The sequence below is a fragment of the Nonomuraea sp. NPDC003709 genome, assembly GCF_040610775.1.
Lineage (GTDB): Bacteria > Actinomycetota > Actinomycetes > Streptosporangiales > Streptosporangiaceae > Nonomuraea > Nonomuraea angiospora_A.
This window is the reverse complement of record NZ_JBEXMW010000017.1, coordinates 112,760-224,484: the sequence shown is the minus strand read 5'-3', so window position 1 is coordinate 224,484 and position 111,725 is coordinate 112,760. Positions and strand designations below refer to the sequence as shown.

Below are 111,725 nucleotides of genomic sequence, written 5' to 3'. Positions count from 1 at the left end.
CGCCAGATAGGCGAGTTCGTAATGGTCGAGGTCGCGCGCGCGGGATCCGGCCGCGGCCGCCCGGGTGGCGGCGTGCTCGCGTTTGATCGCGAAGGCGATGGTGACGGCGATCGCCGCCAGGGCCACCGAGAGAATCAGCAGGACAAGGTCCATTACGGCCTCCCTCCGTGCAGCCGATGAGGCTGGTTATCTGAGAGACGCGTAAGGACCTGGAAGAGGTTTCGTTTTGCTCATTTTGTTTCCCGGCGCGCGCGGGCCCCTTCGCGCCGCGTGCGCCGGGGGCCCGCGTGTCCGGGTCGGCTCAGGGGCTCAGCAGCGGGGCGCCACGGCGTCGATCTTGCCGCCGAAGTCGTCCTTGTAAACCCTGCGGTAGTCGCCGTCCCGGACGACGCGTGTCTCCTTGCGGTCGGGGACGTGGATCCAGTTGATGAAACATCCGTCGGCGTGCGCCATGAAGGAGCCCACGTTGTCGTGCAGGGCCGGGGGAACGTCCACGTAGCCGTTCCCCGGGTTCCAGCACCACGACGAGCCGGTGTAGTCCCGCCCGCTGTACAGGCAGATGTCGCCGGCCCGGGCCGAGCCGGAGACGGGTGGGGCCGCCGCCGTGGCGGGGGCGGCGCAAGCCAGGATGGCGAGGGCGACGGTGCCGGTAATCGATGCGATGCGCATGCCGCGTGTGCTCGACTTCATTACGGTTTCTCCTCGTGTCGGTGCAGCCTGGAGGGCTTCCAGGGCAGCTCCATCACAGGGTGTAACAGATCCGATACGCAGCGCGTCTACCTGGTGGATACAAGATCCGGGCCTGCGGTCGGCAAGAAGTGGCGGCCGCGTCATAGCGGGACGTCGAGCGTGGTGCAGTCGCGCGATTATCACCACGTGCTCAAGTCGCACTACGTCCCCACGACGGAGCGGGCCGCGGTGGTGCGGGCGGCGGTGCCCGGGTTCGGCGCGGTCGGCGCGATCACCCTGAACGCGTCCGTGGGCGGCATGAACCCCGTCGCCGTCGAGATCGCCGCCGGCGGCGGCGCGCAGGTCGTGTGGTTGCCCACCGTCGACAGCGCCAACCAGCGGGCCTGTACGGCCGGCGACCCCGAGGGGGCCACGCCGCCCATGTGGGCCCGGTTGCAGGCCGAGCTGCGGGAGGCGGGGATGGCGGCCGATCCGGTCGACGTCGTGGGGCCCGGCGGAGCCGTGCTGGAGCGGACCCGGCAGGTGCTGCGGGTGATCGCCGGGCACGACCTGACGCTCGCCACCGGCCACCTCAGCGCGGACGAGATCGACGCGGTGGTGGACGCGGCCGCGGAGGAGGGCGTCCGCCGCATCGTGATCACCCATCCGGAGTTCACCTCCCAGCGGGTCGCGATCGACCGGCAGCGGGCGCTCGCGGCCAAGGGCGCCCTGCTCGAACGCTGCTTCACCACGCCGCACTCCGGCAAGGTCACCTGGGAGACGTGGTACGAGCACATCGACGCCGAGGGCTTCACCGAGGAGGACGTCCGGACCATGGCCGTCGGCAACTCCCGTCGGCTGGCGGGTGCGGAATGAGCGGCGCGGCCGGTGGGCGCGGGACGAGCCCGGCCGGTGGGCGCGGGATGAGCCCGGACGGCGGGCGCGGGACGGGCGGTCCGGTGATCAAGGTGAGCGGGCTGGCCGGCCGGACGGGTGGACGCGCTCGAACGCGCCCAGCGCTTCATCCACGAGGCCGACCCCGCCGAGATCACGCTGCTGGCCGTCTACCTCAAGGGCATCGACCCGAAGGCGCTCACCGAGCTGCCGGGTCTCATGCGTACGCAGAATGTCCGATCGAACCTTTTATTTCCCATGTGCACCTGATTATCCAAGTCCGGGCACGACTCGATAGGCGCGTCCAAATTGTCGCCGCGCCCGAGTTACGGGGAGTGGAGATCAGATGATCATTCAGGAAGTGCGGGAGAAGAGCGTCCCTGAGGGCCGCGCGGTCGCCGGGACGGCCGTGGCCGACACGACGAAGCTGCTGCTGCAGCCGCCGTTCACCATCGAACCGGCGTCCGTTCAGCGTGCGGCCCCGGCTCCGGTCCCCATCCCGGTCCCGCCGATCGTCGGGCCCCGGATCCTCATCTACAAGCAGGACCCCACCGTAGCCGAACTGGGCGTCAGGCCGATCTTCATCCCCAACCCGGTGCTCAACGGGCCCACCGACGCCCGGATCATCACCCAGCTGCCCGGCACCACGCCCGTGGCGCGCAGCGTCAACGGCGACTTCATCTTCGTCCCCAACTCGCCGGAGTTCGACTGCTCGCACACGTACGCGGTCGTCCGGGAGACGCTGACGATGTACGAGCGCCACAACGGCGGCACGCCCATCCCGTTCGCCTGGAACACCGGCGGGAACCTCGACCGGCTCACCGTCTTCCCGCACGCCGCGGTCGGGGCCAACGCCTTCTACACCAGGACGGCCAAGGCACTGAAGTTCCTCTTCTTCACCCCGACCGGCACCACGCAGCAGGTCTTCACCTGCCGCTCGCTGGACATCGTCGCGCACGAGACCGGCCACGCGATCCTCGACGGGCTCAAGCCGGGCTGGCTCGCCGCGGACAACCCGCCGCAGACCGGCGGCCTGCACGAGTCGTTCGGCGACCTGACCGCGGTCTTCCTGACGCTGGCGCAGCCGGACCAGGCCGAGGCGCTCGTCGCGCTCACCAAGGCGAACCTGCACGCCAAGTCGTTCCTGTCGGCCCTGGCCGAGCAGTTCGGGCAGGCGCTCGGCCGGCCGTTCGGCCTGCGCAACGCCGACAACGACCTCAAGCTGAGCGAGGTCAGCAACGAGGTGCACGCGATCTCGCAGGTGTTCACCGGCGGCATCTACGACGTGCTGGCCGACATCTACGCGTTCGAACGCACCCGGCAGGGCGCGCTCAAGAGCCCCACCGTGATCCTCATGGAGGTCGCGAACCAGCTGTGCGAGCTGCTGTTCAAGGCCATCGTGAAGGCGCCCGCGACCAAGGCCACCTACACGGACGTCGTCAACCAGATGCTGCAGGTCTCGGCCGCCCAGGGCGATCCCAACATCTACCGGACCTTCATCCGCAACCGGTTCGCCTTCCGCGAGGTGGTGACGTCGCCCACGCCGTTCTCCGAGATGCTCTCCGGCGAGATGGACTTCAGGAACGCCGACTACACCGGCGACGGCAAGACCGCGAAGGACATCACCAACGTCAAGCCCGCCGACGCGTCGTCGGCCAGCCTGCGCGCGGTGCAGGACCGTTCGAGCTGCTGCGGCACCATGCAGCTGCCGGAGTTCCAGGTGATCGGCGCCGACAAGCTGACGACCAAGGGCCAGCTGCACGACGACGACATCCTCGCCTCGGAACTGAGCGCGCTGAAGAAGGCGTTCAAGTAACCACGAGCCCGGCGAACACCTCGCCGTATCGTGCGGTGCGGCAGGGGGAGTCAGACATGCGTGTGAAGATCGAGAGAACCGGCGGCTTCGCCGGCATCGAGGAGGCCGTCGGTGAGTACGACACCGACGACCTCCCCGAGCCTCAGGCCGCCAAGGTGTACGAGGCGCTGTCCGCCATCGACGCCGCCACGGCCGAGGGCGGGTCCGGGGAGGTGGGCGCCGACCTGATGACCTACCGGATCACCGTCGGCAACGGCGCGGGACGGGTCTACACGGTCTCCGACGACCCTTCGTCGAAGGCGGCCGACCCGCTGGCCGTGCTGCTGCGCCCGTCCGCCTGACCGGACGCCGCCATCCAGGCCGCGATCTGCGCCCGCGAGTTGACGCCGAGCTTGTTCAGGATGTTGCGGACGTGGCTGTCGACGGTGTGCTCGGAGATGAACAGGCGGGCCGCGATCCGCTTGTTGCTCAGCCCGTCGGCGACCAGCCGGGCGACCTCCGCCTCCCGCTTCCCGAGCGGCCCCGCGTCGGCGGGGGCGGTCCGGGCGGCGGGAGCCGGCTCGCCGAGCGCCAGCCTGACCGCGGCGTCGCGGCTCAGGCGTGCGCCGGCCTCGTACTCGGCCCTGAACCCGGGCTCGCCGAGCGCCGCCGTCGCCGACTCCTCGGCCCGGGCGACCAGCCGGGTCAGGTACGGCTGGAGGCTCGCGCCGGCGCCCGTGCGCACCGTCTCCGCCGCTCCGAGCAGCCGCGCCGCGATCTGCGCCTGTCCGGAGGCCGCGGCGTGGCAGCCCAGGGCGTCGAGCAGGCAGTACTGCGCCACCCGGTCGTCGATCCGGTGGGCGATCGGCAGGGCCTCCGCGAGCAGCGGCTTCGACTCGTCGAGCGCGCCGGCCATCAGCATGGCCGAGCCGAGGTTCAGCAGCATCATGCCGAGGCTGTAGAGGTCGCCGATCTCCCGGCTGATCCGCACGCCCTGCGACGCCGCAGCCCTGACGTCGTCGAGGTCGCCGTCGGCCAGGCCGTTCAGCGCTCGCGACTGCAGCGCCATGAGCGTGGCCGGGAGGTCGTCGAGGGCCGCCGCGACAGAGTGGGCCTCCTCGGACAGGCGCCTGGTGGACAGGCGATCGCCGGCCATGTTCGCGGCGATCGCGGCGAGGGAGAGTGACTGCGACAGCAGGCTGCGCAGGTCCGCCTCCCGAGCGGCCGTCACGGCCCGTTCGAGCGCCGGGCGGGCGGCGGCCGGATCCGACTGCAGCACGGCCAGGAAGCCGCGCATGAAGTACCCATGAGCCCGCGCCCCCGGGTCGCCGAGGCCGGAGGCGAGCAGTTCGTCCAGCCATCGGACGCCCTCGCTCGTGGCCCGCGTCATCCAGTACCAGCCGAGGAAGTAGACGAGGGTGACCCCTTCCTGGGCCGGGCAGCGCCTGAGGACCGACCGGATGTTGTCGATCTCCAGGTCCATCCACGCGAGCCACTCGACGAGCCGGACCCGGGCCTCGGCCGCGGACCGGCGGCACCTCGACCGGTAGTAGCCGGAGCAGCGCCGTTCGACGGCCTCCTCCTCGCCGGCCGCGCGCAGCCTGAGCCCGGCGTACTCGCGCATCGTCTCGTGCAGCCGGTAGCAGGCCAGGCTGCCGGCGTCCTCCTTCATCACCAGGGACTTGTCGACGAGCGACGACAGCAGGTCCAGCACCCGCTCCGCCGGCACGTCGTCCCACGCGCAGACCGACTCGACGTCTTCCAGGGTGAACCTGCCGGAGAACACGGACAGCCGCCTCAGCAGCGCCTGCTCGCCCGCCGCCAGCAGGTCGTGGCTCCAGTCGATGGCGGTACGCAGGGTCTGATGGCGGGGCAGCGCGGCCCGTACCCCGCCGGTGAGCAGGCCGAACCGGTCGGACAGCCGGTCGAGGATCTGCTCGGCGGTGAGGACCCGTGTCCTGACGGCCGCCAGCTCGATCGCCAGCGGCAGGCCGTCGAGCCGGCGGCACAGATCGGTCACGGCCGCCTGGTTCGCGGCGGTCAGCTCGAAGGCGCCCGATCCGGCCGCGGCCCGTTCCACGAAGAGCGTGACCGCCTCGTTCTGCCGGACCCGCGCGAGGGGCCCGGCCACGGGCAGCTGGAGCGGTGGCACCGGCACCACGTGCTCACCCGGCGCCGACAACGGCTCCCGGCTGGTGGCCAGCACGCTCACGCCCGGCGCGGCTTTCATGATCTCCGTCACGAGCCGGGAGGCCGCTTCGAGCAGGTGCTCGCAGTTGTCCAGCACGATCAGCAGCCGCTTGTCGCGCAGGTGGGCCGGCAACCGGGCCAGGGGATCGGCCGCCGCCTGGTCCCGCAGGTCCAGGGTCGCCAGCACGGTGTCGCCGACCCGCGCCGGATCCCGGACCTCGGCCAGCTCGACCAGCCACGCGCCGCCGGGGAACCCGCGTCCGAGGCCGGACGCCGTCCGCACCGCGAGGCGGGTCTTGCCCACGCCGCCCGGCCCGACGAGGCTGACCAGCCGGGCCTCGGTGAGCTTCTTCCTGACTTCTGCCAGCTCGTGGCGGCGGCCGATGAAGCTGGTCGCTTCGGCCGGCAGGTTGCCCGAGCGGCGCGGCGGTCTGGCCATCGTTGCCCTGGACACTACTCCCGGCGGCGGATCGATTGGCTCCCAAAATCACGAATTTCCGTGATATCGGCGCTCGGAGGCGGCTGCCTACGCTGACCAGCGACGCGGCGGCGCGTCCTGCCGGCAACTCGTCCAAGGGGGCACCATGAAGGCAATCCGCTATGACCGGTACGGCTCGCCCGACGTCCTCGAGCTCCACGACGTCGACCCACCCGCCGTGGGCGACGACGACGTCCTGGTCAGCGTGAAGGCGGCCGCCGTCAACCCGCTCGACTTCCACTTCATGAGGGGCACGCCGTACGTGGTCCGCTCGATGAGCGGCCTGTCACGGCCCAAGCCCATCGGCATGGGCGCCGACCTGGCGGGGTGCGTCGAAGCGGTGGGCAGGAACGTCACCAGGCTCCGGCCGGGCGACGAGGTGTTCGGCGGCCGGGCGAAGCCGGAGGCGCGCAGCGCGGCGTTCGCCGAGTACGCCTGCTTCCACCAGGACGCGATGCTCCTGAAGAAGCCGATCAACCTGACCTTCGAGGAGGCCGCCGCCATACCGGTGGCCGCGCTCAGCGCCCTGCAGGCGCTGCGGGACAAGGCGCGCGTCCGGGCCGGGCAGCGGGTCCTCGTCAACGGCGCCGGGGGAGGCGTGGGCACGTTCGCGGTCCAGCTCGCCAAGGCGTACGGGGCCGAGGTCACCGGCGTGTGCAGCACCGGGAACGTGGAGATGGTCCGCTCGATCGGCGCCGACCACGTCGTGGACTACACCCGGGACGACGTCACCCGGGCCGGGCGGCGCTACGACGCGATGATCGACATGGTCGGAAACCACTCGCTGTCCGCGATCAGGCGCGTGCTGGCCCCGAAGGGGGTGCTGGTGGCCGTCGGGGGGCCGGTCAAAGGGCTGTGGCTGGGGCCCTTCACCGGTCCGCTCAAGCTGATGGCGCTCTCCGTGGTCATGAGCCAGCGGCTGGCGCCCATCTTGTCGCGGACGAGCAGCGAGGATCTCGAACTCCTGCGGGACTTCGCCGAAGCCGGGAAGATCACGCCGGTCATCGACCGGACGTATCCGCTCAAGGAACTGCCCGAAGCCGTCCGCTACCTCGAGAAGGGCCACGCCCGGGGGAAGGTCGTCATCACCATATAGTTGGAAAAATCGGTAGACCGGTCTATATTTTCCGCATGATAGGAACCAAAGGCGCGCAAACCAGCGCACGGCTGGTGGAATCGATGCTCGAGCTGATCCAGGCCCGCGGCTACAGCGGCACGGGCCTCAACACCGTGGTCGAGCACGCCCGCGCTCCCAAGGGATCGCTGTACTTCCACTTCCCCGAGGGGAAGGAGGCGCTCGGCGAGAAGGCCGTCGCGCTCGCGGCCGAGCGCTTCCGCGCCCTCGTGGTCGAGTCGGCGCTGGAGCCGGGGAGCCCGGGCGACGTGGTCCGGCGCGTGATCGACGTGCTGGCCGGCATGCTCACCGACAGCGACTTCCAGCTCGGCTGCCCGGTCTCGGTGGTCACGCTGGAGATGGGCGCGCAGAGCGAGCGGCTGCGGGAGGCCTGCGCGGACGCGTTCGGCTCCTGGATCGACCCCGTGGCCGAGTACCTCGTAGCCCAGGGCCGCCCGGCCGCCGCCGCGCGGACGCTGGCGACGGCCGTGGTCAGCACGGTCGAGGGGGCGATGATCATGTCACGCGCCCGGCGGTCGGTGGAGCCGCTGCGCTGCGCCGCCGACGTCATCGCCGCGCTCCTGGCCGGGGAGACGCTGTCATGAGCCGGCACGCCCTGGTGTTCGGGGCGACGGGGCTCATCGGACGCCACCTGATCCTCGCGCTCGGCCAGGCCGGCGTACGGGTGAGCGCGGCCACCCGGAGCCCCGAGTCGTACCGGCGGCTGGTCCGCTGGCTGGAGGAGCACGGGCACGGCGAGGCCCCGGCCGATCTCCGGGTCGACTTCGAGACGCCGTCGCTGATCCGCGGCGACGCGGCGGACGTCACCGAGATCTACAACTGCGCCGGCGCCTACCGGTTCGGGATGCCGGCGGAGGAGGCCCGCCGCGCCAACGTCGACAGCGTCCGCGCCGTCGTCGCCTTCGCGGCGGGGCTGCCCCGGCTGCGCCGCCTCGTGCACGTCTCCGGCTACCGGGTGGGCGGGCAGGACCCCGAGCCCTGGAGCGACGAGCGACGGCGGGAGACGTACGAGGCGCTGGGAGCGTACGAGGCGTCCAAGGTCGAGTCGGACGCCGTGCTCCAGGCCACCGCGGACCGGCTCGGCGTCCCCTGGTCCGTCGTCAACCCCTCCAGCGTGATCGGCGACAGCGTCACCGGCGAGTCGGACCAGCGACTGGGCCTCGCGTCGAGCGTGAAGGAGATCTGGCAGGGCAGCATGGCGGCACTGCCGGGAGACGCCACGACGTTCGTGCCGGTGGTCACGGTCGACCATCTGGCCCGGTTCATGACCCTGCTCCCGCTGGACGAGGCCGCCGAGCGGAGCGCGTACTGGGTGCTCGACGACGACACGCCCGCGTTGCCCGATCTGCTCGCCCGCGTCGCGGAGCACTACCAGGTCAGAGCGCCGCGTACGCGGATCCCGGTGTCCCTCCTGAAGCGCCTGCCCCGAGCGCTCACCAAGGCCGACCCGGAGACGCTGACGTTCCTCTCGGACGACCGCTACCCCACAGGTCCGGCGGACGCCTTCGCCGCCCGGCACGGCCTCGCCATGCCGGACGTCACCACGTCCGTCCTGCGCTGGGCCGACCACCTGGCGGCCCACAGGTTCGGAGCCGTCCCCGCCGGTCGGCGGCGGTTCACCGTGATCGGCGGGGTCCGCACCTTCGAACTCGGCGAACCGGACGGGCCCACCGTGGTCCTGCCGGGCCTGCCGGTGAACGCCGACACCTGGGCCCCGGTCGCCGCGGCGCTGGACCACGCCCGCGTCGTGGACCTGCCCGGGCTGGGGCTGAGCGCGGGACGGCTCGGGGACTGGCCGCGCTGGCTGGCCGCGCTCGTGGACCAGACCGGCGCCCGTCACCTGGTGGGTCACTCCGTGGGGGCGGCGGCCGCCCTGGAGGCGGCACTCGCGCGTCCCGATCTGGTGGACCGGCTCACGTTCGTGTCGCCGTTCTTCCTCCAGGCGCGCGCCGGTCTCGCCGCGCGGTCGGCGTTCCTGAGCAGCCGGTATCTGGGCCGGGTACGCCCTGAGGCGCTGGCGCGGCGGCTCACCGGGGACGTGGCGTACGCGAAGGCGCTGGAGTCCAGCGTCGCCGACCTGCGCCGGGGCCGCGTGGCCGCCGACGTCGCCCGGCTCCTCGCCGGCGTCGGCCGGGAGGACCGGCGTGCGGACCTCCGGGCCAAGCTACGGCGGTACGCGGGGAGCGTGCACGTCATCGTGGGAGCCGGCGACCCGCTCACCGCCGAGGGACGCATGCTGCTGGACACGCTCCCCCGGGCCACGGTGACGGTCGTCCCCGGCGCAGGCCACCATCCCCAGCTGACGCACCCGGACGAGCTCGCCCACGCCATCCGGATCCCCTCGGCGGAGGTGCGGGAGCCCAGCTCTCCCGCCGTGCCGTCGTAGGGGGCCGCGACGACGCGCCCCCCGCGACGTTCGACCGGGTGACGGCCGGGTCGGTCAGAGGGCCTCCTCGGGCTGCCAGGAGGCGTGGATCATGGCCCGTTCCGTGGCGGCGAGATGGGTGGCGGCGGCCACCCACGCCCACGCGTACCGGTCTGGCCCCGTGTCCGTCAACCGCCCGAACACGTCACGGCTCCGGCGGTCCGCCTCGGCGGTCAACCCCGTGACCAGGTCGGCGGCGGCCTGGAACCCGGCGCTGCGCAGCTGGGCGTACGACTCGCCGTTGCGGGCCGACTCGGCCACCGCCCGCCTCCCGCCGGACACGGCCAGCTCGACCAGCCTGCGCACCCGCCAGAGCGGCGCGCCGGCCACCGGGTCCACCTCGTCGCCGGCCGGGGGCGGCGGGCAGGCGTCCTGGGGCGGGAGGTGGGCTCCCTGGAGCCGGTCGTACCCGAGGTCGGCGTGCCCCTGCCATTCGGGAGGCAGGCGCAGCGTCGCCTCGGTGCCGGGAACCGGACCGACCGCCAGCGGGAGCAGCGTCGCCACCCGGTCCGGCTCCACCCGGCCCACCACCCGTACGAGCAGGCCCGGACGGGAGGCGAGGCGCCGCAGATTGTCGACATGGGCCAGCTCGGGATGGTGACTGGCCGGGACGAGCCGGATCAGCGGACCGTGGCCCCGCACGTCACCCCCGGAGTCGGGCAGCACCGCGCGGGCCAGTACGTGGTCGCCTGCCGCGCCGACGATGACCAGGTCGCAGCCGACCGGTTCACGGGCCTGTTCCGCCGTGTCCGACTCGCTCCAGGCGTGACCGGAGAGCCGGGCGCCCGCCGCCTCCGCCAGCGGCCGGGCGAACAGGGCCGCCATCGGCCCCTCCGTCCACGGCATGCCGGAGACGGGGGTGGCCCGTACGCCCTTGCCCGCTCCGAGGCGCCCGTCCGGGGAGACGGTGGCGCCGACGATCAGCAGCCCGGCACGGGAGAGCTGGGAGTGGTTCAGCATGGCGGGGCCGATGGCGACGGGCGCGGTGGCGGCTCCACGGGCACGGGCCGATCCGCCCGGCTTGACGTCGGCCACCGAATACCAGTGGCCGTCCTCCGCGACCACGTGCGTCACCACACCGCCATACCCGGTGGCGCTGATCACCGGCTCCCTGAACACCCCGTACACCTTCAGGCTCCCGCCCGGCTGGTAGTTGCGCCGTACGGTGCCGGCCAGCGCCGGGTCGGGGTCCGCCCCGGCCAGCCGGCCCGCGGTGAGCAGCAGCTCGCGCAGGGCGGAGACCAGGTCGGCGAGGCGGTGGCCGTCGTGGCGGGCGCGGGCGGCGCGCAGCCCCCGCACCACCCGCAGCGCGGCGGCCTCCGCTCCCGGCAATCCCGCGAGGCGGGCGGTGTGCGCGGCCCTCAGCAACTCGGCCTGGGGCACCGCGCCGGCGGCGGGCACCCCGGCGGACAGCACGGCGGCGGCAGCGGCCCACAGCGCGGTCGCGGCGGCCACCTGCGCCGCCGTAGGCCCCGTCGCCTCGTCTGCCCCCTCGGCTCCATCGTCAGGTGCCGCGCCTGTGCCGTCGCTCTCCGGCTCCGCGGCCGTCTGCGCGCCGTCGGATCCGGCGAGCGCGGGTTCGGCATCGGAGGAGTCGCGGGAGGCGGCCTCCTCTCCGCCGGTGAGCGCGTCCCCGATCGGGCAGGCGCTCAGTACGGCCGCACGATGCAGACAGCGCGGCGCCAGCAGGCAACTGCACGACGCCTGGTCACCGTCGGCGATCACCCCGGACGGCCCCGGCGAGAGCGTGACGACCGCGTCCTCGCCGCAGGCGATCCGCATGCCCTCGCCGCCGGCCGTGACGGGCAGGGCGGCGTACTGTTCGATCGCCGCGTCCAGCTTCTTGCGCAGCCGCGAGGTCAGGCTCTCGACGGCGGCGGCCACCACCTCCGGGGTCACCGGCGGCAGCGGCCCGCCACCACCGGGAGGGCCGGACGGGACCGTCTCCGGAGCGGTTTCGGGAGTGGTTGACGTGGAGGGGTTCACCGGTGTTCTCCGCGGAGGCGGTCGCCCACCCATCGGGCGAGGGCGAGCGGGCTGAGCGCGGCCACGGGCATCCCGGCCGCGACGAGTTGCTGGGCGACGGGGATCGAGTAGCGGGGTACGCCGTCGTCGTCCAGGGCGGCGCATCCCATCAGGTGCACGCCGGAGCCGGCCAGCGCGCGCACCTCGGCGAGCAGGCCGCCGATCGGGTAGCCCTCCTCGAAGTCGCTGACCACCACGACGAGCGTGCGGCTCGGGACCGTGACCAGCGTACGGGCCTGGGCGAGCCCGGCGGCGATGTGCGTGCCGCCGCCGACCCGTACCTCCAGCAGGAGGGACAGCGGGTCGCTGACCCGGTCGGTCAGGTCGATCACCTGCGTGGAGAACGACAGGAAGTGCGTGGACAGCGTCGGCACCCCCGCCAGCACGGCGGCCGTCAGCGCCGACCAGATCACCGACGCCTCCATGGAGCCGGAGACGTCCACCACCAGGATCAGCCGCCAGTCGGCCTCCCGGCGCGAACGCGTGCTGAACACCGGCCGCTCCGGCACCACCACGAGCCGGCCGTCGTCCAGGCGGCGCGTGTGCGCCAGGTTGGCCCGCAGGGTGCGCGGCAGGTCCAGCTTGCCGCCGGGTCGGCGGGTCGGGCGCGGCGTGGCGACCCCGGTCATGGCGGGCCGCAGGCGGGTGGCGAGCTCGCGGGTCAGCTCGTCCACCAGGCGGCGTACGAGCGGGCGCAGCTTGGCCACCTGCTGCTCCGGCAGGCCGCCCGCCAGGGACAGCACGGAGGTCAGCAGGTCCACGGACGGCCGGACGGAGGCGGGGTCGAGTTCGGTCAGCACGTCGTGGCGGCCGGCGTCGGCGGCGCGGGCCAGGACCTCCTCGCGTACCTCGGTGCCGAACAGCGCCTCCAGCTCCTCCGACCACTCGCGTGCCGTGGGGAACGGCGCCTCCTTGCCGCCCCCGTCCCCCGGGGCGGGCCCGAAGTCGTTGGCGCCTTCACCGCGACCCGACCCGTACAGCTCGTCCAGGGCGCGGGCGTACGAGCGGGCGTTCGGGGGCAGGTTTTCTGACTCCCGGCCGAGCAGCAACCGCCACCGGTCCGCGGGCCTCAGCCTGCGGTGGATGTCGGTCACGGGAACGGCGACCGCCTCCGGCTCCTCCGAGGTTCCGGCCTGCGGTTCATCCGCCGGTGCCGGGGTGCTCTCGATGGGGATGGGGAGCCGGAGCGCGCGCAGGGCCTCCAGTCCGGCCGCGTCGGCGGCGGTCCAGAGGGCCAGCAGCGCCGGCGGAGCGTGCAGGGCCACGTCGAGCCGGTCGCCGAGCCGTTCGGACACCACCCCCAGCAGCCGGGCGCGCCCGGCCGGGCTGAGCGTGTCGAACCCGCCACGCAACGCCGGCAGCCGGTCCAGGAACTCCTTGTCCGTGAGCCCGTCCACCCGGTTCATGAGCGGGTCGAGCGCCGCCGGGGCCGACTGGAGCAGCGGCCCGGCGGCCGTGAGCACGCCGGTCAGCAGCCGGGCCAGCCGCAGGCGGCCGTCGGGGCCAGTGGCGGTGTCGATCCAGCCGGCCGCCCGGTCTCCGAGCGAGGCCGGGCCGTCCAGGTCCAGCAGCACGCGGGCGGCCAGCGCCGCCCCCTGCATGAGGGGCGAGGCCGTACGCGCGAGCACCGCCAGAGCGTCGTCCATCCGCAGGCCCAGGCGCTCCTCGCCGGCCCGGGAGGCGAGGGCGACCAGGGCGACCGCGTCCTCCGGCTGATCGCTGCCCGCCAGCCCCGGCAGGGCGCGTACCGCCGCCTCCAGGAGGGTGCCGGACAGCTCTCCGGCCTGCTCGCGGCCCTCCGGCGTGGTGCCGGGCAGGTGCCGGCGGCGCAGGGCCTCCATCAGGTCGAGGGCCTGGAGCAGCTCGGCGAGGCTCGCGGTGGCGGGCAGCGTGACGGCGGCGTCGGCGAGGCGGTCGGCCACCAGGTCGGGCAGGTCGCAGCCGGCCGCGGCGCGCAGGCCGCCGAGGATGAGCGCGCAGGTCGGGCCGCCGTCCGCCGACTCGCGGCGGTACGTCTCCCGCAGCGTCCCGGCCGCGGCCTGGGCGAGCGTCACACCGCGTACGCCCGCCAGGTCCAGCAGGGCCGGGACCGCAGGGGTCCAGGCCAGCCGCCACCTGGTGGTGAGCGCGGCTCCGTCGCCCGTGCCCATCACTTCGATCGGCTCGCCGTAGTTGACGCCGCAGACGAGGAGGCGCTGGAGAGCGACCTCGCGGCGGGCGTCGAGGTCGGAGCGGAGCGGATCGAGACGTACCTCACGAGGTTCGGGGTTGTCGGGACACGGGAGACGCAGAGCGGCGAGATCGGCCTCCACGGCGGGGCCGAGCCCGGAACGCGGCGTGCCGGGCGCGGTCCTGCCCCGCTGGGTGCCGACGAACACGGTGTCCAGCGCCCGCGCCAGAGCACGTCCCCGGCCGAGCGGCTCGCCCTGGCCGAGCACGGTCGTCACCGCCTCCAGCAGCTCGCCGCGCCCAGGGGCGGGCAGGCCGCGCAGGCCGGCCAGGTCGCAGGCGAGCCGCAGCGTCTCGACGGCCTCGCCGGTGCCCGCGGTGTGCCCGGCCGAGCGCAGCTCCCGGCACAGGTCCGTGATGGCGCGCGCGGCGCCGTCCCGGACCTTCCCGGGATCGCCTCCGGCCGCGAACACGGCCTGCTGCCAGCGCGGGTCCCGGATGCCGGCCGGGTAGCCGGACCGGGAGTCGAGCAGGTCGAACGCGTACGGCACGAGCGAGGTCACGGGCACCGGCCCGGCCCCGTCAGCCGGCCCCACGGCGGGGCCGGTGGCCTCGTCGGAGGGCAGGCGGAGCGCGGGCGCGTGGAAGGCGCCGATCACCGCCGCGACCCGGCGGCCACCGGCCGCGGCGACCGCGAGGACGCGGCGCATGTGGTCCTCGCGGGCCAGGTCCATCGCGGGCACGCCGCCCGCGGTCTCCGCGTCGCGGCGCAGGGCCCAGCCGACGCCGAGGGCGGCGCGGCGGACGGCCTCGGGTTCGCAGCCGGGGGCGAGGACCTCGACGGCGCGGTCCCACATGTCGTCGCCGTCACGCCCGCTGCCGGCCCTGGCCAGCCCCTCGGCGAAGGAGACACCACGCGGGCCCGCCTCCTCGGCGAGGGGAGCCGGCGCGGTGGCGTCCCAGCCGCGGTCGGACAGCGGGAGGTCGCAGCAGACCACCTCCGCCCCGCGCTTCCAGGCCCACCGGATTGCCACCAGCTCGGGCGAGAAGTCGGCGAACGGGTAGAACCCGAGCCCGCCGTCGACCCGGGCCCCCGCGAGCGCCACCGGGGCCTGCGTCCCCGGGTCGGCCAGGTGCGCGAGCCAGGGCTGGAAGTCCGCCGGCAGCTCGACGCAGACCACCTCGGGGTCGGCGGCGTCCAGCAGCGCGGGCAGCACCACGGCCAGGGCGGGGCTGTGGTGCCGCACCCCCAGCAGGTACGGCCGCGACGAGGCCGCCAGCTCGGCGACCGCCTCCCGGGGATCCGGATCCGGGGCGGGCGGATTGAGGCTCTGAGCGGTCAACGGAGGTTCTCCCGCAGGTCCCACAGGCGGCGCCACATCGCCGACCCGTCCTCCGCGCGCCTGCGCACCGGCCCGTCCCAGTAGCCCAGCAGCCGCCCGTGATCCGCGGGGTCGTCCTTGCGCACGACCCCCAGCAGGTGACCGGGCACCAGGTCCAGCACGTCGCCGGTGGGCAGGTACGCCGCCGCCACCCCCAGCGAGGCCGCCACCTGCACGGCCTCGGCCGTGGACATGACGGTGCCGGGGCGTTCGACGTCCCAGCCTTCGGTGGAGCGGCCGGAGCGCAGGTCGCGGAAGACGGTGACCAGCGCGTCGAGCACGGCGTCGTCCACCCCGAAGGTCGCGCCGGCGCGCTCGACGACGGCCGTGGCCTGGCGGCGTACCAGGGAGACCTCGGCGTCGGCGTCGGAGATGGGGCCGACGGTCTCGAAGTTGAAGCGCCGCTTGAGGGCGGCCGACATCTCCGAGACGCCGCGGTCGCGCAGGTTGGCCGTGGCGATGACGGTGAACCCGGACGCCGCCGCGACCTGCGCGTCCTCGGTCCCGGCCAGCTCGGGCACGCTGACCCGCCGGTCGGACAGGATCGACACGAGCGCGTCCTGGACCTCGGGCAGGCAGCGGGTGATCTCCTCCACCCGGGCGACGCGGCCGGAGCGCATGGCGGTCAGCACGGGCGAGTCGACGAGCGCGGTCCGGCTGGGGCCCTGGGCGAGGAGCAGGGCGTAGTTCCAGCCGTAGCGGAAGGCGTCCTCGGTCGTGCCGGCGGTGCCCTGGACGGTGAGCGCGCTGGTGCCGCACACGGCGGCGGCCAGCAGCTCCGAGAGCATCGACTTGGCGGTGCCGGGCTCGCCGACCAGGAGCAGGCCGCGCTCGCCGGCGAGGGTGACGACGCAGCGTTCGACGAGGGCCCGTTCGCCGACGAACTTGGGCGCGATCTTCATCCGGCCGTCCAGCGTCTCGTCGCCGCTGCCGCAGATGAAGGTGACGACCGCGCGCGGGGTCAGCGCCCAGCCGGGCGGGCGGGGGCCGGAGTCGTGGGCGGCGAGGAAGGCGAGTTCGGCGGCGTGGCGCTCCTCGGCGGGCAGCACCTGCCGGGCCGAGGGGGCGCGATCTTCGGTCAAGGTCATGAGAAGAGAAGTCCTCTGAGTCATCGGTGGATGGAATGGGCGCGCCCCGCAGAAGGGCGCGCCCCGAGCAGGGTCAGCGGCGGCGTCCGCGCTTCACCTTCAGCTCCTCGAAGCGCGGCGCGTCGCCGTCCCGCACCCGTCCCCAGGCCCTGGCGTACAGGTCGGCGGCGGGTTCGGCGGGCACGAGCGGCACCCCGGTCGACTCCGTCACGTCGAACATCGCGAGCTTCCACTGCTCCAGCGGCAGCCGCGGCGCGCTCTGCGACGTCCACCCGCCGGGCAGGAACAGCGACCGCCCCGCCCGCTCGCGGGTGGCCCGCACGACCAGGTCGGTGTCGGCCAGCTCGGCGTGGGCCGACTTGAGCCGGGCGGGCTTCCAGCCGGTCCACCGCGCCGTGTTCCGGTCGGCCGGGTCGGGCATGGCCAGCAGCATGAGGTACGCGGTCGCGGCGTCCTCGCCCAGCCCGAACTCCTTGGCCACCTCGACGACCAGGTGGGGCACGGACCGGCTGGGGTCCTGCGGCCACCAGGTGCCGTCGGCCCCGCGTTCCCCGGCGAGCGGGTCCCCGGGGTCGGCCAGCAGGGCCTCGAAGCGCGGGCCGCGGACGGTCCGCAGCGCGTCCATGGCCGGGAACGACCCCTCCGAGCCGATGAGGGCCCGCAGGTAGGGGTCGTCGCCGGCCTCGTCCAGGAGCGACACGCGGACGGCGGGCGCGGGCCGGTCGTCGTGGGTGGCCATGAGGACGGCGCCGTACCTTTCGTACCCCTCGCCGGTCTCGGTGGGCGTGCCGGCCGCCTTGCGGAAGGCGGGCAGGTCGACGTACCGGCCGAGGTCCAGCAGCAGGCCGGGGGCGGCCAGCCGGTCGCGGACGGCGGCCAGCGCGCCGGGCAGCGCGGCCCTGATCGGGTCGCCCGCGGGCAGCCGGTGCGCGAGCCAGCGCGACATCACGATGGCCGTGTGCAGGGTGTCGGCCGTGAAGCCGGTGGCGTTGCCGTCGGCGGGGTGGGCGCGGTCGCCCCGGATGGCCCAGGCCAGGTCGCGGCCGAGCTCGGGCTCGCCGGCCGGGTCGATGAGGGCGCGCAGCGCGCGGCCGGTGTCCCAGCCGGTCCTGACCGTGCGGGACGCCTCGCCGAGCAGCCATTCGGGCACGGCCGTCTGGTGGCCGATCCTGTCGTTCCAGACGGCCGCCGCGGCGGCCACATCGGGACCGTCGCTCCAGAGCCGGGCGGGCTCCTGAGGCAGCAGCGCGGCGACGACCGCCCGCCGGATCCCCGCGCCGATCTTGCGCAGCTCGTCGCGGGCGATGGCGGCGTCGGCCACCTTCACGCCGATCGTGGTGCGGGTCTCCTTGGCGAGGAAGGAGTGCTCGTACGAGTCGACGGACGGCAGGCCCGCCACGACCAGCCGGGCCATCGTCAGGGAGACGCCGGTGAGCCGGACGAACTCCTCGGCCGCCTCCGGCCGCCAGGGCGCGGGCCCGCGTTCGGCCAGCTCGGCGCGGAACGCCTCCAGCCACCCCTGCGGCCGATCCACGCCGACCGGGCCGGAGGAGCTCAGCGTGTACGGCTGGGGCACGGCGAACCGCCCGGACGGGTCGTGGAACAGCGCCGTCCACCGGGTCGCGGAGTCGTCGGGCGAGTCGTGGCCGAAGAGCACCAGGAACGCGCCGCCCTCCAGCGGCAGGCCCCCGAACCAGTTGCCCTCGCGCCACTCGCCGTCGGGCTTCTTCAGATACCGGTTGGGCAGGTGGACGGCGACGCGGCGCCACCGCGACGGGTCGGCCGTCGTGGGCAGCCCGGCCTCGGCCAGGGCCTGGAGCAGCCACTCCTGAGTGACGCGGTGCTCCTCCGCGATGGTCGCCGATCCGGTGCGGTAGGCCACCGCGGCCAGGTGGTCGAGCATCGGCTCCCAGTCCAGGCTGGAGTACGGCAGCTGCGGCCGGTCGATGTGGATGTGGCCCACCCCGGCCGGAGCCTCGTCCGCCAGCGCCTGGATCCTCCGGATCTGCTGGAAGGTCCCGTCGACTTCGTGGCGCCAGTAGTGGGAGGTGGAGATGTCCAGCCCGTTGAGCGCCTCCTGGAGCGCGTAGTCCGTGGGGCCCACCGGAGCCTGCTCGCGGTGTCCGCCGGCCAGGGCCTCGGTGAGCCTGGCGGCGACGGCGTCCAGCGAGGCCTGCTGCGCGCCGGCGAACCGCACGATCCCGGCGATGCCCGCCACCAGCCCGTCATGGCTGACCTGGGGCAGCAGCTCCCGGATCCGCGCCGGCAGGTCCTCCTCAGGGGCCGCGGCCAGCAGCTGCGAAGCGGTGTCCGGGCCGAGCTCGCGCAGGGCGGCCGACCCCTCGGGGTCCCTCGCCCGCAGGTGGTGCCAGTAGCGCAGCGGCGGCAGGATGATCGTGCCCTCGCCGAACGCGCCGGGAGCGGCGTCGGTCTTGGCGGTGGAGACGCGCACGCCTTCGGCATCGACCAGTTCGACCCGGTAGCTCCCCTTGAGGACGGCCACGGGCCGGTCGGTGCCGGGGAAGGTCAGGATGCGCGCCGGCTTGCCGCCGTCGGGCGGGAGGGTGATCGCGCGGCCGGACAGGTCCTCGCCGCGCAGCGAACCGTCGGGCAGCCGCGTCACCCGCCAGCCGAGCAGCCCGCCCACGGGCACGGCACTCGGGGTCGCCTCCTCGGACGGGGCGGGCAGCAGCCAGCCCCCGTGCAACGTCGTGCCCGCGGGGATGTCGGTGAGGAAGGCGGGCATGCTCTTCCTGCCGTGCTCCCCGCTGACCGGGTCGTACTCGTGCCAGCCGAGGGTGTCGTGGTCGGACCCGTCCCAGGTCCACACCCAGTAGGAGGTGCCGTCGGTGATCACGGACCGTTCGAGGGGGACGGTGGTGTCGCCGGGGTGCACCACGCCGAGCCCGGTGGTGCGCCCGCCGCCGGGCAGCGCCAGGGTGACCGCGTCGTCGCCGCGGTACCAGTCCATGCGCGTGCCCCGGGTGCTGCCGCTCTGGCTCTCGACGGCGTGGACGCGGTCGGCGGAGGTGTGCCAATAGCCGCGGTAGGCGTAGTCGGCGGTGCGGGACTGCCAGTAGACGAACAGGTCGCCGTCGACGTAGTGGTAGCCGAGGTCGTTATACGTGTCGTTGGGCGGGACGCGCAGGTCGTGGGTGAGCACGGCGCCCTCGCGATCGAGCACGCGGACCTGCCGGGACCCCGCCGCGATCAAATACGGCCAGGCGTCGGCGACCACGATGTCGTCGACGTCCTTCCTCGGTACGAGGGTCGCGGCGGCCTCGTCCCAGGCCGGCCAGCCCAGCTCGTCGAAGATCCCGGTCCGCAGCGTACGGGCGAGCACGGGGGAGACGTCGGCCGCGGCGGCCTGGCGTACCTCGTCCTCGGCCAGGACCAGGGCCTCGCCCGGCAGCCAGGACAGCCGCCGCAGCGCCTCGGGCAGCTCGGGCAGCCCGGCGGACGTCGACCGCGCGCAGACCTTGCGCACCCACTCGGCCAGCATCGGCCGGCTGCCGTCGGAGGCGGCCAGCAGGCGGACGGCGCGCAGCCCGTCGGAGTCGCCGGTGAACGTGTCGGCAGAGCGCTGGAAGGCCGCCGTGAACCGGCCGTCGGCGGCCAGCGCGGCCAGGTCGCGCTGCCCCTCGCCCTTCGCCCAGTGCTCCAGCCGCAGGTAGTCGCCCTCACCGGGGTCGGCCACGGGCAGGCCGAGCGCGAGGAACAGGTCGAGCAGATCGACGTCGTACGAGTCCGTCAGCCGGGTCGTGGTGCCGGCGAGCTCGGCGCGCAGCCGGTCGGCGGCCCGCTCGACGAGCGTGTAGAGGACCGGCAGCCGCGGCGGCAGGCCATAGGTGGCGTTGCGGGTGGTGAGGAAGCGCCGGAGCCAGCCCGACGCGCCGTCCTCCGGCGCCTGGCCCGAGACGAGCTCGTCGACGGCGCCCGCCGCCTCGAGGACGTCCAGCCACACACCGGGCACGTCGTTGTCGTGGCTCTGCGGCATGACGGCGAGCAGCGTCGCGCGCACCTCGGGCTCGCGCGCGCCCAGCGCCCCGATCGCCGCGCGATGGGCCTTCCACCAGCCGGTGGCGGCCCGCAGGGTGGCGGGCAGGGCGAGCAGCTCGCGCAGGTACGACTGCTCGGTCGCGTCGGCGTCCACGCCGGCCGCCCTGGCCAGGCGGCGCAGGTCGGTGGCCATCTGAGCGGAGGGGGGCATCCCGCCCGCGGTGCGCCGCACGCACAGCTGGGAGAAGCGGCGCAGCGCCTCGTCGGCGGACACCCGGGCGGCCAGCTCCTTGGCGTAACCGGACAGCACCTTGACCGGCAGCGCCCCCGCCAGCGCGAACTCCAGGAACACCGAGTCGAGCCGGTCCTCGTCGACCTCCAGCCCGTGCTCGGCCTCCGCCTTGCGGGCGCTGGAGAACATCTGGGAGGCGTAGGTGGCGTTCTCCACGCCGATGAACACCCGCCCGGCCTGCTCGTAGAACGTGGGCAGGAAGTGCGGCACGGACGCGCCGAGCCGGCGGGCCAGCTCGTGGTAGCCGTCGAGCGCGTTCTTGGGCTTGGACTTGGCCTGGCGGGAGATCCGCTCCAGCTCCGGGACGACGGCGAGCGCGTGCTGCCCGTCGCCGGGGTAGTGCACCAGCACCCACTCGGGGAAGCCGAGCGAACGCCTTAACCCGAGCCCGACCACCGCCGGCTCCCCGTCGGGCGCCAGGCCCAGGAACCCGGCGGCCAGGTCCTCGGCCGCGCCCAGCTCGCCCGCGACCAGGCGCACGACCACGCGGTCGTCGAGCACGGGGTGACGGTAGCGGCGGGCGGTCATGGGCACGGCGCCCTCGACCGCGCTCTCGGTGTCCGGCGGCAGGATCGCCCCCGCCTTCAACAGCTGCTCACTCATGCGTCCTTGCCCTCCTCGACCTTGCGCCCCGCGTACAGCGCCGCGGCCATCCGCATCCCCTCCGACCAGGCCACCGGGCCGACCTCACGCAGCGGCAGCGTCCTGCCGTCGAGGTCCTGCCAGGTCAGGCCGCCCGTGCTCACCTCGTCCTCCCAGTACGGCTCGCCGATCCAGACGCTCGCCTCGGTGATGGCCCCGGCGTCGCGGACCCGGCAGGTGGCGTAGCCGCCGGTGACCCGGTAGCCGAGCGTGGTGGCCCGCGCGGCCAAGCCGAAGCGGGAGTCGTACGTGCCGCCGGAGAACTCCGTCACGGTCGTCGCCCTGACGTCCAGGTCGGCGGGCTTGCGCCAGGTGGCGCGGTGGATCTGCTCGACCTTCTGGACCACGCCCAGCTCGGCGGCGAACTCCCGCAGGTCGTCGAGGTCGGGCAGCAGCACCGGGTGGGGCAGCGTCACCGTGCGCGGCGACAGCCGTACGGTCTCGCCGTCGAGGTTGACCACGCGCAGCTCGCCCGTCTCGGTGGCGTCGCGCAGGAAGCCCACCTCGTCGGGGTCGTCGCCGACCACGGCCAGGTCGCGCAGCGCCGACTGCCAGGCCTCGTCCGGCCACACCCGGGCCAGCAGCCCGGTCGGCACGGGCAGGGACGACACCATCCACAGGTCCGCCTGCGCCACGCATGCGACGGCGTGGCGGTCGAGCCACTCGGCGAAGCGGCGCAGCCGGTCCACCTCGGGGTGGTCACGCAACGCCTTCGGCAGCGATTTCAGCTGCCGTCCCGCCGATCGGCCGGAGGTGGCTCGCGCCGCCACCCGGCCCTCTATCAGGGCAACCTCGTACCCGTCGCCCGCTGCCAGCCAACCCAACGGTTCCCGCCTTCCAGACGCCCGAATCCGGGCATGAAACCTCGAATGAGCAGGGGTTTCCGTGCCCCTGCCGCTGTTGTTGCGCCGAACCTAGCGGCCCTGACCGACAAATGCGTGGATCTCGCGAATTATCGGGCAAGCGGTCTTGTCACGGTGCGGGCCGTGCCCGACGATCGTCGCGACGGGCGAGCGCGCGGGGGTGACGGTTCGTGGGCGGCAGGTCTTCGATCGTGATCGGCGGGCTGGCGGCGGCCCTGTCCCTGACGTCGTGCAGCGGCGACGGGCCTGCGGAAACGACCCCCTCCACGACGAGCTCCCCGTCCGCCGGCACGCCGTCCCCCAGTGCGCCGGTCGCCTGGGCGCAGGGCCTCTGCCTCGACGTCCGGGTGCCCAAACCGGACACCCAGGTCCCGGCGCCGGTCGACTGCACCCTGGCGACGGCCGGCGTGCGGATCATCCGGCTGGTGGCCCAGGGGGAGGGCGCCGCGAAGTGCCCGCCCGACTCCGACGGCTGGCTGGACGCCCCGGCGGGCTCCCGGACGGCCTGCCTGCGCAACCGCGTCGGCCCGCATCCCGGGGACCCCGGCAAGGGCGGCGGCGTCCTGAAGGCCGGCGACTGCACGCTCATCCAGGACGGCGACGTCCAGGAACGGGCCTGCTTCGACGCCCACGGCCCCGGCAGGATCCGCTCCTTCACCAGGACGAAGAAGGCGTGCGAGCGCAGGATCTGGTCGTACGCCTACAAGTGGAACGGCTCGTACGTCTGCGTCGGCCCCGGCGAGGACGCCACGGACGTCGGCCCCAGGTACGAGCCCGGCAGCTGCCTGACCGCGCCGAAGACCAAGAAGCGCAAGACCGTGTTCGGGACCGAGACGGCCATCGTCGGCGGCCTGAAGAAGACGCCGTGCAAGGGCGGAAAGGCGTGGGGGAAGGTGGTCGGGCACGTCAGCATCGAGTTCGAGTGCAAGCGCCCGGCCGACTACTCGGTGACGACCGACACCAGGAAGTACGGGCTGCTGCCCGGCCCCGACCCTTACCCGTCGGTCACCTGCATCCGGCGGTTGTGACCCCCCGATAGGCTGGCGGCATGATCTTAGTGACCGGCGCCACCGGCAACGTCGGCTCCGAACTCGTCGCCGCGCTGGCCTCGGCCGACCGGCCGGTCCGGGCGCTCGTCCGGGACCCGCGCCGCGCCGCCCTCCCGGCCGGCGCCGAGCCCGTGACCGGCGACCTCAACCGGCCGGAGAGCCTGGCCGGAGCGCTCGACGGCGCCCAGGGGCTGTTCCTCATGCCGGGCTACGCAGACATGCCCGGGCTGCTGGCCCTGGCCCGCGACGCCGGCGTGCGGCACGTCGTGCTCCTGTCCGGCGGCTCGGCCGCGCTGGAGGACCTCGGGAACGCCGTCTCCCGCTACATGACGCTCTCGGAGCGGGACGTGCGCGAGTCGGGTCTGGCCTGGACCTTCCTGCGGCCCAGGTCGTTCATGTCCAACGCGCTGCGCTGGCTCCCGCAGCTCGAGGCCGGCGACGTGGTGCGGGTGCCGTTCGCCGACGTGCCGGTCGCGGCCGTCGACCCGTACGACATCGCGGCCGTCGCGGCCCGCGCGCTGCTGAGCGGCGAGCACGAGGGCCGGATCCACGAGCTGACCGGCTCCCGCGCGCTGCTGCCCGCCGACCAGGTCGCCGTTCTCGCCCAGGTGCTGGGCCGGGACCTGCGGTGCGAAGGGCTGACGAACAGCCAGGCGCGCGCCGAGATGGAGGCGGGCATGCCGGTCGAGTACGTCGACGCCTTCTTCCAGTTCTTCGTGGACGGCACGCTCGACGAGACGACGGTCCACCCGACCGTGGAGGACGTGCTCGGACGGCCGCCGCGCACGTTCGAGCAGTGGGCGCGGGACCACGCGGACGCCTTCCGCAAGAGCTAACCCGCCAGGTGGGTGGGGGCGAACATGCGCAGGGTCGCGGGCAGCACGACGACGCTCGGCCCCGGGGTCCGCAGCGCCCGCGCGAGGTCGCTCTCCAGGTCCTCCGGAGTGGTGCGCCGGGCCGGGACGCCGAAGGCCGCCGCGAGGGCGGCGAAGTCCGGCCTGGCCAGCTCGGTCCCCGTGGCGGCGCCGAACGCGTCCGTCATGTACTCGCGGAGGATGCCGTAGCCGCCGTCGTCCACGATCAGCCAGGTCACGTCGAGCCGGTGCTGGTGCAGCGTGGCCAGCTCGGCCAGGCCGTACATGGCTCCTCCGTCGCCGCTGACCGCGAGCACCGGCCCGCCGGTGGCGGCGGCCGCGCCGAGCGCGGCGGGCAGCGCGTAGCCGAGCCCGCCCGCGCCCTGCGCCGACTCCATCGGCCGCGGCCAGGCGGACCAGGCCCAGTACGCCAGGATCGTCATGTCCCAGAAGCTCAGGGCCTGTTCCGGTAGCGCGCGGTCGATGGCCGCGAGCAGCGACCGTTCGAGCGCGAGGTCCTGCGCGTCCAGCCGCGCGGCGACGCGCCCGAGCACGTCGCGCACCGCCGACTGGACCGCCGGTTGGGCTCCCGGCCGGCCCGCTGCCCCGTCCCGGCCGGTACGCGCGCCCTTCACGGCCCGCGCCAGCTCCTCCAGCGCCGCCCGGGCGTCCGCGTGGACGGCCAGCGCCGGATGGTTGGACTCGAGCTTGCCGAGATCGGCCTCGATCTGCACGACCCGGCCCCGCGGCCGCATCGTGTGGTAGTTGCTGGACAGTTCCCCCAGCCCCGAGCCCACGACCAGCAGCACGTCGGCCTCCTCCAGGAACGCCGTCAGGTGCCGGTCCTCCAGCCACGACTGGAGCGACAGCGGGTGCTCCCAGGGGAAGGCGCCCTTCGCGCCGAACGTGGTGGCGACCGGCGCGTCCAGCTCCTGGGCCAGCTCCAGCAGGGCCGCCTGGGCGCCGGCGCGCACCACCCCGCCGCCGGCCAGGATCACCGGATTGGCCGCCCGTACCAGCAGGTCCGCCGCCGCGGCGACGAGCTCGGCCCCCGGGGCGAGCGGTCTCGGCGCCACCCGGAGCTCGGTCACCGCCGGGATCCCGGTCTCGGCGAGCAGCACGTCCTGCGGGATCTCCACCAGGACCGGGCCCGCGGGCGCGGTCAGCGCGAGCTCCCACGCCTCGGCCAGCGCCGGCGCGATCTGCCCGGCCGTCCGCACCACGTGGGCCGACTTCACGACGTCCCTGAAGGCCGCGGCCTGGTCCGGCAGCTCGTGCAGGTAGCCCTTGCGCCGCCCGCCCAGCCCGTCCGCGGGGATCTGGCTGCTGACGACCAGCACGGGGACGGCGGCCGCGCGGGACTCCATCAGCGCGGGGAGGGTGCCCAGCGCGCCCGGGCCGGTGGAGACCATGAAAGGCGTGACCGAGCCGGTCGCGCGGGCGTGGCCGTCGGCCGCGAAGGCGACGCTCAGCTCGGTACGGCACCCAACGTAGCGCAGGTCAGAGCGGCGCAGCGCGTCGAACAGGCCGAGCGCGTGCTGCCCCGGCTCGCCGAAGACCGTGGTGGCGCCGAGCGCGGCCAGTGACTCGACGACCAGGTCGCCGCCCGTCCGCACGGCTTGTCCCCGTGACATGGTCGGATCCTTTCCTCTACAGGACCTTGGCCAGGAAGGCCCTGGTCCGCTCGTGACTGGGCCGGGCGATCAGCTCGGCGGCCGGTCCCGCCTCGACGACCAGCCCGTCGTCCATGAAGACGACGTGGTCGGCGACCTCGCGGGCGAACCCGATCTCGTGCGTCACCACGACCATCGTCATCCCCGCTCCGGCCAGGTCCTTCATCACGTCGAGGACCTCGCCGACGAGTTCGGGGTCGAGCGCGCTGGTCGGCTCGTCGAACAGCATCAGCTTGGGCTTCATGGCCAGGGCCCGGGCGATGGCCACGCGCTGCTGCTGGCCCCCGGACAGCTGAGCGGGGAGGTGGCCGGCCCGCTCCTCCAGGCCGACCCGCCGCAGCAGGTCGAGCGCCTCCTGCCGGACGGCCTCGCGGGGGCGGCCGAGCACGTACACGGGCGCCTCCATGACGTTCTCCAGCGCGGTGCGGTGCGGGAAGAGGTTGAAGCGCTGGAACACCATGCCGATGTCCCGCCGCTGGTCGGCCACCTCGCGCGGGCGCATCTCGTACTTCTTGCCGCCGGAGCGGCGGTAGCCGACCAGGTGGCCGTCGACCCAGATCTCCCCGGCGTCGAGCCGTTCGAGGTGGTTGACGCAGCGCAGGAAGGTCGACTTGCCCGAGCCCGACGGGCCGAGCAGGCACACCACCTGGCCGGCGTGGACCGTCAGGTCGATGCCCTTGAGCACCTCGACCTTCCCGAAGCTCTTGCGCACGCCCCGCGCGCTGAGCAGTTCGTTCACGATCGGCCTCCGAACCGTCGTTCGAGCCGTGACTGGGCCAAGGTCAGCAGCGTGGTCAGGACGAGGTACCAGAGGCTGGCGACGATCAGCAGCGGGATCTGCTGGAAGTTGCGGCCGTAGATCAGCTGGGCGCTGGTCAGCAGGTCCGGGAGGCCGATGACCAGCACGAGGGAGGTGAGCTTGAGCATCGAGATCGTCTCGTTGGCGGTCGGCGGCACGATCACCCGGGCCGCCTGGGGCAGGATGACGCGCCGGTAGACCAGCGCCGGCCGCATGCCCAGCGCCTCGGCGGCCTCCCGCTGCCCGTGGTCGACCGAGCCGATGCCCGCTCTGACGATCTCGGCCATGTACGCCGCCTCGTTCAGCCCGAGGCCGAGGATGGCCGCGGTGAACGGGGTGATCAGCGCGTTGACCGGCGCGGAGAAGAACTCGGGGCCGAAGGGGACGCCGAGGCTGATCCGCGGCATCACGGCGCCCAGGAAGAACCAGAACAGCAGCTGGACCAGGATGGGCGTGCCGCGGAAGAGCCAGACGTAGGCGGCGGCGACCCAGCGCAGCAGCGGATTGTCCGACAGCCGCATGATCGCCAGCGCGGTGCCGAGCACGGCGCCCGCCAGCATGGCCAGCGCCGTCAGCTCGACCGTGAGCAGCAGCCCGCGCATGATCGACCGCTCGAAGAGGTAGCCGGCCACCAGGTCGGGCCGGAGCGCCGGGGTGGTCACCACGAAGCTGACCGCCATCGCGGCCAGCACCGCGAGCACCGCGGCGGCCACCCACCGGCCGGGCCGCCGCAGCGGCACGATCGGCTCGGTCATGCGCCCGCGTTGATCGCGGCGTCCTTGAACGCCTGCGCCTGCAGGTTCCACTTGGCCAGGAGCTGGTCGTAGGTCCCGTTCGCGATGAGCTTCTTCAGCGCGGCCTGAACGGCGTCACGCAACTGCGGCTTGCTCTTCGGGACCGGGATGCCGACGGGAAGCGGGTCGATCGCGCTCACCGCGACCTCGAACTGCTGCGGAGCCTGCTTCACGCTGTAGGCCAGGGTCAGGTCGAGCGCGGCGACCATGTCGGCCCGCCCGGACTGCAGGGCCTGTACGGCGCTCGCCTGGTCGGGGAAGGGGACCTTCTCCACGGCCGGTTTTCCGGCCTCGGCGCACTTCTTCGTGACGTCGTCCACGAGCAGGTCGCCGGTCGCGGCCTTCTCGACCGCGACCTTCCTGCCGCACATGTCGAGGGTCTCCTTGACGCCCTGCGGGTTGCCCTTGGCCACCATGAGCGCCGACCCGGACTTGAGGTAGTCGACGAAGTCCACCTGCTCCTGGCGTTCCTTCTTGTCGAGCATGCTGGTCAGGCCGAGGTCGTAGCGGCCCGCGTTGAGGCCGCCGATGATGCCGTCGAAGCTGACGTTCTCGAAGGTGAACTCCACGCCCAGCACCTCGCCGAGCGCCTTGCCGAGGTCGGCGTCGAACCCGAGCACGGTCTTGTTGTCGGTGTCGAAGAACTCCATGGGCGGGAAGGAGACGCCGGAGGCCACCCGTACCTTGCCGGCCTGCCGGATGTCGGCCGGGAGCAGCTGGGCGGCCGCCTCGTCCTTCGCGCCTGCCGCGATCTCGGTCTTGGGGGCGGCCGCCGTGGTGGTCTCCTCGGGCGCGGCGCAGCCGGTGAGGGCCAATCCGGTGAAGAGGGTGATGGCAAGTGCTCTTCTCATGTGGTGCCGTGCCTTCCCGAACAGGGGCGAATGACTACCGAGTGTGAAGGCCGTACCCCCAACCTTCAATCGGGGCAGCACTCAAGACCCGCCATATCCTTTGTGGGTGACCACAAAGGTGTCCGTGGAGGACCTGCTGCGCTCTCCCGCACTCCAGCTACGGCTCCTGGCCGGTGAGGCGGGGCTGGGGCGGTCGGTGTCGTGGGCGCACGTCAGCGAGCTCGACGACCCCACGCCGTGGCTGCTCGGCGCGGAGGTCATCATGACGACGGGGATCGCGATCCCGCGCCAGGCCGCCAGACAGCGCGCCTACCTGGAGCGGCTCGACGACGCGGGCGTGTCGGCGCTCGCCCTGTCGGCGCAGCTGCACGTGCCCCCGCTGCACGACGCGTTCATCCAGGCCGCCGAGGAGCGGGGGATGCCCGTGCTCGAGGTGCCGCTGGCCGTGCCGTTCATCGCGATCGCCCAGGAGGTGGCCGCGGCCGTGCAGGAGGACGCCAGGCAGCGCCTCGGCGCGCAGCTGCAGGTGTTCGGGGCGCTGCGCTGGCTGGCGGCCGAGGATCTCGACAGCGCGACGCTGTTCAAGCGGCTGGAGCGGCTGTCCGGATACGAGGTCTATCTGTGCACCCCGCAGGGGCGGCCGCTGCTGCCGGGGGTGCCGGTGCCCGACGTCGCGGTGCTGCCTTCCGAGCCGGAGGCGCCGCCCACCATCCCCGGCGGTTTCGTCCTGCCCGTGCCCGCGCCGGGAGGTCCGGCGGGCTTCCTCGTCGCCTTCGAGCGCCAGGGGGCCAGGCCCGCCGGGCTGGCCGTGGTGCAGCACATCGCCACGGTGGCCGCCCTGCAGGTGGCCATGGCCCGCAACGAGCGCGAGACGCTACGCCGCCAGGGCGCCGAGACCCTGTCCGAGCTGCTCCAGGACGTCCTCGACCCGGCCGCGGCGCGGCGGCGCCTGGTCAGGATGGGCATCCCCGTGGAGGCCGAGCTGGCCCTCCTCGTGATCAGGAACGTGCCCGACGAGGCCATCCACCGGGCGCTCGACGACGCGCCGCACCTGATGCTGCGCCGCGGCGACGACCGCTACGTGCTCGGCTCGCCCGCCCTCGGCCCGGCGATCGCCGCGCTGCCGGGCGTCGCGGCGGGCATGAGCAGGCCGTTCCCGCCGGGGGAGTCCATGCAGATCCCCAAGCGGGAGGCGGTGTGGGCGGCCTCCTCGGCGTCCGAGTCGGGGCGCGCGCTGATCCACTACGGCGACGACACCACCGGCCGGTGGCTGCCCGACGACCCGTGGGCACTCACCGCGCTGGTCGAGAACGTGCTCGGCGAGGCGCTCGCCTACGACTCCGCGCACGGGTCCCAGCTCCTGACGTCGGTGCGGACCTGGATGGAGCGTGACCGGCGCACCGAGGACGCCGCGACCGCGTTGCACATCCATCCCAACACCCTGGCCTACCGCCTGCGCAGGTTCGCCGAGCTGACGGGCCGCGACCTGACGTCCACCGCCGCGTTCGCGGAGGTCTGGCTGGCCCTGCGGGCGGGTCGCCAGCTCGGTCTCATGGACTGACGCCGCGACACCTTGGGAGGCCCGGCCCCGGGTGGCCGGGGCCGGGCGGGCGCGGTCAGGGCTCAGGCGTCCTCGTCCACCTGGATGGCGGCCCCCGGGCAGACGGCGGCGGCCTCACGTACGGCGGCATGCCGGTCCGCGGCGGGCTCGGCCTCCAGCAGGATGACGATGCCGTCGTCCTCGTTCTGGTCGAACACCTCCGGCGCGATCAGCACGCACTGGCCCGCGCCGCAGCATTTGGCCTCGTCCACGACGATCTTCATCTGAGTCTCCTCCTCACCAGCGGACCGGGACCTGGCGCAGGCCGCCGACCACGAGGCCCTCCACCCGGTGCAGCTCCTCCACCGGCACGGCCAGCTCCAGGGTGGGCAGCTTGCGCAGCAGCACCTCGAGGACGACCTGCAGCTCGGTGCGGGCCAGGGACTGGCCGAGGCAGGAGTGGGAGCCGGAGCCGAAGGCCAGGTGCGGGTTCGGGGTGCGGGTCAGGTCCATCTCGGCGGCCGCGTCGAAGACGCTCTCGTCGCGGTTGGCGGCGGCCATGCTGCAGATCACGGTGGTGCCGCGGGGCAGCACCGTGCCGCTGACCTCGGTCTCCTCCTTGAGGTAGCGGGGCAGGCCGAAGCCGGAGTTGGCGTCGAAGCGCAGCACCTCCTCCACCGCCGTACGCACCAGCGACGGGTCGGCCAGCAGCCGCTCCCAGCGGGTGCGGTCGGACAGCAGCATCCCCACCATCTTGCCGATCATGTTGGCGGTGGTCTCGTGCCCGGCCACGAGCAGCCCCATCCCGGTGGCCAGCAGCTCGACGTCCGTCAGGCCCTCGCCCTCGGCGGCGCTCGCCTCGATCAGCTCGCTGAGCAGGTCGTCGCCCGGCGTCACCCGCTTGGCGGCCACGTGCTCGGACATGTACTGGATGAACTCGGCCTGCGAGGCGTCGGTCTCCGCCTGGGTGAACTTGGTCAGGTTGAGCAGGCTGTCCGACCAGTGGGCGAAGCGGTCCCGGTCGGAGGCGGGCACGCCGAGCAGGTCGCAGATCACGTACACGGGCAGAGGGAAGCCCAGGGACGCCTTGAGGTCGCCGGGGGCGCCGTGCTCGACCATGTCGTCGATGAGCTGCTCGGCGATCTGCGCCATGGCGGGCCGCAGGGCGGCCATGCGCTTGGCGGTGAAGTACTTGCCGACCAGGCGCCGCCACCGCTGGTGCGGCTCCCCGCTGTCCGGGATGATCGCCGCCATCTCGCTGCTGAACAGCCCGCCGTCGTCGTTGGCCGACAGCCGGGCCGCGTCGGGCGCGTTCAGCAGGCGGGTGAAGCGCGGGTCGGCCAGCACCTGCTTGACGTCCTCGTACCGGGTGAGCAGCGTGGCCTCGTCGCCGCTGGGCAGCGTGACCCGCGCGACCGGACACTTCCCCCGCAGGTCCGCCCACTCGGCAGGCGGCTCCAGCGCCGCCTCGCTCGGGATCGGATAGCTCAGGACCTGCTCGCTCTGCGTCATGCGGTATCTCCTCAAAAGGGTACGGAACTGGCGATGTCGCGCTCCAGGAATACCGGACGATGTCGTCCGGTTGCTACCGTACTCCTATGCCCAACACGCGTCGACCCAACAGAGGCCCCAGCGCCGCCGCCGAGAACCGCGCGGCGCTGATCGAGGCGGCCCGCGAGCTGTTCGCCACGGACGGCTTCGACGCGCCGCTCACCTCGATCGCGCGGGCGGCCGGGGTCGGCCAGGGCAGCCTCTACCGGCACTTCCCCGACCGCGTCAGCCTCGCGCTGGCCGTGTTCGACGAGGGCATCAAGGCGCTGGAGGCGCTGGCCACCGACCCCGCGGCCACGCTCGACGACGTGCTGGCGCTGACGACCGATCAGGCGATCGCCTCGACGGCGTTCATCGCGATGGTCAGCGCCACGGATCCGCGCATCATGAGCCTGCGTTATCAGGTGGAGGCGCTGCTGGAGGGGCCGCTGGCCAGGGCGCGGGAGGCCGGCCGCGTACGCGAGCACGTCACCGCCGAGGATCTGGTGACGGCGTTGGGCATGATCGCGGGGCTGCTCGCCAAGATACCGGCGGACCTGCGGCGCGAGACCGCCGACAGGGCGTGGCTGCTGCTCCGCAAGGGCCTGGAGCCCTGATCCCCGGGGCGGCGGGCGCGGGAGGCGCCCGCCGCCTTCCGACCCGGTCGCGTCAACGCGTCCGGGTCGTGTAGGAGTGGGCGCCGGCCCCGGCCAGGGCGCCGCCCTCCACGATCAGGTACTCCTCGCGGATCGGCGTGCCCTCCAGCCACGATTCGAGGATCTCGCGGGTGCCGGCGGCGTAACGCGCCTGGGCCGATAGGGAGGAGCCGGAGATGTGCGGGGTCATGCCGTGGTGCGGCATGGTCCGCCACGGGTGGTCGGCGGGCGCGGGCTGGGGGTACCAGACGTCGCCCGCGTACCCGGCGAGCTGCCCGCTCTCCAGCGCGCGCACGATCGCGTCGCGGTCGGCGATCCTGGCGCGGGCGGTGTTGATCAGGTACGCGCCCCGCTTCATCGAGCCGATCAGCTCGTCGCCGAACAGCCCTTCGGTTTGCGGGTGGAGCGGCGCGTTGACGGTCACCACGTCGCAGTGCGGGACCATGGCGGCGGCGTCGGGGTGGAAGGTGAGCCCGAGCTCCTCCTCGACCTCGCGTGGCAGGCGGTGCTTGTCGGTGTAGTGCAGGTGCACGTCGAACGGCTTGAGCCGGCGCAGCACGGCCGTGCCGATGCGGCCGGCGGCGACGGTGCCGATGTGCATGCCCTCGACGTCGTAGGAGCGGGCGACGCAGTCGGCGATGTTCCAGCCGCCGTCCAGCACCGTCCGGTGGGAGGGCAGGTAGTTGCGCACCAGGGACAGGATCATCATTACGACGTGCTCGGCGACGCTGATGCTGTTGCAGTAGGTGACCTCGGCGACGGTGATGCCGCGGGCGATGGCGGCGTCGAGGTCGACGTGGTCGGAGCCGATGCCGGCGGTGACGGCCAGCTTCAGCTTGGGTGCGCGGGCGATGCGCTCGGCGGTCAGGTACGCGGGCCAGAACGGCTGGGAGATCACCACGTCGGCGTCGGCCAGCTCACGGTCGAACTCCGAGTCGTCGCCGTCCTTGTCGGAGGTGACCACCAGGGTGTGGCCGCGTTCTTCGAGGAAGCGGCGCAGGCCCAGCTCGCCGGAGACGCTGCCGAGCAGGTGGCCGGGGGTGAAGTCGATCGCCTTGGGGCTGGGCAGCGTCTGGCCGCCCGGGTAGCCGGTCAGCGCGGGCAGGTCGTCCCGCGCGTATGAGGTGGGGTACCCGTCGATCGGGTCGTCGTACAGCACGCACAGCACCTTGGCCATGGCCTCTGCTCCTCGTCGGTCGGGGGATGATCTCACTGTCCGCCGCCGTATATCCGCAGGTCAAAGCGTTTGTGCCTATCGGGTGATAGAGGGCTTCTATGCCAGGTGGTCGTGGGTGAGCCGGTCGAACACCTCGCGCAGATCGAGGTCGCGGGCCAGGTCCAGCAGCGCCCGGGCCATCACCGATTCCGGGCCCGTGCCGGCCAGGACGAGGCCCACGCGCGGCTCCCGGGCGGGCCGCTCCAGCCGGACGACCCGCATGCCCTCGGGCACCCCGAACATGTGCAGCCAGGCGTGCGCGATCACGCTGGACCAGCGGTGGGTCGCGACGTGCGCGAACAGGGCCGAGACGGTGTCGGTCTCGATCGCGGGCACGGCCACCGCGCCGGCCTGGCGGAAGTTGGCGTCCAGGATGCGGCGGTTGCGCATCTCGGGGGCCAGCAGGCACAGCGGCAGCGCGGCCACCTCCGCCCAGCGCGCCACCCGGCGCTCGGCCAGCTCGCCGTCGGACGGCGTCAGCAGCAGGTAGCGCTCCTCGTAGAGGGGATGCACCTCACCGAACTCCTCCTCGTCGTCGAGGTACGTCATCGCCATGTCGATCTCGAACTCGGCCAGCCGCCGCGTGATCTCCCTCGACGACAGCGAGGTCAGCAGGACCCGTACGTGCGGGTAGCGTTCGCAGAACGGCGTGGTCAGCAGCGAGGCGGCGGTCAGTGCGGTCGGGATCGCGCCCATCCGCAGCGTGCCCGACAGCCCTTCGCGCATCTTCGACAGGTCCTGGCGCAGGGCGTCGGCGTCGGCGAGGATCCGGTGGGCCCACAGCAGCACCCGCTCGCCCTCCGGGGTCAGCCCGGCGAAGCGCTGGCCGCGCCGGACGAGGGGCACGTCCAGCTCGCGTTCGAGCTTGCGGATGGCCGCCGACAGCGACGGCTGGGAGACGTGACAGGCCGCGGCGGCACGGGCGAAATGCCGCTCCCGAGCCAGGGCCACCAGATACTCCAACTGGCGCAACAGCACGCCATAGGATGCCCCGCGGGCCCCTGCCGCGTCCATCTTTTCGCGGGGTCAGGGGCGAGGGCGCAGGGCGTCCAGCAGGAGCCCGGTCAGCCGGCCGGCGGGACGGTCGCTGTCGCGGGCGTGGCGTTCCATGGCGAGCGCCCCCGACAGCAGGGCCCGCAGGTCGGAGACGTCGACGTCGGCGCGGACGGCGCCGGCGCGCTGGGCGGCGCCGAGCAGGGCGCCGAAGGCCTCCCACACGTCGCGCTGGACGCCGTCGGACGGCTTGACCGGCGATCCGGCGGCCTCCAAGGCGTCGCACAGCGCCTTGTTGAGCATCGCCTGATCGATCACCCGGCCCAGGAACGCGAGGAACTCCTCGCCGGGCCGCTCCGCCGCCGAGAGCGTGCGGGCCTCGTCGGCGAACTGCCCGATCCGGTCGTGGATCACGGCCTCGAACAGCGCCTCCTTAGAGGGGAAGTGCCGGTAGACCGTGCCGGCGCCGACGCCCGCCCGCCGGGCGATCTCGTCCAGCGGAACCGCCATGCCCTCCGCTGAGAACGCGGCCTCGGCGGCTTGCAGCACGCGGTCGCGGTTGCGGCGGGCGTCGGCGCGCAGCGGCTTGTCCGGCGTCATCGATGGCTCCCTTCTAGACAAACGGGGCGCGCGTTCCGTATCGTCCAATCCTGAAACGGGGCGTGCGTTCCGATTCTATTCCGTTCTCTCCGAGGGGATTCACCATGTCCGAGAACCTTCAGGCGGTCGTCGAGCACCTGCGCCAGGCCCTGGCGAGCAGGGATGCCGACGCCTTCACCGCCGTGTTCGCCGACGACGCCGTCTATGAGCTGCGGTTCGGCATGCCCGGGCAGCCGCGCCGATTCGAAGGAGTGCAAACCATCCGAGAGCACATGAAACAGGGCGCCTCCGGTGGGATCGCTCGGCTGCTGAGCTTCGACGACGTCCACGCCACCGTCTACGAGGCCGCCGACCCGGAGGTGGTCGTCGTCGAGTTCGAGCCGGAGGGCAGCGCCGGCGGCACGCCGTTCCGGTTCGCCTCGTCGCTCGGGGTGATCCGCGTCCGCGACGGCGCCGTGGTCTCCTACCTCGACTACCCCAACGCCGTGGGCGCCGCCGAAGCCGTCGGCATGCTGCCCGAACTGGCGGCCGTGCTCGCGCCCGTGCGGCCCGGGAGCGCCAGGGAGGTCGCCGCGCGGCTGATCGAGGTCTCGGCGACCGGCGACTACGAGGCGATGCTCGCCCTGTACGCGCCGGACGTGGTCATCGAGATCCCGTTCGCCCCGCCGGGCGTGCCCACGCGTTCGGTCGGCAGCGACCTCCTGCGTGCCCGGGTCGAGGCGGTGAAGGGGCTGTGGCGGTTCGAGCGCGCGGACGCGGTCAACCTGCTGGAGACCGCGGACCCGGACGTGGTGGTGGCCGAGTTCACCCTGCACGGATCCGTCACGGCGACGGGCAGGTCGTTCGCCTCCACGTACGTCATGATCGTGACGGTGCGGGACGGGCTCATCGTGCACTCGCGCGACTACGGCAACCCGATGGCCTCGGCCGAGCTGATGCGCGAGGTGGCCGGCGCGTGAGAGCCCCGGTCAGGGGGCGGTGAGCACCTCGATCAGTTGCTTGGCGAACTCCTCGGGGGCGTCGGTGAAGCTGTGCCCGCCGGGGAACTCGACCAGCCCGAGCCCGAGCCGCTCCGCCAGCAGCGCGGCCGGCCGGTAGGGCAGGTGCCCCCTGGTCTCGTGCCCGGCGGCCAGGACCAGCCGGTCGGAGACGCGGCCGAGCGCGGCCAGGTCGGGGACGTAGGACGTGAACTGCCGCAACTCATGCTCCATCATGATCGGAGCGTTGTTCATCAGCCGGGTCATCATCTCGGCGGCCCGGGGCGGCAGCGAGGCCGGGTCCGGCAGCGGCCGGAGGGTCCCGCCGATGCCCTCCATGAACCGGGCGGACGCGGCCGCGAGCCCCTGCTCGCGGAAGAGCCGGTGCACCTCCTCGACGAAGGCCCGCTGCGCGGGGGCGTCGGGGAGGACGGCGAAGCACGGGGGCTCGTGGGCGACCAGGCGGCGCACCCGCTCAGGGTGCCGGGCGAGCAGGTCGAGGCCGACGATGGCGCCGCTGCTGCCGCCGAAGACGTAGGCGGGCCGGTCGGGGGTGACGGCGTCGAGCAGCCGGCGGGCGTCTTCGCTCTGCACCTCGACCCGCTGGTCCACGGCCGGGCCGTCGAGGTGGCTGCGCGAGTAGCCGCGCGGGTCGAGGGTGATGAGCGTGAAGTGCTCGGCGAGCGGGCCGGCCAGTGCGTCGAAGATCGCCGCGTCACCGCCGCCGCCGGGCAGCAGCAAAAGTGCGGGTCCGTCGCCGCTGACCTCGTAGTAAAGCCTGGCGCCTGGTACGTCCAGCGTGGCCATGATGATCCCCTTTCGGTCGTTCCTAGGAATGCTAGCCTATTTCCTAGAGCTACTAGGTTTTGTGGGCGCGCGGAACACATCACAGGTGCCTGGACGTACCGAGAGGGGCTACTGGGGGGTGAAAGGGAGGTAGACGGTGCGGGCGTCCTTGCGTGCCCGCCGTGCCGCCGGGATGCGGGCGGTGGTGGCGGCGGGGAGTAGCCCGGCCGCCTCGTCCCAGGGGAAGAAGCCGAAGTCGTCGAGCTCCGAGGCCTGCAGGACGATCTGGCTCGGATCCGTGACCGTGCCGCCGTCGAACAGGAAGTTGGCCATGCTCTGCGGCCGGTCGCCCACCGGCAGCACCCAGTCCACCACCAGGAGCCGGCTCACCGTCACGCGCAGTCCGAGCTCCTCCTCGACCTCGCGGACCGCGCACTCGTGGGGGTGCTCGTCGGCCTCCATGATGCCGCCGGGGATCGCCCAGTGGGGCCGGTAGTTGGGCTTGACCACGAGGACCCGGTCCTCGGTATCGGTGAGCAGCACGCACGCCGAGGCGTAGAACGCCGGAAGGGTCGCGTACCACTCGGCCGGCTCCAGGAACGACTTGCTCATCCGTCCACGCTACCCGTTCCGCCCCCGGGATCCCGGTAGCGCCGGGCCGTCTCCCAGCGCGCCGGCCCGGCCGCCACGCCGGCCGCGCGCTCGGGGGCACCCCTCAGGATCGCGGTGGCCGCCCCCCGCCCGGAGTCCTCCCACAGGCCGGCGTTGACGCTCTCCAGCAGCGACAGCATCAGCCCGCCGAGGGCGGGCGCGAGCACCTCGGCGGGCAGGTGGTCGTGGAAGACGCCGTCGGCCTGCCCGCGCCGGACGATGGCGACGGCGTCGCGCCGGCTCCGTCAGGCTCGCAGTCACAGGACGCACTCGACCACCTCTCCCACGTCTTCCCCGAGGTCAGCGGAACGTCGGCGCGGATGGTGGTCGTGCTGCCGGAGCACGCCCGCGCCGACGTGCCCGCTGTCAGGAGCGCGGTGCAGGCGGCCGCACGGGACATCGAACGGCTCGACCAGGTCGCGGCGGCCGAACCGCCGCTGCCCACCCACGGCGCGATCATCGCCCTGCGGCCGGTGCTCTGAACGCTTCTTAAAGGGACCCGAGGCCCGCGGGCTCCGGCGGGCCAGGGACCGTCGGGTTCCAAACCTGCGCCGAGATATGGCGGGCAAAAGTTGTGGTGTACGGCTTTTGTGGCTTTTTGGGTGAAATGTAACTCCCGTGTTCTCAATGGCTGCCCACACTGGAGAGGCAGCCGGGGTGCGAGCCCGGGGCTGCGTTCGAGCCGTGGCAGGTTCGCCCGCCGCGGCACTCCGAACTCGGGGGGATCACAGTGAAACAAGTGCTTCTCGCGGCGGCGCTGGCGCTGGCCGCCGGTGCCACTGGTACCGCCGGCGCAGCTGTCCACACGCGTACGCCGGTGCCATCGCCGGAGGAAACGACCGCCGCCCCGGAGATGTCGCCGACTTCGCCAGAGATGTCGCCCACCTCTCCGGAAATGTCACCCACTTCTCCGGAAATGTCGCCCTCGCCGACCGCGACCGCCGCCGCCAGCCCGTCCGGACCCGGCTGCTCCGCGATCGAGGGCAACCTGGCCGAGGTCGCGGACCAGCCCGTCGGCACCGCACTCTCCAAGATCTCCGAGCTGTCCAAGCTGTCGGAGGCGGTGAAGAAGGCCGGGCTCGAGGAGAAACTGGACTCCGCCACGGACATCACGGTCTTCGCGCCGGACAACAAGGCGTTCGACGCGATCCCGAAGGAAGCCCAGGACAAGCTCATGGCCAACAAGGAAGCGCTGACCAAGCTGCTGTCCTACCACGTCGTGATGGGCAAGAAGGCGCCGTCCGACCTGGTCGAGGGCGCCACGCTCAAGACCATGCAGGGCGGGTCCCTGACCGTGAAGGGCTCCGGTGAGAACCTCACCATCAACGACGCCAAGATCGTCTGCGGCGGCGTGATGACGAGCAACGCCACCGTCTACATCGTCGACAAGATCCTGCTGCCCCACTGACGGGATCTGCCCTATCGGGGAGCGCGGTCACCATCGGCCGCGCTCCCCGCCGGCTCCCGTCCTTCCCATGCCAGGGTTGCCGACCGCGTGCGCCGCCCTCGACGGTTGAGCGATCGCTTAAATCGGTCTATGGTCTGATTAAGCAGTCGCTCAAAAGGATGTCGGGGGTGCGGGTCGTGCCTGCTGCGGTCGTGGTCGGCGGGGGGATCGGAGGGCTGGCGGCGGCGATCGCGCTGCACCGGATCGGGTGGCGGGTGACCGTGCTGGAGCGGGCCGTCGAGTTCGGCGAGATCGGGGCGGGGCTGGCGCTCTGGCCGAACGCCACGCGCGCCCTCGCCGCGTTGGGCCTGGCCGACCGGGTACGGGCGATCGCCGGCGTGGAGACCGTGGGCGGGGTGCGGGACCGGGCCGGGCGATGGCTGTCCAGGACCGACAACGCCGACGTGGCGAGGCGTCACGGGTGGCCGCTGCTCATGGTGCACCGGGCCGAGCTGGTGCGGGTCCTCGTGGCGGCACTGCCGGCGGACCTCCTGCGGCCCGGCAGCGAGGTGCAAGCCGTGCGGCCGGACGGCGACGGGGTGGTCGAGCACCGAGGCGGGCAGGTGCGGGCGGACCTGGTGGTGGGGGCCGATGGGATCCGTAGCCGGGTGCGGCGGCAGGGGTGGCCGGAGGCGCGGGCGCCTCGGTACGCCGGATGTACGGCGTGGCGGGCGGTGACCGAGCCGCTGGGCGGGCGAGGCGCCGAAGGGGCGATTTTCTGGGGGCGCGGAGAGCGCTTCGGGTTCGCCGCGCTGCGGGGCGGGCGGTTCTACTGCTTCGCTGCGGCCCGGGCGCCCGAAGGCGGCGAGGAGGACGCGTACGCGGGGCTCGTGAGCAGGTTCGGCGGCTGGCCCGATCCGGTGCCCGAGTTGCTGGCGGCCGTGCCTGAGGACGCCGCGCTGCGGCACGACGTGTACGCGGTGCCGCCGCTGGCCACGTACGTGCGGGGGAGGGTGGCGCTGCTGGGGGACGCGGCGCACGCGATGGACCCGGCGCTGGGGCAGGGGGCGGGCACGGCGCTGGAGGACGCGGTCACGCTGGCCGCCTGCCTGCGTTCGGACCGCGACGTGGACGTGGCGCTCGCGCGGTACGACCGGGTGCGGCGGCCCCGTACCCGGGCGATCGTGCGCCGATCGGCCCGGATGGGGGCGGCGTCCCTGATGGCTTGGGGACCGGGGGCGTGGTCACGGAACCTCGCCGCCCGCATGGTGCCGCCCAGGCTGCTGCTGCGGTCGATGGATCCACTCCTCGGATGGACGCCACCCGAGTCGGCGGAACGGGGCACCGACCCGCTGCCCGAGCTCGATGGAATGCCGGGCGGAGGGCCGGGCGGAGTGCCGGGCGGACCGCCGGGTGGAAGGCCGGGTGGACGGCCGGACGGAGGACGGGGTGGAGGGCCGGGGAGCGATGCCTGACTGGACGTACCAGCCGCTGCGGGGGATCGCGGGGGCGCTGCTGGGCGTACGGCGGTCGCGGCGGATGGCGCTGCGGACGCTGGCCTGGACGGGATCGCTGCCCGGCGGCGGGCGGGCGGTCGCGCGGCTGCTCGGGCATCGGCACCCGCCCGCGCATCTGTCGGGCACCGTGGACGGAGTGGCGGTGCGCAGCCGGCTGGGCGCGGCGGTGCCACCGGAGGTGGCCCGGGACGCCGTACGTGCGCTGCCGCCGCTCGGGGCGGGGCTCATCCTGGTGGAGCCGGTCGGGCTCGCGGACGTGCCGCTGGTACGGGAGGCGGCGGCGGGCAGGCGGGTGCCGCTGCTGGTCCGCACGGGGGACCCGGCCGTGACCGCCGCCCTGGCAGCACACGTGGACGCGATCCTGCCGACGGGCGACGAGGAGGAGCCTCGGGCGGGGCGCGGCGGGGAGGAGCTTCGGGCGGGGCGCGGCGGGGAGGAGCTTCGGGCGGGGCGCGACGTGGAGTGGCCTCGGTCAGACCAGGGCGTGGAGGAGCCCCAGGCAGAGCGCGGCGGGCCCCGGGGGGAGCGCGGAGTGGAGGCGGGTGGGCTTGAGCGCGGCGTGGGAGTGGGCGGGGCCGAGTGTGGTGTGGGGGTGTGTGAAGGGGGCATCGTGTTGCCCGCTTCCCCGGCCGTTGGAGCGGCGGCCCGCATTCTTGCCGATCCCGCCAAGATCGTGCTCGCCACACCGGCCCTCCTGATCGAGGCAGGCCCCGGGTGGTTCGGGCGGGTGATGGAGGCGGCGACCTCCACCGCGCCCGCCCCCTCGCCGCGGGCCGTCGGTCGCGACCCCCGACGGTGGCCCGGCTGGTGGTGGGGGCTGGTGACCGGGGCCGTCATCGCAGTCGCCGGGCTCGTCGCCGCGGCGGTCGCGCTTGGGCCGGTGCTGCTCTGGTACGACCGCGCCTTCCTCGACATGGACCAGGAGGCATTACACGCCGTCAACCACCACCTGGTCCACTTCCTGCGGCACGACCGGATCACGCTGGCGGGCACGATGGTGGCCGTCGGCGTCCTCTACCTCGGACTCACCGCCGGGGGCATGCGCCGCGGGTGGCCGTGGGCGCGCGAGGCGTACCTGGTCTCGGGGGCGATCGGGTTCGCCGCCGTGCCCTACCTCTTCACCCACGGGTACGTGGAGCCGCTGCACACGGCGCTGGCCGTCGTGCTCCTCCCCATGTTCCTGGCCGCGGCCCGGCGGCCCCGGGAGCGCCCTCGATGGACCTCCCGCCCGGACGGACCCGAAGGCGAACGCCGCCGGGCGCTCACCGGCCAGCTCCTCATGGTGGTCACCGGGGTCGGGCTGTTCGTCGGCGGCGTGGCCGTGTCGGCCGTCGGTCTCGGCGGCGTCTTCGTCCCGAGCGACCTGGAGTACCTGGGAACCGGGCCGGACGCGCTGCGGGCGGCGGCCGGGACGCGGCTGCTGCCGTTCGTCGCGCACGACAGGGCCGGGTTCGGCGGGGCGCTGCTGGCCGCCGCGGCGGCGATCACCCTGCTGAGCGCCTGGGGATGGCGGCGGGGTGAGTCGTGGGTGTGGTGGACGCTGTCGCTCGCGGCCGTCGCCGGGTTCGTGCCCGCCGTCCTCACCCACCTGGCCATCGGGTACGTCGACCTCTGGCACCTCGCGCCGGTCCTGTTCGGGATGGCCCTCACGGCGACCGCCCTGACACTCTCCCGCCCGTACCTGTGCTCCCCATAGTGCTGGTCGCCCTGGTTCAGCTCAGTGCGGCGGCGGTCCGCTCCCGGAGCAGGGCTTCATGGGCGGGCTCGGTGTTCAGGGTGACGGTCAGCCCGGCTTCGGCGGCGTCGGAGAGGACCGCCAGCAGCGTGGCGAACTGCTCGGGAGGCTCGTCGCCGAGCAGTTCCTCGGCGTGCGCCACGAACAGGGCGACGGCGCCGGTGTCGCGCAGCGAGTCGGTGAGCGCGTCCCAGTTGCGGCCGAAGTAGGCGGGCAGGCGCAACACCCGCGCCACCTCCTCGAAGAAGGTGGCGCGGGTCCGGCAGGCCCGCCCGTCGACCACCGTCGGCGCCGGGCCGGTGGACACCGTGAGCCAGGACGGCAGCGGACGTTCGGCGGAGGTCATGGGCGTGCGTCCCTACAGGCGGTAGAAGTCGGTGTAGTGGTTGGGCGAGAACCACACCACGCCGGTGCTGCGGTTCACGACGATCCGGTACGCGTCACGCGCGGCCCCGCGCGCCCGGGAGTACACGTCGTACTCATAGTAGGTGGCGCCGCTGGGCAGCTGGCCCTCGCGGTTGTAGAAGCGGCCGCCGGTGTAGTTGTAGCGGCCGTCCGGCCAGGAGTACCAGCCGCTGGAGGTGGGGTAGCCCTTGGAGGCCCAGGTCGAGCTGGCCGAGCGCGCGTCGGAGCACCGCGAGATGGTGCAGGAGTTGTAGACCGAGGCGTTGGCGGGGGTGATGCCGACCAGGCCGATGAGGGACACGAAGGCGGTGAGGACGACGGTGAGCCTCACCGGCCAGGAACGTCCGGAGCGTTGCGGGGTGTGCACGAAGCCTCCTCGTGGGGGGTGCGACGGACACCGCAATGATCCCCGCAGAATTGGGCAAATAACGACAAAGATCACTAAAGGAAAGATGAACACTCGGAATTGGTCCAATCGGTCGGACCGCAAATGGCCCATCTCATAGGGCCGAATGGTCCATAGCCTCCTGGACATGCAATCCAACACCGTCCTGACCCTCCTTCAGGAGCAGCACCCCACGGTCCCCGAAGGGGCCTGCTCGATGACCGCCCTGATCGAGCTGCCGCCGGGGGACTCGGGCACCCCGCCGCACCGCCACGCCGGCCCGGTCTTCGGCTACATGCTCGAAGGAGAAATGATCTTCGAGCTGGAGGGCGAGCCCGAGCGGGTCATCCGCGCCGGCGAGGCCTTCTGGGAGCCGGGCGGTGACGTCATCCACTACCAGGCGGCCAACAACCTCCCCGACGCGTGGAGCCGTTTCGTCGTCGTGATGCTGTGCGCCCCGGGCGAGCCGATGCTCACCCTGGTCGGCGAGGAAGAGCTCGACCGCCGCCGCGACCGCCGCGCCCCACGCGGCTGACCGGCTCATGAGGGGGCGTCGGTGTGGCCCCCGGGATGGCGTTTGCGCCAGATCAGGAAGACGACGCAGGACACCAGCGACCACGCCCCCAGCACCAGGAACGGCATCAGGCTCTGGTGGGCGCGGAAGTAGACGGCGGTGTGCTGGGCGTTGACCGACGCCCCCGGCGGCAGCCAGCGGCCGATGACGCCGAGCGGTGACGGCAGCAGCGGCCACGACACCGCCCCGCCGGAGGAGGGGTTGCCCAGCAGTACCATCAGCCCCCAGGTGGGAAGCATCGCCCAGCGTCCGAGGAAGGCGTGGAACATGGTGAACACCATCCCCGTCGCGAACATGGTCAGCGCCAGGATCAACCACGACTCCAGGACCGGCAGCTTCAACGCGCCCAGCAGCCAGTCCACGACCGCCACGATGGCGAACGCCCCGAGCCCGGCGTAGGCGGCGGTGAAGGCGATCCGCTCGCCGGGATTGAGCTGGGCGGCGTTGGCGCTGAGCTGGGCCGCCCCGGTGAAGCCGATGATCACGGCGGCGAGCGTGATGTAGAAGATCGCCAGGCCGCGCGGGTCGGCTCGCTGGAGCGGCTTGATGTCCCTCATCGTGAGCCGCACCCCCACCCGGGCGGCGACGCGTGGAGCCTGCTCGACGAGCAGCAGCGCCACCGACGCGCCCGAGGCGCTCGAGACGTCCATCTCGACGTCGTTCCCGCGCACCGCGAATATGGCGAAGGCCCGCTGCTCCTCGATGGCTCTTACGGCGTCGGCGTACGTCCGCTGGAAGCGCAGGACGAGTGAGGACTCCAAAGACTGCTCCAGACCGGCGACGAAGGCCTTCCCGCGTACGGTCTGGGCGCTGACGCCGACGACCGCCACGGGCATGTGGTGCGGCGTCGGGGAGGCCATGGCGTACGTGTACGACCCGGCGAACAGCCCCGCCCCCGCCGACAGGATCAGCGTCAGGACGGACGCGGGAAAGTACGGCGATCGCTTGAAGGCCGCCCACCAGTCACCCATGCGCCCACGCTAGGCAGGCGCCCGCCGGTCAGGGCCGCTGACATTCCCTCCCTGACGGCTAGCGAAGCCTTTCGTGACGGGCCCGTTCCCAGAACGCGCCGGCCCGCGGTGGAGCACGTGGCCGACCGGCCGTCGCCGTGCGGAGCGGGCGGTTATCCGGCCGCCGCCGTGCGCAGCGCGCGGTAGAGCAGGCGGCTGTCGCCCAGGTGGTGGCGCAGGAGCTTCTCCAGGCCGCCGATCGGGACCAGGTTCTGCGGCGCGCGCGGATCCTTGTAGTCCACGCCGGCCAGCGGCGGCAGGGCGAGGGTGACCGCGTCGGCCAGCCGTACGACCTGGGCCGGGTCCAGCTCGGCGCTGGCCTCGCAGCGCGCCACGCCCGCCCACGGCGCCGACGACTGGACGGGAAGCCGCAGGTACCAGGCGTGCCGCCGCCAGCTCGTGCCCATCAGGAACACGGGCGTGCGCTGGCCCGGCGCGAGCGCGGCGACCACTGCGGACTGCGGCGGCGGCAGGTAGGCGGTGTGGTGGGTCTTGATGTAGCCGATCGTGCGCGGCAGGTGCGTACGCCCCCGCAGCGGCCCGTCCACCAGCAGCAGGTCGTCGCCGCGGTCGCGGTGCCGCACCGCCAGGTCCACCTCCAGCTGGGTGACCAGCCGCTGCAACGCCAGGGACAGCTCCTCGAAGCTCGCGTCGGCGGCCTTGCTGGGCTCGTACGTGGCGTGCGTGGTCTTGACCTCGGGCGTGTGCGGCGAGGCGGAGATCAGCGACCGGTTGACCTGGATGGCCGCGAGGTCGGCGCCGTCCGGGCCGCAGCGGACGATGCCGGCCGCGTACGACGCCGCGATCCCCGGGACGGGCATGGGCGCGTCGGGATCGTCGACCCACACGCGGGCGTCGATCCTGCGGACCCCGTCGGCCACCAGCAGCGTTTCGGGAGGGGAGGCGTCGGGCCCGGGCGTGACGGGTTTCCAGTCGGCGGCCGGCCGCTCGATGTCGATGACCAGCTCGGCGCTGGTGGCGCCCATCTCGGAGAGGTTCTCGACGGCGAGGGCGGCGGCGTAGCCGGGGTCCCACGGGTCGACGGTGAATCCCGTCATGGAGCGATGGCCGCCTTCCGCACGTGGGAGCCCTTGCCGTCGCGCCTGACCTCGAAGCGCACCGGCACGCGATCGGCCAGCGCGGGCACGTGCGTGACGACGCCGATGAGGCGGTCCTGGCCGGCGGCCAGGCGTTCGAGGGTGCCGGCGACGGTGTCGAGCGTGGCCGGGTCGAGCGTGCCGAACCCCTCGTCCAGGAAGATCGAGTCCAGGCCCCGGGCGACGGCGCCGGACAGCGCCAGGGCCAGCGCGAGGGCGGCCTGGAAGGTCTCGCCGCCGGACAGGGTGCGGGCGCTGCGCCGCAATCCGGCCTCGCCGTAGTCGATGACCTCGATGTCGCCGGTCTTGTCGCCGAGGGCCAGCTCGTACTGGCCGTCGGACAGCTCGCGCAGCGTGTCGGAGGCCGAGGCGACCAGCACGGCCAGGGCCTCGGCGCACAGCCAGCGCTCGAAGGCGTTGGCCCGCAGGCGCAGGGCGAGCTCGTGGGCGACCTTGGCCTCGTGCTCCTTCCCGGAGACCTGGAGCTCGAGGTCGGCGGCGCGCTTGCGCTCCTCCTTGAGGCGTTCGAGGGCGCTGTCGGCGCGGGCGACGGTCCCGGCGACGGCGGCGCCGAGCTGGTCGGGCGAGGCGTCGCGCGGGGTGACCACGCCGTGCTGGGCCAGCCGCTCGGTCAGCCGGCGGCGGTCGGCCGTGAGCCGGGCGCGGGCCTGCGCGAGTTGCTCCTCGCGCTCGGCCAGCTCGGCGCGGGCGGCCTGCGCGGCCCGGTCCCGCCAGCCGAGCAGCTCGGTCCACGCCTGGTGCAGGTCGCGCCGGTCGAGGAGCGGCGGCGGGTCCTCCTGCCGGCCGGAGACGAGCAGCCGGTCGCGGGCCGCCTCCAGCTCCCGCCAGGCGCTCTCGGCCTGCCGCTCGGTGCGCTCGGCGCCGGCCCGCGCCTCGTCCAGCTTCCCGCGGGCGGCGCGCAGCGCCCCGCGTGCCTGGGTGGCCAGCTCGTCGGCCTTGGCGATCGCGGCCAGCCGGCCTTCGAGCTCGGCCCGGTCCCCGGGGGCGGGCAGCGCGGCCAGCTCGGACTCCGCCCGCTCGGCCTGCGCGGTGAGCATCGACGCCGAGGTCTCGGCCCGCGCGTGGGCGGCCCTGGCGCGCTCGGCGCGTTCGCGCGTGCCCGCGAGGACGCGGTCGGCGGCGCGGATGTCGGCGGGCGGCTCGTGCCGGGGCAGCTCGGAGACGGGGTGCCGGCAGACCGGGCACGGCTCGCCCACGGCCAGCCGCGGGACCAGGTGGGCGGCCGCGTGGGCGTCGCGCAGCCGTTCCCGCTGGGTCTCGGCGGCGGTCAGCGCCTCTTCGGCGGCTTCCCGCGCGCCGGCCAGGTCCCGCAGCGACGCGGCGGCCGTCGCGGCCTCGGCGCGGGCGCGGGCGGCGTCGGCGGCCAGGCGCTCGCGGGCGTCCAGCGCGGTCAGCGCCGACCGAGGCGCGCCCCGGTCGCCCAGCGCTGCCAGCGCCTCGTACGCCTCGTGGTCGTCGGCCTCCAGCGTGGCCACCTCGCCGGTCAGCGCCTCGACCGCCTCGGCGGCGGCGCGGCGGGCGGAAGCCAGCGTGGGCACGGCGGCGGGCATGCGCAGCGCCGACAGCATCGACCGGCGCTCGGCCATGGCGGCCAGCTCCTGCTCGGCCCGGCGGATGTCGCCCTCGCGGGCCCGCAGCAGGTCAAGGTCGGCGCCGATGGTCTCGGCCAGCCGCCGCAGCGCCTCCAGCCGCTCCGCCAGCTCCCGCTCGGCCTCCGCGGTCGCGCCGGACAGCTTGGTGAGCTGGTCGCGGGCGAAGGAGGCGGCCTGCTTGGCGGCCTCCTCCTCGCGGGCGGCGCTCTGCCTGATCCGCTCGTAGACGTCGGCGTCGAGCAGCTGCACCAGCAGGTCCTGCCGCTCGCGCGGCGCCGCGTGCAGGAACTCCGCGAAGCGCCCCTGCGGCAGCACCACGCACTGGGTGAAGAACCGGTATTCCAGCCCGGTCACCCGCTGTGCCTCCGGGGTGACGTTCTCGCCCTCGGCGAGCGGCTTGACCACCGCGTCGAACGCCTGCTCGAGCGGCGAGGCCGGGTCGAGCTCGTCGAGCCTGGCCTCCTTGGTGCGCACCGCGCCCTTGGCGTCGCGCACCATCGACCGGGCCACGCCGAAGCGCCGCCCGTTGCTGTCGAACACCATCGCCACCTTGCCGGCCGCGACGGACGGGGCCAGGGCGTGGGCGATGGAGTTCTCCCTGCCCCAGCGCGGCACCGTGCCGTACAGGGCGAAGCAGATCGCGTCGATGATCGTGCTCTTGCCGGCGCCGGTCGGCCCCACGAGCGCGAAGTATTCGGTGTCGGAGAAGTCGACGGTCACCGGCTCGCGGAAGCTGCCGAAGTGGTCCAGGTGCAGCAGGAGGGGTCGCATCAGCCGGTCACCTCGTCGTAGAGCCGGTCGAACAGCGTGGCCACCTGCTCGTCGTGGCGGCCGGTGGCGGTCAGGTATTCGCGGAACAGCTCGCGCGGGCTGCGCTCGGCCGAGCCGGTCCTGCGCGTGGCGGGCACCGGCCGGAACCGCTCGTCCAGGACCACGTCCACGGCGCCGTTCAGCAGGCCGCGCACGTCGTCGGCGAGACCCACCCGGGGTTTCTCCTCCACGATCACCTTGAGCCAGTCGTCGCCCGGCTCGATGGCCTCCAGCTGCTCCAGCGTGCCGCGCACGGTGCGCAGCCGCCGCGCCGAGGTGAAGGCCAGCTCCCGCACCACGGCGGGCTTGCCCGGGGTGACCTCGACCAGCAGCGCGCCCGGGGTGTTGCCCTCCTCGCCGAAGTCGACCGCCAGCGGCGAGCCGCTGTACCAGATCGGGCACGGGCCGGGGATCTGCTGGCGGCGGTGCAGGTGGCCGAGGGCGGCGTACTGGGTGGCGGTCGGGAACGCGGTCGGCTCGAAGTAGTAGGAGAAGATCGACTGCGCCTCCCGCTCGCCGCCGCCGAACGCCCCGCCGGGCAGGGTGCCGTGGGTGGTGACCAGGTTGACGGTGTCGGCGTGGAAGCCGGCGGTGAGCGCGCCGATCAGCTCGCCGATGCGGGCGGCGTAGTCGCGGTTGTGGTCGGCGGCGGTGCCGGTGAGGACCTCGGCGGCGCGTACGACATAGCGGTGCGACAGGAACGGCAGCACCGCCAGCCGCACCGGCTCGCCCGAGCGCGCCGTGAAGGCCAGCGTGCCGCCCGCGTCCGGGCGCCGGAACGAGCCGATCACGTGCAGGCCCAGCTTGCCGAGCACCGGCCGGTAGACCTCCAGCAGCTGCGGGTTGTCGTGGTTGCCGGCCAGCACGACCACGTCCCTGCCGTCGCCGCGCAGCGCCATGAGCGCGTTGAGCACCAGCGACTGGGCCTCGGGCGTGGGCGCCGAGGTGTCGAACAGGTCGCCGGCCACGATGACGGCGTCGACGTCGTGGGTGCGGGCGGCGGCGACCAGCTCGCGCAGCACCTCCCGGTGCTCGTCGAAGCGGGGGCGGCCCTTGAGCACCTTGCCCACGTGCCAGTCCGCGGTGTGCAGGATCTTCACGAAACCACCTGTGGTCAGAAGGGCGGGATGTCGTCTTCGACGCCGGGCAGGCCCTGGAACGGATCGGCCGAGACCTTCGCCGGCTCGGTCGCGGCCTCGGCCGGCCGGGTCGCCCAGGCCGGGAAGGGGAAGGCGACGGCCAGCGGGACCGGGATCTCCGGCTGGGCGACGAACATGGTGCCGGGCTTGGCGATCGTGGCGCGCTCCCTGACGGCCGGGGGCAGCCAGCCGTACTCGGACCGGGCGGCCTCGGCCGGGTCGAGGCGGCCGGCGACGCGTACGGCGCTGTTGGAGACGATGCGCCGCTCCACCTCCGAGGCGGTCTGCTGGGCGCCGATGAGGATGACGCCCAGCGAGCGGCCCCGCTCGGCCACGTCCAGGAGGATCTCCTTGATCGGGGAGTCGCCCTCGCGCGGGGCGTACTTGTTGAGCTCGTCGAGCACCACGAACAGCAGCGGCCGGGCCGTGCCCGAGGACTCCTTGCGGTGGAACTCGCCGCGCAGCACCACGCCCACCACGAACCGCTGCGCCCGCTCCGGCAGGTTGTGCAGGTCCACGATCGACACCTGCGCGTCGGAGGTGCGGACCGAGTGGTTGCGGTAGAACGGCAGGTCGCCCCGGACGATCGGGGACAGCGGCCGCACGGCGCTGCGGAGCCTGCGCAGGAACGCGTTGACGGTGCCGAGCGGCGTTTGCGCGCCGGTCCACTCGCCGCGCGTGCCCTCGTCCTGGAGCTCGTCGGACAGCAGTTCGACGAGGTCGGTGAACGTACGGCAGGACGTGCCCCGCACCATGATCGCGCCGCCGTCGCCGACCGGTTCGGCCCACGCCTTCAGCCGGGCGGCGACCTGGCCGACCAGCAGGGAGTAGCCGGCCCGCTCGTCGTCGGAGTCGGCGAACACGAAGCGCAGCAGCTCCTCCTGGCAGAACTCGACCAGCGTCCAGTAGAAGGAGCTCACCCCCTGCGTGCGCGCCGAGACGTGCGGCACGCCGTTGGGGTCGTTCGGCCGGGGCGGGGCGAAGACGTGGACGCTGCCGAACGCCCTGGCGGGCAGCCCCAGCCGGGCGTAGACGCCTCTGGCGCGCTCGTCGAGCCGCACGTTGTCGTGGTCGAGGAAGAGCAGGTCCTCGCCCTTGACGGAGAAGATCAGCGCCTTGGTGTTGGCGGCCTCTCCCTCCAGCACGCCCGAATTGAAGATCGAGTAGAGCAGGAAGGTCGCGAAGGAGGTCTTGGTGGCCACGCCGGAGACGCCGGAGATCGACACGTGGGCGCCGCGGGTGCCGTCGAGGAAGTCGAAGTTGACGTACAGCGGCTGGCCGTCGCGGCCCATGCCCAGGGGGATCCGGCGGTCCATCACGTCGAAGTAGAGGGCCTGGTCGCGGTCACCCGAGCCGGCCAGGAAGACCTTGGAGCCGGGCAGCGGCGGCACGAACACCTCCGGCTCGACCCGCGTCACCCGCACCTCCGCCACCTCGACCACGGCGGCCGGCAGCGCGCCCTCGGCGATCAGGAAGACGTCGGAGTCGTACGCGGCGCCCTCGTGCCTGGCCTCCACGGTCGTCACCACGCCGGCCACGAGCACGGTACCGTGGCCGGGCACCTCGCGCCTGGTCACCACCACGTCGTCGAGCTGGACGACCTTGCCCGGCTCCAGGCCGACCCAGAACGACAGCGGCGAGGCCGCCTGGGTGCCGAGCACCCGCCCGACGGCCTCACCCGCTGTGGCCGCCGCTGTGCTCACCTGATGGTTTACCGCCCCGTTGACCGTCACTCATCCCTCCGCCCCCACGAAACGCCCTTCTAAAGGAGCGTAGTGGCCCCGAGGTGTGCGTCCGGCGCATTTCACGTGCGCTCGCGCCCTGCGGGATCACATGGTTGACACTTGCCCGGTGAGCAGAAAAGATACGGTCGTCCGTACAACTGAGGCGGAGACGTCATGACCGACTGGGAACGCAGGCTGGCGCTCGACCCGTCAGCCGCGGTGCCGCTCTACTACCAGCTGCGCGAGCGCCTGCGGGCGGTGATCCGCGACTGCGAGCCCGACACGATGATCCCCGCGGAGAAGGACCTGATGGTCTACGCGGGCGTGAGCAGGGCGACGGCCCGGCGGGCGATCGGCGACCTGGTCCAGGAAGGGCTGCTGGTGGCCAGGCAGGGGAGTGGCACCTACACCGCCCCGCAGGCCGTGGCCCCCGAGCTGGGCTCGCGGCCGGTCGGGTTCACCGAGACGATGGCGCGGCTGGGCCGCAAGCCCGCGACGCGGCTGCTCAAGGCCCACCTCCAGCAGGCCGGATCCGACGCCGCCGCCGCGCTCGGCGTACGGGAGGACCAGGAGATCGTCTTCGTCGAGCGGCTGCGCCTGCTCGACGGCGTGCCCTGCATGCTGGAGAGCGCCCACCTGCCCGTCGAGCTGGTCCCCGGCATCCTCGACGAGGACCTCACCGGCTCCCTCTACGACCTGCTGCGCACCAAGTACGGCCTCACCCCCGCGAGCGGCCGGGAGACGATCGGCGCGGTCAACGCCGACTACCGGCTCGCCGAGCTGCTGCGCGTGCCCATGGCCGCGGCCCTGCTGGCCACCGCCCGCAGCACGTGCACCGAGAGCGGGATCGCCCTCGAATACACCATCCGCCACGCCCGCGGCGATCTCACCGTGTTCTCCGTGGAGCTCAACGACCCCAACAACGCTCTCATGGGCCAGTAAACCCCCATACCGGCCCCATACCGGGAGGTCGAGCATGACCAGGTTGACCCGCCGTGCCCTGCTCAGAACCGCCACTCTCGCGACGGCGTCCGGCCTGCTCGCCGCCTGCGGCTCGGAACCGGCCGCCACGGTCCCCGCCGACGGGGTGCCGCGCGGAAAACTCTCCGTCTGGCTGCACCAGACCAAGGCGTACGACAAGGTCTTCAACCCGCTGCTGCGCAGCTACATGCAGGAGTTCGGCGGCGTCGACATCACTCCCTTGTACGTGCCGGTCGACAAGCTCGACGCCAAGCTGCTGACCGCGTTCGCCGGCGACGTCCCGCCCGACCTGGTCAAGATCGGCGGCTGGACGATCCCAGGCCACGCCCGCAAGGGCCGCCTCGCCCCGATCATCCCCAAGGCCATGGGCGTGGCCGACGAGAAGGCGCTGGTCCAGGCGTACGACGAGCACGCGATCGGCTCGCTGTCGTACGAGGGCAAGCTGTACGGCGTCCCCATCGACTACACGATCTGCTACCTCTACTACCGCAAGGACAGGTTCGCCGAAGCCGGGCTCGACCCGGACAAGCCGCCCACCACCTGGGAGGAGGTCGCCGAGTACAGCAAGCGGCTGACCTCGGCCGACGGTAAGAAGGTGGGCCTGCAGTGGATCCTGGGCAGCCCGCAGTGGACGCTGATGCAGCTGCTCGCCCTGGTCAAGGGCAAGGGCGGCACGATACTCAGCCCCGACGCCACCAAGGCCACGCTCGCCTCGGACGCCGGGGTCGAGGCCCTGCGCTACTACGGCGGTCTGGGCAACCCCAAGCTGTCGAATCCGCTGTCCGGCTTCGGGCTGTTCGCCACCGGTGAGGCGGCCATGCTGGTGTCCGGGCTGTTCGCGATGGACCTGTTCCCGACGCTGAACCCCAAGCTGACCTTCGGCAAGGGCTTCGACATCGCGCCGATGCCGCGCTGGGAGTCGGGCCGGCCGGTCGCCCCCGCCTACACCTGGGGCTGGGCGGTCGCCCAGAAGTCCAAGCTCCAGTACACCGCCTGGCACTTCATCGACTACCTCCAGCGCGAGGACGTCGCCGCCAAGCAGCTCAAGGACGCCAGCCTGCTCACCCCGGTCAAGGGCTGGGAGAAGCTGCCCGGGGCCGACCAGAAGGCCATCGACATCATGGCCGCCTCCGCCCCGCACGCCGACTTCGGCCCGCAGACGCCCGTCTGGAACGAGATGGCCAAGGCGCTCACCGACGCCGGCGACGCGGTGGCGTTCGGCAAGAAGACGCCCGAGCAGGCCGCGGCCGACTTCGACCAGGCGATGCGGATCGCCCTATGACGCTGTCTCTGGGGCTCGCACCTCGCGTCGCGCGGGTCTCGGGCCAGGGGCAGCGCTGGGCGGAGGCGCGCACCGGCGCCCTGCTCTCCCTCCCCGCCGCCCTGTACTTCCTGGTCTTCTGGGTCGTGCCGTTCGTGTCGGCGGTCTACCTCAGTTTCACCAGCTACGACCTCGCCGGCGCCCCCGAGTGGACGGGCCTGGACAACTACCGCAGGATGCTGGAGGACCCCGGCTTCTGGAACTCGGCCAGGGTCACCGCCGTCTACACCGCCGGCTCCGTGGTTCCGTCGATCGTGCTCGCCCTGGCGATCGCCGTGCCGCTGAGCAAGCCGGGCCGCTACAACGCCTTCCTGCGCGGGCTGATCATGATCCCGGCCGCGATGCCGCTGGTGGCCACCTCGCTGACCTGGTCGGTGATCTTCGCCGAGGACGGCCTGGCCAACGCGCTGATCGGGCTGGCCGGCGCGGAGCCGAAGCCGTGGCTGACCGACGAGGGCCTGGCGCTCTGGGCCCTGGTGATCATGACGACGTGGAAGCACCTCGGCCTGTTCGTGATCATCCTGACGGCGGGCCTCCAGGGGCTGCCGCTGAGCGTCTTCGAGGCCGCCGGGCTCGACGGGGCGGGGCCGGTGCGGATCTTCTTCCGCATCACGCTGCCGCTGCTGCGCCGCACGCTGCTGTTCGTGCTGGTCATCGCGGTGGTCGGGGCGATGCAGTCGTTCGTGCCGGCCTTCCTGCTGACCAAGGGCGGCCCGGCGGGGGCGACCGAGGTGCTGCCGCTCTACATGTGGGCGACCGGCTTCACGTTCGAGCGCATGGGCTACGCGTCAGCCATCGCGATGGTGCTGCTCGCGGCCATGCTGGCGCTGTCGATCGCGCAGTTCCGCGTGCTGCGGGGAGGCGATGACGGGTGAAGGTCTTACGCGGGACCGTCTTGACGCTGGTCGTGGCCGTCATGCTGCTGCCGGTGTACGCGATGTTCGCGGTCTCCTCGGCCTCGGACGCGAGCGACCTGGGTGGGCTGTCGTTCGACGTCTCCCAGCTGGGCGCGCACGTGGCGCAGCTGTTCGGCCAGGGCGGCTTCCCGCTCTACCTGCGCAACAGCCTGATCCTCTCGCTCGGCATCGCGGTGCTCGAGGTGATCCTGTCCGCCGCCGCCGGGTACGCGCTCGCGCAGCTCCGTTTCCCCGGCAGCCGCGCGCTGTTCGCGGTGATCGTGGGGACGCTGTCGCTGTCGCCGATCGTGGTGCTCGTGCCGATGTACCTCATCGTCAAGGCGCTGGGCTGGATCGACACCTTCCAGGGCATGATCGTGCCGTTCATGATGAGCGCCTTCGGGGTGTTCCTGGTCCGCCAGTTCGCCCTGGCGCTGCCGCGCGAGCTGCTGCTGTCCGCGCGGGTGGACGGGGCGAGCGAGCTGCGCATCTTCGCCCGCATCGGCGTTCCCCTGCTCCGGCCCGCGCTGCTGACGCTCTTCCTGCTGCAGTTCCTCGCGCAGTGGGACAACCTGCTCTGGCCGCTCATCGTGGCCAACAACCCGGGCCTGTGGCCGCTGCCGGTGGGGCTGTCGCAGCTTCAGACCGAGTACGACTTCAGCATCGGCCTGGTCAGCACCGCCGCGCTGATCACGGCGGTGCCGCCGCTGGCGCTGATGTTCCTGCTGCAGCGCTACTACGTCGCCGGGCTGACCCTGGGAGGGGTGCGCAAATGAGCTCGTACGGGGAGTGGACGACGGCGTACGGGCTGCCCGCGTTCGCGTACACGCTGGACCAGGAGCGGGACCCGCGCGCCGAGTGGGACCCCGTGCTGGACCCGCCCACGCGGCGGCACTTCGCGCACGTGGGCAACCGGCGGATCACGCTGGTGTCGGACAACTACGGGCTGAGCGACCTGTTCGACGAGCACACCGGCCTGCTGTGGCTCACCCGGGGGACCGGCGTGACCCGCATCGGCGAGCTTTCCACCGATATTTCAGGATCTGAGCGGATCTTCGGGCCGAGCTTCGCCGTCGTCCGGGTGGCCGACGAGCGGGTGGCGCTGGAACGCACGGTCCTCTGCCCGGAGGGCGAGCAGCCGTGGGTGCTGATCCGGCTGCGGGTGCGCAACCTGCTCGACGCGCCGGTACGGCTGAAGGCGACCGAGGAGTGGGCGGCCAGGCCGGCCCGGGTCGAGCTCATCACCGGCGCCGCCGACGCCGACGACCCTGGGCTCGAGCTGGAGCTGATCGGCGGCGCCAGGACGCGGACCGGGCGGCTCGTGCTCCCGCTGGAGCTGGCGGCGGGCCAGGAGCGGGTGCTGGACCTCCGCTACGGCCTGCTCGGCCCCTCGACCGGGACCGCGACGTTCGAGGAGAGCCTGGAGGCCCTGCGCGGCCGGTTGCCGCGCGCCTCCGCCGCGCGGGCGCCCGAGGCCGAGCGCGAGATCCCCTGGCACGCCGCCCTGCTCACCGGCGCGGCCTGCGCCGACGGCGTGCTCGGCGGCCACACCCTCGACCAGGGATCCTGTTACTCCTTCCGGCACGGCTTCAACGGCGCCGCCCGCGACCCGCTCCAGCACGCGCTCCCGCTCGTCTACATCGAGCCCGACCTGGCGCTGTCCGTGCTGCGCAACACGTGCGCCTGGGGCGGACCCGACGGCGACCTGCCGTATGCGCTCGGACCGGACAAGCGGCCCTGGACCGACCTGTTCCGCCCGTCGGACCAGAACCTGTGGGCCCTGTGGCTGGCCGCCGAGTACCTCAGCGCGACGGGCGACGAGGCCGCCTTCCGCGCGGACGTGCCGTACCACCCGGTCCACGAGACCCCCGGGGTGCCGCTGCTGGAGAACCTGCGCAGGCAGTTCAGGTTCTTCGCCGGGGTGGTCGGACGGGGCGAGCACGGGCACGTCCGCATCCTCAACGCCGACTGGAACGACATGGCCATCACCGAGAGCGGCGTGCCGCGCGAGGTGATGATCGCCCGGGGCGAGTCCGTCCTCAACTCCGCCATGGCCGGCTGGGTCCTGCCGCGCTACGCGACGCTGGCCGAGCGGCTCGGCGACCACGCGACCGCCGCCGAGGCCCGCAAGCTCGGCGAGGAGCTGCGCGTCCTGGTCGCGGGGGAGTGGAACGGGCGCTGGTACCGCCGCGCGTACGGCCCGGGAGCGGTCGTCGGCGACGACGATCTGTGGCTGGAGGTGCAGCCCTGGGCCATTTTGTGCGGCGCCGCCCCACCTGAGCGGGCCGTGGAGCTGCTGCGCACGATCGAGCGCACTTCAGCCGCCGATTCCCCTTTGGGCGCCCGGCTGCGCTGGCCCGCCGCCGACGCGTACGGCCCCGGCGGGGTCGGCACGATCTGGTACGCGATCAACATGACGCTCGTCTGGGCCGCCGCCGAACACCTCCCCGACCTGGCCTGGGACTGGTGGCGGCGGATGACGCTGGCCACGCACACGGCCGCCTACCCGGACGTCTGGGAGGGCACGCTGTCGGGCCCCGACGCCTACCTGGCCCCCGAGACCGGCCGCCCCGGGCGCACCTGGGACCTGGCCGAGGTCGGCGTCGCCATGCAGGCGTACCCGGTCGCCAATCTGCACAGCCACTCCCAGCCGCTGCTGGCCTACCTGCGGCTGCTCGGCGTCGAACCCTTCCGGCGGCCGCGCGGCGGGGCCCGCTTCGCCTCCCGGGCGCTGGAGGTCGGGCCGTGACCGCGCTCGGGGTCGACGTCGGCGGCACGTACATCAAATGGGTGACGCTGGAAGGCGACGCGGTCTCCGGCTCGGGCACCGTCCCCACGCCGCCCGGCCCCGACGAGACGGTGAAGCTCGCGGCCTCGCTGGCCCCGCACGCCGGGTCCATCGGGATCGGGCTCCCCGGCCACGTGGACCGCGACACCGGGACCGCCCTGTTCGTCCCGAATCCGCCAGGTGACTGGGACGGCTACCCCGTGGGGGCCCGGCTGCGCGAGCTGACCGGGGTCCCCGTCTCCGTCGTCAACGACGCCCGCGCGTTCGCCCGCGCCGAGCTGGCGCTGGGCGCCGCCCGCGGGCTGGCCGACGTGCTGTTCGCCGTGCTCGGCACCGGCGTGGGCGGGGCCGTGGCGCTGCGCGGGACCGTCCTCGTCGGGCCGCGCGACAACCTCGGCGAGATCGGCCATCTGACCGTCTCCCCTTGGGGGCCGGTCTGCTGCTGCGGCAACCGGGGCTGCGTGGAGACGTTCGCCGGCGGGCCGGGCATCGTGCGGGCCTTCCGCCCGGGGACGGCGAAGGCCACCGCGGCGGAGGTGGCCGAGGCCGCCAGGGCCGGGGACGAGCGCGCGGCCCAGGTGTTCGAGCAGGCCGGATGGGCGCTCGGCGTGGCCCTGGGCGACGCGGCCGCGTTCTTCGGCGTCGGCTCGGTGGTCGTCGGCGGCGGCGTCTCCGGCGCGCTCGACCTCATGCGAGACACCCTGCACAACGAACTCGCGCGCAGACGACCGCTGATCGGAGACGTCACGGTGCTGCCCGCCGTACTCGGCCCGATGGCGGGGGCCATCGGCGCCGCACTCTATGGGAGGAGATCTGGATGAAGTGGATAAGCCGCGCCATGGAGCTGCTCGGCGAGATCGAACGGACACAGGAGGACGCCCTCGCCGAAGCCGCTCGCATCGCCTCTGAGGCGATCCTCGGCGGAGGAGTGGTGCACACGTTCGGAACCGGACATTCGCGGATGGGTGTGGAGGAGATGTTCCCCCGCTACGGCTCCTACCCCGGCTTCCACCCCATCGTCGACCTGTCCACGACCTTCTACACCCAGGTGGCCGGCTCGAACGGGATGCGCCAGGCCATGTTCATCGAACGCGTCGAAGGGCTGGCCGAGGCCATCCTGGGCAACTTCGAGCTGCGGCCGAGCGACGCGGCCATCGTCTTCAGCGTCAGCGGGCTGAACGCCGTGCCCATCGAGATGGCCATGGGCCTGCGCAAGGCGGGCCTGTCCGTCGTGGCCGTGACCTCGATGAACGAGACCATGGCCGTCGAGCCCGGACACCCCAGCGGCACCCGGCTGGCCGACCACGCCGACGTGGTGGTCGACCTGCGCACCCCGGTCGGCGACGCGCTGTGCCACGTCGAAGGGCTGGCCGAGCCGGTCGGCCCCGGCAGCACGCTGGCGGCCGTCTCCGTGGTCAACGAGATCAAGGTGCGCACGGCCGAGCTGCTGGTCGCGGGCGGCTGGACGCCGCCGGTCATCTCCAGCGCCAAGCTCGTCGGGGGACCCCGCTCCGAGGAGCTCTTCGAGGCCGCCTACCTCGAACACGCCCGCCGCGCCGCCGCCGTGCTCAGGAAGCCATGAGCGCCGTCCTGGTGGCGGGCTCGGACGGCGGCATCGGCCGCGCCTGCGTGGAGGCGGTCGAGGCGTCCGGCACGAGCGCGTACGGCGTGGACCTCGCCGGCGGCATCGACATCACCGAGCCAGGCGGGGTCGAGAAGGCGCTGGCCCAGGCCACGGCCCGGCACGGGCGGCTGGCCGGAGTCGTGCACGCGGTCGGCATGTCCGGTCGCAGGCTCGGCGACGGCGGCGTGACCGAGTGCACCGACGAGGCCTGGCACGAGGTGCACCGGGTCAACCACGAGTCGGTGTTCCGGCTGCTGCGCGCGGCGATCCCCGCGCTGCCCGAGGGCGGGTCGATCGTGGTGATCGGCTCGGCGCTCGGCACGTCGATCGACGACGACTTCCGCACCGTGGCCTACGCCTCGGCCAAGGGCGCGCTGATCCCGCTGATCAGGACCGCCGCCCGCGAGGCCGCGCCGCGCGGGGTGCGGGTCAACCTGGTCTCGGCCGGCCTGGTGGCCACGCCGATGAGCGTCCGCGCCCGCACGTCCGCCGCCGTCCAGGCCAGGATGCCCGCGCTGATGCCCCTCGGCGCGGGCCCCTGCGGGCCGGAGGAGGTCGCGCAGGCCGTGCTGTGGCTGCTCTCGCCCTCGTCGGGGCGGACCACGGGCGCGGTCATTCCCGTCGACGGAGGGTGGCATCTGCGGTGAACGTCCTGTGGGAAGGCGACGTGGTCGTCGCCGGCGGCGGCAGCGCCGGGTGCGCGGCGGCCGTGGCGGCGGTCCGCGCCGGCGCGTCGTGCCTGCTGGTGGAGCCGGCCGGCTTCCTCGGCGGCACCGGCGTCGCCGTGCTCGACACGTTCTACGGCTTCTACGCCCCCGGCCCGGTCTCGCGGCGGGTCGTCGGCGGGATCGGCTGGGAGGTGTGCGAACGGCTCTTCTCCGCCGGAGCCGCCTTCGAGCGGCCCAACACGTACGGGGCCGGCACCGGCGTCACGTACGAGCCGGAGGAGCTCAAGCTCGTCTGGGACGAGCTCACCTCCGGCGCGGGCGTGCTGCTGCACGCGCGGGTGTGCGCGTACGTGCCGGGGACCGGGGTCGAGGTGGAGACCGTGGCCGGCCGGTTCCTGGTCAAGGCCCGGGTGGTCGTGGACGCGACGGGCGACGGCGAGGTGGCCTGGCGGGCCGGGGCCACGCTGGAGCGGCCGAGCATGCGCTCGCAGCCGATGACGGCCACGTTCCGGATGGGCGGGGTGGACCTGTCGGCCACCAGCACGGCCGAGCTGCACGCGCTGATGGCCGACGCCGACCTGCCCAGGCGCGAGGGCTCCGTGCACAGGACCGTCAACGACGGGATCGTGCACACCAACCTGACCAGAGTGATCGGGCTCGACCCGACCGACCCGTTCGAGCTGTCGCGTGCCGAACGCGAGGGACGTGCGCAGGTGCGGGAGTACGTCCGTTTCCTGCGGGCCAAGGTGCCCGGGTACGAGTCGGCGGTGCTGCTGAGCACGTCCGTGCGGATCGGGGTGCGGGAGTCGCGGCGCCTCGTCGGACGATATGTCCTGACATCTGATGATGTGTTGGCCGGGAGGGATTTTCCGGACACGATCGCCCGGTGCGGCGCCCCCATCGAGGACCACGCCGCCGGGGCGGCCACCCGGTGGGAGTACGTGCACGACTACGGCACCTACGGGATCCCGTACCGGTGCCTGCTCCCGGTCGAGGTCGACGGGCTGATCGTCGCGGGGCGGTGCCTGTCGGCCACGCACGACGCGCACGCCTCGGCCCGGTCGATGGGGCAGTGCATGGCGATGGGGCAGGCGGCCGGGACGGCGGCGGCGCTGGCCGTACAGGCCGGGGTGGAGCCCGCGGCGGTGGACGTGGACCTGCTGCGCGCCCGGCTTCGCGAGGAAGGAGCGCTCCTGTGACGGTTCGTACGGTGCTGGGGGACGTCGAGGAGATCGGCCTCACCTATGCGCATGAGCACTTTTTCATGACCGGTGACTGGCCCGTCCGCAACGAGCCCGACTACCGGCTCGACTCCCTGGACGCGGCCGTCGCCGAGGTGACGGCGGCCCGGCGGCTCGGGCTGTCCGCGGTGGTCGAGATGACGCCGCTCGGGTTCGGCCGCAGCCCGTCGCTGATGAAGGCGCTGGCCGAGCGGACCGGGCTGCACGTGATCGCGGTGACCGGCTTCCACAAGAGCACCTACTACAGCGACGCCCACTGGCTGCACCACTACTCGCCCGACGAGATCGCCGAGCTGCTGGTGGCCGAGATCGAGCTCGGCATGGACGAGTACGGGCTGGTCGGGCCGCTGGTGCGGCGGTCGCCGGCGCGGGCGGGGGCCATCAAGATCGCGACCTCGTACCACGCGTTCGGGCGCGGGGTGGAGCGGCTGATCGGCGCGGTGGCCGTGGCCGCCGTGCGCACCGGCGTGCCGGTCGTCAGCCACTGCGACAAGGGCACGATGGGGCACGAGCTGCTGGACGCGCTGTCCTCGCATGGCGTGGAGGCCGATCGGGTGGTGCTCGGGCACATCGACCACAATCCCGACGCCGGATATCTCACGTCATTGGCGGAGAGGGGGGCGTACCTGGCCTTCGACCGCCCCGGGCGGATCAAGTACGGGCCCGACAGCGAGGTCGTCGCGCTCGTCGCCGAGCTGGCCGGGCGCGGGCTGGGGGATCGGCTGCTGTTCGGGATGGACCTGGCGCGGCGGTCGTACTGGCCGGGGCTGGGCGGCGGGCCGGGGCTGACGTACCTGCTGGAGCGGTTCGTGCCGCGGCTGGAGGCGGAAGGGCTCGGCGAGGCGGCCAAGGCCGCGCTGATCGCCAACCCGCGCGCCGCCTTCGCGCTACGGCCGCGCTGATCGCCAACCCGGCCCCGCCTTCGCGCTACGGGCGGGCCGTCAGGTGACTCGCGGGCTCAGGCAGCGTCGCTCGGGGACTCGCGGGCTCAGGCAGCGTCGCTCGGGGACTCGCTTGGTGAGAGTTCGGCGGCGACGAGGTCGGCGGCGCGCACCGGGTCTCCGCTCACCCGGTCGCGGAGCCGCTCGACCGACCAGATGTAGCCGGACGCCGCCAGGGTGAGCCCGGGCTCGCAGAGCTCGCCGTACACGCCGAAGTCGAGCTCGGGCAGGCGCGCGTGCAGGGCCTCGGCCAGACCGGCGGCGAAGGCGTCGCGCGCCGCGCGCCGCGCCGGATCGCACTCGCCCAGCGCATCGGTGATGCCCTGGTCCTCCTCGAAGTCCTCCAGGTACGGCACCAGCGCCGGATCCCCGAGGCAGGCGATCGCCGTCAGCGTGTTGGGGCTGAACCCGCCGTTGTCCAGCAGGCGGGCGGCATGCGGCACGACGCGGCGATCACGACGGCGGGCCAGCCCGGCGATCGCCTCCTCACGCGCCTCGGTGTCCTGATCGCCGACCCGGGCCCACAGCGCCTCCCGGATCGCCCGGCTGTCCGCCTGGCACTGGGTCCCCAGGGCGAACGTCGCCCAGTCCCGCACCTCGTCCTCGGGGTCGGTGGTCAGCCGGATCAGCGCCTCGATCACCGCGTCGTCGTCCGCGCGGCCCAGTGGCAGCGACCACGCGACGTAGAAGCGCACGTCCTCGTCGGGGTGCCCGGCCAGGCGCAGCAGCTCGGGCACGGCCCGTTCGTCGCCCGTGCAGCCCAGCGTCCGCGCGATCGAGGCGTGCACGGCGTCTTCGGTCTCGGCCGCGACCAGTTCCAGGGCCGCGAGCAGCACCGGTTCCCGCAGGGACCCCTCGACCTGCGCCACGCTGCCCAGCAGGTCGCAGCCGATCCTGCGCTCGGCCGGATCGGGCGACCGCACCAGCGCGAAACCCCGCCCCGCCGCGGTCTCCCGATCCTGCGTGGCCCTGCCCACGAGTTCCCACGCCTGGTCGTAGTCGCCCGGGCAGGTGGCGTTCCTGATCAACTCGACCGCTTCGGCGATGACGTCCATGGGAGGCATGGTCGCGCGCCGAGCGCTGTGCGGCCATCCGTTTTCCTCAAGGCAGGTTCTTCTCGACCTGGTTCTGCCAGTTGGCGTTGGTGTTGATCTCGGGCGAGGTGCCCGCGAAGGCGCCGCGCGCGTAAGTGTCGCCCTGGAGCTGGTACATCAGCCACGCCGTCACGTAGCCGAGGAAGCCGCCGCCCGTGCCCTGGATCGTGTTGTGGCCGGCGCCCTTGAGCAGCGCCTTGGCCGCCGCGCCCGGGACCTGGCCGTAGTACGTCTGCAGCGCCGAGTTGGGGGAGATGATCGTGTCGCTGGACCCGCTGACGAACAGCACGGGGCAGGTCAGCTGGTCCACGTGGAACGCGTCGCCCGCGCTCACCCAGATCGGGGCGGGCAGCGCGATGGGGACGACGGTGTCGATGAGCCCGCCGGACTTGGTGGCGGTGTTCACCGAACCGCCCGCGCCCTGGGAGTGGCCGACCGCGCCGACCTTGGTCACGTCGAGCTTGCCGTAGAAGACGCTGGAGCTGTCGGTGTTCCGGTCGATCAGGTACTGGGCCGCGGCGATCATCTCGGACCCGGTGCCCGTCGTGGTGTCGGTGGAGGCGACCACGGCGAACCCCCAGGAGGCCAGCTGGTTGAGCAGCCCCGGATACTGCGTGGGCACCGCGTTGGTCCCGTTGCCCCAGGTGATGATCGGGTGCTTGAAGCCGCCCGCCCCGAGGTCGGCCGGATAGTAGAGCTTGTATCCGGTCGCGTCGGCGGTCGCGACCGTCCACGGGCCCGCAACCTTGTAGTGCGCCTCGATGGTGTCCGCGGCCTGGGCGGGCCTGGCCAGGAGCCCGAGTACGAGCGCGACGGCGGCCACGACGAACTTCATACAGCCTCCATAATTTGTACGGATGACCGAAACTCTCGCTTCACAAGTGGGTCGTGTCAATGGTTGGATCGTGGCCATGGAGCACGTGCCTTCCGCGGCGGAGATGCTGGGCTGGATCGAGACCGTCGTGGGGCAGGGCGTGCGCCGCCCCGGCTACCCGGCGGACGCGTGGACCGAGCGGTGGCTGGCCGAGCGCCTGGCGGAGTTCGGCCTTGAGGTCACGCTCGAGCCGGTCGAGGTGCCGCGCTGGCAGCCGGGCGCCGGGCTGCTGCGCCTCGACGACGGCACCTCGTGGACCGGCATGCCGCTGCCCCACACCGCGCCGACCGGCGGCCTGCGGGGCCGGATCGCGCGGCTCGCCGACGCCCGGCCGGGCGACATCGTCGTGGACGAGGTGACTTTCAGCGAGCTGCCGCAGTCGTACGTCAGGACGCTCGCCACCTCGGCGTACGACCCCGAGGGCGTCTTCGACACCCTCGTCCAGACGATCCCGTTCGGCCCGCGGATGATGGAGGTCGTCGAGCCCGCCCTGGCCGCCGGGGCCGCGGGCTTCATCGGCGCGCTGACCGGCCTCTCCTGGGAGACCCGCGACTACTACGTGCCGTACGACGCGGTCGAGCGGCCCATCCCCGCGCTGTGGCTGTCCGGGACGGACGCCCGCCGGCTCCTGGCCCGCCTCCCGTGCGAGGGGGAGCTGATCGCCGAGTCCGCCACCGACACCGTGATCACCCACAACGTGGTCGCCACCCTCCCGGGCAGTTCACCCCACACGGTCATCGTCGCCTCGCACCACGACGCCCCGTGGGCCTCGGCCGTGGAGGACGCCTCCGGCCTGGCCCTCGTCCTGGCCACCGCCCGCCACTGGGCCCGCGTCCCGGCCGAGGAGCGCCCGCACAACCTGACGTTCCTGCTCACCTCCGGGCACATGGCCCACGCGGCCGGCACCCGCGCCTTCATCGACCGCCATCGGCCGGAGCTGGCCGGCGTCGTGCTCGAACTGCACCTGGAGCACGCCGCGCTCCGCTGCGAGGCGGTGGACGGGACGCTCGTGCCGACCGCCGAGCCCGAGGTCAGATGGTGGTTCACGACACGAGCCCCCCGGCTGGAGAAACTGGTCGCCGCGACGCTGGAGGCGGAGGACCTGCGGCGGTCGTTCGTCCTGCCCCCGGACGTGTTCTCGCCGATGCCGCCGACGGACGGCGCGTTCTTCCACCCCGAGGGGGTGCCGCTGGTGCACTTCCTGTCGGCGCCGATGTACCTGTTCGACTCGGCCGACACGATCGACAAGATCGACGTGGCGGGGCTGGAGCCGCTGGCCCGCGCGGCCGTCCGGATCGTGGCGGGCACCGCCGGCTGGACCCCGGCGGACCTCCGCGGGTAGCGGCGCCCCGCCGGCCATGGTCATGCTGGGGGACAACGCCCCAACGCCGCCAGGACGTGATCACGATGTCACAGACTCCCGTTCGGTTCTCCGAAGAGCGTTCCGAGGACGTCGTCGCGGCGTCGTTCGCCGGTGCCCGTGACGCCCGGCTGCGGCAGGTCCTCACCAGCCTCGTCCGCCACCTGCACGCCTTCGCCAAGGACGTCGAGCTCACCCAGGCCGAGCTCGACGCGGCCGTCGGCTTCCTCACCAGGACCGGGCAGACCTGCGACGACACCCGCCAGGAGTTCGTCCTGCTGTCCGACGTGCTCGGCCTGTCGATGCTCGTCGACACCATGGCCAACCGGGCGCCCGCCGGGGCCACGGACTCCACCGTCCTGGGGCCGTTCCACATGGTCGAGTCCCCGCCGCGGCGGCTCGGGGATCCGATCTCCCTGGTGCCCGGCGGCGAGCCGACGCTCGTCACCGGGCAGGTGCTCGCGGCCGGCGGCGACCCCCTCCCCGGCGCGGTCGTGGACGTCTGGCAGGCCGACGAGAAGGGCTTCTACGACGTCCAGCGGGACGACGTCCCCACCGGGCACCTGCGCGGCCTGTTCACCTGCGACGACCAGGGACGGTTCGCGTTCCGCACGATCCTTCCGGCTCCGTACCCGATCCCCGACGACGGGCCGGTCGGGGAGCTCCTGGCGGCGGCGGGCCGCCACCCCTACCGGCCCGCGCACATCCACTTCATCGCCGGCGCCGACGGCCACGCGCCGCTCACCACGCACGTGTTCGTCTCCGAGTCGCCTTACCTCGACTCGGACGCGGTGTTCGGGGTCAAGGACAGCCTGGTGCTGGACTTCGTCCGCGCCGAGGACGCGGACCTGGCGGCGGCGTACGGCGTGCCCGTCCCGTTCCGCCACGCGCACGTGGAGCTGCGGCTGCGCGAGAGCCGGTGACCTACCGGCGGCCGCGGAACGTGCGCCGCAGGTCGTCGACCCACTCCCCGGGGATCTCCCACGGGATGAAGTGGCCGCCGCGGTCGTGCACGGTCAGGTTGACGTGGTTGTACCAGGCGCCGCGGTCGCTGCCGGCGAAGTGCCGCACGCGCTGGTCGGTGGTGACGCCGGGCGGGTTCTCGTAGCCGACGAAGGTGATGCCGGTGGGGGCCTCGACGGGCGGCTGCCGGTCGTGGGAGGGGGTCCAGGGGTAGCGGTTGTTGTTGGCGTACGTGCGGATCGAGGTGCCGATCGAATTGCTCACCCAGAAGATCATGGCGTGGGTGAGCAGGTCGTCCTTGGTGAAGACCGACTCCAGGTCGCCGCCGTTGTCGCTCCAACTGGCCCAGCGCTCCAGGATCCAGGCGAGCATTCCGGCGGGCGAGTCGGTCAGGCCGTAGGCGAGCGTGCTCGGGGCCAGGACGTGGGCGGCGAGGTGGACGGCGAAGCGCCTGTCCAGGGCCACGATCCGGGCATGGACGTCGGCGGGCAGGCCGTCGGGGATGGGCTGCCCGCCGCTGAGGTCCCAGGCCCGGTCGCCGTTGAACAGCGTGAGCTTCTGCCCGGAGCCGATGTGGATGCCGTGCAGCTCGGCGGCGTACTTGTGCCCGAGCTGCCCCGTGACCATGGCTCCGACGTCGCAGCCGGCGGCGGCGTACCTCTCGTGGCCGAGGACCTGGGTCATGAGGATGTGCCAGAGGTCGGCGACCTTCCAGAAGTTCATGTCCGGGTGGTCCGGCAGCGGCGTGGAGAAGCCGAAGCCGGGGAACGAGGGGACGATGACGTCGAAGGCCTCGGCCGGGTCGCCGCCGTGCGCGCCGGGGTCGGCCAGCGGGTCGATGACCTTGGACCAGTGCCAGAACGTCCACGGCCAGCCATGGGTGAGGATCAGCGGCGTCGGGCTCGGGCCCACGCCGGGCTTGCGCATGAAGTGCACGGGGACGCCGTCGACCTCGACGCGGTAGTGCTCGTAGGCGTTGATCGCGGCCTCGGCCTTGCGCCAGTCGTAGCCGGTGTGCCAGTAGTCGACGAGCTCCCGCAGGTAGGCGCGGTTGACGCCGTAGCTCCAGTCGTCGTTGCCCGCGTCGTCCGGCCAGCGGGTCAGCTCCAGGCGCCGCCGCAGGTCGGCGAGCACGTCGTCGGGCACGTGGATCGGCTCCGGCGCCAGCGGGCTCCGGGTCTCGTCGCTCATCGTCGTCTCCTGCTCAGGTGCCATCGACCGCAAAATATATCAGAGATTTATTTAATTTCGTGATGTATCAGAGCGCGAGGCCGAGGTCGGCGATGAAGCGGGCCAGGCCGACGCGCTTGCGGAACAGCTCGCGCAGGTCGTCGGTGACCGGCTCGCCGAGGCGCTCGGCGGGGATCGCGGTGAAGGCGCTGCGCAGGACCAGCGTGGTGACGTACCCGGCCGCGGCGTCGCCGGCGGGCACGCCCTCGTCGGCCAGCCCCCGCTGGTACGCCGCCAGGATCGCCCGATGGATCACGGGCAGCTCGCCGGGCTCGGTCAGGCCGTCGTGCGCCAGGCCCACGAGCAGCTGGCCGAGGTCGAAGCCGATCGGCACCGGGTCCTGCCAGCCCCAGTCGATGGCCACGAACCGGCCGGGGTCGTCGGCGGGCACGAGGAGGTTCTGCGGCCCGGCGTCGCCGTGCGCCATGGTGTGCGGCAGGCGGTCCGCGGCCGCGAGCAGCGCGGGGATGCGGCGGGCCAGGGTGTCCAGGTCCATCTGCAGGAGCGGGTCGGCGTGCGCGGCGACGAGCGGGTGCCGCCAGAGGGCGGGGTCGCGCAGGATGGGCAGCGCGTGCTGGGTGAGCAACTGGCCGACGTAGGTCCGCAGCGCCGTACGGGGGCGGGAGTCGTCGGCGGGACGCTGCCCGGCGAGCCGGCCCAGCGCGCGGGCCGCGGCGGCGTACCTGGTCAGGTCCCACTCCCCCGGGGCGGTGCGGACGTCCTCCAGCCACAGGTCGAGGCGCTCGTCGCCGAGGTCGTCGACCAGGAACAGGCGGGGCAGCCGCAGCCCGGGCGGGAGGGGCAGGCCGGAGGTGTACACGTCGGCCTCGGTCCGCCACGGGAACCCGGCGACGAACTCCGTGCGGGCGGGCTCGGGGATCACGTCGATGTTCGCCCAGTGCCGGGCGGAATGCAGGGATTTGACGAAGAAGGACCAGGTGCGGCCGGACGCGGTCGTGCCGCTGACCCGGCGCAGGCCGCCGGTGGACGGGGTGCCGGACGTGTGGTCGATCGGCTCCACGCGGATGGACTCCACCTCGGCGCCCTCATCGTCCAGATATTTCCGTACAAGAGGGGTGAGGTGGGCGCGGGATGGCATCGCGGTCATGTGCAGAACCGTCTCCCGCCCCGGGAGGTCCCGCATAGAGCATGGCCTACTCAAACGTTCGCCCGTACCATCCCTCTGTGCGTCATCTGTGGCCCTTCGCCGGTCGGGAATCCCAGCTCGCGGCGATCCGATCGGCGGTGGAGGCCGGCGGCGCCGTCGTGGCCGGGCCGGCGGGCGCGGGCAAGAGCCGCCTGGCGGCCGAGGCGTTGTCCGGCGCCGGCGACGTGACCTGGATCCTCGCCACCGCCGCCGCCTCGGACCTCCCGCTGGGCGCCATGGCGCACCTGCTGCCCGCCCAGCCGCCGCACGGCAACGTGATCCGCTGGGCCGCCGACGCCCTGGGCCGCGAGCGGCTGGTGCTCATGGTCGACGACGCCCACCTGCTGGACCCGGTCTCGGCCGTGCTGGTGCACCACCTGGTGACCGGCGGCCGGGCACGCGTGCTGGCGACGACGCGCAGCGGGGAACGCGCGCCCGACGCCGTGACGGCGCTGTGGAAGGACGACCTGCTCCCGCGTCTGGACCTGGCCCCGCTGACGCTCCGGGAGGCGGGCCTGGTCCTGGCCGGAGCGCTGGGCGGGCAGGTCGAGGCGCCCACGGTCCGGCGGCTGTGGCGGGCCAGCGAGGGCAACGCGCTGTTCCTGCGCGAGCTGGTGCTGGCCGGCGAGTCGGGAGGCGCGCTCGCCGAGCGGCGCGGGGTGTGGCACTGGTCGGGCGAGATCCCGGTGACGACGCGGCTGCGCGAGCTGATCGAGAGCCGGATCGGCGACGTCGACCCCGGCGAACGGGCCGCGCTGGAGCTCGTCGCCCACGGCGAGCCGCTGTCCGTGGACGCGCTGTCCGCGCTCGCCCCGCTGGACACCCTTCGGCGTCTGGAGGACCGCCAGCTCGTCACGATCTCCCCGGAGCCCCTGCCCACCCGGCCCCTGGAACCCTTGTATTTTCCTGAGCCGCTGTCCGTACGGCTCGCGCATCCGCTCTACGGCGAGGTGATCCGGGCCGGGTGCGGCACGCTGCGTACCCGCGAGGTGCTCAGGAGCCTGGCCGACGAGGTGGGCGGCCGCACCGGCGCGGACCCGCTCCGCGTCGCGGTCTGGCGGCTCGACAGCGGGACGGCCGGCGACCCCGCCGCGCTCGTCGAGGCGTGCAACATCGCGCGGAGCGTCCGTGACCTGCGGCTCGCGGCCCGGCTCGGACGGGCCGCGCTGGCGGCCGGGGGTGGTTTCACGGCCGCCCTGGCGCTGGCGTCGGTGCTGTTCTACGACGACCGGTACGACGAGACCGAGACCGTCCTGCCGGACCTGGCCGACGCCCCGGCGGACGACATGACGCGGGCCGACCTGGTGTCCGTGCACGCGCTCAACCTCTTCTGGGGGTTGGGCCGGGAGGCCGAGGCCCGGGCCATGCTGACGGACGCCTGCGCCACGATGACCGGTACGGAGCCGCGCCAGGGCCTCCTGGTGATGCGCGGCTCCATCGAGTACACGATGGGCATGTTCGACCAGCTCGGGCGGTCGGTCGCGGAGATCCGCCGGATCGCCCCGCTCAGCTCCCGGTTCGAGCTCGGGCTGGCCCCGCTGGAGGGAGGCAGGCTCGTCCACGAAGGACGCGCCCGGCAGGCCGTCGCCCGCGTGGACGAGGCGTTCGGCAGCGTCGGAGACCTGCCCGGATGGCTGCCGTCGCTCACGGCCACGCTGGCGGAGACGGGGGTCGGCGCCGCCGTTCTCGCCGGCGACCTGGCCGCGGCGCGCCGGTTCGCCGACGTGGGGTACCGCATCGGCGAGGACTACGTGGGCTGGGACCGTGCGCTGATCATGTTCGGGGCGCTGCGCGGCCGGGTGGCCAGGCTCCAGGGTCGGCCCGCCGAGGCCGTCCGGCTGTGCAGGCAGGCCGCCGTGCGGCTGCGGGGCCGTACGCTGCACGGCGGGCTGTGCCTGGCCGAGCTGGCCCACGCGTACGCGCTCACCGGCGACGTGGCCGCGGTGCGGGCGACCACGGAGCTGGCCGCAGAGCTGGGCCTGCGGGTCGGTCACCAGGTCGAGTTCGCCTTCCGGCTGGCGCGGCCGTGGGCGCTCGCGGCCGACGGCGACCTGGCCGGGGCGGTCGAGGCGGCGCTCGAGACCGCCGACTCGGCCGGGGAGCTCCGAGCGTACGAGCTGTACGCCCTGCACGACGCCGTCCGGCTCGGCGCCTCCGGCCTGGTCGCCGACCGGCTCGCCCGGCTGGCCGCCTCCGTGGAAGGCGACCTGGCCCCGATCCTCGCCCGGCACGCGGCGGCCGAGGACGTTCCCCAGGAGCTCGACGCGGTGTCGCTGGCCTTCGAGTCGCTCGGCATGCTGCTGCACGCGGCGGAGGCCGCCGCCCAGTCCGCGGCCGCGTACCGGAGGCAGGGGCTGCCGCGGCGGCAGCGGGCCGCCGAGACCCGCGCGTGGCGGCTGGCCCGCCGCTGCGAAGGCGCCCGCACCCCGGCGCTGACCGGCCTGGCCGCGCCGCAGCTGACCGCCAGGCAGCGGCAGATCGCGCAGCTGGCCGCCTCGGGCCTGAGCAACCAGGACATCGCCGACCGGCTGGTGCTCTCCCGCCGGACGGTCGCGAACACGCTCGTGCAGGTCTACGAGCGGACCGGACTGAACAGCCGGGCCGAGCTAGCCGACCTGCTCTTCACCTGACCGGGGCGGGCTCACGTAGTGGTACACCAGCGCCGGCTCACCGGCCGCGTTGAGCCAGCGGGCGCGGCCGCTGCCGACCCTGCGCCAGCCGGAGCGTTCGTAGAACGCTATGGCGGCCGTCCCCTCGGAGGAGACCTCCAGCTTGAGGGGGGTTTCGACGGCGGCGCGCACGGTGTCGAGGAGCCGGGCGGCCAGGCCGCGCCCGCGGGCGGCGGGGGTGACGAACAGGCGGGTGACCTCCATGTCCCGGGTGAGCGCCACGTGGCCGAGCACCGCCTCCGCCTCGACGGCTATCCACGCCCCGATCAGGCCGTCCGGCGTCAGCCAGCCGGCCGGGTCGCGCGGCCAGTCCACGGGGTAGCGGTCACTGGCCTGGACCTCGGCGAGGGCCTTCGTGCAGGCGTCCAGGTCGTCGGGGGTTCTGTCGCGGATCTCCACGCGGGCCAGCCTACGAGGCTCAGGGGCGGACGCCGCCATCAGCGGCCGGTCACGGGAGTTGGGGGTGAGCGGCTCTTCGCGCCCGGAGTCAGTCGGGCGGGCTTGCCGCGTACGCGCCGGATCCGCGGTCGTGCGATATCGTTAAACCGCTTTAACAGTGGGGATAAGGGGGATGGATGCCTCGCCGGGCCGTTCCTGAGGATGGTCGGCCTCGTCCCTCGACGATCCGGGACGTGGCCAAGCACGCCGGTGTGTCGGTGGCCACCGTGTCGCGGATCCTGTCGGGCTCGTACCCGAGCGCTCCCGCCACCCGGAGCAAGGTGATGCGGGCGGTCCGGGAGCTCGACTACGTGGCCAACGCCCACGCGCGAGGGCTGGCGGGGGCGCGGCCGAAGAGCGTGGCGATCGTGGTGAACTCGGTGGTGTCCCCGCATTACGCGCATGTGGCGCAGGGCGTGCAGGACCAGGCGGTGCGCGAGGGCCGGCTGTGCATCGTGGGCACCACGGGCGGGGACGCCGAGCGGGAGCTGGCCATGGTGCGGCTGCTGCGGGAGGAGCACGCCGAGGCGGTGATCCTGGTCGGCAACATGCCGATCGACGACGCCTACCGGGAGCGGATGGCGGACTACGCGCGGGCGCTGGCGGTGGCGGGGTCGCGGCTGGTGTTGTGCGGGCGTCCGGCGCTGGGGGAGGAGGTGCCGGCCATCGTGGTGGAGTACGACAACACCGGTGGCGCCCATGCGATCACCAGTCATCTGCTCTCGGCCGGTCACCGGCGGATCCTGTTCCTCGGGCGGCGGGCCGGTTACACGACGCCGGAGAGCCGGATCGCGGGCTATCGGGCGGCGCTGGCCGCGCACCGGGTGGCGCATGACCCCGGGCTCGAGGTGGACAGCGTGGTGATGGACCGGCGCGAGGGCTACCGCATGATGCGGGAGCGGCTGGAGGCGGGGCCGCGTGACTTCACCGCGGTGTTCGCCGGGAACGATCTGCTGGCGGCCGGGGCCCGGGCGGCGTTGCGGGAGCGCGGCCTGCGGGTGCCGGACGACGTGTCGCTGGTCGGTTTCGACGACCTCCCGCCGGCCGACGACATCGATCTGACCACCGTGCACGTGCCGCACGAGGAGCTGGGCCGGACCGCTGTGCGGCTGGCCCTGGACACCGACACGGCCGGGATGAGCCGGCACGTGATGCTCGGCACGCACATCATCGTCCGCGACTCCGTCCGCCCTCTTCTGCACGTCTGAGGCGGAGTTAAACCGTTTACAGGGACGGTGCCACTCCATCGAAGGTCTGCCCAGGTGGATGCCGTAGTATCCGGTCCATGTCCTCCCCCCTGCGCCTCCCGCCTGCCGACCCGCAGCTGTCCGATTTCACCGGCTGGACCCGTGCCCACTGGGAGAGCGTGGCGGACCACCTGCTCGACTCCGTGGCGCCGTACGCCACGGACGGTTTCGCCCAATACCGCCTGCCCGGGCGGGCGAGCCGGTCGGGCACCGTCAGCGACGGGCTGGAAGGCTTCGCCCGCACGTTCCTGCTCGCGGCCTTCCGCATCGCCGGGGCGGGCGGCGACGTGCCGCCCGCCCTGCTGGAGCGCTACGCCGCGGGGCTGGTGGCCGGCACCGATCCCGCGCACCCGTACGCCTGGCCACCCCTGACGGACATGTCGCAGCCGCTCGTGGAGGCCGCCTCCATCGCGCTCGCGCTGCACGAGACCCGGCCCTGGCTGTTCGACCGGCTGTCACCGGAGCAGCGGGAGCGGGTGGTGGCCTGGCTGGCCGGGTTCGTCGGGCGGCGCACGCCGGACAACAACTGGGTGCTGTTCCAGGTCGTCGTGGAGCAGTTCCTCGCCGAGGTGGGCGGGCCGCACGACCCCGGCGAGATCGCCGGCGGGCTGGAGCGGATCGAGGAGTGGTACGTCGGCGACGGCTGGTACTCCGACGGCAAGGGCAAGAACTTCGACTACTACTCCGGCTGGGCGATGCACCTGTATCCGTCGCTGTGGGCGCGGATGGCCGGCGACACCGCCCGCGGGCGGCTCTACGCGGATCGCCTGCGCCGGTTCCTGGAGCAGTACCAGCACCTGTTCGCCGCCGACGGCGGGCCGGTGCACCAGGGGCGGTCCCTGATCTACCGGTTCGCGACGGTCGCGCCGCTCTGGCTGGGCGCGCTGACCGGCGCCTCGCCCCTGCCCCCTGGGCGGACCAGGCGGATCGCGAGCGGCGTGCTGCGCCACTTCGTCGAACGCGGCGCCCCCGACGAGCGCGGCCTGCTCACCTGCGGCTGGTACGACGCCTTCCCGCCCGGCACCCAGGACTACTCCGGCCCCGCCTCGCCGTACTGGGCCAGCAAGGCCTTCCTCGGCCTGCTGCTGCCGCCCGGTCACCCGGCCTGGACGGACGCCGAGGCGGCCGCGCCGGTCGACCGCGCCGACCAGGTCGTGGCGATGTCCCCGCCGGGCTGGCTGCTGCACGCCACCCGCGAGGACGGCGTCGTCCGGCTGGTCAACCACGGCAGCGACCGCGACCGCGTCCAGGACCCCGCGGGGCCGCCGGACCCGCACTACCTGAGGCTCGCCTACACCAGCCACACCGGCCCCGACATCGGCGAGCAGGCGGTCGACGGGCAGCTCGCCGTCGTCTCACCGCAGGGGGCGCCCTCCCGGCGGCGCCGCATCGAACCCCTCGCCGTGAGCGAGCGCTTCGCCGCCTCGGCGTACCAGGACGGGCCCGTCCGCGTGGTGACCGCCTCCGTGGTCGACGGCGCGGCCGAGATCCGGATCCACCAGGTCACGGCGCCCGCCGGACACCAGGTACGCGACGGCGGCCACGCGGTGGCCGGTCCGCGGCCGCCCGAGGCCCGGTCCGGGGACACCTGGGCGCTGGCCCGGCGCGCGGACGGCCTGACCAGCGTGGTGCGCGGGCTGCACGGCTACACGGGGGCGGGCGTGGCGCGCGGGCACGGCGTGAACGCCTTCGGAACGCACTCCGCCACGCCGTACCTGATCCGCGACGCCCACCCGGGCGGGACCGCCGTGTACGTCAGCCTGGTCCTGCTCACGGCGGCCGAACGGGAGCCGGCGATGCCGGAGGTGCTGGTGAACGGGGACGAGGTCACCCTGCGGCCGCCCGCCGGGGATCCGATTACGGTCCGCCTCGGCGCCGTCCCCGACCCTGGTCATGCCCGCGGGCCGGCAGGGGGAGTGGCACGTGCGCAAGACCTGTGTGACCACCCGCCTCTGACCCGAAGGGGTAGTTCGTCCTACGAATTGTCAGGCATTTGAATGTTACCCTGAACGCGTGGAAAAGCATGATGAGGAGCGGATCGGGGTGGTGGCCGCGCTGGTGCGGTCCACGTTCCTGACGAACGCCGTGTACGCCGAGTCCGCCAGGGAATATGGCCTCACCTCGCAACAGGGGCAGTTGTTGTGCGTGCTGATGGCGCAGCCGTACGGCATGAGCGAGCTGGGCGCGATGCTGGGGCTGGCCAAGTCCAGCCTCACCGGCCTGGTGGACCGCACCGAGCGCAACGGCCTGGTCCAGCGCAGACCGGACCCGCACGACTCGCGCGCGCTGCGGATCGCGCTGACCAGGAAGGGTTCCGAGCTCGCCGCGGAGTTCTACACGGAGACCTGCGCGCGGATCGAGAACCTGACGGCGGGCCTCGCCGCCGCCGACCGTGACGCGCTCGCGGACCTGCTCGGCCGGGTCGTGCAGGACAACAAGGTCCCCGTGGTCTTCCTGGAGCCCGGCGAGGGGGCCCACTCGTAAAGCTGCCCCGGGTTGCAGTTCGTGTAGCGAACTAATATGGTTCGTAGCACGAACTCAACCTATTCTGTTGATCGGGGCGTGCAATCATGAGTCGTAAAGTTGTGGTCGTCGGCGGTGGTTACGGCGGTTCGGCGCTGGCCAAGGCGCTGGACGCCGAGGCCGAGGTCGTCCTCGTCGATCCCCGGGACGCGTTCTTCAACACGGCCGGGTCGCTGCGGTCGGTGACCCGGCCGGAGTGGGGGAGCAACATGTTCTTCCCCTACAGCGGGTTCCTGACCCGGGGCACGGTGGTCCGCGACCGTGCGGTCTCCGTGGATCCCGGCGGCGTCACCCTGGCCTCGGGGCAGCGGGTCGAGGCCGACTACCTGGTCCTGGCCACCGGCTCCAGCTACACCTACCCGGCCAAGCCCGTCGCCGACTCCACCGAGCAGGTCCTGGACGACCTCCGCGCGACCCACAAGGAGCTGGCCGGCGCCGAACACGTGCTGATCCTGGGCGCCGGCCCGGTCGGTCTGGAGCTGGCCGGGGAGATCAAGGAGGTCTGGGCGCACAAGCACGTGACCGTCATCGACCCGGCCGGGCAACTCCTGCCGGCGTTCGAGCCGGAGCTGCGCCAGGACCTGCACCGCCAGCTCGATGAGCTCGGCATCCACCTGCGGCTGGGCACCCACCTGACCGCGCCGCCGGCGACCGAGCCCGGCGAGGCCGGGACCTTCACCGTCACCACCGCCGATGGGGAGGAGATCACCGCCGACATCTGGTTCCGCGCCTACGGCGTGCGCGTCAACAGCGACTACCTCGCCGACGGCCGGCTCACCACCCGCACCCCGCAAGGGCAGGTGCGGGTCACCGAGACGCTCAACGTCCACGGGTACGACCACGTCTACGCGATCGGCGACATCACCGACGTGCCCGAGGCCAAGATGGCCGGGTACGCGATGCAGCACGCCGAGGTGGTCGCGGGCAACATCCTCGCCCAGTTGCGCGGCGAGCGGCCCACCGCCGCCTACCGGCCTCTGCCCCACCCCATGATCCTGCTCCCGCTCGGACCGCGCGGCGGCGTCGGCCAGCTGCCCGGCCCCGACGGCCCGGCCGTCGTCCCGGCCGAGACGGTGTCGGCGTACAAGGGCGCCGACCTGTTCACCGGCCGCTTCACCGAGCAGTTCGGCGCCGCCTGAAGGCCTCCCGGCCGCGGCAGGTGTGATCATGAAAATCGAAAGGAAAGGCAGAACCTTGTCCGGACACGACGTAGTCTTCGGCTTCGGCGCGCACAGCGGCGTCGACGAGGCGCCGGAGCTGCTGCGCATGGCCCAGCAGGCCGACCGCGACGGTCTCGACCTCCTGTCGCTGTCGGACCACCCCTACATCGGCAGGCGCCTGGACGCGTACGCCGCCCTCGGGTTCATCCTGGGGAGTACGCAGCACGTCGCCGGCCTCGTCAACGTCACCAACCTGCCGACCCGCCCCGCTCCCATGCTGGCCAGGACCGTCACGTCGTTGTCGGCGCTGTCGCAGGGCCGCGTCGTGCTGGGCATGGGCGCGGGCGGGCTGTGGGACCGGATCGCCGACATGGGCGTGCCCCGGCTGTCGCCGGGCGCCGCCGTGGACGCCTTCGAGGAGGCGATCGTCCTGGTCAAGAAGCTGTCGGGCGGCGGCCCGCCGGTCACCTACGAGGGCCGCCACTACCAGGTGCGCCAGATCGAGCCGGCTCCCGTGGCCGCTCCTCCGGTGTGGACGGGATCGAACGGCGCGAAATCCCTGGCCGCCACCGGCCGGGTGGCCGACGGCTGGCTCCCCGGCCACGCGGCGGACTGGCTCAGCGAGCGCTACCGGACCTCGCGGCCGATCATCGACGAGGCGGCGGCGGCCGCGGGCCGGGATCCACGCGAGATCCGTACGATCTACAACTTCCCGGGCCGCATCACCGACCGGCCGCTGCCCGCCACCCGTGACGGCGACGGCCGCTGGATCGGCGGCTCCGTGGGCCAGTGGGTCGAGGAACTGACCGGGGCCGTGCTGGAGCACGACGCCTCGGGTTTCATCCTCTTCTCGGCCGATCACGGCGTGGCCGACCTCGTCACCCTCGGCCGCTGGGCCGGGGAGATCGTCCCGGCCGTGCGCGAGGCGATCCAGGCCTCCTGAGGCGGCGCGTCAGCCGTACGCCCGGGAAGAACGTGAGGGCGTAACCCGCGAAGACCAGGTCCACCACGAAGAACGCCCCAAGGGCCCAGAGGTCGTGGCTTCCCGGGGCGTGGACCTTGCCGCCGCCGTGGCCCGCGTACAGGGCCGGAGCCTGGTCACCGGCGGACAGTTCGTCCTCGTCGCGGCCGTGGAGCCAGGCGTCGGCAAGGCGCAGGCCGCCGTCGTCCGAGCGGAACGAGCCCTGCCACGAGCAGATGCCGTAGATGGAGCATTCGAGATGCTCGGCCGTGAACGTCCCCGTGGTGCCCTCGCCGCGCGCCGCCCGGATCTCCGGCGCCGCCGCGAGCACGGCGAAGTACGCGCTCACCACGGCCAGCGCCAGCATGCCGAGGCCATAGAGCTCGACGACACCGAGCCGGAGCCCGCCCCCACGGGCCCCAGCCTTCGCCCTGCGCGTCCTTCCGGCTGATCCGCCGGGCCCCCGTCCTTGCCGCAACGCCCACCTCCCGGTCGGGTGTGTGCTTCCCCTCCTCAGCATGCACCCGCCGGGAGGACGGGGGTGGCTCAGCCGAGCAGCTCGGAGCCGGAACTTCAACTGCCGCACGGTCGACGGTGCGGCGGCATTCGCGCGGCGCTCCCCGCGGAATTCGCCCGGCGATATACGGAGCGTGGTCACCTGAACGCGTATCTTTTCCGAGCCGCCCACGGCAATTCCGGGCCGAACTCGAGAAAGAAACGGGCGCGGCGGAGAAGTCAAATTCCGGACATCGGCCCCCGGCATGAGTCGTGACTCGGCGGGGGACAAAACGCTCATGCGAAGCACGCCGGGGCCCCATTTACGCGCATTCCCCACGACGTTATCAGTCGGCCGTAAGGCGCGCGCCCACGCCCGGTAACGCCGTTTACCCGGAAGGCCCCACGCCGGCACGCGCCGGAGGGCTCGCACCGGCGCGGAAACCGCGGTCATTCACCGGTCGCGAACCCCATTTGATTTCCCCGGTTACCGGGGCGCAAGGGCTCACACGAAATGGCAGGCATCCGCACGGATCAGCACACTTTCATAAAGGAGCGGCTTTGGCGCTGGTGGTGGCTTTGCCGGACGCGGGTTGACAGGTCACAGCGTCGGGGGCTTCTCCGGCGAGAAGAAGTCCGCGAGCGCCATAGCCAGTGCCTCTGGAGCCTCCTCCGCCATGTGGTGCCCCGAATCGATGCCGTGTCCCCGCACATCCCTCGCCCATCCTTGCCAGATCGCGAGGGGGTCGCCGTGGAGCTCCTCCAGATCGTCCCGGAGCGACCACAAGACCAGCAAGGGACACGCCACCCGCTTCCCGGCAGCGCGGTCGGCCTCCTCGTCGTGCCGATCCACGGTGAGGCCGGCTCGATAGTCCTCGAGCATGGCCCGCACCACCTCGGGACGGCGGGTGGCTGCGCGCCACTCGTCGTAGTTCTCCCGTCCCATCCTCGCCGGGTCGCCGTGATACCAGCTGTCCGGGTCGGCGTTGATGACACGCTCCGGGATCTCCGGCTGAGCGAAGAAAAACCAATGCCACCAGCTGGTCGCGAACTTGGCGTTCGCTCGCCTGAGGTGCTCACTGATCGGGATGCAGTCGAGCAGGGCAAGGCGTACGACGGCGGCCGGGTGATCGAGCGCGAGCCGCAAGGCCGCATAACTCCCGCGGTCGTGCCCCACCGCGGCGAATCGCTCGTGGCCCAGCGCCCGCATGAGACGTATCATGTCGCCCGCCATGGCGCGTTTGGAGTGGGCGGAGTGATCCGGACTCGGTGCCGGGCCGCGCGACCTGCCGTAGCCGCGCAGGTCTGGGCACACCACCGTGAAGCCTTGCCGCACGAGGCGGGGCGCGACCTCATGCCACGTGGCGGACGTGCGGGGATGCCCGTGTAGCAATAAGACGGGACATCCCTCGCCGCTATGGCGGACGTACAACGACGCGTCGCCCACATCGATGTTCTCGCTCACGAACCCTTCGAACATGCGGCTGGTGCTTCCCCGAAGCCCGGCCGATGAACGCTAGGCAGCCGCTTGATGATCGGCCGTTCGCGCCGTCACGCTGCGCCAGCCGAAGGCGACGGCGCCGGTCAGGAGCGCCACCCCGGACAGCACGCCGCTGACGAGCGGCACCCAGGCGACCGCGCCCGTCGGGGCCAGGAGCAGGCCGGCGACGCCGAGCACGGTGAGGACCACACCGGGTACGGCGATGCCCCGGTCCTTCCAGATCGGCGCCAGGGCGATGAAGTGCACGCCGACCACGAACGCGACCCAGGCCACGTTGGCCTGCTCGGGGAGCCCCCAGGCGGCCAGCACCCGGAGCCCGCCGAAGAGCAGGAGAGCCTCGGCGGCGACGACGATCAGGTAACCACGGCCGAACATGTTCGGCCGCGGTCCCCCGCCGGTGTGCTCTCTCCGGGCCGCGACGAACCACATGGCGATCACACTCGCGGCGGCCAGGCAGGCGGCCGCCCGCAGGACGTTCACGGTCAAGGTGTTCAGCGGGCTCTGCGCGTTGACGACGACGAAGACCGCGCCGAAGACCGCGCCGACCAGCAATCCAGTCATACGTTGCATGACGTTCATTGAACTGCGCGCCGGATCCCGCCCGCAGGGGGGCTGGGACGAGGACGGGGTAGTCCTGGCCCTACCCCGCCGCCCTACCCCGCTGCACCGCGCAGGTAGGCGAGCACGGCCAGCACCCGCCGGTTGTCGTCGGCGGTCGCGGGCAGTTCGAGCTTGGCGAACACACTGGCCACGTGCTTGCCGACGGCCGCCTCGGTGATCGACAGGGCGCGGGCGACGGCGCTGTTGGAGCGCCCTTCGGCGATCAGCGCGAGCACCTCGCGCTCCCGCTGGGTCAGCCGGTGCGCAGGCTCGGTGGTCTCCCTGGCCCTGGCCCAGGTCTGCTCGAACAGGTCGATGAGGATGGCGATCAGGCTCTGCTGCCTGATCACGAGAGCCCCCGGCGCGTAGGGGACGGGGGTGATCCGGACGAACGCCACCGCGCGGTCGAAGACGAGCAGTTGCTGGATCGGCTCGTCGATGACCCGGTGCAGGTCGCCGGTGGCGTGCAGCTCCCTGATCCGGGCCGCCTTGCGGGGGTCGTCCAGGACGCTCGCGTGGACGATCGTGCGCATCGTCATGCCGCGCCGCAGGGCGTCCAGCACGCGGAGGCGGCTCTTCTGCTCCTCGCGGCCGTGCTCCGCCGAGCCCACCGGGTGCATGGCGCGCAGTTCGCGGGCCGTGGCGGCGGCCTGCGCGATCTGCTCCCGGACGAGCTCGTTGTCCTCCACCCGCTCGACGTCGACGGGGATGCCGCGTAGCTCGCCCACCACCTCCTCCAGCCGATGGGCAAGCTGGGCCAACGCCACGCTCTCGTTCACACGCCCCCTCATCCGTATGGGGACATTCTGACCGATCCCTTGGCGGCACTTGTGGCGGACGTTACAAGAGAGGTCCAAGTGAGTCCCAAGGCGGGCCGGGGAGCATGGTCCCTCTTCTGTGGAAAGAAAGGGACCCCCGATGAGAAGGACAGCGTTGCTGCTGGGTGCCGCGCTGCTCAGCAGCCTGCTGGCCGCCCCTCCGGCGCTCGCCGCCCCCGCCGTCAGTTCGGCCGCCCCTGCGGTCAGGACGGCCGCGCCTGCGGTCAGGACGGCCAAGGTCAAGGCGAGCCCCGCCAAGCAGTCCGGCGCCTGCCCCACCACGGTCGGCTTCTCCGCCGTGGTCGCGGCCAAGGGCCGGGGAACCGTGCGTTACCGCTGGGTACGCGGTGACGGCAGCAAGGGCGCCATCAAGAGCTTCCGCGTCAACGGCACGCGCAAGGTGGTCGTGACCGACCGCCAGACGTTCGACCGGAGCACCTCCGGCTGGCAGGCCGTGGAGATCCTCGGCAGGAAGGGGCTGTCGGCCAAGGGCCGCTTCAGCGTCGCGTGCGCGGGCCCCGTCGTGGTGTGGGGCGGCGCTCACCCGCTGCCCGCCGAGCCCGGCAGGCCGCTGGTCGCCGCGGCCGACGTCGAGGCGAGCCCGGTGACCTACCGCGGCGCCTGCCCCACGACGGTGTTGTTCACGGGCACCGTCCAGGTGTCGCGCACGCCCGCCAAGATCGACTACCAGTGGATCGACAGCAGCGCGGGGGAGGGGCGGCCCGAGTCGCTGTACTTCGCGGCGGGCGGGCCCCGTACCCGGCAGGTGACGCTGCCGCTGTCCGTGGGCAGCTCCACCGGCGGCTGGAAGGCCATCCGCATCCTCAACGCCGGCGGCCGCGACTCCGGACGCGCCACCTACCAGGTGACCTGCTCCACCACACCCACGACGCCTCCGTCCACGACCCCTCCGCCGACGTCGCCGCCTCCTACGACGCCTCCGCCCACCTCGCCTCCGCCTACGACGCCGCCTCCCACGACGCCTCCGCCTACGACGCCGCCGCCCGCGCAGAAGCCGGTGCCGCAGATCGTCGACGTCACCCCCGGCGACTACGAGGGCAGCTGCCTGGAGCCCGTCTCGTACCAGGCCACCGGCCGTATCTCGCTCCCGGCCGGCCCGGCGCGCAAGGTCACGTACTGGTGGATCCTCGACGGCGTCAAGTGGACGCCGCAGACCGTCGACTTCCCCGCCGGCGACCAGCCCCGCACCCGTGACGTGTCCGCCACCTGGAGCCTCGACTCCGGCCGGAACGGCACCCACACGCTCGGCCTCGCGACCGAGGGCGGGCCCGGCGAGCCGGCCGAGCGCGAGTTCTCCTTCACCTGCGTCGACGAGGGCGGCGACGCCAAGCTGACCGTCGAGTACATGCTGACCTCCCATTTAGCCGGCCAGTGCGACGGGTCGTTCAGCCTGATGGCGGACGCCATGGTCGTGACGGACCGCGCGGCCGACGTCAAGTACCGCCTGGTCGTCGACGGCAAGCCGGGCACGCTCAGGACCGCCAAGCTCAAGCCCGGTGTACGGAGCAGGATCGGCGACTTCTGGTACAGCAACGCCAGGTCCAGCGGCTCCGGCGTGGTCCGCCTGGAAGTCCTGAACCACAACAAGCCCGCCAAGCAGGAGCCCTACACCTGGACCTGCACGCAGCCCGACCCGTCGCCGGGCACGGTGCAGATCACCGAGATCGAGTCGGTCGGCTACTACGGGGACTGCGTCGCCGACCCGTACCTGACGGCCTTCGGCGAGTTCAAGGCGCCGGCGGGTACGGAGGTCAGCTACCACTGGGTCATCGACGGCCAGGCCGGGGAGACCTTCACCCACAAGATGCCGGAGGGCGGGGTCATCGGCATCCAGGCGTTCAGCTGGAGCCGGCCGGCCAGGACCGACGGCACGATCAAGATCGAGGTCCTGAACCACAACAAGCCGACGGCGCAGACCACCTACCCCATCCGCTGCGAGAAATGACGACCCGTGCGTGCCGTCGTCCCGGCGACGGCACGCACACCGCCCGCGCCGACCGGGGCCCGCGAGTCGATAGCAGGCCGTTTTCGTCCGCCATGAGCCAGTCTGGAAGACGGTAGCCCGCTAACAGAGGTGATCGTCGTGACTGACCTGTCCGGATTTCAGCATCCCCGCCTGGCCCGCGTGTACGTCCAGGCCTCCGCCGCCGCGGACCTGCGCGGCGGGCGGGAGCACCGGCAACGGCTCCTGGACGGGCTCGAGGGCCGGGTGATCGAGATCGGCGCCGGCAACGGCCGCAACTTCGCCCACTATCCCAAGACGGTCAGCGAAGTCGTCGCGGTCGAACCGGAGGACACCCTGCGCCGCTTCGCCGAGGCCGAGGCCGCCTCGGCGCCCGTGCCCGTGCGGGTCGTGGCCGGCCACGCCGAGGCTCTGCCGGGCGAGGCTCAGGCCTTCGACGCCGCGGTGGTCTCGCTCGTGCTGTGCAGCGTGCCCTCACCACCGGCGGCGCTGGCCGAGATCGCCCGGGTGCTCAGGCCGGGCGGGGAGCTGCGCTTCTACGAGCACGTACGATCGTCCAACCCGGCGCTCGGCCTGCTCCAGGACGCGATCACCCCGGTGTGGCGGCGCATGGCCGGAAGGTGCAGTCCCAACCGCGACACGCTCGCCGCGATCCGGCGGGCGGGCTTCGCCGTGGACGAGGTCGAGCGGTTCGCCTTCGCGCCGCAGCCGCCCATCCCCGCCCTCGCGCACGTCCTCGGCCGGGCTCACCGGACCACGTAGAGCACCCCCGGTCAGGGGCGGACCGCGCCGAGCAGGCGGGTGCGCCAGTAGTCGTCCAGATCGACGACCTTGATGACGTCCCCGGTCTGCGGCGCGTGCACCATCTTCCCGTTGCCGGCGTACATGCCCATGTGTCCCAGCCCCTTGCTGAAGAGCAGGTCCCCGGGCTGCAACGCGTTCAGGGGGACGCGGCGGGCGGAGCCCCAGCTCCACTGGGTCCAGGTCGTACGGGGCAGCTCGACCCCCGCCTGCCGCCAGGCGGCCTGGGTCAGGCCGGAGCAGTCGTAGGAGCCCGGTCCCGTGCCGCCGAACCGGTACGGCTTGCCCACCTGGGCGAAGGCGAACTGCAGTGCCGCGCGGGCGTTGCCGGAGGCCGGACCCGTGTACTTGATGCCGGCGCTGTTGGGGTCGCCGGCGTTGAAGGCGCCCAGCCTGCGCAGCAGCTTGGTCTGCTCGGCGATCAGTTTCTCGATCTTGGACTTCTCGCCGCTGACCTTGTCGCGCGCGGCGTCGGACTCGGCCAGGGTGCTCTTGGCGTCGTTGCGCCGGTCGCGCAGCTCCTTGGTGGCCGCCTCGTAGGCGCGGACCTTGGCCGCCCGGGACTCGGCCATCTCCCGGAAGGAGGCCATGCTGTTCAGGATCGCCGTGGGATCGGCCTGGCCTGCGAGCCCCTCCCACCCCCTGATCGGTCCGAACTGGTAGTCGTTGACGGCCAGCCGGACGAGGTCGTCGCGCAGGGAACTGGCTCGGGCGTCCTTGAGGCGGAGCTCGGTGTTGAGGGTGTCGTACTTCTTCTTGGCCTTCTTGTACGCCTCCGTGGCCTGGTTGTACCGCTCGACCACCTGGTCGGCCTGCTCGTTCAGTTTCACGAGCTTGGCTCTGGCCTTGGCCGGCGACGGCTCGGCCACGGCCGCGCCGGGAGTGACGGCCAGTGCGACCAGGGACAGGGCCGCGGCCGCCGCTGTTCGTCCAAGCCTTGTCGGCAGGGCCACTACGACGCCTCCTCGTAAATCTCCAGAACCTGGGGCGAAATAGTACAGAAGTGAAAGGGCTGTCTGGCCTGTTTGCGGCATCGAGAATCCGGAACGGCGGGTACTACCTGCGCTAGGGGACGATCACGCCGGTCCAAGAGGAGATACGCACGCAGTGCCGCCGGCGTTCAACGGGAGACTCAGGGTGTTGGGACGTCTACTACTATGGCTTGTAGTTGTTCTGTTGTCCGGGTGAGCAGTGACGCCGCTGGCTATCCTGGCGCGAATACTAAGGTCGGCAGCTGTGAGGGGGCGAGCGCGTGGCACGGCGGTTGCTCTTGCCCGGCCTCCCCTGGCTGCTGCCTCTGCTGATCGCGTTCGGCGTGGCCGGCATGCACACGCTGGGGCATCTCGGCTCTCACCATGGCGGCGCCGTCGTTCAAGGCTCGCACGTTCACGCCTCTCCCGTGGAGTCTTTCGGGACGGACCGGGGTGAGGTCGCGATCTGCTCGCGGGACGCGGCCGGGTTCGATCCGAGCGACGTGTGCCTGGCCGTGCTCACCTCGGTCATCGCGCTTCTGATCGCGGTCGTCTGGGCCGCCACACTCTACTGGCGTGCGGGGATGGGCGGATGGGGGTCCCCGGCGCGTACGGCGGCCAGAGCGCCGCCGCGCCGCCTGGCGCCGAACCCCGCAGTGCTCTCGGTGATGCGCATATAGGCCGAAATATCGGCGGACGGGCTGAAAAGCCCGGTTCGCGATGACGGCCTGCGTACCTCCATCACCGAAGGAAAAAACACCATGTTCACGAATATGAGGATCTCGGCTGCCACCGCGGCGGCCGGAGCCGTGCTCGCGCTGGTCGCCGGCTGCGGCGGCACCGACAGCGGCTCGATGGGGCCGGACATGGCCGGCATGTCCAGCAGCGCACCCGCCGCGACGACGGCGAGCGCCTCGCCCGCGGCGGCGTTCAACGACGCGGACGTGATGTTCGCGCAGATGATGATCCCGCACCACCAGCAGGCGGTCGAGATGGCCGACCTGGCCGCGACCAGGGCCGCCGACAAGGAGGTCAAGGAGCTGGCCGCGAAGATCAAGGCCGCTCAGGACCCGGAGATCCAGACCATGCAGGGCTGGCTCACGGCGTGGGGCAAGCCGATGCCGTCCGAAGGCATGGACCACGGGATGGGCCATGACATGCCCGGCATGATGTCCGAGGACGACATGAAGAAGCTGGAGAAGGCCAAGGGCGGCGCGTTCGACCGGCAGTTCGCCGAGCTGATGATCGCCCATCACGAGGGTGCGATCCAGATGGCGCGTACCGAGCAGACGCAGGGCTCCAACGCCGAGGCCAAGGAGCTGGCCAAGACCATCGAGACCGCCCAGCAGGCCGAGGTCGCCCAGCTGCGGGAGATCCTCGACCGCCTCTAGGAGACGGCCTTCAGGAGCCGGTGGCCCGCCGCACGGCGCGGCGGGCCCCGGGACCGACCGGCTACCGCCCCGATCCGCTCCGGGATCACTCTCCCTGCTCCAACTCCTTGTCCGGCTTCACGTCGCGCAGCACCGTCAGCCGCAGATGGTCCCCGATCACGATGCCCGGCCCGTGCATGCTGGAGATGGCCTTCGCCAGCTCGATCAGCGTGTGCCGGTCCGGCCGTGTCCGCCGGCGCAGGCGTCGGGGGGCGCCGTTAGTCACCGGGTTGCCGGCCGTGGCGTCAGATTCATGCGGATCCCGTCCGCGGCCCACAGCACAAACCGTTCGACGGGGACGACGTCGTGTCCGGAGGCCGGCTGGAAGCGGAATCTCCTCAGAAGGATCGCCAGCACCAGTTCGGCCTCCACCATGGCCAGGCTCGCGCCTTCGCAGCTGCGCGGACCGAGGCCGAACGGGATGTAGGCGTAGCGAGGTCGGTCGGCGACCTGGTCGGGGGTGAAACGGCCAGGGTCGAACGTCTCGGGATCGGGCCAGTACCGCGGGTTCATGTGGACGGCCCAGAACGGATAGAAGATGGTCGTCCCGGTGGGGATCTCGTAGCCGGCCAGGACGAGATCCTCGGTGGTCTCGCGGGCCCCGTACGGACCCGGCGGATACAGGCGCATCGATTCCTTGAGCGCCATCTGGAGCCGGGTCAGCCGTTTGAGGTCGGCGTACTCGGGTGCGACACGATCGGACAGGACCTCGTCGATCTCCGCCGTGACCCGCTCGGCCTCGGCGGGGTGCCGGGAGAGCAGGTAGAGGGTCCACGAGACCGCCACGCCGGTCGTGTGGTGGGCGGCAAGCATGATCATCAATACGGTGTCCCGCACGCGGGCCGGGCTCATCCCCGCCGCGACCAACGCCGCGGCCAGGGCGTTGCCGTCCTGCTGGGCCGAGGCGAGCACGTCGTTCACGGTTGCGCGCAGGTAGGCCAGGGCCTCCTGGGCACGCTTCCGTCTCTGCTCCTCGGTTCCCGGGTCGGCCGGTTGGTACTGACGGCCCAGGTACTCCGTGAGCACGACCTCGAAGGCCGTCACGACCTTGTCCGGGTCGTGGACGCCGTTGCCGAGGGCGTACTGGCAGATCATCCGGAGCGACAGCGCGCTCAGGTCCTTCTGCAACTCGACCGGTCCCTCGCCGGCCTGTTTCGCCCACCGGTCCGCCAGCCGGCCGGCGAGCGCGGTCAAGCCGGGGAAGTGGGCCTCGTGGGAGCGGCGACCGGCCAGTACGGACAGGACCGCGCGGCGCCATGGCGTGTGCTCGTCCGCGGGCAGGGTCTGCAGGTTGCCGGCCTCACACAGCGGGGCCAGGAACTCGAACAGCGCTTCCGGCCGTTTGTTGACCCCGGCGGTGGCCTCGAGCAGCACCGGGTCCGCGATGGAGACCGCTGAGTCCGTGCCGGGCAGCTCGAAACGTACGACCGGCCCGTATTCGGCGTGCAGCCGCAGTTGGTAGGCGTGCAGGCCGCCCGCGGTAGCGATGTCATGCAGCCCGCCGTCACCTCGTACGGGCGGTCCGGGGATCACCGACACGGTCACCTCCATGGACATACGGATCTCTTCTACGTATCTCCCGTGAGTGGCTGCTTGGCAAGGTGCCCAGCACCCGCGGCAGCCTCCGGCGACCGTCACCGCCTCGGGTCCGACCCGCTCACCCGCAGGTGGCCGTTCAGTGATCAAGGATGAGAGCGGAGGCTCACAGCGGCAGCTCCAGCGTGACGGTCGTTCCGTTGCCGACCGATGAGGCGATGTCGTACCGCCCTCCCAACGCGGCGGCCCGGGCGTGCAGCTTGCTCCGGTCGATGACCTCGTGCGAGCCGAGCCCCGGCCCGTCGTCGCAGACGGTCAGCCTCAACGTGACCCCGGCGGTCAGCGCCATCGAGACGTACGTGGCCTGCTCGACGGCCGAGAACGCGTCGACGAGCACCGCGAAGGCGAGGCGGCCCGCTTCGTGGGGAACCGCACCCTCCGGCAACGCCCACACCTCCACCGGAATCCTCGCCTGCTTGCCCCAATCGGCCACGAACGCCTTCACCGACTCCCGCAGGCCCGCGACAGGCGATGGCCCAATGATCACATCCGGTACCACGGTCATGACACTCCCTCCTTACGGCACCAGGGTCGTGGAGGGGTCTTGGAGCCACATGGTGATGAGATGAGAGTCCCATGAATCGTGTCAGCGTCCTGCGTCCGGCTGGTTTGCGACGTCCTCTGGCAGGAGTGGGGCCGAAGCCGTCACGCACGTTGCAAAGACGGACCCGCCGCAGGGCTGGGCTGCGGCGGGTGGTGGTGGCGTCCAGCCGCGCCAGGAGGCAGGAGAGAACCCCGTCGCGCGGAGAAGCACCACGGGACGCACAGGCGCCTGGCAGGCGCGGACCCCATACGTCCCGTGGAGCAAGACTTCCGCGTGGTCAGTCGCTGTCCAGCGGCTCCAGCACAAACACCGGGATCTCCCGGTCCGTCTTCTTCTGATAGTCGGTGTACGGCGGATACGCCGCCACCGCACGCTCCCACCACTCGGCCTTCTCCGCGCCGGTCACCTCACGGGCCTTCATGTCCTGCTTGGCAGGGCCGTCCTGAAGTTCCACATGGGGGTGGGCCTTGACGTTGAAGTACCAGACGGGGTGCTCGGGAGCGCCACCCTGCGAAGCGACCACGGCGTATCGGCCTTCGTGCTCCACACGCATCAGCGGCGTCTTGCGGATCTTGCTGCTCTTGGCACCCAGGGTGGTCAGCAATATGACGGGCATTCCCGTATCCATCAGAGTCGTTCCCTTGGTGCCGCCGGAGCTCTCGTACAGCTCCACTTGCTCGCGCACCCACTGCGCCGGGCTGGGTTCGTACTCACCCACAAGAGGCATGGCATCCATCCCTTGGTCGGTCAACTCACGTTCAGGACGCTCCAACACCCGGCTCGTGCGTTTTCATCCACAACTCAGTCTTGGTTGTCAAGTGCTGGGCCCCGGCACGCATACCCGCGCGAACCCACATAGGGTCATCCCGGATTCCCTGGCCTCCTCCAGCACGGCGGCCAGGTCGGGGGCCTGCTCGGCAAGCACGTCGATCCCCTCGTGCAGGTAGTCATACGCGGTGCTCTCGCCGATCCTGCGAACCAGCGCGGCACCAGCACCGCCTGCTCCCGCGTTCCCTTCCGCATGCCCATCGCACGCCGGTGAGCCGCGAGTTTGCCCGCCAGGAACTCGGCGGTGGACCGATCGACCGCCAAGGTGGCGGTGAATGTGACACTGGACGACACGTGAAGCCCTCGCCGTGAAGTTGATCTGTCGCAAGACCACTTCCAGCAGGGGTTTCACGCCTTCCTGCAGCCAGGGCGGGGCATGGTTCGGGCGGTGCGCCCCGACCCCAAGATCACCACTCGTGATCTTGGGTTACGGAATCGCCCCGAAATTCCGGACGTTGGCGCAGGCCGCGATCCAGAAAGTCGATCATCCATGCGAACGAGACGTCCGGGGCGCCCGTCCACTGGAAGCCCTGCGCGACCTGGAGCGCGGCGAAGCCGTGGATCGTGCACCGGATCGTCCGGATCGCGTGGACCATCTCCTCCTCGGGGACGCCGTAGCCACGCAGGACGGCGGTCATCGTGTCGATCACCCGCGTCCCGGCCTTCAGCAGCGGATCGTCGGGCTCCCCGAAAGGCTCGCCGATCGTCGCGCTGTAAGCGCCGGGGTGCGCGGTCACGTACGCGCGGAGGGCGGTGAGGTAGGCGGCCAGGGCCGCCTTGCCGGACACTCCCTGGACGGCCATCCCGACTGCGTCGGCCATGGCTTCCATGGCCAGCGTCGCGACCTTGTGCCGCAGATCAGGCAGGCCACCAACATGCTTGTAGAGCGACGGCGTCCGAACGCCGAGCCGGTCGGCGAGCAAGGCGAGCGTGAGGCCCGCGAATCCGACCTCGTCGGCCAGATCGGCGGCGACCTGCGTCACGTGTTCACTCGACAGCCCCGCTCTAGGCACTCACGGTCTCCTTCAGGAACGACAGGACGGCGGCCGCGACCTCGCGGGGGAACTGTGCGTGCGGGTAGTGACCCGCGCCCTCGATCATAACGACCGACCCCAGCCCGGAGGGCATCGCGGCGACGATGCCCTCCGCCTCGGCGCGCGGGTCGGCCCAGTCGGGGTCGAGCGTGCCCATGATGATCAGCGCGGGCACACCCAGTGCCGGCAGGGCGGCCTCGGCATCCTTCGGCGCGGACTGGCCCATCTTCTGGACGGCCTTCATCCGGCCGTCCTCACGCAGCGTCGTCGCCAGTGCGGCCTGCCGCTCCGCCCAGTCGGCGGGCTTCGCACCGGGGTAGGCGTGGTCGAGGTAGCTCAGCCAGGTGTCCACATTCCCGGTGATTCCGGTGCGCAGCAGCCGGACGAGCCCGGTGCGGTAGTGAGCGTTCGTGAACAGCGCCCCGAAGGCGATCTTCGGCACCCGCGTGAACGGCCCGATCTCCACGACCGCTGCCACCGCCGGGTGCGCCGCCGCGATCGTTGCCGATCCGCCGGAGAACGAGTGGCCCACGATCACCGCCGGGCCACCGCCCAGGTGCTCGACCAGCGCTACGAGGTCACCGGCCGTGTCCGTCCGGGTGTAGGACGCCCACCCGGTGCTCGACTCGCCGTGTCCGCGCAGGTCGGCCGCCGCCACCCGGTAGCCCGCCTCCACCAGGAGTGGCGCGAGGAACCGGTAAGCCTCCCGCGTGTCACCCATCCCGTGCGACAGCACGATCAGCGGGCCCTCGCCGGTGACGTCGTAGGCCAGGGTGCCGCTGTCGTGGGTCAGAAACTCGGTCAAGTCCACTCCTTGGTTAAATGTGTTAGCTAAAAAGCTAATGGCATTAGCCAATCCAGTCAAGGGCCGATTTGAGGTTGACGTAGCGGCACCGGCTCCCATGAGGGCATGCGGCGTTCTCTTGATCGTCTTTTGGTCCCGTACGCCGACAACCGGCTTGATCAGCTGCTGAAACAACTCGCCCTCACCACTCAGCTGCAGCCCCCTGCGTCCGAGCACGGTCCACCAGCATCGAGATCAACTGCTCGTCCGACGTCGCGCTCGACACCGCCTGAACTGGCTGCTCCGGACTCGTCCTCAACGACGGTGCCGGTCATCTGGCGTCTCCTTGATCATCGGATCCGCCGTTCATCAGGAACTCCCGCTCGCGTAGGATGTGTTGCTCATGACACCCACGCGAAAGCGCAAGCTCCGGAAGGATGCGGCGGAGAACGCTGAGCGGCTGATTGCTGCGGCTGCGCGTGCGGGGTTGGCCGAGGGTAAGTTCGTTCCGCTGGAGCAGATCGCTGCTGAGGCGGGAGTCGGGATCGGGACGCTCTACCGTCGCTACCCGAACCGGGAGGCGCTGCTTGAGGCGATGGCGGTCCGCGCCTATCGTCTGATCCTGGCCGAGGCCGAGGACGCGCTGGCGGCCGGCGATACCGGGCATGACTCGATCAGCCGGTTCCTCCACCAAACCTTCGCTCATCGAGACGAACTGGTACTTCCGCTCCACGGAGCGCCCATGGCCGAGGGCACCGAGTCCGCGGAGCTGCGCGCGCGCATGCAGCAAGTCATGGGTGCCATCCTCGAGCGCGGCCATCAGGACGGTTCGGTCCGCACGGATGTGAATGCGGGGACCGTGGTGCGTTTCGGGGCGATGCTCGCGCAGCCGATGTCGAACGTGCCTGGCTGGGCCGAGGCGGCCGCCGAACAGCGCGCGGTGTTCCTGCGCGGCATCGCACCCGATCGCGGCTAGTTCGACGCGTCAGTTCCGGCGCGCGCCGGGACCCTGGTCGGGGACCCGGTCGGCCACCTGAGCCATTGTGAGCTCGTCGTCGGCGAGTTCGACCGTATCGCCATCGATTGCATCAGGGTCGGTCAAGAGACGCGCGGCGGCGGCGCCGATGTCGCGAACGGCGATCATCTGGAGCGGAACGTCACCTGCAACCGGCAGGCGAAGCACCAGTTCCCCACTCCCGCCGTCTGCGAGCTGCGGCGCCAGGTTTTCCATGAAGAACGTCGGGCGGACGAACTTCGTCGGTACGACCTCGCTGAGCCGCTGCTCGACCCGGTGCTTGCTCTCGAAGTGCGGGATCCCTGTCGCTCACTCTGCCCCGCCGACCGACGAGTACACGACGTGCGGCACGCCCGCGCGTGCCGCGGCATCCGCGACGGTCACACCGCGGCGCGTCTCGCCCTCCGTGCCGTCTGCTCCCTCGAACGTCGTCATGAGGAACAGTGCTGCGACCTCGGTGAGTGCTCGCTGGAGCGACTCGCTGTTCTCCTGGTCGGCGACGACGACCTCCACACCGCGGGCTCGGAGAGCACGTGCGCCTGCGGATTCGGTGTCGCGAACCAGGGCGCGAACCGCTTGCTTCTGTGCGACCTGCGCGGGTCGCAGTCGTCTCCCGTCCGGAGGACATCGCGCCCACGCTCGATGAGGTGGCTGCGCTTGCGCAGTCGTCGGGCACGCCGCTCGAGATCGTGCCGCAGGCGACCGGCCACGGGGCCGGCGCGCCGGTGGGCAGGGGTGCGGTCCTCCTCGACACGTCGAGGCTCACCGACGTGTCGATCGACCCTGAGTCGCGCGTCGCCGTGGTCGGGGCCGGCGCAACCTGGTCTGCGGTGAACGCCGCCGCCGAACAGCACGGCTTGCTCGGACTGGCCGGCTCAGCCCCGAGTGTGTCCGTGTCCGGTTACACCTTCGGCGGCGGCATCGGTTGGCTTGTCCGGCGGGATGGACTTGCCAGTGGAGCACTTCGTGCCGTCCACTACGTCGACGGCAGCGGTCGCTCCCGCACCGCTGCGGACGATGCCACCGACGAGGTCGATCGAGCGGCGATTTGGGCCTTCCGCGGAGCGGGGGGAGTCGGGATCGCTCACACGCTGGAGTTCGATCTCGTCCCGGCGGCGGATCTCCATGCCGGAGCACTGCTGTGGCATGCCGACGCGTTACCGAAACTCGTCGCAGCATGGTCGAGCACCATCGGAACAGTCGGTAGCGGCGTTTCCTCCAGCATCGCGGTGCTCCACGTGCCGCCTCTGCCTCCGTTCCCGGAGGAACTGCACGGGAGGGTCGCGGTTCACCTCGCGATCGCCGATCCTGACGGGCCCGTCGCGGCGACTCCGCTGCTCGACGCGATGCGGGCGGCAGCGGAGCCTGTCTCCGACAGCTGGGGCCCAACCGACGCGGCGGGACTTGCGCGGATCCACCTCGATCCACCCACGGCAACCCCGGCTATCGGTGACGCGCGGTGGCTCGACGCATCGACCCCTGACATCGCCGAAGCGCTCCTCTCGACAGCCGCAGCAGACGACGCCCCGATCGTGATGATGGAGATCCGCCACGTGGCGGGCGCGCCGGTCAGGCGCACCGGGGCCGTTGTGGCCCCGCCGGGCGACTTCATCTACCACGCGGTTGCGCCGCTCAACCTGTTCCCCCGTGAACGGATCGAAGCAGGGTTCGCTCGGGCACGATCTGTCTGGTCGATCGCCGACGCCGGCTCGACGCCGGGCTCGTGGGTCGAGGGCGCGGCGAGCGTGCCGGATGCGCTGCCGGCGGATGTCCGGAAGCGGTCCGCGGCGATCGCCGACGCCGTAGACCCGGACGCCCGAATCCGCCGCTCGCGCCTGCTCGGATGATCCCGCGGCGCTCGTTGTCCCGGCGATGGGGCCGGGGCGCGATCAGGCTCCGCCGTCAGTGGGGCTCTGGCGTGCGGCGCTCTTCCGGCGCGGCTTCGCCGACCGAGGCGGGATGGAGCGCATGTGATCGCGGACGACGGTGAGGACACGAGCGAGGCTGTCGATGTCGTCGCGCGCGAGCGGTTCGAGGAAGAGTTGCCGCAGGACGTCGATGTGACCGGGGAACACCCTGGCGAGCACGTCCCGTCCCGCCTCGGTGATGGTCACCGTCACGCCCCGGTCGTCCTCCGCGGACGGGCTGCGGGCGACGAGTCCGGCCTTCTCCAGCAGCCCCACCTGGTAGGTCAGGCCGCTGCGGCTGTACACAACCCCGTCTGCCAGCTCGGTCATGCGCCGGCTGCCGTCTGCCGCGTCCCCGAGTGTGGCCAAGAGCTGGAACTGGACGTAGCTGAGGTCGCCGGCGTCGCGCAGCTGCTGCTCCACCGTGTGGCGCAGCAGGCTGCTCACCTCGATCAGCGCGAAGTACGCGCCGAGTTCGGCGGGATCGAGCGGCGGAGGGGGCTCTTCTTCGGTCATGCCGCAATCGTACTTGCTTCGAACTCGAAGCAGTGCTAGCTTCACTTCAGTGCTTCGAATTCGAAGCATATAGCGTCTCTCGAAGAAAGAAGTTCGTCATGAAGGCAGTGCGATTCCACGAGTACGGCGATGCCGATGTCCTGCGCTACGAGGACGTGGCGCTGCCCGTCCCCAGCGCTGGTGAGGTTCGCATCCGGGTCGCGGCGACGTCGTTCAACCCGGTCGACGCCGGTATCCGCGGCGGTGGTCTCCAGGGCCCGTTCCCGGTGACGCTCCCGCACACGCCTGGCATCGACGTCGCCGGAACGGTCGACGCGCTCGGTGGCGGCGTCGATGCGGTGGCGGTCGGTGACGAGGTCGTCGGATTCCTCCCGATGATCGGCGACGGCGCGGCTGCTGAGTACGTCATCGCGCCCGCCGAGGTCCTGGCGGCCGCGCCTTCGAGCGTGCCGCTCGCTGACGCGGCGGCCCTGCCACTGGTGGGCCTGACCGCATGGCAGGCACTGTTCGAACTCGGCGAGCTCACCGCCGGGCAGCGCGTGCTCATCACCGGCGCCGGAGGCGCTGTCGGTGCCTACGCGGTGCAGCTGGCAAAGACCGCCGGCGCGCACGTCATCGCCACGGCGAGCCCGCGCAGCGCGGACCGGGTCCGAGCCGCCGGTGCCGACGAGGTCCTTGACCACACCACGACCGACGTGGTGGATGCGGTGACCCAGCCGGTCGACCTCTTGCTCAACCTCGCACCGATCGAGCCCTCGCAGCTCGCCGACCAGGCCGCTCTCGTGCGGTCCGGCGGGGCCGTGGTCAACACCACGGTGTGGATGCAGGCGCCGAGCGACGAAGGGCGCCAGGTGCGCGGGCTCAACGTCTACGTCCGGAGCGACGCCAAGCAGCTCGCCGGCCTCGTGGCGGCGATCGACCGAGGCGAACTTCACATCGACATCAGCCGCCGTATCCAGCTCGAGGACCTCCCGGCGTTCCATGCGGAAGTCGCCGCCGGTGCCGTGTCCGGCAAGGTCGTCGTCCTTGCGCCGACCGCCTGACCCCCCTGGTCTGCCCCCTTTCAACGCCGCAGCCAGTGGATGTCCGCCATCGCCTGCCGCGCGGCTCAATCACCGCCCGGATTCGCTGGGCCGTCGCGGAGTACGCCGCGCACCGTGTCGAGCCGTACACCCGGGTCGAACTCCGTCAGCCACCAGGTCGCGCCGGCGGCGGCGTACGGCAGTGGGTCGACGTCGGAGGGCAGGCTGATGGCGATGTCGTACGAGGCCATCTCGCCATGTCGCAGTTCGGTGAGGGTGCCGACGACCTCGGCGAGCTGGTCCGGGTGCTCCAGATTGATCGGAAAGAAGCCGTCGAGCCGGGCGGCCCGGCGGATCGGCTTGACGTTGCCGGGGAATCCGGCGGCCCACACCGGCACGCCGGGCCGCTGAACCGGCCGCGGTAGGAACGTGATGTCGTCGACGGTGTAGTGCTCGCCGCGATGGCGCACCGGCTCGCCGGACCAGGCGGCGGCCAGGATCGCCAACGACTCGTCGAGCATCCGCCCGCGCTGCCGGTCGTCGAGCTGCTCGCCGGTCTTGGACAGCTCGCCGCCGAACCGGTCGCTTCCGATTCCGACGCCGAGGGTGAGACGGCCGTCGCTCAGCTGATCCAGTGTCGCGGTCTCCCGCGCCACCTTGGCCGGCCGCCGGCGGGCGAGCGTCGACACCATCGGGCCGAGCCGCAGCCGCTCGGTCGCGGTCGCGATCGCCGCCAGCGCGATCCACGAGTCGGCGACCTGCTGGACCGGCGCCCGCCAGGACAGGTGATCCCACACGAAGCAGCCGTCCCACCCGGCTTCCTCCGCTTCGGCGGCCAGGTTCGCCACCGCCCGCGGGTCGGCGAGCTCGTCGAAGAGCGGCAGCCAGAGTGCCGATCGCAGCCGGTTCACGGGCGCTCTCCTTCGGAAACCGAAAGGATCTCTGCAATCGTGATGTCCCAGAGCTCCGGTGGCGGCATCTGGTGCCCCATGCCTTCGAGCGGGACGAGCCGTGCTCCCGGGATCTCCCGTGCCAGCGCCTCGCCGTGCCCGTACGGGAGCAGCGGGTCCGCGGTGCCGTGCAATACCAGCGTGGGCACCGCGATCTCACCGAGGCGGGCGCGGACGGGCTCGCCGCCGGCGAGCTGCCAGTGGTTCTGCGCCGACGCCAGGGAAGGGCTGCGGTCCCAGACGCGGCCGACGACGCGGCGCAGCCGCTCCTCGTCGAGGGGGATGGTGCCCGCGAAGGTGCGCTCGCCGTCGATGTAGTACGCGATGACGGCCTCGCGGTCGGCCCAGTCGGGCGCCTCGTCACCGCCCTCGGCGAACCGCTTCGCCAGCTCGGCGCTCATCGGCGGCAGGTCAGGGCGATTGGGGTCGCCGGGCCCGCCCGGGCTGGTGGCGATGAGCGTCAGGGAGGCGACCCGGCCGGGGTGGTGCACGGCCAGGTGCTGGGCGATGCCGCCGCCCATGGAGACGCCGACGATGTGCGCGGCCGCGAGGCCGAGTTCATCGAGCAGGCCGACGGCGTCGTCGAGCAGGGCCTCGCTTCCGTACGGCGGTGCGCCGGGCGGGAAGGTTGTGGAGCGGCCGGTGTCCCGGGTGTCGTACCGGATGACGTGCCGCCCGCCGGCGGCGAGGCGCTCGCAGAACTCATCGTCCCACCAGTCCATCGACGCCTCGGCGCCGCCGATGAGCAGCAGGGCGGGTGCGGCAGGGTCGCCGAATGACTGAGCGCAGAGCTCTACGCCGTTGATTTTGAGGAGTTGCTCGGGGTGATCTTGACGACCGTTCATGTCCGGCACGCTAAGCCTCGCGGCCCCATCGCGAAAAGCCATGATTTCCGATTGAATCAATCGCCTACAGCGATAGTCGCTGCCGCTGAGCCCTTCCACGCGGCGAGAGTCGCGCTCTCCCGTGACTCGTCCGATGTCACATCTGGCCGGCCAGCTCATTGGCGGCTTCGACGGCGATGTCGATGGCTCGGGCCGCGAGGGGCGACTGGGTGCGCCCGGCCGGCCAGTACAGGTACCACGTGCAGGCGGGCGACGGTCGCAGTCGATGGATGCTGAGCCGGTCGTCGGACCAGACATCGGATCCCTGGAGGGCGAGCCAGGGCAACACCGCTGAGCCCAGGCCCACCCGTACCATCGACACGACGGTGTCGTGGCCGGCCGTTCGGAACACGATCCGCGGCCGGGCGCCCGCGCCGGCGAGCTCCCGTTCCAGCCATCTTTGGTGGACGTTGGGCGGCCAGGCGACCATGGGAGCGTCGTCGAGCAGCTTCACCGGCACCGGACCATCGGGGAACGCACCTGCGCCGGCCACCAGGAGGTACGGCTCGTCGAGCAGCTCGACGTGCTCGACGTCGCCGTCGATCCGGTCGTAGTGGAACAACAGGTCAAGATCTCCAATCCTCGGATCCTCCGGTCCCACCTCCGACAGCCGGATGTCGCAGCCGGGGTGCTCGCTCAGCAGCCGGCGCACGACGGCCGGCAGGATCAGCTTGGTCGCGCCCTGGAAGGTGCCGATGTCGATCCGGCCGTTACCCGCCTTGAAGCGATCGACGGCGTCGGCCAGCGCCTCCGACTTCGTGAGCAGATCGCGCCCGTGGGCCAGGACCACCTCGCCAAGAGGAGTGGTCCGTACCGGCCTGGGGCCTCCGGGCCGGTCGAAGACGGCGCCACCGACGGCCTTCTCCAGCGCGGCGATCTGCTGGCTTACCGACGACTGGGTGTAGCCGAGGCGAACCGCCGCTCGGCCGAACGTTCCCTCCTCGGCGATAGCGGCCATTGTCCTCAGGTGGCGCAGCTCAACATCAGCCATAACGTCAGAGTATCGGAAATCGCGATTGATTTGATCGAAAGTAATCGCTTTTCTTGATGTACTAGGTGATCCTAGTGTCATCGGCATGACGACCTACGACACGCCCGCTCCGACCGCGATACCGCTGGGCCGCCGACTGTCCCGCCTGCGATTGGACCTGCCCAGCCTGGTCTGGTCCCTGGCGGCGACTCATTTCGTGAGCCGCGCCGGCGGAGTCGCACAGTCGTTCCTCGTGCTCTATCTGACGCAGGAGCAAGGGCTGACGCCGACAACCGCGGGCGCGGTGGTGGCGGCGACGGGAGCCGGAGGCATCGGATCCCAGGTGCTCGGCGGCTGGCTGGGCGACCGGATCGGACGACGCCACACCATGCTGGTGGGGTTCCTGGGAACCGCCGTGACGCTTGTCGCGCTCGGCTCGGCCGACACGGTCCCGGTGATCTGGGCGGCGGCACTCGGTGTCGGGCTGATGGCGGACCTGTTCCGCCCGGTTGGGTCGGCTGTGGTGGCCGACCTCCATCCGAGCCAGCGGGTCCGGGCCTTCGGGTTGCTGTTCTGGGCGGCCAACCTCGGCTTCTCCATCGCCACGATCACCGCGGGGGTCCTGGCCCAGTATGGGTATGGACTCTTGTTCTGGATCAATGCCACGGCCTCGATCATCGCGGCGCTGATCGTCTGGCGCCGGATTCCCGAGACCCGGCCGGCGACACCGAATCAGCCCCGCCGAGCGCTGCTGCCGGTGCTCCTGCGCGACCGGCTGATGATCGTCATGGTGTTGATCTACGTCGCCTATTTCACCCTGTTCCTGCAGACGTTCGCGACGCTACCGCTCGTCATGACGGCAGATGGTCACGGCCCCGCGACCTACGGCGCGGTGCTGGCTCTGAACGGGATCGTCATCGTGGTAGGCCAACCACTGGCGGTACGGCTGCTTGCCGGTCGCGACCCCAGCTCGGTGCTGGCCGTGTCCATGCTCCTGGCCGGTGCCGGCGTCGGTTTGGGCACCCTCGTGGAGAGTGGGGTCGGCTACGCGGGATCGGTCCTGGTTTGGACCCTCGGTCAGATCGGCATCGCCGTGATGTTCGGCGCCACCTTCGCCGACCTCGCACCGGCGGACCTGCGCGGCAGGTACATGGGCATCGCCTCCGCCACCTGGAGTGTCGGCGCCGTGTTCGGCCCGCTGGCCGGCACCGTACTGCTCGACCATGCCGGACGAACGGCTCTGGCAGCGGCATGCGCGATCACCGGGATCGCTCTCTTCGCCGCCCAGCAGGCGCTCGGCCCGGCGCTCCGCCGCCGAAGCGGAAGCTGACCCACGCCGAGGCGGGTCAGCGCGTGCACCCGGTGTTGGGGCAGACATCGCGCCGAGACAGCACCTTGCCCGGCCCCGGGCGACGCTGGGTGAGGAACATCGGGCCCCGGGTGCGGTCCTTGAGCCGGCGTGGCAGCAGCCCGGCGGGCGTTCCAGGTGTTGACCGCCGCACCGTCCCACAGCAGCTCCAGCGCCTCGCCGATCTCCTCATCAGCCACCGACGCCAGCGGCCGGGCCTCGCCGAGCCGCATCGCGGTCTTGCCGATCCCGATCCCGTAGCTGCGCATGGCAACGCCACAAGTTCGGCCACGCCGCTCCTTTGCCGCACATAACAGGGTCGCCTCACGTACCGTCCGGCGGGCGTCGCCGCAGGTCGCGATCCACGATGCCGCAGATGACAGGCCGTTATCTACGCCAAGACTTCAAGATTCTTCGGGGCCGGCCCTCCCGGTCTCCTGGCCAGGCACGACCGGGCTTGGCGCACGATCTCGCAGAGATGTTCCTCAATCCCCGTGACCACGTGAACGCGCGAGCGCCCAGCGCCGTGCGACAGGCACCTGCATGGTATGTTGAATAAACGTTTACTCAATGAGGTGAGTAATGCCCAGGACGCGAAGTGAGCAGGCGGTATGGCGCCGGGAGCAACTGCTGGACGCGGCCTTGCGCGTGTTCGCCGACAAGGGCGTGGACGGGGCCACGGTCAAGGATGTGGCTGAGGCCGCCGAGGTGACACCCGGCCTGCTCTATCGCTACTTCGACAGCAAAGAGGCGATGGTGGAGACGCTCCTGTCGGAGCGGGGCTTCCTGCCCCGCCTGCGGGAGCTGCGGACGGAGCAGAACGACTCGCGGCCGGCTCCAGAGGTGCTGACCGAGTTGCTGAAGGCGTTCGACCGGCTGCTGGCCGACAACGCCGAACTGATGGCCGTGTTCTTCAGCGCCGCCCAGGCCCGCGGGCCGCTGGCGGCGCTGGCTGGTGAGGGCCAGCGGCTCATCGGCGACTTCCTGCTCGAACGCATCGACGCCGGCGAGCTGCGCCCGCACGACACGGTCACGGCCGCCAGGACCCTGTTCGCCACCGTCGCCGTCAACCGGCGGCTGGGCACCCCCATCGACATCGCGGCCCTGGTCGGGCTGCTGTTTCCGGAAGAAGGATGAGATGCGCGCACAGTGCTGTGTCGTCGGGGGCGGCCCCGCGGGCATGATGGCCGGGCTGCTGCTGGCCCGTCAGGGCGTGGAGGTGATCGTGCTGGAAAAACACGCGGACTTCCTGCGCGACTTCCGCGGCGACACCGTCCACCCCTCCACCCTCGAACTGATCGCCGAACTGGGCTGGATCGAGGAGTTCCTGAACCTCCCGCACACCAAGATGCCGCAGGTGGCGGTCAACATGGGCGGCCGAGACGTCACCTTCGCCGACTTCAGCCGGCTGAACGTGCGCTACCCCTACATCGCGTTCATGCCGCAGTGGGATGTGCTGGACTTCCTGGCCGGCAAGGCCACGGCCTACCCTTCTTTCCGCCTCCTGCGCCGCGCCCAGGCCACGGAACTTCTCACCGATCAGGGACGGGTGACCGGCGTCCTGGCCGACACCGCCGAGGGCCCCGTGGAGGTGCGGGCCGACCTGGTGATCGGCGCCGACGGCCGCCACTCCACCGTACGGGCCCGCGCCGGCCTCACTCCCGTGAGCGCCTCGCCACCCATGGACGTGCTGTGGTTCCACCTGCCCCGCCGCCCACAGGACCAAGTGCCCTTCTTTCAGGGTGGCAAGGGGGCGCTGATCTCCATCGACCGTGGTGACTACTGGCAGATGGCCTATGCAATCCCGGCGGCCGCCTTCGACGAGCTCAAGACTGCCGGGCTGCCGGCGTTCCGGAACCGGGTGGCGCACCTGGCCCCCGCCCTGCGCGACCGCGTGGACCAGATCCACGACTGGGAGGTGGTGCACCACCTGAGCGTCCGGGTGGACCGGCTGCCACGCTGGCACCGGCCGGGACTGCTGTGTATCGGTGATGCCGCCCACGCCATGTCGCCCGCGGGCGGCGTGGGTATCAACCTGGCCGTGCAGGACGCGGTGGCCACCGCCAACCTGCTGGGCCCGCTTCTCGCCCGAGGCGGCGAACCACAAGACGCCGATCTGGCCCGGGTGCAGTCCCGCAGAGAACGCGCCGCGAGGATCACGCAGGCCTTCCAACTCGGCATCCTGCGCGACCTCTATCCCAAGGACCTGGGCGACGACACGACCCAGCATGTGCCTCTGATCTTCACGGCGTTCCGGACGCTGCCACCGCTGCGCCACCTCCTGGGTCGTTTCATCGGTATGGGCGTCCGTCCGGAGCACATCGCCGCATGACCGACACCATCCCCTTCCCGCGCCCTCGCGTGCACAAGGGAGACAGACCAGGTACCGGCGCCGTGCTGGGCACCACCACCCGGCACGCCCGTGCAGCAGGGGCAGTTCATGTGGTGGAGGGCCGCGCTGTGAAATCGAACGGGATCCGGCGCGGGCCGCGTTCGGAGGCAGGGAAAGGCTCGGCCCGCTGATCAGCGGGAACTTCGTTAACGCCGGAGCCCGTTCCAAATCCCTCTGACCCCCGACGATGCCACCATGGCGCACATCCTGCGCCATACACTCGCCACCACGCTGGTCCGCAGCAAGACCGACCTGGTCCTGGTCACCGAGATCCTTGGCCACGCCCGCCTGGAGACCCCCCCGGCGTTACAGCTTGCCGTCCGACAAGACGCCCCCAAGCTGATCACCACCGACGGCTGACTACGCCCCTACCTGCGGAAACTAACGTCAAGATCGGCTCATGGCCGGCCCCACTCTGTACGGCGTCAAAAATACAGCCATGACGGCCCTGACCTGTGGTTTGACGGGGTCCGTACCTGCAGACAAGATCGCGTCTTGTGTTTGTCCGCCTGAGTGCACCGACCGCATGCTGGTTTACGGCGAATATCACCTGTGCTCGGTTCTTGACCGTCGAGGACGGCGGCGTCGGCCAGCGCGGCTGGCGATGGCGTGCAGGATGCCAGGCGCTGTTCCTTCACTGGGGCATCGGCGGAAGCGCCTGCCCTTTCCCTGGGCTCACACTTTCCGACGGGGCTCGTGATCATCGCCCAGCCGACTCCCTCTCCGGCGAATGCGTAGTGGAGGACGTCGGCCACCGGGACCGGCCCGACGGAAACCCCGACTTCCGGTGGTGTTCAGGGTTGTGGGACTCCGGCAGCCCTAGCCTGTACAGCCACAACTACTGCCCGCGTGACCGTCCGAGCCCTTGTCGCGTCTGTGATCTAGATGGGGCATGCTAGGCCCGGTAATCGAAGAGTCGGGAGGAAGCAGTGGGGTGGCGCGTCGCGGTCGCGGCTGGCGTGGCCTTGGCCGCAGTTCCCACAATTGCAGCGGCGGCCCCGGTCGGAGTGTCCTGCCTGATGTCGACGTCATATACGGACAAGCTGATCGATGCCTGGATCGCTGAGAATGCACGAGCGACGGTGCAGCAGCCCGTCCCTGAGATCACCGCGACGTTCTCTCCCTACATGGACGTGAAGGTGATGGAGGGGCCGCCTCCCATGGGGGAGGAGAGGGTCACGACAGAAGAGTTGGCGCTCTACGTGGTGGCACTGAAGGGGTGCAACGGCGATACGTGATCAGAAGCTTTCTGCTCGGGAGGCAATCGTGAGCAGCAGGTCCGCGGACGCGGACCCGCGTATGTCCACAACGGACAACGCCATGCCGCTCCGCCTCCAGGTCTCATTCTGAGATGCAAGAAACTTCACGACCGGCAGCGTAAGTGCCTTGCTTCTGCATCTAGTTTCGTAGTTCGCGCCCAGTGCAAGGAATGTTCGCGTTTACGTTGCCGAAAAAGCTAGGGCGGCCACGACTGCTCTGACCTGTGGTTTTACGGGGTCCGTATCCGCAGTAAAGATCACACTGCGAGTGTTCGGTTGGCTGATGTTGCTGGGCCGCAGCCAAGCGTCGAAGGGCGCGGAGATCATGGTGTTGCGTTACGAGGTGGCGGTGCTGCGGCGTCAGGTTGGACGACCGAAGCCGGACTGGGCCGATCGGGCCGTTCTCGCGGCGTTGGCCCGATGGGTGCCGGGGATGCTGCGCGCTCATCGACTGGTCACCCCGGCGACGTTACCGGCGTGGCATCGTCGTCTGCTGCGACGCTCCTGGACCTAGCCGCATCGGCCCGGGCGTCCAGGAACGAGGCAGGAGGTTGCAGCCGAAGGCCTCCTGGCTTGTGATTTCTTCCATGTTGACACGATCTCGCTGTGATGGAGGTCCACACGCGACACGTCCACGTTTTGGGTGTGACCAGCCACCCGATTGGCGCGTGGACCGCTCAGCAGGCCCGCAACCTCCTGATCGACCTCGGCCAGCGAGCAGCGTCGTTCCGCTTCCTCATTCGTGACCGAGACGCCAAGTTCACCGCCGTTTTCGACGAGGTGTTCGCCGCCGTGGGCATCACGGTGCTGAAGAGTCCGCCGCGGACACCGAGGGCGAACTGCTATGCCGAGCGCTGGATCCGGACCGTGCGAGCCGAGTGCACCGACCGGATGCTGATCTACGGCGAACGTCACCTGCGCTCCGTCCTGAACGAGTACATCGATCACTACAACGCGCACCGACCGCATCAGGCTCGTGGGCAGAGCGACCACCCGATCACGATGAACATGTGGTGGTGCCGATGGAAGGCCGGATCGAACGCCACAATGTACTCGGAGGAGCGATCAACGAGTACCGTCGAGCCGCATGGCTCGGACGGAGAAATCCCAGCTCAAACCATGCGCGCGAGTTTGAAGCCCTACAGGCCACAGCCTCGCGTCCTAACGATGACATGACCGGTTCTCTAGGGGGAGGCCGGGCCGAGGCTCCATCCGGTGACGTTGCCCTTGACGTCGCCCGCGGCCAGCCAGGACTCCCCGTCGTCCTCGGCGATCACCACCGAGTAGACGCGCCCACCGGGAGATTTCAGCGGGTCGCCGAGTTGCTTGCCGCTGCGCAGGTCCCAGACGCGGATGATCCCGTCGAACCCGCCGGAGGCGACGACCGCGCGGCCCTTCACCCTGCCCACCGCCAGGCAGGCGACCTCGGCGGTGTGGCCGGAGAACGAGGTCTGCTCCCGGCCGTTGCGCAGGTCCCAGACGCGGATCTTGTGGTCGGAGCCGCCGCTGATGCCCACCGGCGCGCCGTCCATCACGGTGGTCGCCACAGCGAAGACATCACCGCTGTGGCCGTGGAAGGTGGCGCCCAGGGCGCCGGTCTCCAGGCTCCACACCCGCGCGGTGTCGTCGGCCGACGCAGTCACCGCGAACGGGTGCCCGTCCATCGTGCCGGTCGCGACACCGAACACCGGGTCGCCGCCCACCGCCTTGGGCTGGGGTCCGGAGTCCTTGCCCGTCTTCGGGTCCCACACGTGGACCTTTCCGGCCTCGTCGCCGCTGACCAGGACCGTCTTGCCCGACACCCGCGCCGGAGCGATCGCGTAGACCATTTTCTGGTGGCCTTTGTAGGTGGGGCCGAGCGGCTCGACGCTCTCCGCGCCGGAGACGATGACGGCGCCATTTTGCAGCCGCCTGAACGTGGCCGCCTGCCCGTCTACTTCGCCCACGTCGATGGCAGCGTTTGCCTCCTCGCCGCCGGAGTTCTTCAGCTTGGCGAGTTCGCTGGGGCGCGTGTCGAACTTCCACACCTTGGCCACCCCCTTGGTACTGCCGGCCAGCACCGCGCGCTGTCCGGCGTAGCTGCTTACCGCCAGGGTGTTCACCTCTTCGCCGAGGGTGACCTCTGCCACCCTCCTGCCGTACGGCTGGGCGGCGACGCTGGTGGTCGCCGACGGTATGTCCGTCGTCGCGAAGGGCGTGGGTGTTGATGGAGAGTCGCTCGCTCCCCACCGCAGGGCCAACACAATCACGCTCACGAGTACCGCCACGGAGGTGACCGAGCCCACCACCAGGAGCTTGGACCGCTTGCGGCGTGAGTCTGTGGTGAGGGCGGCGGGTGGCGTTCCGGGAGCGGGTGTCCCGGCGAGCCCGGCGAAGGGCGGTCCTGCTGACGGCATGCCGGTAGAAGGCGTCCAGGCGGGTGTCACTCCGGCCGGAGAAGCTTCCGCTGGTGGAGCTGCGGCCGGGTGAGCGGCCGGGTCCCCACCGACGGGCTTGGTCACGCTCTGGCCGTGACCGAGGAGGAGGTGCAGGACCTCGGCTGCCGTGGGACGTTCCGGCGGCGCCTTGGCCAAGCAGCGGGAGAGAACGGCGCGCAGGGGCTCGGGGACGCCGTCCAGATCCGGCTGGGCGTTGAGGATGCGGTACATTACTGCAGGCAGTGTGTCCTGGCCGAAAAACGGGCGCCCGGTCGCGGCGAAGCCCACGGTCACCGCCCAGCTGAACACGTCGGATGCGGGCTGCGCCGGCTCACCGTGGATCACCTCGGGAGCCATGTACGCCGGGGTGCCCACCGAGCCGCCGGTGGCGGTCATGTCGATCGCGCGCGCGATGCCGAAATCGATCACCCGGGGGCCGTCGGAGCCCAACAGGACGTTCGACGGCTTGAAGTCGCGGTGGACGATCCCGGCCCGGTGGATGGCCACCAGTGCGGTGGCCGTGCTGACCGCGATGCGATCGAGCGCGCCTCCGGACCTGGGTCCGTGCTCGCGGACGGAATCCTCCAGTGACGAGCCGTCGACGAACTCCGACACGATGTAGGGTCTGTCGCCGTCGACCGCCACGTCCAGCACGCGGGCTGTGCAGAACGCCGCCACCCGCATGGCCGCGTCCACCTCGCGTAAGAAACGCCCGCGCGCCTCGCTCCTGCTCGCCAGCCTGGCATGCAGCACCTTGATCGCCACCCGCTCGCCCGAGGCACGCTCGGCCAAGTAGACCACGCCCTGCCCGCCCTCACCGAGGCCCCCAACGATGCGGTAGTCACCCAGCTGGGTCGGCTCGCCAGCTTGCAGGGGGCGGAACATAGTTCCCGACGATACACGTTAAGTAGATCAACGGCGATTTCGCACGTTCACGCACCTGGGGGTCGGGGATCGCGGGATCCGGCTTGTTTCGCTCCCACGACCCTGCTGGTTGACTCGCGGCGCGTTGGGTGTGGTCCGTGACCTGGCGGTGGTTGTTGTGGATCACGAGGGGGCGGCCGGTTGCCCCTCGCCCCGGCTGCGGTTGGAGTGTTTCGGTGTCTGTGCAGCCGTGTCCATGGCCGGAGCCGTCGCCGCAGGTGGCCGCGGCGTTGGCGGCGCGACTGGGGATACGGTGCTGCTGCTGGGGGCGGGCCACCGATGAGGAGGGCAATCCAGGCTACTGGCCGTTCCGGCAGGTCCTGCGGGCGGTCCGAGGGCGCTCCGGGTCGGCGTGCGGGGCAGGGCGCGGGGCGCGTCGTACCGGAGCTCGGTGACCTGGTGCAGACGGGAGTGCGCGGCACAAGATCATGTAGAAGAGACGGAATGCCATGAGCCTCGAGCAAGCCCGACTTCACCCACTGCTCCGGTCCGGAAACCTGGACAGGCCCGCAGCTCACAACGGTGAGCAGAGTATTGACACCCTTCAAGGCCAGGTACACGCGCCAGGCGGGCTGACGAGGCCGGCCCCGCAAGATTTGCCGCCTGCGGTTGTAACAACTATCGTTACGACCGGAACCGAGGGGTGAGGGAGGTGGAGTCCGACGTGAGTGCCAACAGCAGACTGACCATCGCGGCGCACGTCCTGACATGGATCGGGCTGTATCAGCGGCGCGGCCACGAGGTCGCCACCTCCGAGCAGATCGCGACGAGCGTCAACACCAACCCGGTGGTGATCCGCCGCCTGCTGGGCGAGCTGCGCAAGGCCGGCCTGGCCGATTCACGGCGGGGTGCGGGGGCGGGCTGGATGCTCGTGCGGGACCTGGCGGCGATCACCCTGCTCGACGTCTACGAGGCGATCGAACCGGGACCGGTCTTCGCCCTGCATCGCGCGACACCGGACCCCGAGTGCGTCGTGGGCCACGGCATCGGGCCGGCGATGACCGCCGTGTACGACAACGTGGAGGCCGCCCTGCGCAGCGAGCTGGCCAAGACCACGCTGGAGGACGTGCTGCGGGACGTCTTGAAAGCCGCCTGACCTCGGACCGTCGACTTCCCCTGGTCGAGGGGGTCGCATCCCGCGCATCGCCGATGTAACCAATATGGTTACATCAAGAACTTGGAGAGTCTCATGGGACAACTGAACGACAAGACCGCCCTCGTCACGGGCGCCTCCAGCGGCATCGGCCTGGCGATCGCCCGCCGTTTCGCCGCCGAGGGCGCGACCGTCTACCTGACCGGGCGCCGCAAGGCCGCGCTGGACGCCGCCGTCGCGCAGGTCGGCGCCCGCGGCATCGCCATCCAGGGCGATGCCTCGGACCTCGGCGACCTCGACCGGCTCTTCGCCGAGATCGCGAACCGCAGCGGCCGCCTGGACATTGTGGTGGTCAACGCCGGGGTCGGGGAGTACGGCCCGCTCGGCGCGATCACCGAGGAGGAGTACGACCGCACTACCTCGATCAATCTCAAGGGCACGGTCTTCACTGTCCAAAAGGCGCTGCCGCTGCTGACGGCCGGCGCCTCGGTGATGCTGCTTTCCTCCAGCTCGGCCCTGCGGGCCGTCCCGGGCCTGGGCGTCTACGCCGCCACCAAGGCCGCGATCCGCAGCCTCGCCCGCACCTGGGCCGCCGAGCTGGCCGGCCGCGGAATCCGCGTCAACGCCCTCACCCCCGGCCCTGTCGAGACCCCGGGCCTGGACGAGCTCCTCGCCGCTTTCCCGCACGGCGATCGGCCCACCGCGGCCGAGCCCGCCCCACCGACCCCGCTCGGCCGCGCCGGCCATCCCGACGAGGTCGCCGCCACCGCCCTCTACCTGGCCGGCGACCAAAGCACGTTCACCACCGGCGCGGAACTGTTCGTCGACGGCGGCGCCACACAGCTCTAGGCGCCAAATCGGCGACGCGGGACGCATTCGACTACCGGGCGGGCGATGCGGCAGCCCGATCCCCGGCACCAGGACGGCAACCAGGCCGTCTTCCTCGCCGGTGACGACGAGAGCGCCAAGCCCCCTTCACACGGCTGCTGACCGAATTCGGGTTCGCGCCGGTCGACCGCACTGCGCGAAGGCGGGGCGCTCATGCCGCTCGGCGGGCCGCTGAGCGGCAAGCACTTCCTGTTCCAGGGCTGAGGCCCGACCGGCACACCTCATACGAAAGAAAGACAAAGGACAAGGACGATGGCAACAGATACTCAGACCTCGCGGACCGTGGCCGAGAAGTTCGTGGAGCGCCTCGGGAGGCAGGACCCCGACGGCATCGAGGAACTGTTCGCCGAGGAGATCGACTGGCACGTCCCCGGCAGTGACGCGCTGCCCTGGACCGGGCGCCGTACCCGCCGGGAGGAGGTCGCGCCGTACTTCACCACGATGTGGCCGCACTTCGCGCACGGCAGGAGCAAGGTCGTGCTGGAGCGCGTCATCGTCGACGGTGGTGACGTGGTGCTGCTGGCGGTCTTCACGCACACCGTCGTGGCCAGCGGGAAGGAGTTCACCACACCGGCGGCCATGCACCTGATGGTCGAGGACAACCGGATCGTCCGCATGCACCTGTACGAGGACACGCTGACCGTCGAGGAGGCGTTCAACGCCGGCTGAGTGAAGAGTGCTCAGGGGCCCCGTGGCCCAGGGCGCATGGCGGCCAGCATCTCGGTTGGCCGAGTTTCGGGCCGGCCGGCGCCCACAGGATCGGCATCCCGGAGGGGGTGCAGACCAGATGCAGAGCCCAGTGCCGTGCGGCACCGCCGCATCGGCGACAGGCAGCACGGCCGGCGGAGTTCAGCGCCGGGCGTCACCAGGTGCGAGGAGGCTGGTCACCTCGGCCCCAGGTGACCAGACGGCTGGCCCACCGCTTCGCCGCCCTCAGCCCCAAACCGGTCACCCCGGCGTTCGACCTGCTCACCGCCCGCGAGCGGGAAGTGCTTCACCACCTGGCGCAAGGGCTCAGCAACGCCGAGATCGCCCGGGAACTCTGGATCGAGGAGGGCACGGTCAAGACGCATGTCAACCGCGTCCTCGCCAAGCTCCGCCTGCGCACCCGCGTACACGCCGTGATCTACGCCCACCAGCATCGCCTCTGACCCCTGCTTGCGGCCGATCACGCGGAGGCGGCTTCACAAGCGCAGCAGCCCGCGCCCGCGATCATCCTCCGCCGCACCGCAGGTGGTCTCCCATTCACCCTCGGCGATGTGGAACAGTTCGCTCTCGCCGGCGTGCCGGCGCACCGGCGCCTGGTACCCGTACGGCACATCGCACCGGAAGAACGACAGCACGCCACGGGTGTCGGCCGCCTTGGCCCGGAAGGTGATGAGCGCGCCGGCGAACCAGGTCGTGGTTCCGTCGTCGGGGCCCAGCATGTAGCCATCCGGGTTCGCGCCCGGGATCGCCGTACCGCCGTGCGGCGCGGTGTGGTCGTCTGTGTGGTCGAAGGACATCGAGGGTGTCTCCCGTAGCTCAGGACGGTCCGCGCAGGCGGGCGGCCAGCTTGGTCAAGCTCCGGGCACTCAGCTCGGCCAGTCTGGCCCGGACCAGGATCAGGCTCGTCTTGCCGGCACGGCGGGTCTCGCGGCCGAAGCGGTGCAGTTCCCGCCGGGCTTCGGCGCGGCGCAACTCGGCGGCGCGTCGTACCTGACGGTGTTCTTTTCGGGTCTGTGCGGACATGATCGGCCTCTTTCAGCTCTGCGACCGGCGCAGGCCGGTCTGGTCCAGGTAGGTCTCGATGTCGGCGGGATCGGTGCTGGTCAGGGCGATGTAGCCGTCCGGCCGGATGAGCACCCAGTCGCCGGGTGACAGGTCGTACGCCTGGCGCAGGTGGCCGCCGTCGTCGACGAGGTCACCGCGCTTGCCGGTGGTGTGGATGCTCAGCCCGGCGCGCGGGGCCGGGACGTCCGGCACCTCGTATCCGATGAGGGTCCAGCATGGGTGGGCCAGTAGCTGGAACAGCCGCACCGGCCGGCCGGCGGCGCCGGTGAGCGGGGCGTCGGGTGCCCGGTAGCCGGCCATCGGGCCGGGGCCGGTCAGCGGCGACAGCGGGTAGCCGAGGTCCAGCTGGTGGGCCTCGCGTCCGCGGCGCATCGCGCGGCGCTCGGCCTCGTCCAGCAGCCGGGTGGTCAGCCCGAGCACCGATTCGGCGATCGGCCTCCGCTCGGCCTCGTACGAGTCGAGCATCGCCTCAGGCGCCCCGCGCAGTACCGCGGCCAGTTTCCAGGCCAGATTGTAGGCGTCCTGGATGCTGGTGTTCAGCCCCTGGCCGCCGGTCGGCGGGTGCACGTGCGCCGCGTCCCCGGCCAGGAAGACGCGCCCGCTGCGGTAGGCGTCGGCCAGCCGGGCGCCCATCATGTACACCGACGCCCACCCCACCTCCCGCACCACGATGCCGCTGTCTCCGGTACGGTCGGTCAGCATCGCGGTCAGCCCGGCGGCCGACAGGTCCACCTCGCCCTCCAGCGGCAGGCCGCCCTGGCACTGGAACAGCTCGGTGCCGGCCAGCGGGCACATCGCGATCTGCCGTAGGGTGCCCTCGTTCCAGGTGTGCCAGACGTCGGCGGGCAGGCCGTCGGCGCGCACATCTGCCACGAACGCCCGGATGTCGAGGGAGCGTCCCGGATAGCCGATTCCGAGCGTCTTGCGGACCACGCTGGCCCCGCCGTCGGCGCCGACCAGGTAGCGGGCGGGCACCGTCGCCTCGCCGATCCGCGCGACCACCCCGCTGTCGTCGTGGTCGAAGCCAAGCAGTTCGTGGTCATAGCGTACGGCGTGTCCGAGTTCGGCCAGCCGCTCGCGCAGGATGGTCTCCGTGCGGAACTGCGGCAGCATCAGCCCATCCCGGTACGGCTCAGCCGGGGTCGGCTCCTGGTGCTCCATGATCCGCCGGTCGATCGGCCCGTCCTCGGCGTACAGGCGTTGCGGCGGGTACGGGCCGCCGGCGGCGACCATCCGATCCAGCACCCCCAGGTCTTCGAACACCTCCAGGGTGCGTGGCTGGATGCCCTTGCCCCGCGACCCGGCGAACGGCCGCGCCGCCTTGTCCACCAGCAGGAAGTCCACGCCGCGCCGGGCCAGCTCGATGGCCAGCACCAGCCCGGTCGGGCCCGCCCCGGAAATGATCACCTCGGGCATGGTTTACACCTCCTCGGTGACCAGCACGGTCCGGACGCCGGGCCGTTCTGGGGCGGTCCACGCCGATTCCACCTCGGCTAGCGGGACGATCCGGGCGCTGACCGCGATCCGGCCCTGGTCGATCTCGTCCACCAGCTCAGGCAACTCCTCCAGGTAGGCCCGGGCCGACACCGCGCCCTGGCCGCTGCCCTGCAACCGGAAGTTGGCCGAGCGCAACGCCACCGACGGCACCTCGATGGTCGGACCGGCCACCGCGCCGATCTGGATCCAGTTCAGCTCCCGGCCGCGATCGGAGCGCGCCCACAGCAGCGCCGGGATCACCGAGGCGGCCGGTTCGCCCCACAGGTAGTCGAGGACGAGGTCCACTTCGGCGGCGGCCTCGGCCAGTGCGGCGTCGGTGAGGGCGACCGCGGCGTCCGCGCCGAGCTCGGGCAGCAGGGCCAGCCGGCCGGGGTCGCGCCCGGCGCCGACCACCCGCCCGGCTCCGAGCCGCTTGGCCACCTGGACGGCCATCTGCCCGGCGTTGCCGGTGGCGCCCAGCACCAGCACCGACTGGCCGGGCCGGATCGGCACCCGGCGGCGCAGCGCCATCCACGACGACATGGCCGGGTTCATCGCGGCGGCCACCTTGACCACGTCCACATCATCCGGAAGCGGGACGCACCGGCGGACGTCGACCACGGTGCGGGTGGCCATCGGGCCGGTCAGTTCGTCATCGGCCACGAAGTAGACCAGCCGGCCGTCCGGGAGCCGGCCGACGCCGTCCACGCCGGGGACCATCGGCAGCTTGCCGGTGCTGGTGTAGTGCCGGCCGGCGGCCCCGCTGCGTACCCGGGGGTGCAGGCCGACCGCGAGCACGTCGAGGACCACCTCGTCCTCGTCGGCCGGCACGGGCAGATCGAACGGCTCGTAGCGGGGCGGGTGGTCGAACGAGTGAACCACCGCGGCGGACACTTCCATCGGCACTTCCTCACGTAGTCGGAGTCGCCGTACGAACCGGCACGCCCGAACCTAGGCGCGCGCGGCAG

General features: G+C 72.1%; 104 protein-coding genes and 3 pseudogenes (1 of these 107 cut by a window edge). 53 read left to right on the top strand and 54 right to left on the bottom strand.

Translation table 11 applies throughout. From position 1 onward, the window contains the following. A protein-coding gene (locus tag ABZX61_RS41850) for a TIGR04222 domain-containing membrane protein (protein ID WP_355202501.1) crosses the window boundary here: on the bottom strand, positions 1 to 153 show its 5' portion. The gene continues 795 nt to the left of window position 1, outside the view; only the first 153 of its 948 coding nucleotides appear in the window; it begins with the start codon at positions 151 to 153; its stop codon lies beyond the left edge, outside the window. Positions 154 to 309: 156 nt separating this feature from the next. Further along, a complete protein-coding gene (locus ABZX61_RS41845; protein ID WP_355202498.1) occupies positions 310 to 690 on the bottom strand; it encodes a peptidase inhibitor family I36 protein in 381 nt (126 codons plus the stop codon). A 186-nt stretch (positions 691 to 876) separates the two neighbouring features. Between ABZX61_RS41845 and ABZX61_RS41840 the strand changes: the two genes are divergently transcribed. From ABZX61_RS41840 to ABZX61_RS41825, 4 genes are all read left to right on the top strand, one after another. Beyond that, on the top strand, positions 877 to 1,545 hold the full coding sequence (locus ABZX61_RS41840; RefSeq protein WP_355202495.1) for a DUF6282 family protein: 669 nt from the start codon (positions 877 to 879) through the stop codon (positions 1,543 to 1,545). Between the two features lie 117 nt (positions 1,546 to 1,662). Next, positions 1,663 to 1,833 carry a hypothetical protein gene (locus ABZX61_RS41835; protein ID WP_355202492.1) on the top strand — a complete coding sequence of 57 codons (171 nt, stop codon included), beginning with the start codon at positions 1,663 to 1,665 and terminating at the stop codon, positions 1,831 to 1,833. Between the two features lie 76 nt (positions 1,834 to 1,909). Beyond that, positions 1,910 to 3,379, top strand: a complete 1,470-nt coding sequence (locus ABZX61_RS41830; protein WP_355202489.1) for a hypothetical protein — start codon at positions 1,910 to 1,912, stop codon at positions 3,377 to 3,379. Between the two features lie 56 nt (positions 3,380 to 3,435). After that, the gene (locus ABZX61_RS41825; protein ID WP_355202486.1) at positions 3,436 to 3,720 is read left to right on the top strand and encodes a protealysin inhibitor emfourin; all 285 of its coding nucleotides are present in this window, start codon (positions 3,436 to 3,438) and stop codon (positions 3,718 to 3,720) included. Here ABZX61_RS41825 and ABZX61_RS41820 read toward each other — a convergent pair. Further along, positions 3,648 to 6,002, bottom strand: a complete 2,355-nt coding sequence (locus tag ABZX61_RS41820; protein WP_355202483.1) for a LuxR C-terminal-related transcriptional regulator — start codon at positions 6,000 to 6,002, stop codon at positions 3,648 to 3,650. The two genes, ABZX61_RS41825 and ABZX61_RS41820, sit on opposite strands and share 73 nt — an antisense overlap. A 130-nt stretch (positions 6,003 to 6,132) precedes the next feature. Here ABZX61_RS41820 and ABZX61_RS41815 point away from each other — a divergent pair, with 130 nt between their 5' ends. The 3 genes from ABZX61_RS41815 to ABZX61_RS41805 all read left to right on the top strand — a co-directional run bounded on the left by ABZX61_RS41815 (position 6,133) and on the right by ABZX61_RS41805 (position 9,547). Then, on the top strand, positions 6,133 to 7,122 hold the full coding sequence (locus ABZX61_RS41815) for an NAD(P)-dependent alcohol dehydrogenase (protein ID WP_355202480.1): 990 nt from the start codon (positions 6,133 to 6,135) through the stop codon (positions 7,120 to 7,122). Between the two features lie 83 nt (positions 7,123 to 7,205). Beyond that, complete coding sequence (locus ABZX61_RS41810; protein WP_355202478.1) at positions 7,206 to 7,745, top strand: TetR/AcrR family transcriptional regulator; 540 nt, start codon at positions 7,206 to 7,208, stop codon at positions 7,743 to 7,745. After that, complete coding sequence (locus ABZX61_RS41805) at positions 7,742 to 9,547, top strand: alpha/beta fold hydrolase (RefSeq protein ID WP_355202476.1); 1,806 nt, start codon at positions 7,742 to 7,744, stop codon at positions 9,545 to 9,547. The genes ABZX61_RS41810 and ABZX61_RS41805 overlap by 4 nt, the downstream gene beginning before the upstream one ends. A gap of 54 nt (positions 9,548 to 9,601) precedes the next feature. On the opposite strand, the gene ABZX61_RS41800 is transcribed toward ABZX61_RS41805, so the two are convergent. From ABZX61_RS41800 to ABZX61_RS41780, 5 genes are all read right to left on the bottom strand, one after another. Then, complete coding sequence (locus ABZX61_RS41800) at positions 9,602 to 11,572, bottom strand: SWIM zinc finger family protein (protein ID WP_355202473.1); 1,971 nt, start codon at positions 11,570 to 11,572, stop codon at positions 9,602 to 9,604. Beyond that, complete coding sequence (locus ABZX61_RS41795; RefSeq protein ID WP_355202471.1) at positions 11,569 to 15,123, bottom strand: DUF5682 family protein; 3,555 nt, start codon at positions 15,121 to 15,123, stop codon at positions 11,569 to 11,571. The genes ABZX61_RS41800 and ABZX61_RS41795 overlap by 4 nt, the downstream gene beginning before the upstream one ends. Further along, positions 15,120 to 16,250: an AAA family ATPase gene (locus tag ABZX61_RS41790; protein ID WP_350732152.1), complete on the bottom strand. Its 1,131-nt coding sequence runs from the start codon at positions 16,248 to 16,250 to the stop codon at positions 15,120 to 15,122. The genes ABZX61_RS41795 and ABZX61_RS41790 overlap by 4 nt, the downstream gene beginning before the upstream one ends. A 73-nt stretch (positions 16,251 to 16,323) precedes the next feature. Further along, positions 16,324 to 21,144 carry a DNA-binding protein gene (locus ABZX61_RS41785; protein WP_355202468.1) on the bottom strand — a complete coding sequence of 1,607 codons (4,821 nt, stop codon included), beginning with the start codon at positions 21,142 to 21,144 and terminating at the stop codon, positions 16,324 to 16,326. Beyond that, positions 21,141 to 22,007 carry a DUF4132 domain-containing protein gene (locus tag ABZX61_RS41780; RefSeq protein WP_355202465.1) on the bottom strand — a complete coding sequence of 289 codons (867 nt, stop codon included), beginning with the start codon at positions 22,005 to 22,007 and terminating at the stop codon, positions 21,141 to 21,143. Before ABZX61_RS41780 ends, ABZX61_RS41785 begins: the two co-directional genes overlap by 4 nt. Before the next feature lie 209 nt (positions 22,008 to 22,216). Between ABZX61_RS41780 and ABZX61_RS41775 the strand changes: the two genes are divergently transcribed. Both ABZX61_RS41775 and ABZX61_RS41770 read left to right on the top strand, forming a co-directional pair. Next, on the top strand, positions 22,217 to 23,074 hold the full coding sequence (locus ABZX61_RS41775; protein WP_355202462.1) for a hypothetical protein: 858 nt from the start codon (positions 22,217 to 22,219) through the stop codon (positions 23,072 to 23,074). Between the two features lie 20 nt (positions 23,075 to 23,094). Further along, positions 23,095 to 23,931 carry an NAD(P)H-binding protein gene (locus ABZX61_RS41770; RefSeq protein WP_355202459.1) on the top strand — a complete coding sequence of 279 codons (837 nt, stop codon included), beginning with the start codon at positions 23,095 to 23,097 and terminating at the stop codon, positions 23,929 to 23,931. On the opposite strand, the gene ABZX61_RS41765 is transcribed toward ABZX61_RS41770, so the two are convergent. From ABZX61_RS41765 to ABZX61_RS41750, 4 genes are read right to left on the bottom strand one after another with little or no spacing between them, the layout of a single operon-like run. Next, positions 23,928 to 25,583 (bottom strand): thiamine pyrophosphate-binding protein, encoded by a 1,656-nt coding sequence (locus ABZX61_RS41765; protein ID WP_355202456.1) that lies wholly within the window; start codon positions 25,581 to 25,583, stop codon positions 23,928 to 23,930. The two genes, ABZX61_RS41770 and ABZX61_RS41765, sit on opposite strands and share 4 nt — an antisense overlap. A 16-nt stretch (positions 25,584 to 25,599) precedes the next feature. Beyond that, positions 25,600 to 26,361 (bottom strand): amino acid ABC transporter ATP-binding protein, encoded by a 762-nt coding sequence (locus ABZX61_RS41760; protein ID WP_355202453.1) that lies wholly within the window; start codon positions 26,359 to 26,361, stop codon positions 25,600 to 25,602. Further along, positions 26,358 to 27,176 carry an amino acid ABC transporter permease gene (locus ABZX61_RS41755; RefSeq protein WP_350732165.1) on the bottom strand — a complete coding sequence of 273 codons (819 nt, stop codon included), beginning with the start codon at positions 27,174 to 27,176 and terminating at the stop codon, positions 26,358 to 26,360. Before ABZX61_RS41755 ends, ABZX61_RS41760 begins: the two co-directional genes overlap by 4 nt. Beyond that, the gene (locus ABZX61_RS41750; protein ID WP_355202451.1) at positions 27,173 to 28,066 is read right to left on the bottom strand and encodes an ABC transporter substrate-binding protein; all 894 of its coding nucleotides are present in this window, start codon (positions 28,064 to 28,066) and stop codon (positions 27,173 to 27,175) included. The genes ABZX61_RS41755 and ABZX61_RS41750 overlap by 4 nt, the downstream gene beginning before the upstream one ends. 106 nt (positions 28,067 to 28,172) lie before the next feature. On the opposite strand from ABZX61_RS41750, the gene ABZX61_RS41745 reads away from it, so the two are divergent. Next, positions 28,173 to 29,627, top strand: a complete 1,455-nt coding sequence (locus ABZX61_RS41745; protein ID WP_355202449.1) for a PucR family transcriptional regulator — start codon at positions 28,173 to 28,175, stop codon at positions 29,625 to 29,627. Between the two features lie 62 nt (positions 29,628 to 29,689). Here ABZX61_RS41745 and ABZX61_RS41740 read toward each other — a convergent pair whose 3' ends face one another. Further along, positions 29,690 to 29,890, bottom strand: a complete 201-nt coding sequence (locus ABZX61_RS41740; protein WP_355202446.1) for a ferredoxin — start codon at positions 29,888 to 29,890, stop codon at positions 29,690 to 29,692. Between the two features lie 13 nt (positions 29,891 to 29,903). Beyond that, complete coding sequence (locus ABZX61_RS41735) at positions 29,904 to 31,118, bottom strand: cytochrome P450 (protein WP_355202443.1); 1,215 nt, start codon at positions 31,116 to 31,118, stop codon at positions 29,904 to 29,906. 86 nt (positions 31,119 to 31,204) lie between these two features. Between ABZX61_RS41735 and ABZX61_RS41730 the strand changes: the two genes are divergently transcribed. Continuing rightward, positions 31,205 to 31,753 (top strand): helix-turn-helix domain-containing protein, encoded by a 549-nt coding sequence (locus ABZX61_RS41730; protein ID WP_355202439.1) that lies wholly within the window; start codon positions 31,205 to 31,207, stop codon positions 31,751 to 31,753. A gap of 52 nt (positions 31,754 to 31,805) precedes the next feature. Here the strand turns inward: ABZX61_RS41730 and ABZX61_RS41725 are convergent, their stop codons facing one another. The 3 genes from ABZX61_RS41725 to ABZX61_RS41715 all read right to left on the bottom strand — a co-directional run bounded on the left by ABZX61_RS41725 (position 31,806) and on the right by ABZX61_RS41715 (position 34,601). Beyond that, entirely contained in the window at positions 31,806 to 32,969 is a 1,164-nt protein-coding gene (locus ABZX61_RS41725; protein ID WP_355202436.1) for an NAD-dependent formate dehydrogenase, read from the bottom strand. 96 nt (positions 32,970 to 33,065) lie between these two features. Then, the gene (locus ABZX61_RS41720; RefSeq protein ID WP_355202434.1) at positions 33,066 to 33,980 is read right to left on the bottom strand and encodes a LysR family transcriptional regulator; all 915 of its coding nucleotides are present in this window, start codon (positions 33,978 to 33,980) and stop codon (positions 33,066 to 33,068) included. 54 nt (positions 33,981 to 34,034) lie between these two features. Then, complete coding sequence (locus tag ABZX61_RS41715) at positions 34,035 to 34,601, bottom strand: helix-turn-helix domain-containing protein (RefSeq protein ID WP_350732180.1); 567 nt, start codon at positions 34,599 to 34,601, stop codon at positions 34,035 to 34,037. Positions 34,602 to 34,705: 104 nt separating this feature from the next. On the opposite strand from ABZX61_RS41715, the gene ABZX61_RS41710 reads away from it, so the two are divergent. Further along, the gene (locus ABZX61_RS41710; protein ID WP_355202431.1) at positions 34,706 to 35,560 is read left to right on the top strand and encodes a nuclear transport factor 2 family protein; all 855 of its coding nucleotides are present in this window, start codon (positions 34,706 to 34,708) and stop codon (positions 35,558 to 35,560) included. Between the two features lie 9 nt (positions 35,561 to 35,569). On the opposite strand, the gene ABZX61_RS41705 is transcribed toward ABZX61_RS41710, so the two are convergent. From ABZX61_RS41705 to ABZX61_RS41695, 3 genes are all read right to left on the bottom strand, one after another. Next, entirely contained in the window at positions 35,570 to 36,385 is an 816-nt protein-coding gene (locus tag ABZX61_RS41705) for an alpha/beta fold hydrolase (protein ID WP_355202428.1), read from the bottom strand. A 108-nt stretch (positions 36,386 to 36,493) separates the two neighbouring features. Beyond that, on the bottom strand, positions 36,494 to 36,976 hold the full coding sequence (locus tag ABZX61_RS41700) for an NUDIX hydrolase (RefSeq protein ID WP_350732185.1): 483 nt from the start codon (positions 36,974 to 36,976) through the stop codon (positions 36,494 to 36,496). Next, positions 36,973 to 37,182, bottom strand: coding sequence for a hypothetical protein (locus ABZX61_RS41695; protein WP_355202426.1), 210 nt, complete (start codon positions 37,180 to 37,182; stop codon positions 36,973 to 36,975). The genes ABZX61_RS41700 and ABZX61_RS41695 overlap by 4 nt, the downstream gene beginning before the upstream one ends. A gap of 18 nt (positions 37,183 to 37,200) precedes the next feature. On the opposite strand from ABZX61_RS41695, the gene ABZX61_RS41690 reads away from it, so the two are divergent. From ABZX61_RS41690 to ABZX61_RS41675, 4 genes are all read left to right on the top strand, one after another. Then, positions 37,201 to 37,497, top strand: coding sequence for a hypothetical protein (locus ABZX61_RS41690; protein ID WP_355202424.1), 297 nt, complete (start codon positions 37,201 to 37,203; stop codon positions 37,495 to 37,497). Positions 37,498 to 37,910: 413 nt separating this feature from the next. Then, positions 37,911 to 38,423, top strand: a complete 513-nt coding sequence (locus ABZX61_RS41685) for a fasciclin domain-containing protein (RefSeq protein ID WP_355202421.1) — start codon at positions 37,911 to 37,913, stop codon at positions 38,421 to 38,423. Between the two features lie 176 nt (positions 38,424 to 38,599). Beyond that, complete coding sequence (locus ABZX61_RS41680; RefSeq protein WP_355202419.1) at positions 38,600 to 39,877, top strand: FAD-dependent monooxygenase; 1,278 nt, start codon at positions 38,600 to 38,602, stop codon at positions 39,875 to 39,877. After that, a complete protein-coding gene (locus ABZX61_RS41675; protein WP_355202416.1) occupies positions 39,870 to 41,615 on the top strand; it encodes a hypothetical protein in 1,746 nt (581 codons plus the stop codon). The genes ABZX61_RS41680 and ABZX61_RS41675 overlap by 8 nt, the downstream gene beginning before the upstream one ends. Positions 41,616 to 41,631: 16 nt before the next feature. On the opposite strand, the gene ABZX61_RS41670 is transcribed toward ABZX61_RS41675, so the two are convergent. Together ABZX61_RS41670 and ABZX61_RS41665 are read right to left on the bottom strand one after the other, a co-directional pair. After that, the gene (locus tag ABZX61_RS41670) at positions 41,632 to 42,000 is read right to left on the bottom strand and encodes a barstar family protein (RefSeq protein WP_355202413.1); all 369 of its coding nucleotides are present in this window, start codon (positions 41,998 to 42,000) and stop codon (positions 41,632 to 41,634) included. A 12-nt stretch (positions 42,001 to 42,012) separates the two neighbouring features. After that, positions 42,013 to 42,426, bottom strand: coding sequence for a ribonuclease domain-containing protein (locus ABZX61_RS41665; RefSeq protein WP_355202410.1), 414 nt, complete (start codon positions 42,424 to 42,426; stop codon positions 42,013 to 42,015). A 166-nt stretch (positions 42,427 to 42,592) separates the two neighbouring features. Here ABZX61_RS41665 and ABZX61_RS41660 point away from each other — a divergent pair, with 166 nt between their 5' ends. Next, positions 42,593 to 42,979, top strand: a complete 387-nt coding sequence (locus ABZX61_RS41660) for a cupin domain-containing protein (protein ID WP_355202407.1) — start codon at positions 42,593 to 42,595, stop codon at positions 42,977 to 42,979. A 5-nt stretch (positions 42,980 to 42,984) separates the two neighbouring features. Here the strand turns inward: ABZX61_RS41660 and ABZX61_RS41655 are convergent, their stop codons facing one another. The 5 genes from ABZX61_RS41655 to ABZX61_RS41635 form a co-directional block, all read right to left on the bottom strand. Beyond that, positions 42,985 to 43,989, bottom strand: coding sequence for an ABC transporter permease (locus tag ABZX61_RS41655; RefSeq protein WP_355202404.1), 1,005 nt, complete (start codon positions 43,987 to 43,989; stop codon positions 42,985 to 42,987). Positions 43,990 to 44,141: 152 nt separating this feature from the next. Further along, entirely contained in the window at positions 44,142 to 45,086 is a 945-nt protein-coding gene (locus tag ABZX61_RS41650) for a hypothetical protein (RefSeq protein ID WP_350732201.1), read from the bottom strand. Then, positions 45,083 to 47,509, bottom strand: a complete 2,427-nt coding sequence (locus ABZX61_RS41645) for an SMC family ATPase (RefSeq protein WP_355202400.1) — start codon at positions 47,507 to 47,509, stop codon at positions 45,083 to 45,085. The genes ABZX61_RS41650 and ABZX61_RS41645 overlap by 4 nt, the downstream gene beginning before the upstream one ends. Continuing rightward, positions 47,509 to 48,648, bottom strand: a complete 1,140-nt coding sequence (locus tag ABZX61_RS41640; RefSeq protein ID WP_350732204.1) for an exonuclease SbcCD subunit D — start codon at positions 48,646 to 48,648, stop codon at positions 47,509 to 47,511. Before ABZX61_RS41640 ends, ABZX61_RS41645 begins: the two co-directional genes overlap by 1 nt. A 14-nt stretch (positions 48,649 to 48,662) precedes the next feature. Continuing rightward, positions 48,663 to 50,390: an ATP-binding protein gene (locus ABZX61_RS41635; protein ID WP_355202397.1), complete on the bottom strand. Its 1,728-nt coding sequence runs from the start codon at positions 50,388 to 50,390 to the stop codon at positions 48,663 to 48,665. Positions 50,391 to 50,585: 195 nt separating this feature from the next. Between ABZX61_RS41635 and ABZX61_RS41630 the strand changes: the two genes are divergently transcribed. From ABZX61_RS41630 to ABZX61_RS41585, 10 genes are read left to right on the top strand one after another with little or no spacing between them, the layout of a single operon-like run. Then, positions 50,586 to 51,353, top strand: coding sequence for a GntR family transcriptional regulator (locus tag ABZX61_RS41630; RefSeq protein ID WP_350732207.1), 768 nt, complete (start codon positions 50,586 to 50,588; stop codon positions 51,351 to 51,353). A gap of 34 nt (positions 51,354 to 51,387) precedes the next feature. Beyond that, the gene (locus ABZX61_RS41625; protein ID WP_355202393.1) at positions 51,388 to 52,674 is read left to right on the top strand and encodes an ABC transporter substrate-binding protein; all 1,287 of its coding nucleotides are present in this window, start codon (positions 51,388 to 51,390) and stop codon (positions 52,672 to 52,674) included. Further along, on the top strand, positions 52,671 to 53,588 hold the full coding sequence (locus tag ABZX61_RS41620) for a sugar ABC transporter permease (RefSeq protein WP_355202390.1): 918 nt from the start codon (positions 52,671 to 52,673) through the stop codon (positions 53,586 to 53,588). Before ABZX61_RS41625 ends, ABZX61_RS41620 begins: the two co-directional genes overlap by 4 nt. Then, on the top strand, positions 53,585 to 54,385 hold the full coding sequence (locus ABZX61_RS41615; RefSeq protein ID WP_350732213.1) for a carbohydrate ABC transporter permease: 801 nt from the start codon (positions 53,585 to 53,587) through the stop codon (positions 54,383 to 54,385). Before ABZX61_RS41620 ends, ABZX61_RS41615 begins: the two co-directional genes overlap by 4 nt. Further along, positions 54,382 to 56,358, top strand: a complete 1,977-nt coding sequence (locus ABZX61_RS41610) for a hypothetical protein (RefSeq protein ID WP_355202387.1) — start codon at positions 54,382 to 54,384, stop codon at positions 56,356 to 56,358. Before ABZX61_RS41615 ends, ABZX61_RS41610 begins: the two co-directional genes overlap by 4 nt. Next, positions 56,355 to 57,218, top strand: a complete 864-nt coding sequence (locus ABZX61_RS41605) for an ROK family protein (RefSeq protein WP_355202385.1) — start codon at positions 56,355 to 56,357, stop codon at positions 57,216 to 57,218. The genes ABZX61_RS41610 and ABZX61_RS41605 overlap by 4 nt, the downstream gene beginning before the upstream one ends. Next, positions 57,215 to 57,979, top strand: coding sequence for an SIS domain-containing protein (locus tag ABZX61_RS41600; protein WP_355202383.1), 765 nt, complete (start codon positions 57,215 to 57,217; stop codon positions 57,977 to 57,979). Before ABZX61_RS41605 ends, ABZX61_RS41600 begins: the two co-directional genes overlap by 4 nt. Then, entirely contained in the window at positions 57,976 to 58,668 is a 693-nt protein-coding gene (locus ABZX61_RS41595; RefSeq protein ID WP_355202381.1) for an SDR family oxidoreductase, read from the top strand. Before ABZX61_RS41600 ends, ABZX61_RS41595 begins: the two co-directional genes overlap by 4 nt. Continuing rightward, positions 58,665 to 59,888: an FAD-dependent oxidoreductase gene (locus ABZX61_RS41590; protein ID WP_350732222.1), complete on the top strand. Its 1,224-nt coding sequence runs from the start codon at positions 58,665 to 58,667 to the stop codon at positions 59,886 to 59,888. The genes ABZX61_RS41595 and ABZX61_RS41590 overlap by 4 nt, the downstream gene beginning before the upstream one ends. Further along, positions 59,885 to 60,832, top strand: coding sequence for a hypothetical protein (locus tag ABZX61_RS41585; RefSeq protein WP_355202378.1), 948 nt, complete (start codon positions 59,885 to 59,887; stop codon positions 60,830 to 60,832). The genes ABZX61_RS41590 and ABZX61_RS41585 overlap by 4 nt, the downstream gene beginning before the upstream one ends. Before the next feature lie 86 nt (positions 60,833 to 60,918). Here the strand turns inward: ABZX61_RS41585 and ABZX61_RS41580 are convergent, their stop codons facing one another. Both ABZX61_RS41580 and ABZX61_RS41575 read right to left on the bottom strand, forming a co-directional pair. Then, a complete protein-coding gene (locus tag ABZX61_RS41580; RefSeq protein ID WP_355202375.1) occupies positions 60,919 to 61,926 on the bottom strand; it encodes a HEAT repeat domain-containing protein in 1,008 nt (335 codons plus the stop codon). Positions 61,927 to 61,972: 46 nt separating this feature from the next. Next, a complete protein-coding gene (locus tag ABZX61_RS41575) occupies positions 61,973 to 62,800 on the bottom strand; it encodes an alpha/beta hydrolase (protein WP_355202372.1) in 828 nt (275 codons plus the stop codon). Positions 62,801 to 62,876: 76 nt separating this feature from the next. Between ABZX61_RS41575 and ABZX61_RS41570 the strand changes: the two genes are divergently transcribed. Both ABZX61_RS41570 and ABZX61_RS41565 read left to right on the top strand, forming a co-directional pair. Beyond that, on the top strand, positions 62,877 to 64,181 hold the full coding sequence (locus ABZX61_RS41570; RefSeq protein WP_355202370.1) for a M28 family peptidase: 1,305 nt from the start codon (positions 62,877 to 62,879) through the stop codon (positions 64,179 to 64,181). Between the two features lie 65 nt (positions 64,182 to 64,246). Then, positions 64,247 to 65,122 (top strand): dioxygenase, encoded by an 876-nt coding sequence (locus tag ABZX61_RS41565; RefSeq protein ID WP_355202367.1) that lies wholly within the window; start codon positions 64,247 to 64,249, stop codon positions 65,120 to 65,122. Position 65,123: 1 nt separating this feature from the next. Here the strand turns inward: ABZX61_RS41565 and ABZX61_RS41560 are convergent, their stop codons facing one another. Then, positions 65,124 to 66,377 (bottom strand): epoxide hydrolase, encoded by a 1,254-nt coding sequence (locus ABZX61_RS41560; protein ID WP_355202365.1) that lies wholly within the window; start codon positions 66,375 to 66,377, stop codon positions 65,124 to 65,126. Between the two features lie 43 nt (positions 66,378 to 66,420). Then, positions 66,421 to 67,500, bottom strand: coding sequence for a hypothetical protein (locus ABZX61_RS41555; RefSeq protein ID WP_355202363.1), 1,080 nt, complete (start codon positions 67,498 to 67,500; stop codon positions 66,421 to 66,423). Positions 67,501 to 67,577: 77 nt separating this feature from the next. Here ABZX61_RS41555 and ABZX61_RS41550 point away from each other — a divergent pair, with 77 nt between their 5' ends. Further along, a complete protein-coding gene (locus ABZX61_RS41550; RefSeq protein ID WP_355202360.1) occupies positions 67,578 to 70,169 on the top strand; it encodes a LuxR C-terminal-related transcriptional regulator in 2,592 nt (863 codons plus the stop codon). Here ABZX61_RS41550 and ABZX61_RS41545 read toward each other — a convergent pair. Further along, positions 70,146 to 70,607: a GNAT family N-acetyltransferase gene (locus ABZX61_RS41545; RefSeq protein ID WP_355202357.1), complete on the bottom strand. Its 462-nt coding sequence runs from the start codon at positions 70,605 to 70,607 to the stop codon at positions 70,146 to 70,148. The genes ABZX61_RS41550 and ABZX61_RS41545 overlap by 24 nt on opposite strands. A gap of 233 nt (positions 70,608 to 70,840) precedes the next feature. On the opposite strand from ABZX61_RS41545, the gene ABZX61_RS41540 reads away from it, so the two are divergent. From ABZX61_RS41540 to ABZX61_RS41520, 5 genes are all read left to right on the top strand, one after another. After that, positions 70,841 to 71,854 carry a LacI family DNA-binding transcriptional regulator gene (locus ABZX61_RS41540; protein ID WP_355202354.1) on the top strand — a complete coding sequence of 338 codons (1,014 nt, stop codon included), beginning with the start codon at positions 70,841 to 70,843 and terminating at the stop codon, positions 71,852 to 71,854. A gap of 77 nt (positions 71,855 to 71,931) precedes the next feature. Then, positions 71,932 to 73,890, top strand: coding sequence for a DUF2264 domain-containing protein (locus ABZX61_RS41535; protein WP_355202351.1), 1,959 nt, complete (start codon positions 71,932 to 71,934; stop codon positions 73,888 to 73,890). 16 nt (positions 73,891 to 73,906) lie between these two features. Then, positions 73,907 to 74,377 (top strand): MarR family winged helix-turn-helix transcriptional regulator, encoded by a 471-nt coding sequence (locus ABZX61_RS41530; protein ID WP_350732244.1) that lies wholly within the window; start codon positions 73,907 to 73,909, stop codon positions 74,375 to 74,377. 86 nt (positions 74,378 to 74,463) lie between these two features. Next, entirely contained in the window at positions 74,464 to 75,555 is a 1,092-nt protein-coding gene (locus ABZX61_RS41525; protein ID WP_355202348.1) for an FAD-dependent oxidoreductase, read from the top strand. A 55-nt stretch (positions 75,556 to 75,610) separates the two neighbouring features. Further along, positions 75,611 to 76,519, top strand: coding sequence for an LLM class flavin-dependent oxidoreductase (locus ABZX61_RS41520; protein ID WP_355202345.1), 909 nt, complete (start codon positions 75,611 to 75,613; stop codon positions 76,517 to 76,519). On the opposite strand, the gene ABZX61_RS41515 is transcribed toward ABZX61_RS41520, so the two are convergent. The 4 genes from ABZX61_RS41515 to ABZX61_RS41500 all read right to left on the bottom strand — a co-directional run bounded on the left by ABZX61_RS41515 (position 76,455) and on the right by ABZX61_RS41500 (position 79,912). Next, the gene (locus tag ABZX61_RS41515) at positions 76,455 to 76,904 is read right to left on the bottom strand and encodes a hypothetical protein (protein WP_355202342.1); all 450 of its coding nucleotides are present in this window, start codon (positions 76,902 to 76,904) and stop codon (positions 76,455 to 76,457) included. The genes ABZX61_RS41520 and ABZX61_RS41515 overlap by 65 nt on opposite strands. Positions 76,905 to 77,633: 729 nt before the next feature. Beyond that, positions 77,634 to 78,512, bottom strand: coding sequence for an alpha/beta hydrolase (locus ABZX61_RS41510; protein ID WP_355202339.1), 879 nt, complete (start codon positions 78,510 to 78,512; stop codon positions 77,634 to 77,636). A gap of 36 nt (positions 78,513 to 78,548) precedes the next feature. Continuing rightward, positions 78,549 to 79,094, bottom strand: a complete 546-nt coding sequence (locus ABZX61_RS41505) for a hypothetical protein (RefSeq protein WP_355202336.1) — start codon at positions 79,092 to 79,094, stop codon at positions 78,549 to 78,551. 92 nt (positions 79,095 to 79,186) lie between these two features. After that, positions 79,187 to 79,912, bottom strand: a complete 726-nt coding sequence (locus ABZX61_RS41500; protein ID WP_355202334.1) for a LuxR C-terminal-related transcriptional regulator — start codon at positions 79,910 to 79,912, stop codon at positions 79,187 to 79,189. A 139-nt stretch (positions 79,913 to 80,051) separates the two neighbouring features. Here ABZX61_RS41500 and ABZX61_RS41495 point away from each other — a divergent pair, with 139 nt between their 5' ends. Both ABZX61_RS41495 and ABZX61_RS41490 read left to right on the top strand, forming a co-directional pair. Further along, positions 80,052 to 81,917 carry a hypothetical protein gene (locus tag ABZX61_RS41495; protein ID WP_355202332.1) on the top strand — a complete coding sequence of 622 codons (1,866 nt, stop codon included), beginning with the start codon at positions 80,052 to 80,054 and terminating at the stop codon, positions 81,915 to 81,917. Between the two features lie 138 nt (positions 81,918 to 82,055). Next, positions 82,056 to 82,697 (top strand): class I SAM-dependent methyltransferase, encoded by a 642-nt coding sequence (locus ABZX61_RS41490; RefSeq protein WP_355202329.1) that lies wholly within the window; start codon positions 82,056 to 82,058, stop codon positions 82,695 to 82,697. 11 nt (positions 82,698 to 82,708) lie between these two features. Here the strand turns inward: ABZX61_RS41490 and ABZX61_RS41485 are convergent, their stop codons facing one another. After that, positions 82,709 to 83,689: an NlpC/P60 family protein gene (locus tag ABZX61_RS41485; protein ID WP_355202326.1), complete on the bottom strand. Its 981-nt coding sequence runs from the start codon at positions 83,687 to 83,689 to the stop codon at positions 82,709 to 82,711. Positions 83,690 to 83,988: 299 nt separating this feature from the next. Here ABZX61_RS41485 and ABZX61_RS41480 point away from each other — a divergent pair, with 299 nt between their 5' ends. Further along, positions 83,989 to 84,387: a hypothetical protein gene (locus tag ABZX61_RS41480; RefSeq protein WP_355202323.1), complete on the top strand. Its 399-nt coding sequence runs from the start codon at positions 83,989 to 83,991 to the stop codon at positions 84,385 to 84,387. Positions 84,388 to 84,480: 93 nt separating this feature from the next. Continuing rightward, entirely contained in the window at positions 84,481 to 85,098 is a 618-nt protein-coding gene (locus tag ABZX61_RS41475; RefSeq protein ID WP_355202320.1) for a DUF305 domain-containing protein, read from the top strand. 85 nt (positions 85,099 to 85,183) lie between these two features. On the opposite strand, the gene ABZX61_RS41470 is transcribed toward ABZX61_RS41475, so the two are convergent. The 7 genes and pseudogenes from ABZX61_RS41470 to ABZX61_RS41440 all read right to left on the bottom strand — a co-directional run bounded on the left by ABZX61_RS41470 (position 85,184) and on the right by ABZX61_RS41440 (position 89,950). Then, a complete protein-coding gene (locus tag ABZX61_RS41470) occupies positions 85,184 to 85,363 on the bottom strand; it encodes a hypothetical protein (protein ID WP_355202317.1) in 180 nt (59 codons plus the stop codon). Next, positions 85,360 to 86,694 carry a cytochrome P450 gene (locus tag ABZX61_RS41465; RefSeq protein ID WP_355202314.1) on the bottom strand — a complete coding sequence of 445 codons (1,335 nt, stop codon included), beginning with the start codon at positions 86,692 to 86,694 and terminating at the stop codon, positions 85,360 to 85,362. Before ABZX61_RS41465 ends, ABZX61_RS41470 begins: the two co-directional genes overlap by 4 nt. A 145-nt stretch (positions 86,695 to 86,839) precedes the next feature. After that, positions 86,840 to 87,238 carry a hypothetical protein gene (locus ABZX61_RS41460; protein ID WP_355202311.1) on the bottom strand — a complete coding sequence of 133 codons (399 nt, stop codon included), beginning with the start codon at positions 87,236 to 87,238 and terminating at the stop codon, positions 86,840 to 86,842. Positions 87,239 to 87,554: 316 nt separating this feature from the next. Continuing rightward, positions 87,555 to 88,004, bottom strand: a complete 450-nt coding sequence (locus ABZX61_RS41455) for a nitroreductase family deazaflavin-dependent oxidoreductase (protein ID WP_355202668.1) — start codon at positions 88,002 to 88,004, stop codon at positions 87,555 to 87,557. Between the two features lie 171 nt (positions 88,005 to 88,175). After that, positions 88,176 to 88,369: pseudogene (locus ABZX61_RS41450) on the bottom strand (IS5/IS1182 family transposase); the annotation flags it as partial. A gap of 143 nt (positions 88,370 to 88,512) precedes the next feature. After that, a complete protein-coding gene (locus ABZX61_RS41445) occupies positions 88,513 to 89,118 on the bottom strand; it encodes a WHG domain-containing protein (RefSeq protein WP_355202309.1) in 606 nt (201 codons plus the stop codon). Beyond that, on the bottom strand, positions 89,111 to 89,950 hold the full coding sequence (locus ABZX61_RS41440) for an alpha/beta hydrolase (protein WP_355202306.1): 840 nt from the start codon (positions 89,948 to 89,950) through the stop codon (positions 89,111 to 89,113). The genes ABZX61_RS41445 and ABZX61_RS41440 overlap by 8 nt, the downstream gene beginning before the upstream one ends. 376 nt (positions 89,951 to 90,326) lie before the next feature. On the opposite strand from ABZX61_RS41440, the gene ABZX61_RS41435 reads away from it, so the two are divergent. Further along, the gene (locus ABZX61_RS41435) at positions 90,327 to 90,899 is read left to right on the top strand and encodes a helix-turn-helix domain-containing protein (RefSeq protein WP_355202303.1); all 573 of its coding nucleotides are present in this window, start codon (positions 90,327 to 90,329) and stop codon (positions 90,897 to 90,899) included. A gap of 9 nt (positions 90,900 to 90,908) precedes the next feature. Here the strand turns inward: ABZX61_RS41435 and ABZX61_RS41430 are convergent. Then, positions 90,909 to 91,544, bottom strand: a pseudogene (locus tag ABZX61_RS41430) (NmrA family NAD(P)-binding protein). Positions 91,545 to 91,585: 41 nt separating this feature from the next. On the opposite strand from ABZX61_RS41430, the gene ABZX61_RS41425 reads away from it, so the two are divergent. Then, the gene (locus ABZX61_RS41425; protein ID WP_355202300.1) at positions 91,586 to 92,785 is read left to right on the top strand and encodes an FAD-dependent oxidoreductase; all 1,200 of its coding nucleotides are present in this window, start codon (positions 91,586 to 91,588) and stop codon (positions 92,783 to 92,785) included. 42 nt (positions 92,786 to 92,827) lie between these two features. Here the strand turns inward: ABZX61_RS41425 and ABZX61_RS41420 are convergent, their stop codons facing one another. After that, on the bottom strand, positions 92,828 to 93,361 hold the full coding sequence (locus ABZX61_RS41420; protein WP_355202297.1) for a MarR family transcriptional regulator: 534 nt from the start codon (positions 93,359 to 93,361) through the stop codon (positions 92,828 to 92,830). Between the two features lie 98 nt (positions 93,362 to 93,459). Here ABZX61_RS41420 and ABZX61_RS41415 point away from each other — a divergent pair, with 98 nt between their 5' ends. After that, complete coding sequence (locus ABZX61_RS41415) at positions 93,460 to 94,404, top strand: NADP-dependent oxidoreductase (RefSeq protein WP_355202666.1); 945 nt, start codon at positions 93,460 to 93,462, stop codon at positions 94,402 to 94,404. A 65-nt stretch (positions 94,405 to 94,469) separates the two neighbouring features. On the opposite strand, the gene ABZX61_RS41410 is transcribed toward ABZX61_RS41415, so the two are convergent. From ABZX61_RS41410 to ABZX61_RS41400, 3 genes are all read right to left on the bottom strand, one after another. After that, on the bottom strand, positions 94,470 to 95,294 hold the full coding sequence (locus ABZX61_RS41410) for an LLM class flavin-dependent oxidoreductase (RefSeq protein WP_355202294.1): 825 nt from the start codon (positions 95,292 to 95,294) through the stop codon (positions 94,470 to 94,472). Further along, positions 95,291 to 96,178, bottom strand: a complete 888-nt coding sequence (locus ABZX61_RS41405) for an alpha/beta hydrolase (protein WP_355202291.1) — start codon at positions 96,176 to 96,178, stop codon at positions 95,291 to 95,293. Before ABZX61_RS41405 ends, ABZX61_RS41410 begins: the two co-directional genes overlap by 4 nt. A 136-nt stretch (positions 96,179 to 96,314) precedes the next feature. Next, the gene (locus ABZX61_RS41400) at positions 96,315 to 97,208 is read right to left on the bottom strand and encodes a LysR family transcriptional regulator (protein WP_355202288.1); all 894 of its coding nucleotides are present in this window, start codon (positions 97,206 to 97,208) and stop codon (positions 96,315 to 96,317) included. 196 nt (positions 97,209 to 97,404) lie between these two features. Between ABZX61_RS41400 and ABZX61_RS41395 the strand changes: the two genes are divergently transcribed. From ABZX61_RS41395 to ABZX61_RS41365, 7 genes are all read left to right on the top strand, one after another. Continuing rightward, the gene (locus ABZX61_RS41395; protein WP_355202285.1) at positions 97,405 to 98,517 is read left to right on the top strand and encodes an MFS transporter; all 1,113 of its coding nucleotides are present in this window, start codon (positions 97,405 to 97,407) and stop codon (positions 98,515 to 98,517) included. 600 nt (positions 98,518 to 99,117) lie between these two features. Beyond that, positions 99,118 to 99,672 (top strand): TetR/AcrR family transcriptional regulator, encoded by a 555-nt coding sequence (locus ABZX61_RS41390; RefSeq protein ID WP_355202282.1) that lies wholly within the window; start codon positions 99,118 to 99,120, stop codon positions 99,670 to 99,672. A gap of 1 nt (position 99,673) precedes the next feature. After that, a complete protein-coding gene (locus ABZX61_RS41385; RefSeq protein ID WP_355202279.1) occupies positions 99,674 to 100,867 on the top strand; it encodes an FAD-dependent oxidoreductase in 1,194 nt (397 codons plus the stop codon). 255 nt (positions 100,868 to 101,122) lie between these two features. Further along, positions 101,123 to 101,287 carry a tyrosine-type recombinase/integrase gene (locus tag ABZX61_RS41380; protein ID WP_355202277.1) on the top strand — a complete coding sequence of 55 codons (165 nt, stop codon included), beginning with the start codon at positions 101,123 to 101,125 and terminating at the stop codon, positions 101,285 to 101,287. Between the two features lie 569 nt (positions 101,288 to 101,856). Continuing rightward, positions 101,857 to 102,165 carry a hypothetical protein gene (locus ABZX61_RS41375; protein ID WP_355202274.1) on the top strand — a complete coding sequence of 103 codons (309 nt, stop codon included), beginning with the start codon at positions 101,857 to 101,859 and terminating at the stop codon, positions 102,163 to 102,165. Between the two features lie 289 nt (positions 102,166 to 102,454). Next, the gene (locus ABZX61_RS41370; RefSeq protein ID WP_355202271.1) at positions 102,455 to 102,700 is read left to right on the top strand and encodes a hypothetical protein; all 246 of its coding nucleotides are present in this window, start codon (positions 102,455 to 102,457) and stop codon (positions 102,698 to 102,700) included. A 95-nt stretch (positions 102,701 to 102,795) separates the two neighbouring features. Beyond that, positions 102,796 to 103,362, top strand: coding sequence for an integrase core domain-containing protein (locus tag ABZX61_RS41365; RefSeq protein WP_355202663.1), 567 nt, complete (start codon positions 102,796 to 102,798; stop codon positions 103,360 to 103,362). Positions 103,363 to 103,370: 8 nt separating this feature from the next. On the opposite strand, the gene ABZX61_RS41360 is transcribed toward ABZX61_RS41365, so the two are convergent. Beyond that, complete coding sequence (locus ABZX61_RS41360) at positions 103,371 to 105,488, bottom strand: serine/threonine-protein kinase (RefSeq protein ID WP_355202268.1); 2,118 nt, start codon at positions 105,486 to 105,488, stop codon at positions 103,371 to 103,373. Positions 105,489 to 106,191: 703 nt separating this feature from the next. On the opposite strand from ABZX61_RS41360, the gene ABZX61_RS41355 reads away from it, so the two are divergent. From ABZX61_RS41355 to ABZX61_RS41340, 4 genes and pseudogenes are all read left to right on the top strand, one after another. Then, the gene (locus ABZX61_RS41355) at positions 106,192 to 106,623 is read left to right on the top strand and encodes an Rrf2 family transcriptional regulator (protein ID WP_350732288.1); all 432 of its coding nucleotides are present in this window, start codon (positions 106,192 to 106,194) and stop codon (positions 106,621 to 106,623) included. A 93-nt stretch (positions 106,624 to 106,716) separates the two neighbouring features. Continuing rightward, positions 106,717 to 107,469 (top strand): SDR family oxidoreductase, encoded by a 753-nt coding sequence (locus ABZX61_RS41350; RefSeq protein ID WP_355202265.1) that lies wholly within the window; start codon positions 106,717 to 106,719, stop codon positions 107,467 to 107,469. Between the two features lie 291 nt (positions 107,470 to 107,760). Beyond that, positions 107,761 to 108,177, top strand: a complete 417-nt coding sequence (locus tag ABZX61_RS41345) for a nuclear transport factor 2 family protein (RefSeq protein ID WP_355202262.1) — start codon at positions 107,761 to 107,763, stop codon at positions 108,175 to 108,177. A gap of 293 nt (positions 108,178 to 108,470) precedes the next feature. Further along, positions 108,471 to 108,659 (top strand): annotated as a pseudogene (locus ABZX61_RS41340) (LuxR C-terminal-related transcriptional regulator); the annotation flags it as partial. 33 nt (positions 108,660 to 108,692) lie between these two features. On the opposite strand, the gene ABZX61_RS41335 reads toward ABZX61_RS41340, so the two are convergent. Genes ABZX61_RS41335 through ABZX61_RS41320 form a run of 4 tightly spaced genes read right to left on the bottom strand, consistent with a single transcriptional unit; the run spans position 108,693 to position 111,657 of the window. Further along, on the bottom strand, positions 108,693 to 109,013 hold the full coding sequence (locus ABZX61_RS41335) for a hypothetical protein (protein ID WP_355202259.1): 321 nt from the start codon (positions 109,011 to 109,013) through the stop codon (positions 108,693 to 108,695). Between the two features lie 19 nt (positions 109,014 to 109,032). Continuing rightward, a complete protein-coding gene (locus tag ABZX61_RS41330; RefSeq protein WP_355202257.1) occupies positions 109,033 to 109,239 on the bottom strand; it encodes a hypothetical protein in 207 nt (68 codons plus the stop codon). A gap of 12 nt (positions 109,240 to 109,251) precedes the next feature. Further along, entirely contained in the window at positions 109,252 to 110,697 is a 1,446-nt protein-coding gene (locus ABZX61_RS41325) for an FAD-dependent oxidoreductase (protein ID WP_355202255.1), read from the bottom strand. Between the two features lie 3 nt (positions 110,698 to 110,700). Further along, entirely contained in the window at positions 110,701 to 111,657 is a 957-nt protein-coding gene (locus ABZX61_RS41320; protein WP_355202253.1) for a zinc-binding alcohol dehydrogenase family protein, read from the bottom strand. Between the last annotated feature and the right edge of the window lie 68 nt (positions 111,658 to 111,725).

What these genes read in the sequence shown, in the direction of transcription:
- ABZX61_RS41845 (WP_355202498.1), bottom strand. Translation starts at nt 690, where the DNA reads ATGAAGTCGAGCACACGCGGCATGCGCATCGCATCGATTACCGGCACC.
- ABZX61_RS41830 (WP_355202489.1), top strand. Translation starts at nt 1,910, where the DNA reads ATGATCATTCAGGAAGTGCGGGAGAAGAGCGTCCCTGAGGGCCGCGCG.
- ABZX61_RS41825 (WP_355202486.1), top strand. Translation starts at nt 3,436, where the DNA reads ATGCGTGTGAAGATCGAGAGAACCGGCGGCTTCGCCGGCATCGAGGAG.
- ABZX61_RS41815 (WP_355202480.1), top strand. Translation starts at nt 6,133, where the DNA reads ATGAAGGCAATCCGCTATGACCGGTACGGCTCGCCCGACGTCCTCGAG.
- ABZX61_RS41810 (WP_355202478.1), top strand. Translation starts at nt 7,206, where the DNA reads ATGCTCGAGCTGATCCAGGCCCGCGGCTACAGCGGCACGGGCCTCAAC.
- ABZX61_RS41805 (WP_355202476.1), top strand. Translation starts at nt 7,742, where the DNA reads ATGAGCCGGCACGCCCTGGTGTTCGGGGCGACGGGGCTCATCGGACGC.
- ABZX61_RS41790 (WP_350732152.1), bottom strand. Translation starts at nt 16,250, where the DNA reads ATGACCTTGACCGAAGATCGCGCCCCCTCGGCCCGGCAGGTGCTGCCC.
- ABZX61_RS41785 (WP_355202468.1), bottom strand. Translation starts at nt 21,144, where the DNA reads ATGAGTGAGCAGCTGTTGAAGGCGGGGGCGATCCTGCCGCCGGACACC.
- ABZX61_RS41770 (WP_355202459.1), top strand. Translation starts at nt 23,095, where the DNA reads ATGATCTTAGTGACCGGCGCCACCGGCAACGTCGGCTCCGAACTCGTC.
- ABZX61_RS41765 (WP_355202456.1), bottom strand. Translation starts at nt 25,583, where the DNA reads ATGTCACGGGGACAAGCCGTGCGGACGGGCGGCGACCTGGTCGTCGAG.
- ABZX61_RS41755 (WP_350732165.1), bottom strand. Translation starts at nt 27,176, where the DNA reads ATGACCGAGCCGATCGTGCCGCTGCGGCGGCCCGGCCGGTGGGTGGCC.
- ABZX61_RS41750 (WP_355202451.1), bottom strand. Translation starts at nt 28,066, where the DNA reads ATGAGAAGAGCACTTGCCATCACCCTCTTCACCGGATTGGCCCTCACC.
- ABZX61_RS41740 (WP_355202446.1), bottom strand. Translation starts at nt 29,890, where the DNA reads ATGAAGATCGTCGTGGACGAGGCCAAATGCTGCGGCGCGGGCCAGTGC.
- ABZX61_RS41735 (WP_355202443.1), bottom strand. Translation starts at nt 31,118, where the DNA reads ATGACGCAGAGCGAGCAGGTCCTGAGCTATCCGATCCCGAGCGAGGCG.
- ABZX61_RS41730 (WP_355202439.1), top strand. Translation starts at nt 31,205, where the DNA reads ATGCCCAACACGCGTCGACCCAACAGAGGCCCCAGCGCCGCCGCCGAG.
- ABZX61_RS41725 (WP_355202436.1), bottom strand. Translation starts at nt 32,969, where the DNA reads ATGGCCAAGGTGCTGTGCGTGCTGTACGACGACCCGATCGACGGGTAC.
- ABZX61_RS41715 (WP_350732180.1), bottom strand. Translation starts at nt 34,601, where the DNA reads ATGACGCCGGACAAGCCGCTGCGCGCCGACGCCCGCCGCAACCGCGAC.
- ABZX61_RS41710 (WP_355202431.1), top strand. Translation starts at nt 34,706, where the DNA reads ATGTCCGAGAACCTTCAGGCGGTCGTCGAGCACCTGCGCCAGGCCCTG.
- ABZX61_RS41705 (WP_355202428.1), bottom strand. Translation starts at nt 36,385, where the DNA reads ATGGCCACGCTGGACGTACCAGGCGCCAGGCTTTACTACGAGGTCAGC.
- ABZX61_RS41700 (WP_350732185.1), bottom strand. Translation starts at nt 36,976, where the DNA reads ATGAGCAAGTCGTTCCTGGAGCCGGCCGAGTGGTACGCGACCCTTCCG.
- ABZX61_RS41685 (WP_355202421.1), top strand. Translation starts at nt 37,911, where the DNA reads ATGTCACCCACTTCTCCGGAAATGTCGCCCTCGCCGACCGCGACCGCC.
- ABZX61_RS41675 (WP_355202416.1), top strand. Translation starts at nt 39,870, where the DNA reads ATGCCTGACTGGACGTACCAGCCGCTGCGGGGGATCGCGGGGGCGCTG.
- ABZX61_RS41670 (WP_355202413.1), bottom strand. Translation starts at nt 42,000, where the DNA reads ATGACCTCCGCCGAACGTCCGCTGCCGTCCTGGCTCACGGTGTCCACC.
- ABZX61_RS41660 (WP_355202407.1), top strand. Translation starts at nt 42,593, where the DNA reads ATGCAATCCAACACCGTCCTGACCCTCCTTCAGGAGCAGCACCCCACG.
- ABZX61_RS41655 (WP_355202404.1), bottom strand. Translation starts at nt 43,989, where the DNA reads ATGGGTGACTGGTGGGCGGCCTTCAAGCGATCGCCGTACTTTCCCGCG.
- ABZX61_RS41650 (WP_350732201.1), bottom strand. Translation starts at nt 45,086, where the DNA reads ATGACGGGATTCACCGTCGACCCGTGGGACCCCGGCTACGCCGCCGCC.
- ABZX61_RS41645 (WP_355202400.1), bottom strand. Translation starts at nt 47,509, where the DNA reads ATGCGACCCCTCCTGCTGCACCTGGACCACTTCGGCAGCTTCCGCGAG.
- ABZX61_RS41630 (WP_350732207.1), top strand. Translation starts at nt 50,586, where the DNA reads ATGACCGACTGGGAACGCAGGCTGGCGCTCGACCCGTCAGCCGCGGTG.
- ABZX61_RS41625 (WP_355202393.1), top strand. Translation starts at nt 51,388, where the DNA reads ATGACCAGGTTGACCCGCCGTGCCCTGCTCAGAACCGCCACTCTCGCG.
- ABZX61_RS41620 (WP_355202390.1), top strand. Translation starts at nt 52,671, where the DNA reads ATGACGCTGTCTCTGGGGCTCGCACCTCGCGTCGCGCGGGTCTCGGGC.
- ABZX61_RS41610 (WP_355202387.1), top strand. Translation starts at nt 54,382, where the DNA reads ATGAGCTCGTACGGGGAGTGGACGACGGCGTACGGGCTGCCCGCGTTC.
- ABZX61_RS41600 (WP_355202383.1), top strand. Translation starts at nt 57,215, where the DNA reads ATGAAGTGGATAAGCCGCGCCATGGAGCTGCTCGGCGAGATCGAACGG.
- ABZX61_RS41595 (WP_355202381.1), top strand. Translation starts at nt 57,976, where the DNA reads ATGAGCGCCGTCCTGGTGGCGGGCTCGGACGGCGGCATCGGCCGCGCC.
- ABZX61_RS41580 (WP_355202375.1), bottom strand. Translation starts at nt 61,926, where the DNA reads ATGGACGTCATCGCCGAAGCGGTCGAGTTGATCAGGAACGCCACCTGC.
- ABZX61_RS41575 (WP_355202372.1), bottom strand. Translation starts at nt 62,800, where the DNA reads ATGAAGTTCGTCGTGGCCGCCGTCGCGCTCGTACTCGGGCTCCTGGCC.
- ABZX61_RS41570 (WP_355202370.1), top strand. Translation starts at nt 62,877, where the DNA reads ATGGAGCACGTGCCTTCCGCGGCGGAGATGCTGGGCTGGATCGAGACC.
- ABZX61_RS41565 (WP_355202367.1), top strand. Translation starts at nt 64,247, where the DNA reads ATGTCACAGACTCCCGTTCGGTTCTCCGAAGAGCGTTCCGAGGACGTC.
- ABZX61_RS41560 (WP_355202365.1), bottom strand. Translation starts at nt 66,377, where the DNA reads ATGGCACCTGAGCAGGAGACGACGATGAGCGACGAGACCCGGAGCCCG.
- ABZX61_RS41555 (WP_355202363.1), bottom strand. Translation starts at nt 67,500, where the DNA reads ATGACCGCGATGCCATCCCGCGCCCACCTCACCCCTCTTGTACGGAAA.
- ABZX61_RS41535 (WP_355202351.1), top strand. Translation starts at nt 71,932, where the DNA reads ATGTCCTCCCCCCTGCGCCTCCCGCCTGCCGACCCGCAGCTGTCCGAT.
- ABZX61_RS41525 (WP_355202348.1), top strand. Translation starts at nt 74,464, where the DNA reads ATGAGTCGTAAAGTTGTGGTCGTCGGCGGTGGTTACGGCGGTTCGGCG.
- ABZX61_RS41515 (WP_355202342.1), bottom strand. Translation starts at nt 76,904, where the DNA reads ATGCTGGCGCTGGCCGTGGTGAGCGCGTACTTCGCCGTGCTCGCGGCG.
- ABZX61_RS41510 (WP_355202339.1), bottom strand. Translation starts at nt 78,512, where the DNA reads ATGTTCGAAGGGTTCGTGAGCGAGAACATCGATGTGGGCGACGCGTCG.
- ABZX61_RS41505 (WP_355202336.1), bottom strand. Translation starts at nt 79,094, where the DNA reads ATGACTGGATTGCTGGTCGGCGCGGTCTTCGGCGCGGTCTTCGTCGTC.
- ABZX61_RS41495 (WP_355202332.1), top strand. Translation starts at nt 80,052, where the DNA reads ATGAGAAGGACAGCGTTGCTGCTGGGTGCCGCGCTGCTCAGCAGCCTG.
- ABZX61_RS41475 (WP_355202320.1), top strand. Translation starts at nt 84,481, where the DNA reads ATGAGGATCTCGGCTGCCACCGCGGCGGCCGGAGCCGTGCTCGCGCTG.
- ABZX61_RS41465 (WP_355202314.1), bottom strand. Translation starts at nt 86,694, where the DNA reads ATGTCCATGGAGGTGACCGTGTCGGTGATCCCCGGACCGCCCGTACGA.
- ABZX61_RS41460 (WP_355202311.1), bottom strand. Translation starts at nt 87,238, where the DNA reads ATGACCGTGGTACCGGATGTGATCATTGGGCCATCGCCTGTCGCGGGC.
- ABZX61_RS41455 (WP_355202668.1), bottom strand. Translation starts at nt 88,004, where the DNA reads ATGCCTCTTGTGGGTGAGTACGAACCCAGCCCGGCGCAGTGGGTGCGC.
- ABZX61_RS41435 (WP_355202303.1), top strand. Translation starts at nt 90,327, where the DNA reads ATGACACCCACGCGAAAGCGCAAGCTCCGGAAGGATGCGGCGGAGAAC.
- ABZX61_RS41420 (WP_355202297.1), bottom strand. Translation starts at nt 93,361, where the DNA reads ATGACCGAAGAAGAGCCCCCTCCGCCGCTCGATCCCGCCGAACTCGGC.
- ABZX61_RS41415 (WP_355202666.1), top strand. Translation starts at nt 93,460, where the DNA reads ATGAAGGCAGTGCGATTCCACGAGTACGGCGATGCCGATGTCCTGCGC.
- ABZX61_RS41405 (WP_355202291.1), bottom strand. Translation starts at nt 96,178, where the DNA reads ATGAACGGTCGTCAAGATCACCCCGAGCAACTCCTCAAAATCAACGGC.
- ABZX61_RS41400 (WP_355202288.1), bottom strand. Translation starts at nt 97,208, where the DNA reads ATGGCTGATGTTGAGCTGCGCCACCTGAGGACAATGGCCGCTATCGCC.
- ABZX61_RS41390 (WP_355202282.1), top strand. Translation starts at nt 99,118, where the DNA reads ATGCCCAGGACGCGAAGTGAGCAGGCGGTATGGCGCCGGGAGCAACTG.
- ABZX61_RS41385 (WP_355202279.1), top strand. Translation starts at nt 99,674, where the DNA reads ATGCGCGCACAGTGCTGTGTCGTCGGGGGCGGCCCCGCGGGCATGATG.
- ABZX61_RS41380 (WP_355202277.1), top strand. Translation starts at nt 101,123, where the DNA reads ATGGCGCACATCCTGCGCCATACACTCGCCACCACGCTGGTCCGCAGC.
- ABZX61_RS41365 (WP_355202663.1), top strand. Translation starts at nt 102,796, where the DNA reads ATGGAGGTCCACACGCGACACGTCCACGTTTTGGGTGTGACCAGCCAC.
- ABZX61_RS41360 (WP_355202268.1), bottom strand. Translation starts at nt 105,488, where the DNA reads ATGTTCCGCCCCCTGCAAGCTGGCGAGCCGACCCAGCTGGGTGACTAC.
- ABZX61_RS41350 (WP_355202265.1), top strand. Translation starts at nt 106,717, where the DNA reads ATGGGACAACTGAACGACAAGACCGCCCTCGTCACGGGCGCCTCCAGC.
- ABZX61_RS41345 (WP_355202262.1), top strand. Translation starts at nt 107,761, where the DNA reads ATGGCAACAGATACTCAGACCTCGCGGACCGTGGCCGAGAAGTTCGTG.
- ABZX61_RS41335 (WP_355202259.1), bottom strand. Translation starts at nt 109,013, where the DNA reads ATGTCCTTCGACCACACAGACGACCACACCGCGCCGCACGGCGGTACG.
- ABZX61_RS41330 (WP_355202257.1), bottom strand. Translation starts at nt 109,239, where the DNA reads ATGTCCGCACAGACCCGAAAAGAACACCGTCAGGTACGACGCGCCGCC.
- ABZX61_RS41325 (WP_355202255.1), bottom strand. Translation starts at nt 110,697, where the DNA reads ATGCCCGAGGTGATCATTTCCGGGGCGGGCCCGACCGGGCTGGTGCTG.
- ABZX61_RS41320 (WP_355202253.1), bottom strand. Translation starts at nt 111,657, where the DNA reads ATGGAAGTGTCCGCCGCGGTGGTTCACTCGTTCGACCACCCGCCCCGC.